We start from the raw sequence: 115,343 nt of genomic DNA, 5'->3' as shown, positions 1-115,343 counted from the left end.
GTCAAAATTTAAATTAATAGTCTCAACTGAAAAAAAAGGAGGCTGGTAATTTTTTAAATAAACAGTCGTGTCAGGCATGGTCAGTACATCCTTTGCAAAAAGCGATTAAGTTTATTGAGTTTTATAACAATTTTCTTAGTTTATCCTATAATGATTATAAAGGGGTAACTTCTTAGGTCAATCTTTATCAAGTATTACGAAGTTAGCTGAACTTCATTTGTTGCATTTACCTTGAAAATGCAATAAATGTAAAGAAACACAAGATATCCTTCATAAGGATAAAAGGGGATGGCATATGAATACTCAAGACTTTTTAACCAGCTATACCAAACGCTTTGTCGACAATAAAGAAGAAGAGATGAGTTTGGAAGAATACCTGGAATTGTGTAAAAATGACCCGTCTGCTTATGCCAATCCAGCAGAACGCTTACTCATGGCTATAGGCGAACCTGAAATGGTTGATACGCGTCATGATCCTGTTTTATCGCGAATTTTTTCCAATAAAATCATTCCGCGATATAATGTATTTCAAGATTTTTATGGCATGGAAGAACCCATCGAGCAAATTGTGGGCTTCCTTAAACATGCAGCCCAGGGTTTGGAAGAAACCAAACAAGTACTTTATCTTTTAGGACCTGTAGGGGGTGGTAAATCATCCATTGCAGAAAAGCTGAAAGATTTAATGGAAAAAGTTCCTTTTTACGCCATAAAAGGTTCCCCCGTTTTTGAGTCACCGCTCTCTTTATTCAATCCCATTGAAGATGCTGAGTTACTCCAGGAGCGTTTTGGAATTCCTTCCCGATACCTACGCTATTTAATGTCCCCTTGGGCAGTAAAAAGGCTGCATGAATATAATGGAGACATCAGTAAATTCAGAGTTATTAAAGTTAGACCGTCTCGATTAAAACAAATCGCCATTTCCAAAACCGAACCGGGTGATGAAAACAATCAGGATATTTCATCTTTAGTAGGTAAAGTAGACATTCGCAAATTAGAGGATTTTTCTCAAGATGATGCTGATGCATACAGCTACTCGGGGGGATTATGTCGCGCCAACCGTGGACTTTTAGAGTTCGTGGAAATGTTTAAAGCACCCATTAAAGTGCTCCATCCTTTGTTAACTGCGACACAGGAAGGTAATTATAATGCGACTGAAGGTTTATCCTCCATTCCCTTCGAAGGAATTATTCTAGCGCACTCGAATGAATCTGAATGGCAATCGTTTAGAAACAACAAAAACAATGAAGCCTTCATAGACCGTATAAATATAGTTAAAGTACCTTATTGTCTCCGGGTTTCAGAAGAAATTCGAATTTACCAAAAACTCATTGACAACAGTTCGTTAACCCATGCTCAATGTGCCCCAGGTACATTGGAAATGCTCGCGCAATTTTCTGTCTTAACCCGTTTAAAAGAACCTCAAAATTCCAGCATTTATTCAAAAATGCGGGTATACAATGGCGAGAGCTTGAAAGACACGGATCCCAAAGCAAAATCCTACCAGGAATATCGTGATTTCGCCGGTGTTGATGAAGGCATGAGCGGGGTCTCTACTCGTTTTGCGTTCAAAATACTTTCCAAGGTATTTAATTTTGATCACAGCGAAGTGGCAGCCAACCCTGTACATTTAATGTATGTTTTGGAACGTCAAATTGAACAGGAACAATTTCCGCAGGAAGTACAGGAATCTTATTTGGGGTTTATTAAAGAGTACCTGACGCCCAAGTATGTTGAGTTCATTGGCAAGGAAATTCAAACTGCCTATTTGGAATCCTATTCCGAGTATGGGCAAAATATCTTTGACCGTTATATAACCTATGCTGACTTCTGGATTCAGGATCAGGATTATCGCGATCCCGATACCGGTGAAATCTTTGACCGCGCATTATTAAATCAGGAGCTCGAAAAGATCGAAAAACCCGCTGGCATTTCCAATCCCAAAGATTTCCGCAATGAAGTGGTAAATTTTGTTTTACGCGCGCGGGCCAACAATCGGGGTAAAAACCCAGTGTGGAATAGTTATGAAAAATTACGCTCAGTCATTGAGAAAAAGATGTTCACCAATACGGAGGATTTACTCCCTGTCATTTCCTTCAATGCCAAAGCATCTGAAGATGATAAGAAAAAACATGAGGAGTTTATTTCTCGAATGATCGAAAAAGGATATACACGCAAACAAGTACGCTTGTTATGTGAATGGTATTTGCGAGTACGTAAATCACAATAACAAAAAATCGTTCCCTCATTGATGAGGGAACGCCAAGGGTACTCTATTTATAGTTAGGAAACGTGTAGCAAACATGTTGCAAATGATCTGCGATAAAGGTTTCTATGAGTAGGGTATTGCTCCTCACTCAACTAAAAATAGGTGTAAAAATAAAAGCTTATGTGGGGCTAAATTATGTCTCAATTGATTGATAGACGACAAAATGCGGGGAAAAAAAGTACGGTTAACCGGCAACGTTTTCTTCGCCGTTATAAAAATCAGATCAAACGAGCCGTCTCCGATGCAGTGGGCAAACGAAGTATTACTGAAATTGATCAAGGTGAACAGATCACAATTCCCTCCAAAGATATTTCTGAACCTACATTTCATCGAGGCCAAGGGGGACATATTGAGCGCGTGCTCCCGGGGAATGATAATTTTATTACTGGGGATAGGATAAGAAGGCCCAGCGGCAGCTCAGGTAGCGGCGGCGATGGCTCGAATGCCAGCGACAGCGGCGAAGGCGAAGATAATTTTGTCTTTGAATTATCGCGGGAAGAGTTCCTTGATCTTTATTTTGAAGACCTGGAGTTACCGGATTTAATCAAAAAAGAACTAGCTCGCGTGAGTACCTTTAAAACGATAAGAGCAGGAGTCACTACCAGCGGCATTCCAAACAATATAAATGTCCTTCGTTCCATGAAGCAGGCTACTTCACGTCGCGTTGCCTTAGCCTCGCCAAACAAAAGAAGATTAAAAGAAGCTATTGAAGAATTAGAACAACTGCAAGCGCAACCCATTCAAGATAGTGAAGCGCTAAAAGAGTTGAAAAAGAAAATTGAATTCCTGAAAAAGAAAATTCAAACCGTGCCGTTCATCGATACCATTGATCTTCGCTACAATTTCAGAATTCGCGTTCCTTCACCATCAACCCAAGCAGTCATGTTTTGCGTTATGGATGTATCGGGTTCCATGGATGAGGCTAAAAAGGACATTGCAAAACGCTTTTTTATTCTCCTTTATATGTTTTTGACTAAAAACTATGAAAAAATAGAATTGGTATTCATTCGCCACCATACCTCGGCCAAGGAAGTAAACGAGGAAGAGTTTTTTTATTCCCGCGAAACTGGAGGCACTGTAGTGTCCAGCGCGTTGGAACTTCTAAGTTCTATTATCGAGTCACGTTATCCGCCGGAAGCGTGGAATATTTATGTAGCCCAAGCCTCGGATGGTGATAACTGGAATGCGGATTCCCCTTATTGTCAGGAATTATTGCAGGATAAGATAATGCCTTTATTGCAATATTTTGCCTACATCGAAATCATGCCGCGTCATCATCAAAGTTTATGGGAAGTCTATCAATTGGTGAAAGAGCGCTACCCTAATTTTGCTATGGAAAATATTGACACGGTAGCCGATATATATCCCGTATTTCATGAGCTTTTTAAAAGGAAAACTGCATGAAAAAGAAAAAGCCTTTATCCACTGGTGCAGAATGGACCTTTGAATTGATTCAGGACTATGATCGCGAAATTTCGCGCATAGCCAAAGATTTCAAGCTGGATACCTATCCAAATCAAATAGAAGTGATAACTGCTGAACAAATGATGGATGCTTACGCTTCAGTAGGTATGCCGATCGGTTATCATCATTGGTCCTTTGGTAAACATTTCGTCAGTGTTGAAAAAAGCTACAAGCGCGGTCAAATGGGTTTGGCTTATGAGCTTGTCATTAATTCGAACCCTTGTATTTCCTATCTTATGGAAGAAAATACAATGGCCATGCAAGCCTTGGTGATTGCTCATGCATGTTATGGCCATAATTCCTTTTTTAAAAATAATTACCTGTTTAAAATGTGGACCTATGCCGATGCCATCATTGATTATTTAGTATTTGCAAGAAAATACATCAGTGAATGCGAACAACGTTATGGCATCAATGAAGTAGAAGAAATTATCGATGCGTGCCATGCTTTGATGAACTATGGAGTAGATAGATACAAGCACCCTGCTCCTTTATCCATCCAGGAAGAAAAAATACGTCAGCAAAACCGCGAAATTTACATGCAATCTCAAATTAATGAATTGTGGCGGACCATTCCACAAAGCAAGCAAATTGCCGAACAAACAAAGAAAAAGCATTTTCCTGAAGAGCCCCAGGAGAACATTTTATATTTTATTGAAAAAAATGCTCCATTATTGGAACCATGGCAAAGAGAAATCGTACGTATAGTGCGTAAAATGGCGCAATATTTTTATCCTCAGGGCCAGACCAAAGTGATGAATGAAGGTTGGGCTTGTTTTTGGCATTATACCATTTTACATGCAATGTATGATGAGGGTTTGGTTACGGATGAATTTATGTTGGAAATCTTGCAAAGTCATACCAACGTGATCATGCAACCGCCTTATAACAGCCCTTATTACAGCGGGATTAATCCCTACACGCTGGGATACCATATGATGCAAGACATCAAAAGGATTTGTGAAAATCCTACCGAGGAGGATAAAGCATGGTTTCCCTATTTGGCCCATACCGATTGGCTAAGCAGTCTGGATAATGCCATGCGCCATTTCAAGGATGAAAGTTTTATTGCCCAGTATCTCTCACCCAAATTAATCCGCGATTTAAAATTATTCCATATTATCGATGATGATCGGAGCCCGGATTTATATGTGAATGCCATTCATAATGAATCAGGATATCAAAAAATAAGGGAAGCTTTGTCGCGACAATATAATTTAGGTTATTTGGAACCCGATATTCAAGTCTATTCAGTTGACTTGCAAGGCGACCGCTCATTGACGCTAAGATATACCCAACAAAATAGGGTACCTTTGGGTAACACTACCGCCGATGTTCTGAAACACCTCTATTCTTTATGGAAATTTCCTATTGTTTTGCAAGCCGTCAATCCCGAAAATGAGATTACCGAAGAATACCATTGTCCACCATTGAACAACGCTTAAAAAATCCTCTTTTTCGGTTTGAAAACAGGGTTTGGACATTACCTTCCCTGTTTTCTGGCGTTTAATTTTCGGATTTATTTTTTTGAATGGAAGTGCTTGCGTATACATTAATCGCATCATCTGCAAAGGGGTTCAGATTAAATACTTCCGCGAAAATTTTGGCGGCTACCTCATTGGTATTAAGATACCAATCCCCAATATCATCGGAATAAAATTGTACCACCATAGGTTTGAATAGTGCATATGCGGCATCAATTTGGTGTCTTTTTCCAAGACCTGCTTTCACAAAGTATTTGTTGCCTTTGAGGGCCTTGTTGAGGAGTTCCACCGCTTCATTTGCAGTACTGGGCGGGTTTGCCTCCACAGGTATTAAATCAGATGCATAAACTTGTACAGTAACAGCCATTTGATCACCGTATTCATGCACCCGGTTGATAAATGAAGCCAATGCTCGTCCTTTTTCCTCATTACACACAGTAATTTTAATATTCATTGCAAGTCCCTCACCGGTTAAATTACCTACTTGCACACAGGGATCAGCATTTAAGGTTGCGAATAACTGTTGGTTTAACAGGTACCAGGGAGGAAGAAGCTTTGCCGCACTTGCTATGAATGAAATACTGGCAAAAAAAATACCCAAAAATAGCCCTAATTTATTTTTTACTGCCCAAGTAATCATAACATCTCACATTCATTACAAAAAAAATGCCCCCATGCAAATCATAGAGGCATTAACAATTTACTCTGAAGCCATTTCAATAGCGAAAGCCAATGCCAGTTTAGAAAAATTGGTCATGTGTTCAAGGCTTAAGCGGTCCATGGTATCTTGAGAACTGTGGATGTAGGGGTTATGGTCTTCAAAATTAGATTCACAGGGAAATGCTGCAGGAACCCCTACCTCGTCCCATGACGCATGATCACTGCAACCATAGCCGCATTCTGAATAAGCAACTGGAACCTGAACGTAAGTGCTAATTAATTCTGCTACATAATTGCTTAAGCTGGTATCAGTGTAATCGGTAAATACCCACATGGTCGGATCTTTAGGATTGACTCGATAACCAGTCATATCAAATTGAATTGCTGCTTTGACTGGAATAGAGTGCTCCTTAAAATGTTCAACTACGTATTGGGATCCCACCAAACCCCGCTCTTCAGCAGCATACCAAATAATATAAACAGGACGTTTAAGGTTTATTTTTGAAGATAATAAAACTCGTGCCATTTCCATTATCGATGAAGAGCCACTGCCATCATCTCCGGCACCAGGCATCCGTCCATCGAGGGTATCCATATGCGCACCAATCACCACCGCAGGTGCATTGATGTCTTTACCAATGACCGTGACTAGGGAAGGTTGTTTATAGTAACTGCCTGTTTTTACAAAAAATGAGGCAGTATCGGTACGGCCATTCGTCTCGCTCATGTCATCAAAGGTTTTTTTCAACCATTTCGCCGCTTCTACCCCGGTATCTTTGGTCGCAGAGCGATTGTGGAATGAAGTAAGGCGAATTAAAGTATTCCAGATGTTCGATGGAAGCACTTTTTGCAATGATGTATTGACTTCATCCTGGTGTTTAATTTCATAAACAGTACTTTGCGGCTTTGCTGCTTTAATTGTTTTTTTCTGCAGGACTCTATGGGCAGATTGCTTTTTTGATTGAAGCAAAGAACCAATGATCTGGTGGCTAACATTTACAAAGCGTCCACAGTTGGCCTCGTCTGCCAGATGAATTAGAGACTCCACATCAGCCGCAGGAATATCAATAATTTTGAATTGCTGGTTTTCTGCTAATACCTCATAGGGAGTAGCAATTTTTGCCGCAAGACATTGGGGTACTTGTAATTGTTCATGTACAGGAGAATTTGCTGCCAAAACCTGGGCACTGGCAAATACTGAGCCCACTGCAAAATAAGTCATCCATTGATTCAAACGCATTTCTACTCCTAAGTTAAATTTAAATTTAAAGCAAAATACATCGTCAAAACCCACTTTACCGGAATTCTGTGGCTGGATCTACTGTTTAAATTAAGTTTTCTTCAATAAAAAAATAACCACATGATTACTTTTTAACCTTATTGCTATTGATAATCATTTTCATTTGAGATACAGTTTTAACCCTATTTCCCTTTGTTGAGCAAATAAATGGCAGTTTATAAAAAGAAGTTAAAAAAAATTCCTCGTTATTTTTCCCTGGGATCTCTTACTGTAGGTGCTAGTTTAATTCTTGGCTTTTTAAGTTTTGGGGGGATGTACGCATTATACCCTGCCATATACCTGGCATTTGCCGCTTTTGGTCTATCCGTAGCCTATGAGGGCGAGATTTATTTACAAAATATTAAAGGGGCTTTTAAAAAATTATTCAAAAAAGATTATTTGGAAAATCATCTGGCCAAAGAATACCTGCTGGAGCATTTTCCCGCAGATACTCAATCAAAAGAATGTCCTCAATTTTTCAGGGATTATGAAACGCAACTCAAACTGCTCGAGGAATTTAACCACAAGTCACTTAATAAAGTGAGCAGGAAGCGCAAAAAACAAATAGAAAAAACGCTCGGGGACATGGAAAAGTGGTTTGCTTTACAAGTATTTATGACTAAAGAAAGCAAAAAGCCATCCGCTTATACAGCAGAATTGCGAGAATGGCTGAAACATCATGAACAAAAGGAATGGCAAGCACGCTTGGAAAACCGCCAATCGACATTCAAATACGTTAAAGGTTTTAGTATTCTCGCCGCAACGTTTATGGGCCTTGGCAGTACCTATCTCATCGTGGAAGCTTTTAGCGTTATTCCTCTAATAGCCGCTATCCCCTTTGCATTGTGGCCTATTTTCATTGTACCCATGTCAGTAGTTGCAGGAGCAGCCTATGGGATGTTGATTTATAATACGATTACCGATCTCATTAACAATGATACCATTAACAAATGGTACACCCGGCTGCGCAATGATTTAAGCCAAGGCCTAACCGCGCGTAACATGCTGATGACTGCCCTGGCTGTTTTTTTAGTAAGTTTGGCAATTACCCTTACTGTTTGTACTGCAGGAACCTGGTGGACGGTAGCAACCAGTGCCCGACCTTTATTTGAATGGATGAAAAAAATGCCCAGTTTTGTGATGGGCGTGATTAACCCCATCATTACAGGCTTATCCGCTATATTTTTCAATGTCGAAAACTCCGCTTCATCCTTTGGAATGGTCTATGAAGCCATGACGCCTGATAAGGATATCAATACCAAAAGGAATGTGTTTCAACGCACTTACCGGGAAATTGCCGATGTGCTCACCCACGTATGGGATACTGAAAACTGGCTTCAAATGCTTAACCCTTTCCGTATCCTCTTGAAATTAACGGTTACACCGCTGCGTATTCTGCTTTTTCTTGGTCATTTAGTAAGTGTTGCTCTCACTTCAGATCGCATGCCAGGTGTCCCGCAAATAGTTTCGGCGCTGGTGGCAATTATCTGCGAGGGTTTCGAAGATGCCCACTATTTTATGGGGCTGAATGCCAAAATAAAAACCTTATTGGAAGAGCGTCTGGATTCTGAGGAAGACCATCAAGACGCTGATATTCCAACCTTTCTTCTCAAAGTCCTTGCTTCACCCTTATATTTTCTTGCAGCCGCCTGGGATTGCCTGGCAAGTAAAATGAATCCCTCAACCGCTGGTGATTCTCAAATCCCTCAACCTAAAGCACTTACCCTTACCCAAGCTTGGAATAAACAACTAAGCATCCCGGATGAAGTAGAAGTAGTATTGTCCGAACAGGCAAAACGTCCGTCAAAAGAATGGCAAAAGGAACATACTCTTTCCTTGATTGAAAAATATGAAAAAAAACACTTTGATTCTATTTGGTTTGGTGATCAAATCGCTGATCATAAAAAAGATGAACTGCAAAAATTAAAAAGAGAAATTCGTCAAACAGACGGTAGCGCATTAGGGGGCATACTTGAAGCAGCGAAAAAGAATGCTGTTTTTAACCAACACCGATTATTTGCCATACGTGAAGACGAGCCTACTGCAACGCAAGAATTTATTGCAGAACTCCCCGAGCGCGTTAATGCACTTTAATGAGCTTTCTATTTCTTTCAAATACAACATCCCTACCTGGCAAGTAGGGATGAAAAATTTTTAATTTGATCTGAACAATACAATATATTTCACCCACGCTTGCATTATATAATCAAAATAAGAGAGGGCTTTTAACCTCATAAGAACCAACGGAGTTCTATTTTGAAAAAAATTCTACTTCGCAGCATTACTGTATTTTTTTTATTTATGGGGCTATGCTGGGGACAACAACGTGACATTTCAATAACAATTGATGATTTGCCTATGATTGACGCCCAACCAGAGGCTTTTGAAAATATTGTCCATAGCCTTGTGAAGCACAAAGTTCCAGCCATAGGTTTCATTATTGGAAATCGGGTTAATAAGCAAACGATCAAACAGTTTAGATTATTTCAACACCATGGATTGGAGTTAGGAAATCATACTTATTCGCATTTGAATTTAAAACATGTGTCCTGTGAAGAATACATTAATGATTTGGTTAAAGCAGATGTAATTCTTACCCCCTTTTTATCAGAGCCTAAATATTTTCGTTATCCATACTTATCTGAAGGAAAATTATGGCGAAAAAGTGTAGTTCGCCACTATTTAAGAGAAAATAATTATATTGTTGCTCCCGTCACCGTTGATAGCAGGGATTTTGAATTTAACGCGGAGCTGATAAAGCTAAAGAGCCAAAATCCTACGGGCTCATTAACGGCCCTGAAACAACGCTACCTTAACTATGTTTGGCAACGCACCTTGACGGCTGAAAAAAACACTCCGGGAAAACAGATCTTGCTCTTGCATGCAAATAGTTTGAATGGTTATTTTTTAGATGATTTACTGCAGATGTTTGAAGAACATGGCTATAACTTTATTTCACTGAGCGAGGCATTAACGCTCCAATGAGAAGTGGAAGCATTTTTTGTTTTGCTGCAAGCCGCAAAGAAAGGTATTGGTAGAATTTAATTACTCTGTAGTAATAATTCTTTCGCATGCGAACGCGTTTGCTCAGTTATGGTCAATCCACCCAACATGCGGGCAATTTCGTCAATTTTTTCCATAGAATGCAGTAAAGTAATATGAGTAAACGTCTCTTTATTATCACTTTGCTTTTCAACCATAAAATGGTTATGTGCTGCTGCAGCAACTTGAGGTTGATGCGTGACGCAAAAAACTTGTAACCGCTCACCTAATTTGCGCAGCATTTGACCGACTAAAGCAGCTGTTGCGCCCCCAATACCTACATCCACCTCATCAAACAATAAAGTAGGGGTTGTCCCTTTTTGGGCAGTAATCATTTGAATGGATAAACTAATTCGCGAAAGCTCCCCTCCCGATGCCACCTTGCTGAGCGAATCGAGCTCCATTCCGGGATTAGTACATACCTTGTATTCCACTTTGTCCATTCCATGGATCTGCATTTTTTCTAAGGGGGTGATTTCAATTTCCACTCTACCCTTGGGCATACCCAATTGTTGTATGCTGCGAGTGATTTCTTTTGCCAAAAGCAATGCCTGTTTTTGTCGTTCCTTTCTCAATTTAAGAGCAGCCGCATCATAGGTAGCAACCAACTGGCGATGCTGTGTTTTTAACTGCACCAATCTCCCTTCGCTGTCTTTCAGGTTATCTAATTCTTTTTGCAAATTATGAACATGTTCGTGGAGTTGGTTACTGTCAATATGATACTTACGGGCAAGTTGATGAATTACACTCATGCGCGTTTCAATTTCGTACAAACGTTCCGGATCCAGATGCACCCGATCAGCAAATTGCTGCATTTCATCAATTGCTTCTTCACATTGAATTAGAGCACCATTAATTAGTTCAAAAGTATTTTTTATTTGCGCCTGCTCTGTTGGTAATTGACTAAGCAGGTGTAAAATTTGATTTAACCCGGTACATATATTGGGTCCATCTTCAGAATTCAATAATGCATGGATCTGCTGGCTTTTTTGCAGATACTCTTTTGCATGATGGAGCATTTGATGTTCTTGATATAGTATTTCAATTTCATTTTCATGCAAGTTCAAAGCAGAAAGCTCGTCGATTTGGAATTGCAACAAAGCAATCCTGTCTGCTTGCTGCTCCTGTCCCTGCAATGCATCAATCTCCTGTTGAATTTTCTGACATTGCTTATAAAGCCGGGCTACTTCTTCGAGTAATAATTGATTCTTTCCGTATTGATCTAATTGTTGGCGATGAGTTGAATGATGCATCAAGGTTTGATGTTGATGTTGTCCGTGTATATGTACCAGCTTTTCGCTTAACTCTTTTACCTTTTGTAAAGGGAACGGTTGACCGTTAATATAGGATTTAGAACGACCTTCGGCATAGATAACCCGGCGCAAATAAATTTCCCCCTCGTCACAGGGGATATCATGTTCTGCCAACCAGTGCGCAGGCTCAGAGTCTTGTCCTACAAAAAAACCTGCAGTAATGTCACATTTTTCCTGACCAGGCCGAATAACTGAAGCATCTGCCCTATCCCCCAAGGCAAGCATCAATGCATCGATCATAATCGATTTTCCAGCTCCAGTTTCACCCGTAAAGGCAGTCATCCCCTGAGAAAAATCTAACTCCAGGTGTTGCACAATCGCAAACTGTTCTATGCACAAAGTAGTGAGCATGATCTATCCTATCCCTGATGTTTGGCTTCCCAACCAAGTTTTGATCGTAATGTATCATAATAATGATAATCAAGAGGATGTAACAGACGTAATTGATGGCCATTTTTTTGAATAGCAACTTTTTGCCCGGGTTTTACCATTCGGGATTCATGACCGTCACAACTCACCCGCAAGTCGGATTCATTAAAGCGGCTGATATGCAATTCGATTTGCGCTTCTCCATCAATAACCAATGGACGCGAACTTAAACTGTGAGAAAACATAGGTACAAGAACAATCGCATTCAATTGGGGATGCATTATCGGTCCACCTGCGGATAAAGCATAAGCTGTTGAACCCGTTGGAGTAGAGAGTATCATCCCGTCAGAACGATAATGGCTGACCAATTGTTTATTAACATAAACGGAAAATTCAATGAGATGGGTTTCCTTGCCCCGGCTTAAAACCACATCATTAAGAGCATCACCCTCAAAATAGGTATGCCCGTTCTCGTATATCCGGGTATGGAGAAGAAAGCGTTTTTCTTCCTCATAATAACCAACTAGAACAGCACTCAATTGCGTTTCCAGCTCATGAGGCAAAATATCGGTGAGAAAGCCCAAACGGCCACGGTTAATTCCAATGACAGGAGTATCGACCTTTATCGCCATCCGCGCTGCGGAAAGCAGACTTCCATCACCGCCAACAACAATAATCAAGTCATTTTCCTCACCCATATCTTCTCGGGCGAGGACTGGAACTTTCACATCAAATCCCGCAGCCGTATCGATGTCCTGATAGACTTGTACCTTTTGTTTTTCCAAAAAATCAACCAAACGGTACAGACTTTCATTCACCCCTTGATTCGCACGATGCTGGCGTGCATACAAGATGATTCGTTTGAATTGAATTTTATTCTTCAATGTTTGCTGTTCTTGATGCTTTTTTTCGTTCATGTTCTTTCAATGATTTTTTTCTTAATCGGATTGAATCAGGAGTTACCTCAACCAATTCATCATCATCAATAAACTCTAATGCCTGCTCCAAAGTTAATTTGATCGCAGGAGTTAATATAATATTTTCATCAGAACCTGAAGCACGAATATTGGTTAATTGTTTTTCCTTGGTCACATTCACAACCAAATCATTATCGCGCGCATGAATTCCAACGATCATCCCTTCATAACAAAGGGTTTGCGGTTCCACAAATAATCTGCCTCGATCCTGCAAGTTAAATAAAGCAAATGCTCGAGCCATTCCCTGACAATTAGCAATCATGACCCCGTTAGCTCTTTTACCGATGCGTCCTTTGATTGCCGGGCCATAATGATCATAAACATGATACATTAAACCCGTACCGGAGGTAGAAGATAAAAATTCATTATGAAAGCCGATAAGACCCCGGGTAGGAATCATGTAATCAAGACGAACCCGTCCTTTGCCATCGGGAACCATATTTTGTAATTCGCCACGGCGCTCACCCAATTTTTCCATAATACTGCCTTGGTGGTTTTCTTCCACATCTACAGTTAAATGTTCATAAGGTTCTTGTTGCTCGCCATCTACTTCGCGAATAATTACTTCCGGTTTACTAATGGCTAATTCATAACCCTCACGACGCATTGTCTCGATAAGAATGGATAAATGGAGTTCGCCACGGCCAGAAACTCGAAACTTGTCTGGGTCATCACAATCTTCAACGCGCAAAGCAACATTATGCAATAATTCCGTTTCCAAACGCTCACGAATTTTTCGCGAGGTCACAAATTTTCCTTCCTGACCGGCAAAAGGTGAGTCATTTACCTGGAAGGTCATGCTAATGGTCGGCTCATCCACTGAAAGCACAGGCAAGGCTTCAACCATATTCGGATCACAAATCGTATCGGAAATCTTGATGCCTTCAATACCTGTAATGGCAACAATATTACCTGCATTGGCTTCTTCAACCTCGACGCGCTCCAGCCCTTTAAAGCCTAACAATTGTAATAAGCGTCCGGAACGAATATTGCCTTCTTTATCAATAATTTTCACCGGAGATTTTGCTTTAATTTGCCCCCGAGTAATACGGCCGATACCGATAGTACCTACATAAGAGGAATAATCCAGGGAACTGATTTGCATTTGGAAAGGACCGTTGGCATCCACTTTCGGCGCTTCGACTTTATCAATAATTGTCTGCAATAAAGCACTCATATCGGTCGCTTCATCTTCCAAATTCAACTTGGCATAACCGTTCAAAGCGGAGGTATAAACAACAGGGAAATCCAATTGAGCATCGGTAGCACCCAAATTGTCGAATAAATCGAATACTTGATCCATAACCCAATGCGGACGGGCTCCCGGGCGATCAATTTTATTAATGACCACAATGGGATTTAATCCACGAGCAAAAGCTTTTTGGGTCACAAAACGGGTTTGCGGCATGGGCCCGTCTACTGCGTCCACCAGCAGTAACACACTATCAACCATCGATAAAATACGCTCTACTTCCCCGCCAAAATCAGCATGTCCCGGGGTATCCACAATATTAATTTGATGGTTTTTCCAATACACACAAGTATTTTTAGCAAGAATGGTGATCCCCCGCTCCTTTTCTAAAGCATTGGAATCCATCACCCGTTCAACTTTAGGTGCCCGTTCATTTAAAGTACCTGTTTGTTGCAGTAGTTTATCCACTAATGTGGTTTTACCGTGGTCAACGTGGGCGATAATGGCGATATTGCGAATCTGATCAATCATAAATAACCTTTGAAGGAAAAAGCAGAGTATTTGTACATAGATTTGACATTATACATCAATAACAGGCTAAAACCTATCTGCTTATTATAATTTTAGCAGGAAGTTTTTTTAATGCGTTTGTATTTGACGCCCTCTCATAGATATACACGAAATCACCCTACAACTTATTTTTTAGCTGCTAAAATAATAATGAGGGGTTTAAGAATAGGGAGTAATTATGAAACAATTAATTTTACATCCCACAGATATTAGCCAATGGCATGCATTGGTTAATGAGGCGCAAGCCGCGACTCAATTAATGTTAACTGAGAATACTGAAAGTTATCTGGTATTTCTATTAATGCGTTTCTCCCATGGACCTAAGCTTATTGAGTCAGTCATCGCACTTGATTTTCTTGAGTCCATGCATAGACCTAAAACCTTGCAAATGGAAGTATTGCGGGATGTCGGTGATAAAAGCTTACTTTTTTGCGGGTTATTTCCGGGGATTGCCAAGAAGCGCCATGTCAGTCTCGAATATTTTTCTGAAATGGGACAAGCAGCCTACCTCACTATTGGTGAGTTGGAGGGAAAGCATACGGCGGATTTGTATGTGCAACTTAGCGAGCAATTCATTACCTTGCAACACGTGTTACAGGCCATGCGTGGGGAATGTGTCGAGCTGATTCAAGCGGAGCAGAACATCTTGCCTTCTATAAAATTTACCTTACAGTAACTGGCATTCGTACTAAGAAAACAATCGTTTAATCAGGAGTGGATTAGGGATGTTTCCCCTCCTCCACTCGTATATGCATATTCGCCGGGCTACCCTTTATGGAACAACATGGTGACATCAATTGGGTCAAACGTATATTTCTTACAGCAGAAATCACATTGGATCGCAATTTCACCTTGTTCCTTTAATAGTTCTTTTGCATCTTCCTCGCCTAGAACCGTCAGGACCTGTTTCATTTTTTCCAGGCTGCAGCGACACTTGAACTGGGTTTGCCGGCTCTCGAATATTCTTAATTCCGTCTCATGGTAAAGACGATAAAGCAAGGTTTCATTATCCAAAGTAAGTAGTTCATGCTCACTGACAGTTTGCCCCAATTGCACCGCGTACTCCCAGAATTGCTCTCTTTGCGTCGTCTCTTGCCCCGGCATTAACTGCAGTAACATTCCCGCGGCTGCATTTTCGTTTACAGCCAGCCAAACCCGTGTGGATACTTGCTCTGATTGGGCAAAATAATTCATTAGATTTTCAGCCATGGATGTCGATTGCAGGGGAACCATACTTTGGTAAGAACTGGTTTGGTTGTATTGGTTAATCGTAATCACCATTTGGCCTTCTAAAAAAGCCGAAGCATACTCTTTGGTCTCGAGATCCTCAGCGAATTGGGCAAAAGCTCTTACATTAAATTCATGATCACATTGGACCAATAATAGAGGAAGTCGCTTATCCCCTTGAAATTGTAAATTCAGACTACCCTGAAATTTAATACTGGACGCCAAAAGCAGACAAGAAACTATCGCCTCTCCCAACAAATTTTTAACCATTGGAGGATAGTTCCTTTGGCTCATAATGGTTTGATAAGTGTTTTCAATATGAACAATTTCGCCACGGATGTTTGCGTGTTCAAAAATAAAGCGTTGAAGGGTATCAGATTCTTTCATAAATGGACTCAAATAAGATTACGGCGAACCATAGAATATCTAGTGGCCGAGCAAAGTATAACATAATTTTTTTGTAATTTTCCTGGAGAAAAAATTATCTTGAGCTATGCTTTTAAAATCTCCCTCTGAAAATTTAAAGGATTAAATCATGATAGATAAAAACATACTTGCCCCCCTATTTAAAACCATAGACAGAGTCGTTTTTGGTATTGAAGAATCAAATGAACCAGAGAGTAAACCTGATTTTATTGAAATTGATACCGAAGAAGAGTTCGATGTCGAACGTTCAATTAATTAATAGTTGATTCAGAATACCCAAGCGGGCAATAATCGCTCTTTTTTTGAGTGAGAAAACCCTAGATGTTGAATAGCCAACAAATGGCAGCGGTACGTTATATCGATGGACCTTTATTAGTTCTTGCTGGAGCTGGAAGCGGTAAAACACGAGTAATTACGCAAAAAATAGGCTATTTAATTAACACTTGCGGCTATGCCGCCAACACAGTTTGCGCAGTAACTTTCACCAACAAAGCAGCCAATGAAATGCGTGCTCGCGTTGCAGCCGTTCTGCCGACAGCAAATCGCCGCGGTTTAAAAGTTGCAACCTTCCATACCTTAGGCTTAAGCATCATCAAGCGCCATCTTGCGTTATGCGGCCTTAAAAAAGGCTTTTCTATTTTTGATAGTGAGGATTGTTTGCAAGTCTTGCGTGGTTTTTTACCTGCAAACAAAGCGACTGAGCGCGAGTTTCTTCTCCAGGTTCAACAACGGATCTCCCGCTGGAAAAATGATTTGCTTACCCCGGAACAAGTCATTAAAAATCCGGCTGATGCCCCTTATTACGAAGAAGCCGCATTGCTTTATCCACGCTATCAACAAGCCCTTAAAGCATACAATGCAGTTGATTTTGATGATTTGATTCGTATTCCGGTAACCCTTTTAAATGAACATGCTTCCGTAACCGAGTATTGGCAAAATAAAATACGCCACTTGTTGGTTGATGAATATCAAGACTCAAACACCAGCCAATATTTGTTAGTGAAAAAATTAACCGGCATTCAGGCGCGGTTTACAGTAGTGGGTGATGATGACCAATCAATATATGCCTGGCGGGGTGCCAAGCCTGAAAACTTGAAGCAGTTACAGCAGGATTACCCGCAATTGAAAATTATCAAGTTGGAGCAAAATTATCGCTCAACCAATATAATTTTACACACTGCCAACCACCTTATCGCAAACAATCAGCACCTTTTCGAAAAAAAATTATGGAGTGAGTTTGGTCAGGGCGAACTTTTACGCGTTATCCGCTGCAAGGATGAAAACGATGAGGCAGAACAGGTAGTCGCTGATTTAATTAGCCATAAACTGCGTGCCCGAACCCAATATGGTGATTATGCCATCTTGTATCGGGGTAACCACCAATCACGCGTCTTTGAAAAAGTGCTGCGTCATTATGGCATCCCTTATAACATCAGCGGCGGTCAGTCGTGGTTTGCCAAAGCAGAAGTCAAAGATGTTTTCGCCTATTTAAAATTGCTGTGCAATGAGGCGGATGATGCTGCTTTTTTAAGAGTGATCAATACTCCCAAACGCGGCATAGGCGAAGCCAGCCTGGATGCCTTGGGACATTATGCGCAAAACCGAGGGGTTAGCCTGTATACTGCTGCAGACCATCTTGCACTTACTGAAATTGTTGGGGAAAAACCCCGGGCTGCGTTGCTTACTTTTAAATACTGGATGGAAGAAATAAAAAAACGCTTGGCAAACGGGGCGGTTATTGAGCATTTAAAACAAATGGTCGAAGACAGTGGCTATGAAGCCTATATTTACGAACAATGCGATACCCCGGCAAAAGCCCAGAAAAAAATGGATAACGTGTGGGAATTACTGGAGTGGGTAGGTCGCTTGTTGAGCAAAAACCCTGAACAGTCTTTAGCTGAAGTCATCAATAAATTAATTCTGATAGATATTCTTGAGCAAGCCGACGAACAGGATAATGAAACCCTGCAGCTTATGACTTTGCATGCATCCAAAGGTCTGGAGTTTCCTTATGTATATCTGGTGGGTATGGAAGAAGAATTATTGCCACACCGGGTAAGCATTGATGAAGATCAAATTGAAGAGGAAAGGCGTTTGGCCTATGTGGGAATAACCCGCGCACAAAAAGGCTTATGCTTTACCTTAGCCAAACAAAGGCGTCGAGGCGGAGAATTGCAAGATTGTTTACCGAGCAGATTCCTGGACGAGCTGCCTTCGGAACATTTGGAATGGTTTGGGAAAAATGTGGAACGCTCCCAGGAACAATCCAAAAATTTGGCCAAATCGCATTTGGCAGGATTAAAAAGTTTATTAAGCGAATCCTGATTGCTCCTGATTTAAAATACGTGGCGCAGTAAATCCGCATGTAGCCCTTTAATTATCAGATTACGCTGCCCCGGATAGATGCTACCTTCTATAATTAAATCCATGTAGCGGACGTACCCGAGATGGGATAGACTGAAGCCATGAAAAAAAATATCATTTTGTTCATTGTTTCTTTTGCTATGTTTATGGAAGCGGTGGACACCACCATTATTAACACGGCAATTCCTGTGATGGCGCAAAGCTTGAACGTCAACCCTGTCGATCTGAAACTGGCACTTATCAGCTATCTTCTAAGCTTAGCGATTTTTATTCCCATTAGCGGCTGGATTGCGGATAAATTCGGGATGAAATTAGTTTTTATAAGTGCTATTTCGGTTTTTACTTTAAGTTCTATATGGTGCGGATTTACAAATAATATATGGGAACTGATTTGCGCGCGTATTGTCCAGGGTTTAGGGGGTTCATTAACCATGCCTATCGGGCGGCTTATTATATTGCGCACTTGTGAGCGCCATGAATTAATTACCAAAATGACTATCGTTGTCATGGTTGCCTCGTTAGGAATGATGCTTGGGCCCTTACTGGGAGGAGTTATTACTTATCGTTTTTCCTGGCGCTGGATTTTTTGGGTTAATATCCCCGTTGGCATACTTGCGGTAGGATTATCAAGCAAATTGTTACCGTCCATGCCGCCGCGTCCGGTTCCTCCCCTGGATAAATTAGGCTTTATTCTTTTCGGCAGTGGTTTAGCCACTTTAACCTTTGGTCTATCGATGATCAGTGAATCCAGGGCAACGACAGCACAAACAGGTACAACGCTCCTGATTGCTCTGCTTTTATTAGGCGGGTATACCAAACACTCTTATAAAAGGAAGCATCCCATTGTCAAGGTCGAACTGTTGCGTACCCGTACCTTTTCCGTTTCAGTTGTCGGCAATTTATTAGCTCGCCTGGGTTTTGGGGGTGTCCCTTTTTTATTGCCCCTGCTGCTACAAATTGCTTTGGGCTATACTCCGCGCCTGTCCGGTCTATTGCTTGCACCCATCGCCGTGGGTGTTTTTTTGGTAAAACCTTTATCCTTTTCTATCCTTCGCTGGTTTGGCTATAAAAATTTATTAATTTTAAATACAATTCTGGTCAGCATTTCTCTTTGGACCTTTTGTACCATCAATCACTATTCTTCTCCCTACAGTATTGCCATTTTGACTTTTGTTTATGGATTTCTAATTGCCTTGCAATACACCGGGATGAATTCCCTTGCCTATGCCAACATCGCGGAAAATGATATGAGTGCCGCAACCAGTATTATGAGTACAATCCAGCAACTGGCTCAAAGCTTTGGGGTTGCGATTTCGGCAATCTTACTTGGCTTCTTTACTTATTATTCGGGTTCTCATGTTTTATCCGTCCGCATTTTTCATGATACTTTTCTCATGCTTGGAGTTCTGACTTTGTTCTCTGGAATCATATTTACTTTCCTGAAACAGGAAGATGGATTGGAGTTAATCGAAGTTCCGGAAAAAAAGAACCTGCTAAGGAGTGGATAGCGCCACCATGGCTCTTTTAAAATGCAACCGGATAAAAGATCGCAAAATATTAGAATTTTTAAACAAAATGCTCTATCATGGGGTTGCATTGTTGGCTGTTTTTCATTAAATGTAAAAAAATTTAAAAATATTTAATAAAAAAACAGCACAATTAATAAAATAATGCTACAATGTCCTGGTAACAATTTAGGAAATTAACATGTCAGATAAAATTCGTGGTACAGTAAAGTGGTTTAATGAGTCCAAAGGTTTCGGTTTTTTAGAAAGTGGCGGTAAAGATTATTTTGTGCATTTCAGTGCAATTTTAGGCACTGGGTTTAAAACTCTTGCTGAAGGCGCAACAGTAATGTTCAAGCCAAGCAATGGCCAAAAAGGTCCTCAAGCTGAAGAAGTTGAAGTAGTCTAAAATCATTTACTACCCCCTAGCCGCTTAAATATGACAATATTTATGTGGCTAGGGGGTTTTTATTTTCTCCCCATTCATTTTTTCCCATCGTCTTTACCTCTTTTTTCACCCTATTTCATTCATTCCCCTGTTAACACTTCATTTTATTTCTTGTTAAATTAGTTCAGCCTCCATCCAAAGCTACTGGAATAATTATTAAAATAAGCAATAATACAATTACCCATGACAAATAAACCTAAATTCAATTGAAAGGTAGAATGACTTTTAGTCCCCGGATTTCTATTGAAAAATCAATATGCCTATCTGGGAAAAAGTTTTTTGTATTTCAATGAGATTGGGAATTTTGAGTAATAAATAGCTCTGGTTCAGGTGAGAGCCAATAAAAATACAAGGAGTCGTAACATGAGTAAACAAATTGCAGTCATTGTCGGCAGCTTGCGCAAAGAATCCTATAACAAAAAAATGGCAAAAGTGCTCATTGCCATGGCGCCCAAATCGTTAAACCTGGAAATAGTAGAAATTGGTAACTTACCTTTATACAACCAAGATCTGGATGATGAGAATAGACCTCCGCAAGCCTGGGTCCAGTTTCGTGAACAAATGAAAACCTATGAAGGGGTGTTATTTGTAACCCCCGAATACAACCGCTCCGTTCCAGGCGTACTCAAAAACGCCATTGATGTAGGTTCCAGGCCTTACGGTAAAAGTATTTGGAGCAAGCTTCCAGGCGCCGTGATAAGTGTTTCCCCAGGCGCAATTGGTGGATTTGGGGCAAACAACCACTTAAGGCAATCATTTGTATTTTTAGATATTCCAACCCTTCAACAACCTGAGTCTTATATAGGGGGAGCAGGAGATTTGTTTGACGACCAGGGAAATATCATAAAAGAAGACACAAAAAAGTTCCTGCAAAAATTTATCGATGCTTATGCTGCTTGGGTTGAGCTCAATACAAAAGATTAAACGGATAAAGCTGGTGCGCGGCGGGCATATGATCCCTGCAAAGACAGGGATCATATTTTAAGTTAGGAAAATAATCTTTTTACGTTGAAAAATTTATCCCTGCCAACGCTGTACGATTCCTACATCGATATCAAAAAGATCGAGTATTCGCCCAACGCTGTAATTAATAATATCATCAACGGTCTTGGGGTTAGTGTAAAATGCAGGCATTGCCGGACACATAATCGCGCCTTGTTGCGTTAGCGAAACCATGTTTTGTAAATGCCCCAGGTGCAAGGGCGATTCGCGAGGCATCAATACCAATTTCCTGCGCTCTTTTAAAGTCACATCTGCTGCCCGCCCTATTAGGTTGTCACTGGTCCCATGGGCAATTTCCGCCAAAGTTTTCATCGAACAAGGGGCAATGATCATTCCCATGGTTTGAAAAGACCCACTGGCAATACTCGCGCCTATATCATTCCAGGAATGATACACTTCGGCCAGAGCTTTTAGTTCAGTAAGTGAAAGATCAGTTTCATATTTGCGGGTTAATTGTGCCGATTTACTCACAATCAAATGTGTTTCTATAGGTGTAGGCCGTAAAAGCTCTAGAAGGCGTATCCCATAAATCATGCCTGATGCGCCAGTTATTCCAATAATTATTCGCTTTGTGCTCATAAGTAATTCCTCGCAAATTGCAGCAATTAGGTTTTCAGGCATAAAAACAGTATAATTATTTCACATAAATAGAATCTTACAAAGTTAAATAAGTGGAAAATGCAGCGATAAAACGGTAAATTGCACATTTCAATCCCCCAGAAAAAACAAGAGAGACAGATTATGCAAAATACAGCGATTGCAGAAGATACATCCCTAGTAAGCTCTTTTCCTATCGCCATTATTACTAGTGTATTTAATCGCCAAGTCACCAAAGCGCTGCAGGAAGGAGCAATTGCTCAACTCTTGAAACGCGGTTTTAATGAAAGTGACATTCATTCATATGAAGTCCCTGGAGCCGTAGAAATTCCACTTATTGCCAAGCGTCTGGCCATGCAAAAAAAAGTACACTCCATTATTACCTTGGGTGCCGTAATTCGCGGCGAAACCAGCCACTATGATTTAGTGTGTAATATAGTAAGTCAAGGCTGCTTACAAGTTGCCCTGGAATATAATATCCCCGTTCTTTTTGGCGTGCTTACCACGGATAATGAGGAGCAGGCATGGGACAGACTAGGCGGAAAAGCCGGCCATAAAGGCATCGATGTCGCCAATGCCGCTATTTCCATGCAACAAACACTCAGTCAACTGTAATAACAGGAAAATTCATGGCAAATAACTACGAACAGTTTGAGCAACGCAAGCAAGATCACATCAAATTGGCCCTAATGCCGGAAAACCAAACTGCGGAGCTCAGTACTTTCGATAGCATCAATTTGATACATGATGCCCTACCGGATTTGAATTTCGCTGAAATAAGCATCAAGAGTTCTCGATTTGGACAAGCAGTAGAAAAGCCATTCCTAATCAGCTCCATGACCGCAGGGCATCGACATGCAAAGCACATTAATCGAAATTTGATTGAGGCTTGTGCATTGAATGGATGGGCAATGGGCGTTGGTTCGCAAAGACGGGAACTGACTGATCCCAAGGCGGCGTTTGAGTGGCAACATTTACGGCGCGACTTTCCTCAGGTCAGCTTGTACAGCAATTTGGGAATCGCACAATTAATCACTCATCCGCTGAGTGATATTCAACGTCTAACCGATGCTTTACAAGCCAATGCATTAATCATCCACTGCAATCCGCTGCAGGAGTGCATGCAACCTGAAGGGACAACAGACTATAAAGGCTGCTGGGAGGCTTTGGCAAATGCAGTTAAAAATCTGTCTTTACCTATTATTGTTAAAGAGACGGGTTGTGGTTTTTCACGTGAAACAATGATGCGCTTAAATGATATTGGCATTGCAGCGATAGATGTGGGAGGGCTTGGAGGAACTCACTGGGGACGAATTGAGGGGCATAGAGCCACCCAGGATCCTATTCGACAAAAAGCAGCAATTACTTTTCGCAACTGGGGGATTGATACCGCAACCTCCGTGAAACATGCTGTCGGATTAAATCTCGCCTACGAGATTTGGGGATCTGGAGGTGTAAATAACGGATTAAATGCCGCCAAGCTCTTTGCTCTGGGAGCAACCACAGTGGGATATGCCAGACCCATGTTAGAACCCGCTTTAGAGTCTTCCGAACAAGTCAGTTTATGCATGCAAACAATAGAATATGAACTTAAGGTAACCCTGTTTTGTACCGGAAGCCGTGAATTGGGAGATTTAAGAAAGGCGTTAGAACCCGCTGCAAGTAAATGAAATAAACACCTAGCGGCTTACTCGTTCGAATAAACAATTAATAAAAAATTGCAGATGTGAGAGGTAGAATGGACAGCGACAATAAAATGTTCAGTCAATGATGATTCAGCAAGAGGTTTCATTATTTCAGTACAGAAAAATAGGCGATTTTAATACACCATAGCTCATTGCACACAGGACCATAATGCTTAAAATAGGAATTACAGGAGCAAACAGTTTCATAGGCACGCATTTGCTCGAAAAGTTATCCCGGCAAAATCTGACAATCCATGCATTGTCCCGAACCCAGCAAATTTCTAATATTTCTTATGATAACGTGAGTTTTTATACGGGAAATTTATTGGATGGGTCAACGCTTTTAAATTTTATAAAGGGATGTGATGTAGTGGTTAACCTGGCCTATTTATGGGAGGAAAACTATACTCAAAATCTGCAATCGATTGAAAATTTGGCCAAAATTTGTGCTGCCAATGACATAAGGCGATTCATTCATTGCAGTACTACTTCTGTTTATGGAAATGTGCTAACAGATATTGTTGATGAGAAAACCCCCTGTAATCCGCAAACAAATTACGCGCGTACAAAACTGGCTATAGAAAATTATTTATTGGAAAATTATTCCAATATTTTTGAATTGGCCATTTTACGGCCTACACAGGTTTTTGGTCCCCGAGGCAAAAACCTGGTGAAATTAGCAGACGATCTATCCCAAGGCTCTGCTTTTCAAAATTTTTTAAAATCATGTTTAATGGCAAAGAGACCTATGAATCTGGTCTGTGTAGACAATGTAGTTGGTGCTCTTGATTATTTAATTCATCTGAACCGTTTTGATAACCTCATTTATATTATTTCTGATGATGAGGTTGAGGAAAATTATTTCCACAAGGTGGAACATTATTTGATGGACAAATTAAAAATTCCTGATTATTTTATGCCTAACCTTCCTCTACCCCTATCCGTATACAAAAATTTTTATCGTATGCTTGGCAAGGGCACTATCAATCCCAGAACAGTTTATTTAGGGAAGAATCTTGCGGATTCAGGTTATATTAAACCCGTGAGTTTTAAAGAGGGTTTAACTAAATTTGTCAATTGGTATAATAGCCTCTAATTATGGCAATTGTAGCCGCAGGCTTTTCTTTGTAGAGCACTAGCGAAGTAGAATACGTTCATGAAAATATTAAATGTAAATGTTACCATCGACTCTCTAACAGGAGGAGGTACAGCCGAAAGAACGAATCAAATGAGTCGGTTTTTAGCTCAACAAAACCATGAATGTACGATTCTTACTTTGGACTCCAATTTAAGCAAGGACAAGCAAACTGAGCTGCAAAATATTAAATTAATCACGCTGCCTTATTTTTCAAAACGCTTTTTAATCCCCAAAGGCGGCCTTAAAAAAATCAAAAACGCAGTTCATGAGGCAGATATCATTCATATTATGAATCATTGGACTATCCTCAATGCGATAGTATATTGCTATGCTCGTCATTTAGGTAAACCCTATGTAGTCTGTCCTGCCGGAGCTTTACCCATTTTTGGACGCTCCAGGATTTTGAAACGAATTTTTAATTTTATTATTGGAAAAAAAATAATAAAAAATGCCAATGCGCATATAGCCATCGCTCTAAATGAAATAGACCACTATAAAGTATATGGGATTCAAGAGTCGAAAATTACCTTGATTCCTAACGGCGTCATTCTTGATGATTTCCAAGAAAATAAAAATGCTGCCACTCAATTTAAATTACCAGAAAAATATATTCTGTTTATGGGCAGGCTGAATTATATCAAAGGGCCTGACCTCATTCTTAAAGCATTTGCAAGATTACCTGCGGAATATCAAAATTATCACTTTGTATTTGCGGGCCCGGATGAGGGAATGTTGGCGTTTCTCCAAAATCTTATCAAAAATTCACCCCTTGCTGAAAAGGTCCATTTTATAGGCAGTGTGGCTAAGGCAGACCGGGTGCGTACTTACCAGAATGCAATGTTTTTAGTAGTCCCTTCCCGACAAGAGGCTATGTCGCTAGTGGTCATTGAGGCAGGGATATTTTCTAAACCCGTACTGATCACCGATCAATGTGGATTTAACTTGGAAGAAGCAGATGCAGGGTATGTAGTTCAGGCAAATGTTGCAGGTTTAGAACAGGGATTAATAAAAATGCTTTCTAACTCAACCAGAAACAATATGGGAAGCAATTTAAATAAACTGATACTTAAGAATTACACTTGGGATTCTATAGGTGAAAAAATTGTTGATCTGTATCAAAGAGTCTTGCAATAAACATTATTTCATAAACTCCGTTAATATTTACTCCAATTATTTTTCATTCGGCTATGGTGACTACCAGAACAGGATGCTAAACCGATAAGTTTTAAATTATAGGGGACATAGTTAGTGAACATTTTAGTGGTCTCGCAATATTTCTGGCCGGAAACCTTCATAATAAACGAACTCGTAAAGTGCCTTACTGACCATGGACATTATATCGAAGTAGTCACTGGGAAGCCTAATTATCCGGAAGGCGAAGTATTTGCCGGCTATTCGGCTGCGGGCTGCATCACCGAATCTTTTGAGACGATTAAAGTTCATCGAATACCTATTTATCCCCGAGGAAAGGGCGCTAAAAAATTAATATTAAACTACCTTTCCTATATTTTTAGCGGCCTTTTTTATTTTCCTCATTTTCTAAAAGGCAAACAATTTGACGCTATTTTAGTGTTTGTACCGTCCCCCATCACTTCAGTAATTCCTGCTATGTACCTAAAGCGGCGACTCCGCTCACATTTGGCAGTTTGGGTCCAGGACTTGTGGCCGGAAAGTGTAAAGGCTACAGGCTTTATTCAAAATGGCATGGTGCTGAAAATGATAGGCTGGGTAGTAAAATGGATATATAAAGCCTCGGATACGTTGCTGGTACAATCACAAGCCTTCACCGGCATGATGGAAAAATACACCCATCCAGATAAACTCGTTTATTACCCTAACTCCTTTTTCGACCCTCCCCCTAATCTGGACAAGACTGCAACAGTTCCTGAAAGTCTGACCAGGGAATTAAAGGAGAATCGCTGCTTTGTTTTTGCTGGAAATTTAGGAACCGCCCAAGCCCTTGATACCTTAATGCAAGCTGCAGAAAAGTTACAGCATTTACCTGAGTGTAAAATTATTTTAATTGGAAGCGGCAGTCAGACCGATTTTTTGAAAAAACACATCGCAGAAAAAAATCTAAAGAATGTACTTCTGCCTGGGAGATTTCCTCCTTCGCTGATGCCCGAGATTTTCTCTTTGGCCACAGGGTTACTGGTTACCCTTAAAGATGAAGAAATCTTCTCCTATACCATTCCAAGTAAAATCCAAGCCTATCTTGCAGCGGGCCGGCCTATTCTGGCGGCCCTTAATGGGGAAGGGGCACGCATAGTACTTGAAGCAGGGGCAGGACTGGTATCGCCAGCAGAAGATTCTGCAGCACTGGCCAAAAATATGGAACAACTATATCATATGACTCCTTCAGAACGAGAGAAACTAGGTAAGGCAGGCCGGTCTTATTTTCTTGAACATTTTGAAATGAAAAAACAAAGTCAAAGACTCATCGAAATACTAAGTAGTAGAATCACAGAAAAAAGGAGAAAGCCTCAGTGAAAATTCTCGTATTGGGCGTTACAGGTATGCTGGGAAGTGCCGTTTTCCATACTTTTAGTCAATCTGATACACAAGTTTTTGGGACTTTACGCGATAAAAAATATGTGCGCTATTTTCCTGAGCACGCACATTCACACTTAATCACTAATGTAGATGTGCTCGATATGGATTCCCTATTCAAAGTATTCGAACTCGTTCGTCCCGATGTGGTGATTAATTGTGTTGGCCTGATTAAACAACTCGCCACAGCAAAAGATCCTTTGGTAGTACTTCCCATCAATGCCATGTTGCCTCATCGATTGGCAAAACTCTGCGCTTTATCACATGCCAGACTAATTCATATTAGTACCGATTGTGTTTTTTCAGGACAAAAAGGGCTTTACCTGGAACACGATGTATCCGATGCAGAAGATTTATATGGAAAATCAAAGTACATTGGCGAGATAACAGAATTACCTCATGCAATTACCTTGAGAACCTCCATAATCGGTCATGAACTAAATAGCAACCATGCCCTTCTGGAATGGTTCCTTTCTCAAGAAAACGAAGTTAATGGGTTCACTAAAGCCGTTTTTTCTGGGCTTCCAACTTTTGAATTGGCCCGAATCATTCGCGATTATGTAATCCCTCACCCTGAATTAAGCGGTCTGTACCATGTTGCTGCATCTCCTATAAATAAATATGATTTGCTCGCTTTAATTGCTGAAATTTATGGGAAAAAAATCAGAATTATAGCCAATGAACAACTAGTCATTGATCGGTCTTTAAATGGTGAGCGTTTTAAAAAAGCCACAAGCTATAACGCTCCTTCATGGCCCGAATTGATAGAGTTCATGCATGAAACAAGCAAATTTTATGGAGCTAAGTAAATGTTTGATAATAAAGTTCTCATGATTACAGGCGGTACCGGTTCATTTGGTCATACTGTGTTGAAGCGTTTTTTAAAATCTGATCTTCGTGAAATACGTATATTTAGCCGCGATGAAAAAAAGCAGGAAGATATGCGTAATGAGTTAAACAATGAAAAAGTTAAATTCTATATTGGGGATGTGCGCGACTCCCAAGCAGTGGAAGATGCAATGATTGGCGTAGATTATGTATTCCATGCCGCAGCGCTTAAGCAAGTTCCTTCATGCGAATTTTATCCTATGGAAGCCGTTCGCACTAATATCCTTGGCACGGAAAATGTTTTAAACGCAGGAATAAAAAATTCTGTAAAAAAAATAGTAGTACTCAGTACAGATAAAGCCGTTTATCCCATTAATGCAATGGGAATTTCAAAAGCGATGGCTGAAAAAATAATGGTGGCCAAGTCACGGCTTATTTCTGAAAGTGGTCCGGTTGTTTGTGCCACACGCTATGGAAATGTTATGGCCTCACGCGGTTCGGTGATTCCGCTTTTTGTCTCACAAATAAAAGAAAATCATCCCTTAACCATTACTGATCCCAAAATGACTCGCTTTTTAATGTCACTCGAAGACTCGGTGGATCTTGTACTGCATGCATTTGCCAATGCACGGCAAGGGGATATCTTCATCCAAAAATCTCCTGCATCTACCATTGCTGACTTGGCGCAAGCACTTATTGAAATTTTCAAAAGTGACAGTCAGATTAAGGTGATCGGTACTCGCCATGGTGAAAAACTCTATGAATCGCTGGTTTCCAGAGAAGAAATGGCTAAGGCCGAAGATATGGGAAAATATTATCGTATCAGTGCCGACAATCGAGATCTTAATTATAAGAAATATTTTGTAGAAGGCGAGGAAATAATCTCTTCATTCGATGATTATACTTCTCATAATACAGAGCTGCTCACAGTGCCTGAGATTAAAGACTTGCTGCTTCGACTGGATTTCATTCAGGAAGCTTTGGATGCCTAATAAAACCAGTAATTTGTTATAAGCATTTAATTACTGAGCTGTTACTCCTTTGCCCTATTACCAAAGTCAGTTTTTGCCCATGATAATAGGGTTCACTCTTTAGGGACCCTGGGTTATTTTTTAAAAATACGCACCAGATAACTTGCCATTTTTCTGGACAATATGGCCGAAGGGCTGATGAATCCGGCTTTGGTCATGCGCGAAACAAATTTAATGTAACGGCCTGAATAACCATGCATAAAGCCTGATAACATTAAGGCATTGGCTACGGATCGCCGCCGCCATTTTATAAATTTTGCAGAAACCTCTTTTTGAGAAAAAAACTCCTTTATGACTTTCAGGGGCTCATCCGCCTTGGCTATGGAAGAAGGGCTATAGGTAGTAGATCCGGAATGAATACGAAAATCAGCTAATTCTTTAGGTATACGCTTAAAAGGACCATATAGACATAAGCGAAGGTAAAAATCCACATCAGGAATATGACGGAGTGTTGTGTTCCATCCCCCAACTGCTAACCATGCTTCCCGGCGAAACAAAGCACCGGGACCTGGCAGGCAATCAAAATCGGCAACAATCGATCTCAGATTATAATCTTTGGCCTTGATCGAGCGTATATATTTTGAATTCTCATCAATAATACAAAAATCAGGATAAGCCATCACGGTTTCAGGATGAGCTAACAGCTCGGCGACCAGAAGACCAATTGCTTCCGGATGCAAGCGATCATCTGCACTTAGATAACCTAAAAAAGAGCCAGAACTTTGCTCCCAACCCAAATTCATTGCAGCACTTTGCCCTGAGTTTTTTTGCGAAAAATATTTAAATTTATCCTGGTGTTGCCTGAGCAATTCCTCAGTTTTATCGGTAGAGCCATCATTGACGACAATTAATTCAATCGGGGAATAGGTTTGTTGCAATATACTGTCAATGGCAGCCATGATGTATTTTTCTGCGTTATAGGCAGGTATAACCAAAGAAACCAAAGGATTGCACGAACCCTTATTGTTCATAACCGCTCCTATTCATAAATAGTTCAAAGGGATACTCCAGACAGGACGGATTGTAAGACACCCTTTCAGGCAATACAACTGTGACAAAATTTCCATAGTACTTTACAAAAACTAAAAGCAAATAGAGGTTCGTTTATTATCAATTCTCGCAAGCAACCACTAAGTGTTTTCCAAAAGATAATATGCTAAGATGCACAGTCCCATTCCCCTACTATAAAGTTGTCTATAAAAAAATGAGGTTATTTTTATTTGCAATAAGAGTAGGTTAAAGCTGAATCTTAAAATGACTCTCTCGGTCATCATTTTTAAAATAATATGGAACATGCTATGAATTATTTGCTGAACCTTAATGCCTCTCACTTATTCACAAGATTTTTCCTGATATTACCCCCTATCTTAACGGTACTCGCCTCAGTATTTTATACCGGTTCCAAAGTCCTGTTTATAATTTACGGACTCCTGGCCTCGGTAATGGTGTTTTCTCTTTACAAAAAGAGAAATGGCTATTTTTCTTTATTTTTCCTCTCCTTTTTAATACTGGGTTGTTGGCTAAAAGTCATTTTGCATTTTCTTTTTTATATTAATTTTATTGAACCCACCGGGCAGTTTAATTATTCACCCTCAAAATGGAACGCAGCTCTTTTGATACTCATTGCTGCGTTTGCGACCTTACTTGCCTGCTTTTGGCTTAGCACCCTGTTTACTAAAAAAATTAGGCTCCCCAGCCAATCCTTTAAAAGCTCATCTTATTTACTGCCTTTGCTTATTCTGAGCTTTGCCAGTGCTGCAGCTTTGTTATTTTTTAATTATTACTTTTCCATTTTGAAAATTGGCACCGAACCTTTAATTAAACTTCCCAGCCCTCTGTATATGATCATTGCATTTATGGTTGCCTGGGGAAATGCCATTCTCATTTCTGCCTTGGCTTTTTGGTTAATTAAGGATGGAAAATTAAAGCCCTGCTGGATGTTTTATTTATTAAGCTTGCTTGGGGCACTTACTTCAATTTCCATGTGTAGCCGCGTGCAGATTATCTTATATACGGCCGTGCCCTTTATACTCTACTTCTATAAGGTAAGTCCTTTTGACAGAAGATTTACTAAAAATGAATGGATAAAGATGGTTTTTATCGCCGCAGCGTTATTTTTAGCTACTTTATTATTTGTATTTACCGAGCGTTATCACAATTTTTTACATGCACAGTTAAAAGAACCTGGTGCCAAACCCGCGCAAACCATACCTAATAAAATAAGACCCAGCTATATAAAGATTAAGTATGTGGGGCGGGTGAAACAGACCTTTTGGACTCACAGTCTGTATCAATTTAATAAACTGATTGTTAATCGCTGGATCGGCCTTGAAGGGGTTTTAGCAGTTTCCAGTGCAACAAATCAACTGGGAATGAACCTGTTCCGCACGGCTCTCTTTGAAAACCCGGCCCGCGGCAATGATGCAATTTATCAAAAAATGTCGAACTCATCTTATCAAAAATACAAGAATTTTGTATTTATGACTATTCCAGGTCCGATCGCATTTTTTTATTATAGCGGAAGTTTACTCATGGTAGCTTTGGGATTGGCTTTATTATATTTCACGGGATATTTCCTTGAGCATCTTGCCAATATTTTCCTGAGAAACGAGGGAGTTAATGCAGCCATTGGCGTTGCCTTGGCCTATCTGTTCGTACAGCTCAATTTTCCAGTAACCCTTGCTTATTTTATTATCGAGCTGGTTGTCTTCCTTGGGGGGCTCGCATTGCTGAAATTCCTGTTACATAGGCAATTACATCCACAGCGTCTTACTCAGCCTATTGGAAATTTTCAATCCTAGAAATTAACCCTCTTTGGGTGTATCGCCGATACACCCCCTATCCCCCCCCTGAAGCGGTATGGTAGCTTATAGACCGAATGAGTCACGCTCTAGGCACTGATGCTGGGGAGGGCTGTAAGTTTATAATGTCTGTTTTGCCGTTTAAAATAAAACAACGTCACCCCTCCCATCATCAGCCAATAGATAAAATAAGTAAGGGCAAAAGCGTAGGTCACTCCTGTCAATCCATAACTGCGAGCAAATAAGTGGCTAAAACAAATAAAGATGATGCTCAAAATAATTTCGGTAGTAACATAGGTTTTTGTCCAGGCCTTAGCAAGCAACAAATAAGTAAATAACCAGCTCGCAACCCGGAAAAAATCCCCGAACAGCTGAAATCCAAATAAATGGGTTGCTGGGGAAAAAGCTTTGCTATAGAGGAGAGCTACAATAATATTTCGACACAGGTAGATAAGGATTAATATCATGCCAATCAGCGGGATTAATACCCGATAAGCGTGCGCTATTTCCTTTTTTATATCAGCCGATGTTTGTAATTCTGATAAACGAGGTAAATAATAAGCCGTCAATGCAGTGGTAACAAAAAGCAAATAGGCGTCAGAAAGGCGCACTACCGATTGCCAATAACCAACAGCATTCCAACCAAAAAGTACATCCAAATCATTACGAACGATAATTTGTGCAACAGGCATGGTAAGGGTACTGACTGTGGTCATCAATGAATAACGTATTAAATTTATCCAATACTTTCTTCGCGCCTTCCAGGCAAATAAAAGGTTAAACCACTCATGACGATAAACACACGCCAATGAAATTGCAAGAGCAAGAACCTGGGCTAAAACAAACGAAAATAAAGTCCCTTTTAATTGATAATAATATGCTCCTGCACATACCATTATTAGACTGAGCACGCTACTCATGATGGTAATAGCCACTTGCAAACGGATTTGTCCGAGTCCATTGAGGATTGAGCATATTAATAAATGCATGGCTATAAAAAACTGAGCTACCGCCATCCACGAGATAAGATAGGTGAACTGAGCAGAACCTAAAATCCAGTTCGCCAAATTCTGGCTATAAACCAATCCGAGCACCATAGTGCCCAAAGAGAAAAATAAGGTATAAACGGTTGTCGTTGACAGAAACTCGCTAAAATCTTGGGTGCTGGCATATTCGGCCACATATTTGATAACCCCCAAGGTGATGCCGCCACCGGCAATCACAGCGAGGATATTGACTAGCCCCATGAATTGCCCCAGGATGGCAATTCCTTCAGGTCCAGTATACAACGCCACTATTTTTAGAGTTAACATCCCCGTTAAAATTTTAACGAGGGTTGATAATCCAGATAAAATCGATGTCTTTAATAATTTATTATAAATTTTCATGAAATTTTCAGACTATTCGAATTCTGCTTTTCACTAAAAAATAAGGTGCAGTCTTACCAAGAAAGGCAATTAAATTCAAACAATGCTTATCCTATTTTGACCAGACTTCTCGATTAACATAATCAACATAGCTCGTCACAATGCGAACCATTTTTTTCGACACGCATCCCCCTTCATAGTCGGAAACCACTTTAAAAGTCCGGGAAGTCCGGTTATGCTGGGAAACTACGATACGTACGCTATTGAGGACACTCGAAGACTTAAGCCCGCACATAATTAATGTGGTTTCATCCATCCCTTCAGGACGCTCATGGGTATTGCGGATCGTTACCGCCGGAAGATTTAAGAGAGAAGCTTCCTCTGTAATCGTACCGCTATCCGATAAGATACAAAAAGCTTCCATTTGTAATTTAACATAATCCAGAAATCCAAAAGGCTTTAAAAACTGAATCCGTGGATCCAATTCGCCCACATTAAGACTTTCCAGACGCTTACGTGTTCTTGGGTGAGTTGAAACAATAACGGGCATATCATATTCTTGCGCTAAAGCACATAATGTATCCAGTAAATCCTGCAGATTGGCTGGAACATCTACATTTTCTTCCCGATGGTTACTGATTAAAAAATAACGCTGTGACTGCAGATTGAGTTGTTCCAGTATCCTTGACGATAGGATCTTTGGCATGAAATGTGCCAGAACTTCCTGCATATGAGAACCTGTTTTAATCACTCGTTCTGCTGGAATCCCTTCCTTGATGAGGTATTGGCGGGCATGTTCCGACAAGACCAGATTAATATCACTTAAGTGATCAAGAATTTTGCGATTTAATTCTTCTGGAACACGTTGGTCAAAACAGCGGTTACCCGCTTCCATATGAAATACCGGTATCTTACGACGTTTGGCAGGTATGACTGCCAGGCAGGAATTAGTATCCCCATAAAGAAGCACAGCATCAGGTTTTTCTATTTCTAGGACTTCATCTGCCTTTTCAATGATTCGCGCGATAGCCTGGGATGCGGTATCCCCTATAGCTTCAAGAAAATAATCGGGTTTACGGATTTCCAAATCATCAAAGAAAATCTGGTTCAATTCATAATCAAAATTCTGGCCCGTATGCACCAAAATATGGCGAGTATATTTATCAAACTCTGCAATGACGCGAGACATCTTAATCAATTCAGGTCGTGTGCCTAGAATGGTCATTACCTTGAGCATATACATCCTAATAAAAAATAAAATGCAAATTTATCATAAAAAAAAAACTATTGACAGAAACCGATGAAAAGCCTGATCTTTAGATCATGTATAAGCCACATTTGCCGAAAAAATCAGCAACAATTCTTAACTGGCAGCAACCCATTTGGGCAGCATTAGCATGAGCTGGGATTCTTATCTCCAAGTTCGCTTACATATGAACCCGCAAGATAAATGACAACTGGGCGATTTCTTTATTTGGCCATTTAGCACAGAGGTATTCTACAACTAGGCTGTAGTTTTTTGGGGATTACCTTTGGAACACCCTATTTCCAAAAAATCTATTTCCCCAGGTATGAATTGCCCATCAGGTATATAAGCAAATCCACTGTATTGGGCAATGCTTTTTTCCAAAAAATTCATATCCACATATTTTGCCAATTCGGGCTCTTGCTTTGCCAGATCTTTGAGAATTCGCGCGTACGTCACGTCGCCACCATGAAAACCATCAATAAACTCACAGTCAGAACTTTGAATTAGCCCTGGTTCAGAATAATCATAATAATGATATCCGGCAGCCTTCAAAGCCTTTTTCAACTGAGGTATGTAGGAGTATTTCTCACTCAAGTGATTTATCATTCGATTTGACGCTGCTGCAAGAGGAGGAAAAAATAAAATAACCTCAATATGCTGACGCTGGAACTCATCTAATAAAAACATAAACTCTTTGAAGTGGGCCTTACTTAATGTTTCTCCATACTGAAACCGTCTTTCTCCTGTTTTTATGCGCAATAAGGTATCTGCAAAACCAATATCATGATGTTGCTTCTGTCCTGTAATAATCCCGGTATAATAATAGGAACCATCGGGGCCAAACCCCTCTTCATGAAGTATGCCGGATACTCCAATGCCCTTATTGGGAAATTGAAGCACTCCTTTTAAAAAATCCGTATAAGTAAGTTTTCCATTTTTTAACCAGTCTCTGACAGTTAGCAGATCACTGGATTTTGGCTTGTAAAGCTTGGGGGCTATTGTTTCTTTATAATTTTTATTTTGAAAATTCTCATTAAACCACCAAAAATCGATACCCAAAAGAACCAGCTTCGGTTTAGCCCTTATAATGTCCTTGTAAGAACGCAGTCCCGCATCCAATGAGGTCATCATCCCACCCAAATTAACAAATTTGGATAAAAACATTTTTTGTCTAAACTGCATCACCCGGGAGGAGCCCCAGGCAATAATTTGCGGATGAATATGTTCCATGAGCTCCTTTTTATAAAAATAATTCATGGGACGGATACCTGAGCCGTAAATAACTTTTTTATGGTGTTTAATTGCCGCTAACTGTTGCTCTACGATATCAGGTATGGATTTGTATTCTCCCATCCCTTTTAAAAAAAGAAGATAGGGCAGGTAAAATAAAGAAAATACAATAAAGCCCAGGATAAATAATCCCAGGTATTTTTCAGGCTTTAATTTTTTAGATAAAAAATTCAAGATAAAAGCTCATCAAAAATTGAAATATAGAAACTCTGATTCTCCACTAACTATTAATAAGCAATAGATGCTTACCGCAATTAATAAAGCAGAAAATAAAGCAAAATAAGCACTTCTATTAAATTTGAAGGAATATAAAAATTCAGTATAGCCAGCCAATTGCATGGAATTTATTCCCAGGAATGTTAATAAACCAAAGGTGAGGCCGTGGAATAGAATACTTGGAGAACTTAAAAATGTGTCTATCTGTTGCAAAGCCACTGCAAAGCTACTCCAGCTGTCCTGCAACAAATTGGTAGTCCAGTTAATCTCAGCTCCCCCAAACATGATTCTTAATATCTGCAATGCGGAATTAATATTATCGGCTCTAAACACTACCCAGGTACTGTTTATAAATAAAAAAGTGCAAAACCAGGCCGCCAGTGTCGGTAGCCTGAAATGAAAAGATTGCCAGAGCCGATGAACCAGTAAAGCTGCTCCATGCATAGCCCCCCAAACAATAAAGGTCCAATTTGCTCCGTGCCAAATTCCCCCGATTAGGAACGTAATAAATAGGTTTAAATAAGTCTTGGAAGGACCCAGACGGTTCCCACCCAAAGGTATATAAATATAATCACGGAGCCATCGCGATAGTGTCATATGCCAACGACGCCAAAAATCTTGAATGTTTGTGGCTTTATAAGGGGAGTTAAAATTCATCGGCAAGCGGATATTAAATAATAGACCACAGCCTATGGCCATGTCAGAGTATCCGGAAAAATCATAATAAAGCTGAAAGGTATAACTTAAACTAGCCATCCAGGCATCTAAAAAGGTTAATGCCTGAGGGGCATTGAATCCGGCATTAGCCCATAGTGCGAACGAATCGGCAATATATACTTTTTTAAATAATCCAATGGAAAAGACAAACAGCCCCAGAATTACATTATTATAATTGAAAAACATATTTCTAAAGTTGGCAAACTGAGGCATCATCTCTTTATGGTGCGTAATAGGTCCCGCTATCAAATGCGGGAAAAAAGTTACAAACAAGCAGTAATTTAAAAAACTGTGTTCACTCACCCCATCGCGATAATTATCGATTAAATAAGCAATTTGTTGGAAGGTATAAAAACTGATTGCCAAGGGTAAAACCGGCTGCAAAAATGAGAAATGGCCATTAAAAATCAAGTTGAGATTATGGATGAAAAAGTCCACATACTTGAAATAGCTTAGCGCGAGTATATTCAATAATATTGTACCTATTAACAGGCTCTTTTTTATTCGTGAACCGATACGTTCTTTTTGGAATAACAAGCTGACAGAAAAATTGACCGTCATGGAAATAATGATCAAAAACAAGTAGGAAAAATTCCAATACCCATAAAAAAATAAAGAAGATAAAACGAGCCACACCTTACTTAAAACTGGAAGGCGTAAATGATTAAGAAAAAAATAAAGAAAAAACACTATGGGTAAAAACAGGAAAATAAATACCGGATCATTAAAAAGCATTTAAAAAATCCAATTCAGACGATAAAAAATAGGAAATGGGACCTCCTGAAATTATGATGCGGATTCCAGAACCCTTTTCTCCTCAGCTCGAAGTTCGAATGACTTATTTTGTTCTTTATAATAATTTATGGTTTTGATTAATCCTTCTTTAGGCGGAGTAGCTGGGACAAATCCCAAGTTACGCATGGCACTCGAAATATCAGCAGATGAAATCTTAATATCTCCTGTTCTAAACTCTTGATAGGTTACCTCGAATTTCTCTTCCATCGTTTCTTGCAGGTAGTTTAATAACTGGGTTAAAGTTATCTCCATACCACATCCAATATTGTATACTTGATTCAATGCCGATGATTTTGTGGTTAAAGCCGCGAGTAAATTGGCCTGAACTACATCATCTATATAACAAAAATCGCGGCAACTGCTACCATCCCCAAAGACATATACCGGCTTGCCTTTTAAAATTGAATCAATCCATAAAGGAATGACTGCGGCATATTCACCTTTTGGGTTTTGTTTTGGACCATAAATATTAAAATAGCGAAGACCAATTGCTTCTAATCCCAGACAAACCCCAAAGCTTTTGGCATACAACTCGTTTGCATATTTTGATACTGCATAAGGGGATAAGGGGGCAAGGCCGCAGCCTTCATTTTTTTTTGCTATTGGTGAATCACCATATACTGCGCTCGAGGAGGCATAAACCAGCCTTTTCACCCCCGCTTTTTTCGCGGCATTGAGGATATTTATAAAACCTGAGACATTGACTGCATTGGTATGCTCAGGAAACTGGATGGATAATGGCACACTGACTGCCGCAGCATGGTGCAGGATAAAATCGACGCCATCCATCACTCGCTCACAATCTTCAGCCGAGCAAATATCGCCTTCAATCAATTTAAAATTGGCCTGAAATTGCTGGGGAAATTTTCGGGCTACCTCTTCCAAATTTGACTTCGTTCCCGTGCAAAAATTATCTAATCCAATAATCTTTTGATTAAGCCTTAATAATGCTTCTAACAGATTGGAACCAATAAAGCCTGCAACACCTGTTATCAACCAGGTTGATTGATTTTGCATCATATTTTGTTGAACATCCCAATATACATTCATAAATTAGCTTCCCGGCTCCCCTGGATTATAAATTAAAATGAATACTACACTTTTTTTACTTATAAATTAATCTACCATTGTCTTTAAAATTCTTTTATACGTTTTAAACCGCTTTAACGAGGTGGAAAACTTTTCAAAATAATTTTGCGCTTTTAACTCATGAAGCCGCTTTACTTCATGATCGTAATTTAAAATGAGTCCTATTAATTTTTCAGCAATTTCTTCGCTCTTCAGAGGATCAACGTAAATGGCGCAGTCCCCCATAACTTGCTTGTTCGCAGGTATATTGGAAATAATCATCGGCATATTCATGTATAAAGCTTCAAGTGGGGTTATGCTGAAGGTCTCCAATACACTCGGGAAAAATAAAATATCATATTTCTGGTAGGCATGAACTACCTCATCCAAACCTAAGGGCCCCAAATTAATGATACTCTCCTCAACCTGGGCTTTTTTTGCCTTCTCTATCAGGTTTAAATATACGGGGGATGTTGCCGGCAAGGTGACAATAAAATTAACTTTTTTATTGGTTTTACCATTAATTTGCGTCAAAATTTTCGGGATGATCTGATAATTTTTATGCCAATAATCAGCCCCCAAACAAAAAATATTAATTGACTCCCCTAAAGTTCTTTCAATAGGTACCGTCACATATTTCTGTATGGCTTGATTCACGGCATTAGGAATAACAGTCACGAAATCAGGGTTAGTCTTCGTTTTGGATAAGAAGCCATCTTTAGCAACTTGTGCCTCAACACACCACCTGTCCGCCTTTTTGTACCACCACAACTTGTAATTGCATAATAAATAAGTGCGGATCTTATCTTTTGCAGTATTGAGTAATTGATACGCAGTTTTATTAGAATGAGTTACCCACCCATCAGCAATCCCACATAAATGGGGGACGGGAAAATCCACATAAGCCGGACCAAAAAGAGTGAATACCGCACTAAAATGTTGCTGTTTCACTGTATGCTGAAGCTGTTTACGCATCTCCAGGCTGCGAGCAGGGCTTCTATCTAATATAATGACTCGATTATTCTCATAAGGCTCAGCTAATAGTTCCGAAAATTTAGAAAATAAAGTCTGGGTAACCGCAAAATACCAGGTTATTTCCGTATCTTTTATTGCATCTTCTAAAACTGAAGCTGCTACTTGTAAAGCACCTCCCTTTATCAAGGTAGAGCAGTTTAATAAAATTTTCATTGTTCAAGTCAGTTAGTTAAATAGAATTCAGGTCTCGTTAATGGCATTAAGAAAGGCCCCCAAAATAAAAACATTGCCGGAGAATTAAAGCCATGAACAAAAGACATGGATACAATTTCAATTATAAGAATTTTTTTTAAAATCTGTGTTCTTGTATTTTTCTGTCTTACACTAAATGAGGAAAAGATAAAAACCAAGAATAATAAAAAAACTATAATCCCTAATTCAACATATATTTGCAATAAGTAGGATTCAGCTACTGTATGCTCACTGTTTTTATCCAAATCAGAAAAAGTCATATGAGAACCAGGCCCGGAGCCTAGAAAAAGTGTTTCATCCTCAACTGATTGTGCCAGCAAGGATTTGTAGATTGCCATACGTCCTGATTGCGCTGTTTCCTCATTAACTATGTTGGAAAAATCAGCTACCCTGCTAATCACTCTGTATTTTAACAACTCTGTATTTGACAAAACTTCCAGAGCTATAAAAATAAACAGAAAACCGAAAACAATTTTAATCAAATGCTCCAACTTAAAATATTTTAGAGTGTAAAAAATAGCCAAAAGAAATAAAAAGGATTTTGCTCCAGACAATAAGCCTGCTGTAAAAAATAATAGCAATAAAATATTATTAATATTGAATGGATTTAAACTTTCGGCACGATTCAATGCGGTGGTTTCAGAATAGTATATTGTGGAAAACGCCATAAACAGGGAATAAATCTGTGAACTTCCCAACAGTGAATTTGCTCTGAACAGCAATTTATAATCATTAAGTTGTGAGGAGTACAGAAAATTCTTGGACCAGGAATCATCATATAAACCAAATAAGGTTTTGGAGTAAAAATATTGAATGATTCCACAAACAGCGATAACCACCCCCATTGTTTTTATAAATTTATTCGCCACCGTCCAAAAGTCATGCTCATCAAAATGCATGAAATAAATACACCAATAAAATGGAAATAACAGATAAATGAATAATCCACGCGCAAATAGTGCAGTGGCGGAGAAATCCTGTGCTCCGAGAACGCTTAAAAAAAATACAAAAATAACTCCGGCAGAGTATATTAAAAACGAACTTTTTACCTTATGGAAATTTATTCCACAATCAACTAATAAAAAAGTAGAAAAAAATAATAAAAGAACCAGATAAACATAGGAAACAGCAAACTTCAAAAACACTACATTTAACACCGTTCCCATGGCTATAACATAAGGAGCAAGCATGGAATGAATAAATCTTCTAGAAAAACGTACCTCACCCATTTTATCTTCCTGGCTCGTGAGTCAATTTTGATCTTTATTCCAGCTCCATAGGCAAGAATGACTTAGAACAAAACCGCTCAAATTCTTTAAAAGCAAATCCTGCTAAAGATACACGCAAACACTGGATAATGCATCTTGAGAATATTTCTTTGTTTTATTATTTCACCTTTTCTATTAGGGCATTTTCAAAAAATAAGCTTTGAATGCTATGCACAAGGTTATTAATAACTTCGTTATGAATATTTATTTTTTCATCCACTATATATCTTTTAAGAAGAATGAATAAATAGAAAATATAAAGGTATTTAAGCATTGCAAACTTATCTTTCTGGAAGTTATCAAAAAAAGGATAGCTTTCGTATACTTTTTTTACATGGGTATCAACTATTTTTAAATCTTCCAAAGTTATTTTTTTTCGATGAAAATTTTTTGCTTTATAAAAGTAATGAAATAGATCAAAACAGGCAAAAAAATCAATACATGAATACTCAAAGTCGATGAGATAGGATTGCTTACCTGATATCAAAATATTATCAGGGGAAAAATCACCGTGAAAAAAAGCTTTCCTTATGAAAAAAGATGAGATTATCCCTACAATTTGTTCATAGATATCTCTCAAATGATCCCAAACCCCTTCTGATTGCACCAGCATGTTTTTGATTAACCCATTCAATTCCTGAAAAGAACTATTTTCTTTAACCATTTCATAATCAGGACCCGTTAATTCTTGCAACAGTTTTATTTTACGCCCGCAAAAGTCACTTTTAGTTTTCGAACTAGGTATGCCTTCGTAAGCATATAATTTGTTTTCTTCAACTTGGATGACTTTATCTAATCGTTGAATAGCATTAATGCCTCTAGTTTGAAGATAATTTATATTATTTAACTCGTTAGCTGCATGTTTTTTTGCGGAATCACTGACAGGATATCTCAAATAATATTCTTTATTGTGGTTGAGAACTTGCAAGGTAAGGGAAAAATTTTCGGTTTTTGCTGTCCCCAAATAAATATTAACCCCTCCCAACTCTCTATATGATTGGTTAACAAAACTCAATAAGGCACTATTTTTATCTATATTAATTAAATGAGACTTGCATAAATATTTAATTAATCCCATCCGGTAGAGCACTGAAAGTATTTTTTTTGCAAAAACGGCTTTAAAGCTGCGGGAACTTAACATATTCAAGCCGGAAAAAAACACGTTTTTCCCTTCGAGGCTAATTAAATACTTCGCCTTGTGAATTGAGGGTAGGGCTATTGCATTAGGAGTGTTATTTCTTGAAATGCTCAACCCCTCTTTTTCAATCCTTGAAAAATAATTCATGTTGGGATACTTCTTAATACAGTAGTGAACACTTTTTCTGTTAAATCTTTTACTGAGCCATCATTATCGATATGACATACGTTTACATTTTTTAATGAGAAGTTTTTATAACTTTTGTTTAAAACAGTCAGTAATTCTTCAGGGACCTCTCCTGGCTTTCTTGCTGAAAGTTGAGACACATCGGAAGTTAGAACGATCACAGCTTCAGGCTTAGGTATCAATTTGGATAATAATTGGGCTAGCCTTAAACCTGCTTTATTTATACGGTATCTTTGCGGGTCAATGAGCATGTCATAGAAATGTCTGTCAAAAAGAATAAGATGGCCGTTTTTCTTTCGGAAGAACCACATGGGTATATAAAAGAGATAATTTAAAAATACATACACTACTTTACATACCGAGAGAAAAGATGAATAACTGCCATGACTGTGCGGAATATTGACAGTGGTAAATTTTTTGTCGGGTTTAATTTTAAATACATTGGGCTTGAAATATATTTTTTTTAATTGGAATAATTTCCTGTCTATGGAGAGATTGCGTTGAATAAATTCAGATACAGTACTTTTACCGCTCCCATCAGCTCCAAGCAAAACCAGACAGATGCCCTGGGTATTTTTCATAAAAAGCGTACGCAGGTATTTGCTTACTTTTTTGAAATAAAGGGAAATTCGCAAGAAAACTGATTTTTTATTTTCTTTGATGATGAAATAAGAGGGGTTATTCTTTACAGCATTTTTTAAAAAACGGTAATTTTCTTTAAAATTAACACCGTTTTCACTGCTCTGAAAAAAATAATCGCCACTGCAAACCACGCCCACGTTCGAAACCAATCCCACACTGAAATCAAACGCGTGAATATTCTCCTTATCAATAACAATAAAATAAAAATGATGCTTATTATTAATTTTGATAATTGTTCGAATTGCAGAGTTTAATGTAAATTCTTTTATTTTTTCCAAATCCTGACATCTTCTAACTACTATATCAATATCGGACTGGGAAAAATTTAAATCTTCTTCGGCTAATATTTTATAGTCGATTTTATTTTGTTTCATAAACTCTTTTAAGTTGGAATAATAGCCCTCTATTGTCCCTGCTTCTTTCATTAATTCCTTCATTAAAGAACGTACCTCTTAAATTTAGTCACAAAACGAATATCAACCTAAAACTTCCGTCATTATATAACGTCGCTCGGGGATATACGAGACCAGAAAGGACACCCCAAGATATAAAATAAAACATATCAGCGTACAATATGCTGCCGCCAACGGCCCCCAATAGGGGACAAGGATTATATTTAAAACGATATTCAAAACAGCAATAGTAAACATGGAGATTAAAATATAGATTTGTTGTAACTTAAACGTTAGGTAAGTCATCAATACCGAAGCCACAATCCGGCACATTTCTCCCAATAATAAAGGAAGAAAATATCCGCTTTCACTGATATAGTTTGCTGCGCCTAAAACAAGATAGACGCTATTCTTAAAAATTAGTACTCCTGCCGTAGCGAGGATTAGAATCAATACAAAATATTTTCGCAATAATAATACTTCCATCACTTTTTTTGTGGCAATTTCTTTAAAATAGACACTGGGATAATAAGACAGAAAAATTCCGGAAACCAAACTCAGTATGGTTACTATACGATAAGCTACCGCATAAGGTGCTAAAGCCTCATATCCATAATAATATTTAATGATCACTTGATCCGATACAGTAAGCATCCAATGAACAATCACCGTTAACATGGTCACCGCACAAAATTTCAAAAACACGGTTTTATCCATTTCGGTTTCCGATGACTCACTGGAAAAAGTATTTTCCTTCCATAGGAATGCCATTAAATAGGAAATAAAATAGGACATCCCAAGGAAAAATAATGCTGTTTCTGCAGATATATTTTTTCTTTCATAAAATAAAAATAACAAAAATAATATCTTCTGAATTATATTCAGAAAATTATATTTCAGGATTTCCAACTTTGCCCTGGCAAGAACCAAACGTTCTTGATAAAGGATAATGGACGCAAAAGCCAGGTAATAATAATTAGAAAACCAGAGGGCGATAATGAAACAAAAAAACAGGGTGGAAATTAAAGAAAATTTTTTAACATAATGGATAAGTAAATCATTTTTATAAGTATTAATGAAGCGTACATAACCACTCGAGGTACTAAGAGAAATTATGGGGTAGATTAAATTTAGCAAATTGAAAACATAACTATAACTACCCATCTCTTCCTTGGATAAGGTCCTGTTTAAAAAAAAAGTCGCAAAATAAGTAAGTAAAATTCCTATAAATGACGCAGTGGAAAAACCAATAAACTTCTTTACATGCGAATTGCTAATTAAAGCACGTAACGTTTTAGTCATAACAATCGTCGAAATAAAATTTTTCCCCTGTAATGCACTTATCGATGAATTTATTAATCACCTCATCATTTACAAAGTCCTTTAACTCAGTGTACTTATACTTTATAAAATTTAAACCATTCAAATCCATCAGGGTCTCAGGCATTATTCTTCTGAATTGATAATGATAGGCGTATTGCAAGAGACGCTCAAATCGTTCTGCATCTACTTGTAGATTGCCCTCAATCGCAGCAGTGATTAGAGCAAAATAGTCTTCTTTTGTTTTAGGATCAAAGGTTATTCCCTTATTTGTATAAAAAAATTCAGACGCTAAAATCGTCGGGATTTTTAAAAAAGTAGTTTCATAACCAATCGTTGACCCATACAGCAGGGCTGCACAAGAGATTGAAGCTATAGAAATACTTCTGATTTTGCTTTCTGGAGGTACAAAAATTATATTTTCGGGTAAAACACTGCCATATCTCTTTTCCAGTACTTCAAATAATCCACCGCCATTGCCGCCATCTGCATGTTTTTCCGCAGGGTGGGCTCTTATAATCAAAATACAATCGTTTCTTTTTGCAAACCAGTCGATAGTTTCATAGACCCAGGCATTAATATCATCAAAAAATATATTCGGCCTGAAAGTCTGTCCATCCCAAGGGATGCTGGATAATAATGCAACAATAGGCTTGTCGGATTTAATATTCAGTTGGCTGTAAATTTCTTCTTTGGATACTGATTTTTGACTGTCAGCGTAATAGCTCACATAATCAAAGCGCTTGCCTCCAATACCTACCTTCGCTTGTAAATATTCTGTGATTTCAGCTCTTTGTTTTGCAGATAGGGGTTTGTTTATCCATTCGCTAGGACTTTCATGAAGGGGTTCGCTAAGATAAGAAGCATTATGAGCAGCTATAACTCCTGCCCCATGGTACTCTCTTCCCCAGGTAACAAATTTAATACCTCGGCTTAAACAATATTCCTGTACTGTTCCCCAGGTAGAATAAACTCCATGGGAAAGTAAAACAAACTCCACTTTATTTTCACTAAAATAGTTTTCCAGTGCTGTTATGATAAGGAAAATTGTTTCCAGAAATCCTTTTAATTCTTTCGTATTGTCCTGCAAGGAAAAATCAGCACTTTTAAAATAAAGCATCACCGCAGAAGAAAGGGAACGATATACGGGAACCCCTTTATAAGAGAAATGCTCATTTATCTCATTTAAGTTCATGGTCTCTATTTCATCCCTGATTCTTTTTTTCTCATCAGACGAAACATACTTTTCAATAAAGATGCCCTGAACTCCATAAGCCTTTATAAATTTTTGTTGCTCATAAAAGCAGAGGTTACACCTCAAATTCTTACTTAAAGAAAAATCAATCTGGTCACAATAGCCCACTGATTGCCCACACATCAAAGCATCAACATGATAGCCTCTGGACTTTAAAATTAACGAGCAATTCCCTTCAAATAAATTAGATACTGGCGAGACGCGAAAAGGGACGATCAAAACTTTTTTTTTCAACTCTTCTTTTTTCTGAAAATTTTGCGTCAACTTGGTGATTTGCTTATAGGGATCAGAGGGAAATCGATGCCTATAACTGTATTTATAATAGTATAAAAGAGGATTTAACACATTTAAAACTTTTAAAAACTTCACTTAAAAACCTCCATTATTCCTCTACTGTTCACCTGGATTTTTCTATGCTTGTACTTTTGAAAGAAAATCATTTTGGGCCTCCATCATCGTGTTTTTTATAACTCGAGCCGGAACGCCTACAGCTACAGAAAAATCAGGAATGTCTTGGGTCACTACACTACCGGCACCAATAACAGCATTTTTACCAATAGTCACCCCCGGTAAAATGATGGCATTAGCTCCAATCCATGCGCCTTCTTTTACCCTGACCGGTTTAGAGGGGCGCCATCCCTGCTCCATAATAGGGCGGGAGACGTCTTCAAAACTATGATTATCTACATAAATATGCACACCAGAACCAATCAAAACATAATCTTCTATGATTATTTCTGCTCCGTTATCGCGTGGGTCGCCATGCAGCATGGTTCCAGGTCTTATCGTGACATGTGCACCTAAGGAAATTTTGGAACAGGCTACCGCATAAGCACCTGGTCTAAATGAAGCAGTTTGATGAAAATATTTAAACTTTTTTTTGCAAAACTTTAACATGCTGCTATTAAAATAGAGCTTCCAATGACTGATTGGAATATCAGGTCCAATCCGATCGGCTTTCATCCAGAACTGAAGCTTTTTAAAAGTTTTAATTAACATGTCAGGAAAAAATCCCCTTATAATTCCATAAATTGCTCGATTATTCTTAAACCAATTACACCACTTTTTTCGGGATGAAACTGACACCCATAAATATTCTCGTGATGAATTACCGCACTAATAGCCTGTCCATTATAAAAGGTGTCTGCTAAACGTTTAGAGGGACATTGGGGTACTGCCATGTAGGAGTGAACGAAATAAACCGCAGCCTCTTTTTCAATATTTTTTAAAATGGTCTGCTCCCACGCAGAACCCTGTTCCGTAGCAAATAATTTATTCCATCCAATATGGGGAATTTTGTGAGGAACACCCTGAGGATCACAAGGCGGGATCGGGATTACATTACCCTGAATCAAGTCCAAGCCTGTCTGATTACCAAACTCATTACTGTGGCTTAACATCATCTGCATGCCCAGGCAAATTCCTAAAAATGGCTTTCCTTGTTGTACAAAACGTTTTATGGGTTCAATAAAAGATAAATCCGCCAACCCTTTCATTCCATCAGCAAAAGCACCTACCCCTGGCAAGACCAGTCGCTCAGCGGCAAGGATATCTTCCGGAGTTTCTGCAATACGAACTTTGACCTGAAAGTATTCAAAAGCACGAACCACACTAAGCAAATTTCCAATACCGTAATCTATAATTGAAACTGTGGTCATATGCATCTCACATGAATATCATTAGTCAACGCTGCTTTTTTTATATCCGGAATAGCATAACGTTTGTAGTGCAATACATCCGCCATAGCCACTGCATCTGCTTGGCCTGCGGTAACTACGGATAGCAAATCTTCGATTTTTCCCATTCCGCCACTTGCAATAACAGGGATTGTTACTGCATTGGAAACCTGCCTTACCAGATCAATATCAAAACCTTTGCGGGTACCCTCTTGATCAATAGAGGTAAGTAAAATTTCTCCTGCACCAAGTTCCTGCCCTCTGCGGGCCCAATCAATCACATCCATACCGGTATGTTCTCGACCGTTATCAGTCATGGCTTCCCAGGATTGAGGACCTGTTTTTTTTGCTTCAATAGATAAAACCATACATTGCGAACCAAAGCGACGAGAGACCTCAGTAATCAATGAGGGGTTTTTAGTGGCTGCAGTATTAATTGCCACTTTATCAGCCCCGCTGCGCAATAAATGTTTCACGTCCTCAATGGTGCGGATCCCTCCGCCTACTGTTATAGGGATAAACACATTTTTTGCAGTCGCCTTAACAATTTCCGATAAATTATTACGTCCATACAAACTGGCAACTGCATCCATGTATAAGAGTTCATCTGCACCGGTAGCATAATAATGCATGGCAAACGCATTTGGATTGCCTATGACTCTTAATCCCTCGAGATGTACCCCCTTAATCAGGTTTGCTCCTTTGATATCAAGACGCGCTATCAAACGAACGTTACCCATCTAAACCATCTCCAAATAATGGGCTTCGGTCTGTTCAAGATTGTGTACTTGATGACGAAGTAACCATTGGCCGTTCTCATACTTCCATAAATGAGGTGAGCGGAAGCTGTCGGCAAGGGCCATAAAATAAGCTTTATCGATAATAGGTTGTTCAAACATTTTAGACGCTGTAGGGAACTCATTGGGGTTGATACTTAAGTATTTGAAAATCTCTTCAGCAAAACGCTCCGGAAACTCAGTATCAAAGCGTTTAACCAATGCAACACCTTCTTCGCGATTTATATCACCTGAGCGAATTTCCTGGGAAGCATCATAAGTTGCCCGGCCGATACCAAATTTGACCATGGTTGTGAAGTAATGAAAATCATCAATCTTGTCATCGATACTGTTGTATTTGCTGTAAGTTCCAGGCGTTCTTTCAGGCGAAGCCTCAAAACCACCATGTTCTACTGAATAATAATAACAACTCTGCGGATGCCATTTAAGATAGTATCCCAGGTAATGGACATCTATTTCCTGCTCCTTGATTTGTTGAGGATTAGCAGGAAGATAAGCTTCCAGGTCATTATCTGTTAAACCAAAATCATTTTTCAGATCAGCAACGGAGGTACCGCCTAAGAAAATTTTTGTTTTATCCTCAGCAGAAAAATAGCTCCAGTCTCTTCTTGCGGACTCACTATCAGCAATGGGGTTACCGTACTCCGCTTCATTTTCCCCATAAAAAACTAATTTAATCTTATTCAATAATGCCATCTTGGGCGCAAATGCCTTCTGACCAATCATAAAAGGCTGGAAAGGATGAAATAAATTTTCCACCGCCAGGCGCGTCAACAAGCGATGCACGCGGCCATTGGGTGTGAATAAATAATTGTCAAACCCGGCATGCATCCAAGATTGGAAATTACGCCACCCCCATGGAGTGTACATATGAGGAGCCCAGGTTACCGTTAAGGGGTGCATCCCATATTTGTACTTCAGGATGTGAGCTGCATAAAAGCTGTCTTTACCGCCAGAGCCAGGAACAATACAATCATAGGAGCCATCTTTACTTCGAAAGCGATCGCATAATTCTTTTAATTGTTTTTCTCTATCCTCCCAATTAATTGTAGTTTTCTTGCGCTCAGCAACTCTGCATGCGTCACAAATGCCTTCTTCATCAAAATTAATGGTGGATTTTTTTGATTCTTTTTTATGCTCATATTCTACAGCGGAATTAGGTCGTTGATTTGATATAACACACAGCTTGCAGAATTCGACATTCCTGGGTAAACCATATTTTACCTCAAGCTTATCGGAGTCCTGGATAAAATTATTAATTTCAATAGGTTTTGGAGATTTGATTTTTTCCATTGATAACACCCATTCCTTTATGATTTAATTGAGTGTCAGGCAATATATCAAATTATCTTTTCATTTAAAACCATTGTAGCAGGGTTAAGGCTATAAATAATTCCGGCACATTTTTTTAGGATTAATTGAAAAAGATCTGACACAAATCCAATTCATGGTGTGACTTATAAAAAAAAGGATTTTTTTATGAAGAAAATGCTTAAATTATGTTCTTTTGTTTTGCTTTCATTGGGTGTTTTCCCAGTGTTCGCGGCTGAAGAAAATACCGGCGTAGAAAATAACCAATCCCACAATGCTATTTTAAACTACTGGACGCCTGAGCGCTTAAATAATGCCAAAGAAATGCCTCTCCCTCAGATCCAGCCTAATCAACATGAAGAAATTCAAATAAATAATTTAAATACAAAACCTGAGTATCAGGAGGGCCAGCCTCCGGATGAGACGATTCATCCAACTCCCGAAGTCCTGATCCCGCAAAGCCTCCTTCAATTAAAGGAGAAACAAATACCACAAAGGCAGGAGTTTTTTGATAGAGGTAAATCAGGAGCAAACTATACGAGTTCGCGCCTGATTCCCTTAACAGCAGACTTACAATATCCCTATAAAGCGATTGGCAAACTGTTCTTCACGATTCCCGGCGAAGGAGATTTTGTTTGCTCTGCGTCAACCATTCGCCAAAGAATTGTATTGACTGCAGGACACTGCGTGCATGCAGGTTTTGGAGGAAATGCAGGATACTTTACTAACTTCCTGTTTGTGCCGGCTTATCGGGATGGTGTTGCTCCTTTTGGAGCCTGGACATGGAGTTATGTACGCGCCTCAAATGCTTGGATTGTTGGTGCCGGCGACGTTCCTAATTCTGCAGATTATGCCATGATTGAAATGGCTGACAAGGTCATTAATGGGGTAACAACCCGTATTGGTGCCGTAACTGGCCTTTTAGCGTGGCTTACTCCTTCCCCTGTTGCAAATCATGCCCATCTGATAGGCTACCCTTGTAATTTGGATAATTGTGAAAAAATGCATCAGGTAACGTCACAAAGTGTCAGGATTGTCGCACCCAATAATGCGGAATATGGCTCCGACATGGGGGGCGGTTCAAGCGGGGGTCCCTGGATCCAGAACTTTGGAGCGGGGGCTGTAGGGCAAGTCGGCGGATACAATTCCTATCGAAATGCAGTTATTGGAGTGACCTCCTATGGCTACACCGATAGCATGATCCGATTGCAAGGAAGTTCTCTATTTGATAGCCGTTTTACTGATTTAATGAAAATAGTATGTCCTCATAAAGCCGGGAACTGTACGTAGAATCGTAAAAATCAGAACTTTGATGCCCTGTGCATCAAAGTTCGCCCTAACCTTCTCGCTTGCCCGCCTACAAGCTAAACCCATCATCTACAATAAGGTTTTGTCCATTGATATATCTTGAATTTTCTGAAAGTAAAAAGGATATCGCTCCTGATATATCATTTAGCTCGAGCATACCCTTGCCCAACGTATGGTGTTTATATGCTTTTAAAAAGGGTTCGGGTTGATGATCAAAAATTCCTCCCGGGCTTACACTATTCACACGGAAATTACTGTCTGAAACATATTTAACGGCATATTTGTTGAGATGAATTATTGCTGATTTAATGGCTGCATATTCTACCGGCATAGTCATTGTTGTATGGGCATAAATATCAAATCGGGGAGCAACCACTCCGTAAATTGAAGCAAGGTTTACCAAAGAAAAAGGGGTCTTATTTCGTATAAAATAAGCAGCACATTGCTGAGTAAATAAAAATGCTGAGCCCAAATGTAAGGATAAATTTTCATTAAAATCTTTTAAGCGCACATCAAAAAAATGAGACCCATAATTTTTATTGCGCGGATAAGTGCAATTCACAGCCCCATCTAATCCCTCTACTTTTTCAAAGAAATGAATTACCTCTTCTTCACTAGTGATATCAAGTTGCATTAAAGACAGTCGTGCATTATTAATATCGATATCTTGATTCTGTAGTTGCTCTTTCATCCTAACTGGATCAATATCTGCGGCAATCACGGTTGCGTTTTGGTCTAGCAAAGCATTTACTGTATGCGAACCTAACAGTCCTCCTGCACCAGCAATGAGAATTTTTTTATTTTTTAGCATTTTGCTTGAGTCTCTTTAGAGTTAATAATTGCTTCTGCTAACATGAAATCGTAAATATCATCAATATCAATAGCACGCACTTTCGGTACCTCAATACCTATTACTTCCCCTTCAAATAAAGTTGATTTAGATCTGATGAATTCAGGCCTTGTCACATAAACTACAGTAGTCACATCAAAAATTTGGGGAACTTCCTGGCGACGGGAATAATTGGTTCCAGAGTGATTCACCAACTCCAGATATCCTTGTGGAGTTTTTTTAACCATATTAAAAAATGGATTACGATTTGCTGGAGTAACAGAAATACACACATCTGCTTGGGAAGTATTAAACAAATTCACCGCCCCTTCAACATCTTGAACCGCTCTTAAAGGGCTGGTCGGTGGAAGACTGATAAACAGATCAAATGCTCCATAATGAGCAGTTACATAGTCGACTGCATGCCGCCAGGCTAACCATTCAGGACATGTATCGGTTGCAAGTTCTTTGGGTCTGTGGATAACGGTAGCACCCGCTTGGTTTGCAACCGCGGCAATTTCTGCATCATCTGTTGAAACAAAGATATGAGTAATGGCAGGGGTTTGTCTTGCGACATCTATTGAATATTCAATCAAAGGTTTTCCCGCCAGTAATTTTATATTTTTTCGTGGTAAACCTTTTGAACCACCACGAGCAAAAATAAAAGCATGGTTGATCATTGTCTTGTCCCCCAAGTTGCCTTGGACTTAATTTCATCAATCAGCTCAATGGTGCGTTGGGCAGAGCGTAAGTCATTTTTCCCATCACCCTTTTCAATTCTCTCGATAAAATCCTGAAGCATCAAAAGATACATGTTGTTTTTATCCCATGAGGGTTCATTAAAAATAATTTCCTCCCGATTATCCTGGAACAGCAAAATATTATTTTTTAATACATCCCAATAAAGAGAACCTTTCTCTCCTACAAAATGGCAATGCCGTTGTGCATTTTTTTGCAGAAAATCCATATGAACAGAACATAACGCTCCGGAGTTGGCAGTTAAAACAATATCTGCAATTTCTTCAACTTCCAAATCCAATTCCTGGGTGTTGCGAAGCATTCCATATTGATAATTGAGCTCCCCCAAAAACCAGTGCAGATAATCAAGCTCATGACTCAATTCCAGTAGGGCTCCCCCACCTAACTTTTTAGAAGCGGATACGGAGGAACGGTAATGTTTATCATTACGCCACTGAGGAAGATATTGACCTACATGGGCATAAACATTATAGATAGTACCTAATTTTTTTTGCTCCAGTACGGTTTTGACCATTCTGGCTGCTGGTAAATAGCGCAAACAATAAGCGACGCTTACCGGCAAATTCGCTTGTTGCACTAAAGCAATTAATTCTTCTGTTTCATGAATATCGGCGGTGATAGGCTTTTCAATCAATACAGGAATATTGGCTGCGAGCAACATTTTTGCATGCGGGAAATGATAGGTTGCGGGAGAGGCCACTACCGCAAAATCAGGTTTAAACTCGATGGCCTCTTGCAGGCAAACACTCAATCTATCAGCGTTTGCCACACGGCCATCTGGAAGGGAGCCACTTGAAGATACCCCCCAAATTTGAGCGGTGGGCAATATCTTTCTTAGATTGTTTATATGCCGTTTACCGATACTCCCCAATCCTATAACCACAATTTTTTTCATACTTAAAACCTGATGCCAAATTGACATGACCTAAGATTAAAGCGCCTCACAGCAACTCAGGTCACGATCAAAAATTTTATTTAAACAATCAATAACCCGGTCAATATCGCTCGAATTTAAATTAGAACCCGAAGGCAGACAAATCCCCTGCTCAAACAAGTAATCTGAAACGCTAAAGTGTTCATGATGAGGGTAATATACACTGCCTGCAAATAGCGGCTGTCTGTGCATGGGTTTCCATGTTCTTCTGGCCTCAATGTTGTGCTGCTTTAACTGTTCAATGATGTGTGCTGGGCGAATTGCCGCACGCTCGGATTTGATAAACATTGTAGATAACCAACGGGTACTAAAACCATTAGCGATCTCTGGCATCATTTCTATAAAGGGTTTCGTTTTAAAAGCTTCTTTATACTGATCGAAAATTTCTCTTCTTGAATTAATCCTTTTTTGCAGTACTTTGAGTTGTCCTCGACCTATACCTGCGAGAATATTACTCATTCGGTAATTATACCCAATCACACTATGCTCATAATAAGGAGCCGGATCACGGGCCTGGGTTGCTAAAAAACGGGCTTTGTTGATGAGCTGCTCATCTTCCGACACCAGCATTCCTCCTCCGGAGGTGGTGATAATTTTATTGCCATTAAATGAAAAAATGCCAAGTTTGCCGAAAGTACCACTGAATTTGTTATTGTAGGTTGCCCCTAAAGATTCAGCAGCATCTTCAACTATAGGTACATTATAATCATTACATAATCGGCATAGGGCCTCATAATTAGCACTTTGGCCGTACAAATTGACAATGATAACCGCCTTAGGCAACTTGTTATTTCTTTTTGCATCCTGTAAAGCCCTCTCCAAGGCAGCAGGGGACATATTCCAGGTTTCCAAATCCGAGTCGATAAACACCGGGGTTGCCCCCTGGTAGAGGATGGGATTTACCGTTGCTACAAAAGTAAAGCTTGATGCAAATACCACATCACCAGGTTTGACATCTAATAATACTAAAGCCAAATGGATTGCTGCGGTTCCTGAGCTTAGGGCAACTGCTGATTTTATATTGATGAATTCTGCAACTTCCTTTTCAAAAGAATCGACATTGGGTCCTAGGGGAGCAACCCAGTTTGTATCAAATGCTTCCTGCACATATTGCTGCTCATATTCACCCATGTGGGGCGCAGAAAGAAAAATATTGGCCGAGAAATCCTTTCGATGAATTAAGCGCACAGGTTTACCCTCCTCATCCAGCAAGGGAAGGTGATCCAGTTCGAACTCGTTCATGAGTTCATAGGCATCTTGAATACTGGCTGAGGCAGGAAGGTACTTTGAAACAAGCTCTGGCAATTCAGAAAGAAAAGAGTCCAGAGTAAAACCTTTCAATAACAGTCTTCTGATATCCCCATCGGTAATGGTTCTGATAAAGCGTTCTTTTTCATCGACCAGAAACAGTACACCCTGCGCCGTCTCATCCAATTTCTTTAGCGCCGTCTTTAAACTAAATGTTGGCTTTACATATATTTCGTTTATGTTAATCATCTTATTCCTTTTATGCAGCAGGCACACCCTTAACTGTTGTGAACTCTTTTACATCTTTAATTACAACAGAGCCAGCCGCAATTACCGCCCCATCACCAATCCTGACTCCTGGAAGAACAACTGCCCCAGCACCTATCAACACCCCGTTGCCTACACTAACTTGTCCGCCTAAAGTACTATTGGGGGCGATATGCGAACACTCCCCTATACTGACTTCATGATCTACAATAGCCCCATGGTTAACAATAGAACTTCTGCCGATAAAACTTTCAGCAGCGAGAATCGCGTTGGCAGCGATAAACGCCCCATCTCCAATAACAGCGGATTTAGAAATTATTGCTGCAGGATGAATCACGGTAAAAAGAGATATTTCGGGATTAATTGTTTTCAGAATATTTTGTCTTGCGAGATTATTGCCAATGGCTAAATGGATTAGCCCGGAGTAATCTGTCAGCGACTCCATAGTAGAATCAATTGCCAGGCCACAGATCTCCTTTCCCAGTAAATTCTTATTCCCGTCACAAAGCGAAAGCTGGAAAGAATGACTGGAAAGTGAAAGTGCATCAAGAACCACTTTACAGTGTCCCCCACAACCTACAATTTTTAATTGATTAGTATGCATTACTTTTATTCAAGATTTCAGAATTTAAACTGATGGTTTTTAGCAATTGATAGCATCTATCGCTCGTATTACCATCGCCATATATATTCTTATAACTTTTTTTGGGCCTTTTTAATGCCTCATTTAAGCCATCTCTGATTGCTTCACAAGAGATGTCAACATGAATCACATTATCTCCGGCCTCCCGCAAATTTTGTCTACTCCCAATATTGACTACTACGAGATTAAACGATGCGGCTTCAATAATACCACTACTTGAGTTACCCAACATTACATCAACATGTGCGAGGCAATCAATAAATTCAGCTCTTGGTAAATGTTTTATTATGCGTACATTACGATGAGTTCCAAGATCGCGCAAGGCTTCGCGAATGAGTTGGCCGCCAGCATCTGCATTGGGCTCCAAACAAATGACTTGCAGATCAAGATCTAAAGCGGCATGTATTGCATTTTGGAATTGTGACTGGATGTTGAATGTTTCCTGAACGACTGGATGATAAATTAACAAAGCTGTTTTTTTATTTTCATCAAATTCATAGCGATGATAAAAATTCATGCGTTTTGTAGGGTGGAATTTATAAATTTCATCAAGGCCTGGAGCGCCAACTACACTGATTGCGCTTTCGTTTTCACCCATTTTGATTAAACGCTCTTTGGAAGATTCCGTCGCTACAAAATGGTAATGTGATAATTTGGATATTGCATGGCGGATCATTTCATCTACAGTCCCCGAACGTTCGCCCCCGTGCAAATGAACTATAGGTATATTCAAATGAACGGCCGCAATTGCTGCTGCTAACATCTCCCCCCGATCTCCTAATACCAACACAAGGTCAGGTTGTTCTTTTGCAAATATTTCGGTTATTCCTATAATTTCATAGCCGATGGATTTTGCCATGGTAAGGTGGGTGCTTTGTTCAATATCAACAGGAACCTGACCGCATATTCTGAATTCATCTAATTCAATTTCTTTAAGGGTATTCCCGTACAAGGGAGCAAGATGCATTCCTGTTACACAGACAGCCAAATCAATATCGGGAGCTGCATCCAGTTTTTTAAGCACCTCACGCATAAGTCCATAATCTGCTCGAGTTCCAGTAACATAAATTATTTTTCGGGGTTTCATACTTCAATATGTTCCCATAATAAAGTGCTTCCCTCACCCAAATCCACATTGAGGCGAGCGCCGATTACCTTGGGTAGATCACCGGGATTAATTCCATTACCAGGTCTTAACAAGACTACATCCTCTTGGGAAATGATTGCTCCTTTGTTTAAAGTTCGGTTTAAGGTGACACTACGCCGTACCAATTCCCTAACGGGCAACTCGTCATCAGCAGGTTTTTTCACACCGGATCCTAACGCCAGCTCAGTATCTCTTATTGCTCTAACCAAGGATTTCAGTTCATCAGGGTCCATGGATGCCGCATGATCCGGACCGGAAAGATTTTTGTCTAAGGTAAAATGCTTTTCAATGACGCATGCCCCCAAACCAACCGCCAAAGTGGGGATTAAAATACCCAAAGTGTGATCGGAGTACCCTACTGGCAAATTAAATTCATGGGCAAGGGTTTGCATGGCCCTTAAATTAACATCCTTGAATGCCGTTGGGTAATTGGAAGTACAATGCAGAAGGATAAGATTATCCTTTAGACTGTCTCCGTAAAAGGGTTTTACAATGTCAATTGCCTGGCTCACTTCTTGAAGGGTACACATGCCAGTAGACATGATGATCGGCAGTTTTTTTTGTGCAATGTATTCCAGATAAGGGAAGTTTGTCATTTCTCCCGAAGGGATTTTGAGGCGTTTTACTCCTAGCGCCACCAAAAAATCAATCGATTCTTCATCAAAACCCGTAGACATAAACTCTATGCCTAATGAGTTCGCCAGTTCATTTAACAGCAAATGCTCCTCTTCTGAAATTTCCAGTGCCTTGAGCATTTCGTATTGAGTGGATAAATTAGAAGTATTCTGTTTTTGATACTGTGCTTTTTCAGCAGTTTTATTGACTAAGGTATCTGCTTTAAATGTTTGAAATTTGACTGCATCTGCCCCAGCTTCCTTTGCCGCATGAATAAGTGCTTTTGCTAATTCAATATCCCCATTGTGATTGACGCCCGCCTCTGCAATTATAAAGCAACTCATATTATTTATCCTTTAACAGCAAACGACACTTACTTATCAGATCCTGATTAAGCAGGTGAAATACAAACAAATCTTCCAGTTAATCAATGTTATTCTGAAAAAAAGTCCTTATCATCCCAATAACTACTCCACACATCAATCCCATAATAATTGAAATTCCAAGAACGATGCTACGTTTGGGTGATACGGGTAATGAAGGCTCTTCAAGATGTGCGTTTAAACGAAACATACGGAAATCTTCAGCATTTATTTTAATATTCTTATACATATTGTAATCAGTTTCTAATTCACGCAGCGCCGGAAAAAATGCCGTGTCTGATTCGCGATCATTTAGATTACCTATTTCTGCAAGCAACGCTTTACTTCCTCGACCATACATCAAATCGGGTTTCTCTACATCATCAACCACATTCCCCATTATTGGCAAAGGGGTAGAGACCCCAGCAGCTTGAGCAATTTTTAAGGCTTCTTTTACGCGAACCATACGATCCAATGTTCTTGCTCTGGCAGTTGCGCGTGCACTGTCAATTCTTTGTTGTATCTCTTTCAAAATACTTTGTTGATGCTTGGATTTCATACTGATGATTACCTTTTTCGCATCATTATTTGCCATATTAATGTATTGACGAATCCATAGAGCAAGCTTACTAGCCTGAGGCCCTCTGGCTTTAATTATATATTGATTGGGGGTTAATTTAGGGATTTCATTAATTGTAATGGCACGTTTAAATTGATTGTAAAGAATGCTCTTTTGCAAATTATCTTTGGGAGTAATAGCCAAACTGGGCAAATAAATTTGATTAAAAAATTTATGACTTGTTGACTCAGCTAATAATGCGGATGAAAAAATATTGTATACCGTGATCGCCTTCAACGGTTTTATTAACTTCCCAGGAAACGTGGTTCCGTAATTCAGAGCCTCTATATCAATAGGATAGGGTGGGTAAATGCGGGCGTTTACCTCATACAAGGGTTTTGCAAAGTGTAGATAAGTCATTCCAGAGAAAAGGCTAATCAAAGTAACAAGCAAAATAATGTATTTTTGCTTCCATAATGATTTTGCTAAAGTCAACAAATCAATTGCATCATCCATAGGCTTTATTTGTTGTTGCACTGAAAACTCCTTATACAATACTTTCTTCAAGTGGATTTCGGATCTCTTTTTCTCAAGAGATATTTCTTTCTGAAGCTCATGATTTCTTTAGAAGCTCCTTTATGTGGTGCTCCTCAGAAAAAGAGTTTTTGAGTATATGATATTTATAGACGAACTTGAAGACATCACTTCGGTATTTCATACTGGCTTACAGGATTGGTGGACTATGCATTCTGCTATTCATTAAGCGGGTTCATTTCTACCGATGGTATTCCGTAAGACTTGCAGCAATTGATGCAGCGTTTTCCACAGATTTGCCGAGCAAATCTCAATGAGCTAATGCCAGTAAACGTCGACTACCGCAATAATTAAACATGCTTGTTGCCCCGGCCACTGCAAAAAGGATGGGTATAAAAAAACTGAAATTTATCCCTGTGAATTCAATGATCAATATAATTGCGGTAAGCGGCATTTTTTGTGCCGCTGCCAAAAAAGCGGTTGCCCCAATAACAGCAAAAGCAGATATATTTATACCAGGCCATATATAACTCCAAAGCGTACCCAGCACAACAGCCAATAAGGCACCATTAGCAAGAGATGGGGTTAACAGCCCACCTGCAGCCCCAGCCTGGATACTGGTGCAGACGATGAGCACCCGCAAAACTAATAGCACTGCGGCGATACTTAATCCTAACATATTGCCATCAAACCCGAGTTGGGCCGCAGAACGACCATTTCCCAAAATTGCCGGAAAATAAATGGATAGCAAACCGATCATTAAAAAATTGAACAGACAAAAAATAATAATCTTCCAGTTGCGTGGAGCCTTACTTTGCACCCTATTCGTTACTTCTTTAAACCAATAGGCGGAAAAACCAAAAATAGGGCCGGCAATAATTGCCCAAATGACTACGGAATAATCCAGAATCAAAACCGGTATATGGTACATGGATTGATTTCCAAGTCCCATCCAGGAAATAACCACTGCAATCGCAGAGGTCGTAATCGCCGGAATTACTGCAAACCAGCGAAAACTTCCAAGTAATACCTCCAGGGTAAAAAGAGCACCACCCAAAGGGACATTATAGACTGCGGCTAATCCGGCTCCGGCAGCACAGGCCACTAAAATTTGGCTTTCCTTGGGATGTAATTTCAACTTGTTAGTCAGCCAGCAAGCAAAAGTTGCCCCTAATTCCCGAGGCGCAACCTCCCTTCCCATCGGCGATCCCAAAGCAACGGTAATAATTTGCAGAAAGACATGCGCCAAGGTAGTTTTTATGGGCATATAGGGTCGTGGAGATTTAATTGCATTCGCAATACTGACCAAGGGGCGGCCGTAGCGAAAAACTGCCCACCAGCCAAAACCGGCAATGAAACCACAAAGTAAAAGTGCAGTAACTCTTCTTGGAGCAGTTGAATCGCTCACCACGTATAAGAAGCTCTCGTTACCAAGTATGGGAAATACCGTATGCTCATAGGCCAGGTGTTGAATAAAATGCAATAATATTGCCAGGAACATCCCCCCAAAGCCAGAAACAATCCCAATAACAATTGTGGCCGAAAAAAAATGATACCACCGGGATGTTAAATGTTGGGTCATGAACTACTCCTTAATTCATAAGCAAAGGGTCGACTGCATCAAGGAACGGCTTTTTTTGACCGTCAGGAAGCAAAATCCATGCAAAATGCTTCAGTAGCATCCCATGCTCCCCTGTAGGCAACGATTTTTCTTTCATCTGCTCAATTCACACGTTCACCAAGATGGTTACATCCTGCATGACCTATATTCATAAAGGATTATGGTTGTTCAATTTTCCAGCTATTTGTAATTGATGAGCAACGATGCGAGCCAAGTAGTCAAATTCAATGTTAACCCTTTTTCCCTGTTTTAAAACACCCAAAGTAGTATTAAGTAACGTGTGGGGAATAAGCATTAATTTAATACTTTGATTTGCCACGGAATTAATCGTTAAGCTTACTCCTTCAACCGTAATACTCCCTTTGGGTACTAAATACAGCATGGCATTAGCATCAAAACCGCTTAACTCAACTTCAACAAACTCATCCATGTGTTTCAAGGCATGAATGTGTGCTACTGCATCAACATGTCCACTTACATAATGCCCACCAAAACGAGTCGATGCAAGCATGGCGCGCTCCAAATTGACTTCATCCCCAATTTTTAAGTTACCTAGAGTGGTTTTGTTCAAGGTTTCGGGAGACACATCAAAATTTAAATTCGAATCAGCAGAGGGTAAGAACGTGAGACATACCCCATTTACAGCAATGCTTTCACCTACCTCTAGCTGTTTAAGACCTGAGGAAATGGTCAATCGATTTGCCTCACCATATTTTGTATTGCTAATCACAGTCCCTTTTTCTTCAATGATGCCGGTAAACATGAAATCCTCTTATTCCTGACTCAGGTGGGTTCGTCTTTCTTGCATGGTTTCCACGCTATTAATCACTGTTTGCCGGCAAATCTCTTGCATTACAGGGATTTCTTTCAAAGGAGTACCTTGATGGATGGTATAGGCGATCAGGAAACTATCACGCCATAATTTTTCATTACGTTTTTCTTTCGATTTCATCCATAAAGCTATCCATAAAAAATGAAATTGCCATTTATCACGATGTAATTCCATCTCTTCAGAAAAAACAGCATCAATGGCCTCTTCCATGCGACACACTCTAATTCCATCAACAAAACTGCTATTATGATTGACAATCTTGTCTACCAAAGGATTTTCCAGGTACCAGGATTCTGTAAACGATTTGCTTTTAAGCCATGACTTCGAACGGCGTAAGGATTCAGCAATGGCTTCTTGGGTAAAGGGAGTGATTTGGATGCTCATTTGCTCAAAAAGATAATCCAGATCCAGTTTCACAGGCCGTAAACGCAGGCCCAATAATTCTTGCATCTCTAAAAATTGAACATTGGGGATCTCATTCTTTTCGATAGTTATCGCCAGGAAATGTTCCACCATCATTGTGAAATAAGAGAGATCGACTTCCCGTAACGTTACATTCTCGTCAAAAGCTTTTTTGTAATAGTCTTTTACATCTTTTGCTGAAAGAGCAGACGTTATCCAGGAATCCTTAATACCCAATTCATACTTTAACAACAAACCACACAATCTGTTTTTCCGGTGCTTGCGAACGTGAAGAAAAACACCTTGTGAGCCCATGCCATCCACTTCGGTCGCGCGGATAGTCACTTTGGCAGTCTCGGGTTCAGGTGCAAATACAACCCCTTTTTTTCGTTGTGTCTTTATCCATGAATTAAAGAGCGCATGGTATTGTTCTGGATACCAATACTTAATTGTCTGCAGCCGTGAAAGTGATATAGAGGAAAAAGTTACCAAGTCAATGATTTGGCTAAGCGTATTAAGTGCAATTTCGCGCACCTCCGCTTTAGGATGCAGTAAAATGAGTAGGGCAATATCCGCCCCCTCTTCAATGTTGTATAAATCAACCATGAGATCGATAAAAAATTCTGCAGGCATCGCATAGCTTTGTGCAAAAAAATTCTCGGCAATTTCAAATACGTTCAACTCAGAGAGTTCATGAATCAAATCACGTATGGCATCTAAATGGGAGATGGGTTCGCCTTCAGGAGCAGCCTCTTCCTCATCGCTGGCAAGATCGTAATAGGCATTTTTTAAATCTTCGGTCAATTCAACATGCGACTCATAAAAAGAATTTAATACGGGAAGCCAGAAACTTAAGGTATGTTTGCGCGCATTTATCATTTCCGCTAAATGATTCATCAGTTGGGCCAATGTCTTTATGGGAACTTTATTATTGGATTCAGCAGCCCCCTGTAATTGCGCAACACAAATATCTAGAGCAAAAACACAGGCGGAATATACTGAAAGTCCTTCATCCAGTTTTTCTTCCAAGTTATTGATAATGTCCACTAATTTAAAAGCAAGCTCAGGCTCTTGAAAAAATAAAGTATATAATTGGGGATCTGGTTCCGCATTTTGTTCGATGAGGGTAGCCATTTCCGTAAGTAGGTGATGCAGTTCTGACGAATTATAGGTCATATTTTTCCAGGTACCTGTCTTGGTCTGCCTTCTTCATCTATTGCTACAAAAACAAAAACGCCTTCAGTGACTTGATAGGTTTCACTTTGGGTAGCAGGATGTGCCCATACTTCAACACTAAAGGTCATGGAAGTAGTACCTTGTTTTATCAAAGAAACGTAACAGCTCACAAGATCGCCCACATGCACCGGTTTTAAAAAACTCATTGAATGAATAGCAACCGTGGCTACCCGCCCCAATGCCAACCTTTTTGCTATTATCCCGGCAGCCAAATCCATTTGTGACACAATCCATCCACCAAATATATCACCATTGGCATTGGTATTTGCAGGCATTGCCAAGGTCTGGATAGCGAGTTCTCCTTTTGGAGTATTGATCATGATTCACCATCATCTTGTATGTTCGAGTACTGTGGTGCAGCGTTGTACGTAACTTTGGCTGGCAACAAAAATGCACTACCAGCCAAGACTGAACAAGTGCCCCCTTGTTTTAAGAGAGGGTACTTTAAAAGTTCTAATTACGCTTTAATTTGGCCAGTGCATCTGCCATTGCCGTATTAAATACGGTTTTCTTGACTGGCTCAACTTTCTTAGCCTCGGGTTTTTTCTTGTGCTCCATCTTTTTAGCTGGAGGTTGTTTTTTCATTTCAGCAGTTTTGGTAGCTTTTTTAACGGGTTGACTCACAGGCTCATCTTCCAATTTCATACTCAGGCCAATCCGTCTTCTTTCTTTATCCACTTCAATTACTTTTACAGTGACAATATCACCGGCTTTGACTACCGTACGTGGATCAGAAATAAATTTATTCGTCATTGCTGAGATATGTACCAACCCATCCTGATGCACGCCTATATCCACAAAAGCGCCAAAGTTCGTTACATTACTGACGACTCCTTCAAGAATCATGCCTTCATGCAGATGTTCGATGTCTTCAACGCCTTCTTTGAACTGGGCAGTTTTAAATTCCGGCCGAGGATCACGACCAGGTTTTTCCAATTCACGCAACACATCTCTTATTGTGGGCAAACCAAATTGCTCATCAACAAATTGTTCTGCGTTAACACTATGTAATATTTCTTTGTTACCTATCAACTTTTTAATGTCAACGCTCTTCTCGGCGATAATTTTTTCGACCAGAGGGTATGCTTCTGGATGCACGCAAGAGGCATCTAAGGGATTATCCCCATTCATGATGCGTAAAAAACCCGCAGCTTGTTGGAACGCTTTTTCCCCCATACGCTGCACATGTTTTAATTCCATCCGGTTTTTGAACGCACCGTGTTCATCACGATAAAGCACGATATTTTTGGCCAAGGTCTCATTCAGACCAGAAACATGTGACAATAAGGCAGCCGAAGCAGTGTTTACATCAACACCAACCGCATTCACGCAATCCTCCACAACCCCATCCAGACAACGCGCTAAACGAGTCTGATTGACATCGTGCTGGTACTGACCTACACCAATGGATTTTGCCTCAATTTTAACTAATTCGGCGAGAGGGTCTTGAAGACGGCGTGCAATAGAGACAGCTCCCCTTAAAGTCACATCTAAATCAGGGAATTCCTGAGATGCAATTTCCGAAGCAGAATAAACCGATGCGCCTGCTTCACTCACAATAACTTTCGTTAGTTTTAAATCAGGATACATTTTGATCAGATCAGCAACCAAACGCTCCGTTTCGCGAGAGCCTGTCCCATTACCAATACTGATTAAGTTAACCTGGTATTTTGCAGCCAATTTTGCCAAATCCGTAATTGCCTGATGCCATTCATTTTGGGGAGCAAAGGGGAAAATAACCGTGTAATCCAATAACTTGCCCGTTGAATCAACAACAACCACTTTGACACCGGTGCGGATACCTGGATCCAGCCCAATGGTAATTTGGGGGCCAGCTGGTGCAGCCAATAACAAGTCACGTAAATTTCTGGAAAATACTTTTATGGCTTCTTCGTCCGCCATCTCGCGCAGCCGCGTAAGTAACTCCAGTTCCAGCTTGGTAAACAATTTTACTTTCCAGGTCAGGCGTACTGTTTCCAGCAACCAACCGTCAGCTTTTCTTTGCTGGTCAGCAATGTTGAAATGGGCTGCCAATTTGCTCTCACCATAGGTTTGGTCCTGTTCCGGCAAAGTAAGGCTTACTTGTAACACGCTTTCCCGGCGGCCGCGGAACAACGCTAAAGCACGATGGGAAGGAATTTTTTTAATCGCTTCAGAATAATCAAAATAGTCTGAAAACTTGTTCACAGTTTCTTTTTTCTTGGAACTGCCTACCGATTTAATAATTCCGTGACCCCACATGTATTCGCGCAGTTCATTAATCAAGTCGGCATCTTCAGCAAAGTGCTCCATAAGGATATGACGAGCGCCTTCCAGAGCCGCTTTCGCATCCTCCACCCCAGCTTCAGGGTTAATAAATTGCAGGGCTTGTTCTTCGGGGTCTAAATCCGGATTTTTCCAGAGTGCCTGAGCAAGCGGCTCAAGGCCCGCTTCAATGGCAATTTGGGCCTTGGTACGGCGTTTGGGTCTGAAAGGCAAATATAAATCTTCAAGACGGGTTTTCGTGTCTGCAGCCAAAATGCTTTTTTCAAGCTCTGGAGTTAGTTTTTCCTGCTCGCGGATAGACTGCAAAACGACAGCACGACGCTCGTCCAATTCACGTAAATAATGTACGCGTTCATCAATAAAGCGTAGTTGTACATCATCTAGACCTTCGGTTGCCTCCTTGCGATAACGAGCAATGAATGGAACAGTTGCCCCTTCATTAAGCAGACGAATGGACGCTTCTACCTGCGCTGGTTTAACTTTAAGCTCTTGCGCAATAATCGCAGCTAATCCCAACATCTCTTGAGTCATTTACATCCCCGTAAAACATAAATAGATAACAATTGATTTCCCAACCCTAAATCCCACAGGAATAGTGCTGGGTAACTCGTTTAAAAAACCGCCACATTATTACTCAACAGTCACTGATTTGGCAAGATTACGTGGCTGATCCACATCGGTACCTTTAGCAACAGCAACATGATAAGCCAACAGCTGCAATGGAATCGTATATATAATTGGAGCCAACCATAATCCACAGTATGGAACTTTAATTAAATGGGTACCATGAGCTTGCCAGTTTTGTGTACTGTCACCAAAAACAAATAACTGCCCGCCACGAGCACTTACCTCGTGTAAATTTGATTTTAACTTATCCAAAAGTTCATCATTAGGCGCCACAGCAACCACTGGCATGTTTTCATCAACCAAAGCCAAGGGACCGTGTTTCAACTCTCCGGAGGGATATGCCTCGGCGTGAATGTAGGAAATTTCCTTCAATTTTAAAGCACCCTCAAGGGCAACGGGATATTGAACGCCGCGTCCTAAAAATAAAGCATGGGCTTTATTAACAAACAGAGAAGCAAGTTCTTCGATTTCTTCATTCATCTGTAATGCACGTTCACTGCATGCGGGTAGTTCTTGCAGTTGTTTTAAGACTTCTTTGGCTCGTTCATCATGGCAAAGAGCCGCAGACAACATCAAGAAGGCCACCAATTGCGTAGTGAATGCTTTAGTAGATGCCACGCCAATTTCAACTCCGGCACGAGTTAGAAAAACACAATCCGCCTCTCGTACCAGGGTACTTGTTGCCACATTACATAGAGCCAAAGTGGCTAAATAGCCCAAACTTTTTGCTTTTTGCAAGGCAGCGAGCGTATCTGCGGTTTCGCCGGACTGGGAGACGGTAATAAATAAAGTATCTTTAGGGACTACAACATCCCGATAACGATACTCACTGGCGATTTCAACCTGGGTGGGCAATCCCGCCAAAGATTCAAGCCAATATTTGGCAATCATGCCAGCATGGTAACTGGTACCGCAAGCAACAATATGGATTTGCTTCACCATTGGAAATATATGGGAAGCCCGGTCACCAAAGCTGGACCTAAGTACTTCAAGACTATTTACCCGACCCTCCAAGGTATCCGTAAATACCTTGGATTGTTCAAAAATTTCTTTGAGCATAAAATGCCGATAAGGTTCTTTACTTACAGTTTCAGCACTACTCGTCAAAGGATGGAGAGGGCGTTCAACAAGCGTTTTACAGGAATCATAAATTAATACACTTTGGGAGGTAATAAGGGCACTGTCACCTTCTTCCAAATAGACTACCGATTGGGCGAAAGATTTTAATGCCAAAGCATCAGAGGCGATAAAATTCTCTCCTATCCCCAGGCCGATAACCAACGGGCTGCCTTTGCGCACGGCAACAAGTTCCATCGGTCGATGTTGGTGGATAACCCCCAAAGCAAAAGCTCCTTCCATTTCCCCGGCTGCAGTGGTAACTGCATCGAGCAGATTGTTGCTTTGTTGGTAATAATAATGAATTAAGTGTGCAGCCACCTCTGTATCGGTTTCAGAAGTGAACTCATATCCCTTCATCATTAATTCATGACGTAATTTTTCATGATTTTCAATGATTCCATTATGCACTAATGCAATTTGTCCATGAGACAGGTGCGGATGAGCATTCTGTTCCGAAGGTTTGCCATGAGTTGCCCACCGAGTATGAGCAATACCCGTATGACCCGCGATTGCTGTTTCCTCCATCGCATTAGCCAGGTTCTGTACCTTACCTTGGATACGTACGCGTTTTAATTGTTCTTGATTATCAATTACTGCAATGCCGGCAGAATCATAACCTCTATATTCCAAACGGCGTAATCCTTCCAGTAAAATTTTACTGATATCCCTTTCAGATACAGCCCCCATAATCCCACACATAAACCTGCTCCTCGTTTCAACAACCGCACATGAACGATATATCAATAAAAAAAGGGCAATTATGCCACAAACAAATACAAATCACTAACATGAATTCGTAACGAGTTAGAGAGGATGCCAGCGTAAATTATCCTAATAAAATCAAGTGCGAAAGACAGCCAAAAAGGAATTGCAAAAGAAAGCCCGGGTGACAGACATTCCGGCACCCAGGCTACGTTACAAAATACCTTAGCGGCAACCCACCTATTCTATAGGATTTTGACAGGTTACGTCATATCCATGGTACTTCATCGCCTTACATACTTCAAAAGCAAGCAATCCATGAGCTCGGGTACTTGGATGGATTTCATCCCAGAACAAGTAAGTATCCGGTGTATCACACACCTGATAGTTTTTGTCTCCGGCGGCAAAGCTTGCATCTCTGTACTGCAGGACTTGAGCGTAGCGTAATACAAAGTTATTCGCGAAAGGTGAATTACGGAATGAATCATACATTGGAAGCTTCACATCAATACATGCTTCAGTGGTATTGGTAAATCCATAATTCTCCGGATTTTTTAAAGCTTGTGACAAATAATCCCCCATGTCGATATAGAGGAAATTCGCATCAGGATAAATTTTTTCCCATTCTTTCATGCGGTTTTGCAGGCGCTCATTATGCATATCAATTGCATTATTCAAGACCCCTCTATCCGTGGTGTGCACCATACGTGGTGTATCCCCTATATGAGGCAGACCCATAATTACAAAACGGCGTGCACCTGCCTGCATTAATTTCATCACCGCAGAACCGGCACCGGATAGGACATTATCTACATAGGTACTCATCACCTCAGTGTTGTAATTATCTTCAAAGAACAGGACATTAATGTAATCATTGCTTCCCGAGAAAATGAAAAACACGGTTTCATTACTGAGGGTTGGATGCTCCAGTAAATACGCTTGAACGGTTAATCCCAGGCTTGGGGGAACCAACTTGCCTACAATCAGATTTTTGATTGTTCCTAATGGGTGGCGAATCAAATTCCATACCGTCAACTGGTAATCATAAGTTGCGGTCCAGCTTCCACCAAAAGCCCGATTTAAATAAACCTCTTCATCTGCGGGGGAAATGGAAAGCATTTTCGCTAAATATTCATTCCACACCTGCCCATTAGAGAAACGTGCATTCCAATAAGGTTTTCCTGGTAATACTGGCACTAATTTAATTTTGCTAACCAAATTGGCGATATAAGGGGCCAGCTGGTTATCGAAAAAATCAGTAACCACTGCGATTCCTGAATCTAAAACCATCTGCGGTACATAGTATTCTTCTGCAAACTCAACCATCTTGTTAAGTACAAATACTTTAAAAGGTGCTACTAGAAAAGCAGGATCTTCTTCTTGGCGTAAACTTTTAAGTAAATGGGTAGTATTTCCTGTATCCGACAAACTGTCGCCAAAAACAACCATTGTTTTTACTGGGGTAGCGGCAAAACTCATGAATGGAACAAAGAAACAAAAGATAAAGAACCAACGCAACTTCCGATTGTAACGTGCCATATTATCTCCTTATAAAGCCTGCAGAATGAAAAAAAACACAGGGGCTTTGGTATATAACAGTATGATCGCTGGTTAGTTTTTGTCAACGCATTTAGTTAATTTTGTTTAATATTTAAACGCAGCATGGAGTGTATTTAATTAAGGTCTATTGATTAAATTCTGTGTAAATGGTAATTTTTGCCGATTATTTTTGTTTTTATTTCAGGTAGTACCATGAAAAAAATAGTGATTGCTTCATTTTATAAATTCGTTTCCCTGGAAGATTTTGAAGCCATGCGCGAACCTTTGCTTGCCAAAATGCATGAAATTGGAATAAAAGGAACGATCATTTTAGCTGCTGAAGGAATCAATGGAAGTTTTGCAGGCTCCCGAGAGCAAATGGATCAATTCTATGAATTTATTCATGGGGATGAGCGTTTGGCTGATCTTCGTTTCAAAGAAACATTCGATGATGAAAATCCATTTGAAAAGTCCAAGGTCAAACTTCGTAAAGAAATTGTGACTATGGGTATAAAAAATATCGACCCATTGAAAAAGGCAGGAACCTATCTGACGCCTGAAGAGTGGAATCAATTAATTCAGGATCCGGATGTGGTTTTAATTGATACGCGTAATGATTACGAATTCGAATTAGGCACATTCAAAAATGCCGTCAATCCCAGCACCGAAAACTTTCGTGATTTTCCAGAATATGTGCGTGAACATTTGCTTGATAAAAAAGATAAAAAAATTGCAATGTTTTGCACTGGCGGGATACGTTGTGAGAAATCCACTGCCTATTTAAAGGATTTGGGTTTTGAAAATGTGTTTCATCTCCATGATGGGATTCTCAATTATATTGAAAAAATGCCAAAAGAAAAATCGCTTTGGGAAGGACAATGCTTTGTTTTCGATAATCGGGTGGCTGTTGATGATCAATTAAATCGGGTTTATCCTCAATTACCACTTGATTACAAACACGATCGCGTCAAAGAATAATTATGACAAATAAAAAACAATCCGATTCAACCATTGTGTTGAATCGAAAAGCAGGCTTCAACTATTTCATTGAAGATCAATATGAAGCAGGCCTTGTTCTTGAAGGCTGGGAAGTGAAAAGCTTGCGCGCAGGGAAAATAAATTTATCTGACGCACATGTTATCATTAAAAACGGGGAAGCTTATTTGCTTGGTGCTCAGATTAACCCTCTTATAACCGCATCCACGCATTCTATTCCTGATCCAATACGTACCCGGAAACTCTTATTAAATAAAAAGGAGTTAAACCACCTCATTGGCAGCGTCGAACGTCAAGGTTACACCATAGTTCCACTCTCTTTATATTGGAAAAAAAATAATGTAAAGATTAAAATTGCGCTGGCCAAAGGGAAAAAAGAGCATGACAAGCGTGACACCATTAAAGATCGGGAATGGCAAAGAGACCGTTCGCGCCTAATGAAAAAAACAGGGAGAGATTAATTGAATACAGGTGACTTAATATCCGATTTTGCATTCACAGCAACGAGCGGACTCAATGCTCGACTGAGCGATTATCGAGGCCAATATGTCGTCCTCTATTTTTATCCTAAGGATTCAACCCCAGGATGCACCACAGAAGGACAAGATTTTCGTGATGCCTATCCCCAATTTCAAAAATTAAATACCCAAATATTTGGAGTTTCTCGAGACAGCCTAAAATCGCATGAGAATTTTAAATCCAAACAAAACTTTCCCTTTGAACTGATTAGCGATCCAGAGGAAGTCTTATGTCAATTATTTGATGTAATCAAGATGAAATCCATGTATGGAAAACAAGTCCGTGGAATTGAACGCAGCACCTTCCTTATTGATCCCCAAGGGAAATTAATAAACGAATGGCGTAAAGTAAATGTCAAAGGGCATGTGGAGCAGGTGCTCAGCGCTCTAAAATAAAATATATCTATCCACTTTGTTTTGCATGCTTTCCGATAAAGTCCCAAAGAGTTCCTAGTGCTTGCAAAGCACAGCATGGAAAGCAAGGCGAGCATTGCGCATCCGACCAAGATGAAATCAATATGCTTTTTTGTTGCACTGTAGTAAATGGATATAAAAAAATATTATTCTTGACTGAGTCGCATCCCCTAAGCAGAATGAAGGAAGCAATCAAATAATTGTAACTGAGGTGAAAATAAAGCCGCACTGCCTTTAATTTTTAGCAATTCTTGTCATATCCGCATACGGTAAACCGTTCTTAAAGCGACTTTGAAATTCAGTAAGAATTGATCCGGGGATGACATGTTTATCAACAGCGGCTTAAACTTGATGGCGGTGATGCTTGGCTTCCCTCAGGGCTATATGTTTTTAATCACAAGGTGAATTTATGGATAATAGTAATACCCGTCTGAAGCTGTTTGTACTGGATACGAATATTTTAATGCATGACCCCACCGCCATTTATCATTTTGAAGAGCATGATATTTATTTACCAATGGTTGTTTTGGAAGAATTAGACAATCATAAAATGGGTACATCGGAAGTAGCGCGCAACGTGCGGCAAACCAACCGTATGTTGGTGGAACTCATGAGTAACGCCACCCACGAACAGATCGTCTCGGGATTGTCCATACCCAATTATTTGCACTCGGATAAAAAAAAGTGCAGCGGCAAACTTTTTTTTCAAACTGACGAATTCAACCAGGTTGTCCCCTCTACTCTTCCAGGACATAAAGTAGATAATACAATACTTGCTACAGCTTTGGGATTGCAAAAAAAATATGCCGGAAAAAAACAAGTAATTATTGTATCTAAAGACATCAACTTGCGGATCAAGGCAGGAATATTAGGAATTCTTGCCGAAGATTATTACAGTGATCAGGTACTTGACGATGTTAACCTCCTACACAGAGGCTTGCACATTCTCGATAACAATTTCTGGGATACCCATGCTAAAGATATGGGATCGTGGCAAGAAAGCGGTAAGACTTTCTATAAAGTAACTGGTCCCTTAATTCAGCAATGGAATCCCAATGACTGCATTAGCACTGAAGATGATCAATTTCAGGCCATCGTAAAAAAATTGGAAAGTGATCATGCAGTAATTCAGCTAGTCCGTGACTATACCAAGCATTCTGTTTGGGGAATTCACGCGAAAAACCGTGAGCAAAATTTCTCCCTGAATTTGCTCATGGATCCCGAGATTGATTTTGTAAGCTTACAAGGGCCTGCGGGAACCGGAAAAACATTACTCACGATTGCTGCAGGCCTAACCCAGGTCTTGGACGAAAACCGTTACACAGAAATTTTAATGACACGGGTGACCATCCCTGTCGGTGAAGACATCGGTTTTCTTCCCGGTACTGAAGAAGAAAAAATGACACCATGGATGGGAGCATTAATGGATAATCTGGAAGTTTTACACAGTTCCCAAGTGGGAGGCAGTTTCGGACGCGGGGCCACCCAGGATTTATTGCAAAACAAAATTAAAATTCGCTCATTAAATTTTATGCGCGGGCGCACCTTTTTAAATCGTTACATCATTATTGATGAAGCGCAGAACTTAACCCCGAAACAAATTAAGACGTTGGTTACCCGTGCAGGTCCCGGATCAAAAATTATATGCCTTGGTGATATCAAACAAATAGATACGCCTTATTTAAGTGAAACAACATCAGGTTTAACTTTTGCCGTAGATCGCTTTAAAAATTGGGAGCATAGTGCGCACATGAGCCTAACCCGTGGAGAACGCTCAAGGCTTGCATTTTATGCTGCAGAGCATTTATAGTATGCACTTTAAGGATTTACCATGACTGATCATGCCATCACTTTTGATGACGTTCTCCTTGTTCCCTCATACAACCACCACGAATCAAGAAGAGTAGTGGAAACTACCAGCACGGACAGGTTAGGAAAGTTAACCTTAGAGCTCCCTGTAATCAGTTCAAATATGGATACGATTACAGAAAGTGCGATGGCTAATTTCATGGGCTCTAAAGGCGCCATGGGTGCCTTACACCGTTTTATGAGCATCGAGGATAACATCGCCGAATTTAAAAAGTGCCAAAATAAAGTTTTTGTTTCTATTGGCTGTACTGCTGCAGAACTGGAACGCGCGGAAGCATTACGCGATGCAGGTGCTGATTATTTTTGTGTGGATGTGGCCCATGCGCATGCCAAATATGTGGGTAAAACTCTAAAAAGCTTACGCCATATACTTGCTGACCGGTGCATTATGGCGGGTAATGTCGCCACCTATGCTGGAGCAGATTATCTTGCGTCCTGTGGTGCAGACATTATAAAAGCAGGTATTGGTGGAGGTTCGGTATGCAGTACTCGAATTAAAACCGGTTTTGGGGTCCCCATGTTAACCTGCATCCAGGATTGTTCCCGTTCCGATCGCTCTATTGTCGCTGATGGCGGAATTAGAACCTCCGGCGATATAGTTAAAGCCCTAGCCTTTGGTGCCGATTTTGTCATGATTGGCGGCATGTTAGCAGGAACTTCTCCCACGCCTGGGGAAGTCATTCAGAAGGAAGATGGAACCAAAGTAAAGCGTTACCGCGGAATGGCTTCCAAAGAAGCCCAGGAAAATTTCTTGGGTCAAATGCATGAATGGAAAACTGCTGAAGGCGTAGCGACTGAAGTACCCTTTAAAGAAAATCCTGATGCAATTATTGCCGACATTGTAGGCGGATTAAGATCAGGACTAACCTATGCTGGCGCGGATACCATTAGTGAATTGCAGCGTAAATTAAATTATGTAGTTGTCACCCAAGCCGGCCGCCTGGAAAGCCTACCTCATAAATTATTGAGCGGAAATTAATCGTTTAGAAAAGGTGAGCGCCGTAACCTGGAATTCTTAGGAATTCCAGGTTACCGCTTATTTAAGTGCTTTTTAACGCATTAGATAGTGTTGCTTACTGTTGAAGTGACTTCTTCTTCCATCGATTCTGTTGGCGCGTTGGATACACTGGGTGTAGTTGAAGGAGCAACCGTATCGTAGTTTTCTATGGATCCCACTGATTGTTCTGCTAAAAGACTAGGAGTTGTACTACTATCTGGAGGTCCATCAAGTTGAAAATCTTGAACCTCTTCCTCAACCTCAGAGAATGTTTGTTCATTATTCGCATCTACGTCTTCCTGAGTTTCTTGCTTTTCTACATCCATTTCCTCATCTTTTTCAATTTCGTCTTCTTTTGTATCCTTAATTGAAACCTTCTCATCCATTGCAACGTCTTTTAGTTCAACAGTTTGATCAAGATTTTCCTTCTTGCCAATATTACTTACTGCGGCAGTGGCTTTTTCTATAGCACCCACAATTCCCTGGTTAATTTTGTCAGGTACAGAAGTCACGGTATCTTTAACAGAACTCATAGTGTCCATGAATTTCGTAACTGCTTGACCAGCGGGTGTCTTCTTGAAATCGTCTAGCTTGGAATCAATTTGATCGGAAATTGCTTTTTGGAGCTCGTCTTTCTTTGCACCTATAGCATCTGACAACCCCCCTAGAGCTTTCCCTATCTCTGAGTTTTTTACTTTGTCCAAACCTTTTTGAGCGACCCCTTTCAGGGCATTATTTATGTCGCCATTAATTTCAGCAACCATTTCACCCAGCTGCTCATTAAACTTCACCATGGGATTCTTTTTCTCATCATCTTCGGATGTAGGCTTGGGTTTAAACGGTTTAAGGGGTTCTGGCTCTTGCTGAGCTTTTCCTTCATCCTTAGCCTTTGCATTGGGCTTGGGTCCATCAGAAATCTCAGGAGTGATAACCTGTGGTTGTGGTGGAGTGGGTGGTGTAACAGATTGACCAGGAGTAGTAGTTCCTGGTGTTGTGCTCGTAGGTTCAGTCTTTTCAGTACCCATTGTCTTAACCTCTATAATATCTGCACCTATTATATATAAGATAGCACATTGAAAGGAACATTGCCTTTAAATAAATAGCGCAGATTTAAATTTTTCAGATACACTAAATCTTAACAGGATTAATTACTGGTGAATTATATTCACCCAGAATTTACACTAATTTTGCAAAATAACACTGTAATAAAATGGAATACTATAATGATAAATCAGAATGATTTTCGCTATATGCGTCGGGGCAAACAACTGCTTGATTTAAAAAAAGAAGATTTTGCACTTCTCCAACCATTTCATCAGCGAGGAACACACAAAAAGCATGCTCTGTTGCTTTTACACGGATTTACTTCCTCTCCCGCGGTTTATCGCTACTTGATACCTCAATTAAATCATTATGATGCATTAGTTTGTCCTGCATTACCCGGACATGCCGAAAGCATTACTGCTTTTGCCCAATCCACAGCCGCAGATTGGTTAAATTGTGCCATGAAAGAATGTGAAACCTTGTTTAAGGAATATCAAAAAGTGGATATTCTGGGGCTATCTCTGGGGGGGCTGCTGGCCTGCAAGCTAAATACAACGTTCCGCTTCAACCATATGTTCCTTTTAGCACCGGCCTTAAGACTACAAATGAATATTTATAAGAATCTAAAATTGCTTGCTGTACTTAAAAAGTTGGGATTTTGTGAGCTACGTGGTCAAGCAGGTAATATGCTAACTAATCAATATGCTGAAATATCATTCAGAAGAATTCCCATTCCCGCACTTATTGAACTGTTTACCATGATTTCCGAATACCTTTGGGTAGCACCTACTTGCCCGGTCGATCTATTCCTTGGCGCGCAGGATACCGTTGTTGCCTCAGTAGAAGTAGAAAAAATGTTTTCTCATACGCCAAATACAACCATACACTGGCTCGAAAACTCGGCACATGTTTTGCCCCTGGATAACGATCTGGAACAAATTACGCAATGCATCAACCAATATGGATCTCATAAAGAGAAGAAAAGAGCCTCGTTCCCGGATAAGTAAATAAGGGCAGATAATTGCACTTAAGGCTTCTTATCTGCCTTGAAGTGGAGAAGGTAAAATATTCCCAAGAGGGAATGAAAGACCTCTCCCCACTATAAGTGGGGAGTTTGAGGCGAGGGTTAGTGCAAGATTAAGGAAATTGTTTGTTGTAGCGAGTAAAATCTTTCAGCTCAGCCTGATTCCACTCGCGCATATCCAATACCGAACCATCAAAAGCCATAAAGTCTGCCCGGGTATTGGGAAGATTAAAATAGTAGATATCACTTGCGTCAGTGGCCAGGTTACTTTGATGTTTCGCTACTGAAATTTCTGCAACAGAATGACCGTGTGTCCTTACAAAACTGCGTTGTGCACGTAAATAACGCCCTTTAAATCGTGCATTTCCCCAGAGCTCAACATCCAGCCTGTTTACTGCCCCAGCCAATTGGATCGTCGATTTCTGCTTTGCGCGTACAGTCAAGGTATCCGTCTTAACCCAATACAAACTGAGCCAGGCATCTCCAAACATCGTTAAGTTGGCTAAATTGGCAACTCCCTCAAGCTGAACTTTCGGGCTTCCCTGTAAATGAATCTGTAAGTTTTGGCTGGAAATGCCCCCAATTTGGGTTAGGCTGCCCTTCCCTTTGATATCCAGCACTCGCAAGCCAATTGATCCACCTAATCTGACTCTTCCGGTATCGACCAAATAAACATCCAACACACTGGTATGTATTTGGTTTCCAGTAATTAAAGGCACGCCTTGAGCCATTAAGCGATTGAGGAACTGACCTCTGACATCAACAGATACAGGACCATGGGAAGGATATCCTTTACCCAGAGTCACATGTAATGTGTTGTGTACTACCTCTGTTTTAATTGCAGCTAAATCACGAGCGTCACCTGATAAAATCACTTGCGGCTTTTTATATCCTGTATGCAAAGTGACGTTGAGTTGTCCTTGCAAGACCACCTGATTAAAAGCTGCAACCTGCCTGGCTTGTTTCGTCTTTATTGCTGGCGGCAAAGAAGCATTAGGTTTATTGCGGGGCATATGATGCGCACAAGCAGTTAAAAAAAAGACAATCAGAATCAATAAGTAACACCGCTTTTGCATAGATTTCATTCCTGGTTCAATAATTCCTCTACATTAGAGTAAGTTCCAACAATGTGCAAGGTCGATCATAAGGCCTGCGCTATTGACAAGTCTTATCATCCATAAACTATTTAAAGCCCTGGAAATTTGGGCACTATCCAATGCAGTTTAATACCAGGACCCTTTATTAAAATTGGAAAGCAATACCTGAGCAGGGCAGGTATCATTCACGGGAGAATCTGGAGCAGCATCGACCAGAGACTCTAAAGATTCATTAAAGGGAATTAATGCCGGTAGCTGAATATAGACATCAACCAGGATACCATTTCTGCAGCCTAGATAAATTTTTCCCGAATTCTTTTTACCAAATGTTTGCACCACCATCTCTCGCAAAACGCTTAACGGTACCTTTTGTCCTTGGTGGTGAGTTATATATTCTCCCAAAACCGAATGGTCGGCAGCTTCCGCCAAACGCATTGCCAAGGAAAAATACTCATCAGCCGACAAAAGCTGGCAACTCCCATGCTTGTTCCATTCATGACGTTCCAGACAACTCCCATAATTATAACTGGGCATCATTTTTTTTAATTGTTCAGACACCTGAGATGATAAATTTAAGGGGGGATACGCACAGTGATGTGATTTTTGTTTCACGCCGCAAAATCCGTATCGTTGGCCACAGGAATACTGATTAGGCCATAAACCATGTAAGGTGAGATGGTGGGCCTGATAGGAGTTTTTAGGCAAATGCATGCATTCTGGCTTGCCAGCTTCATATCCGTAAGTTTGACAAAAACCAGGTTGCGAACTGAGAGCAAGAACATAAGAATCGGAGATTCCCGCCTGCAAATCGCAGGCATCGCCGAATTCTACAGAAGCGACAACGTTGACAGAAAATACAAGCAACAACAGGGTAGTGAGCTTTCGCATCAAGACACTCCAACCAGGCTTCTTTTGAACATTATACATAAGAAGAGGAGGAAATCCATGATTAAGAAATTGAAAATAAAAGGTTATTTATGTCGGGGGTCTATCTGCCTGCAGAAACCTTACAGGAGGCTGTACCCGGATTAACTGCGCTAATCGAGGTACAAAGCATTAGGAAAAAAAGCAAAAGTTATTTCGTCGGAATAAAATTATCGGGAATATCGCTTTGATCATCCCTATTTTCCAATAAACGTTCCTTTTCGTCCGATTTTTTGCCCCACCAAGATAAAAGTCCAGAATGTTCCGTTTTTTGAGGTTTCGGTGTTAAAATCTCCGTACAGAACTGATTATACTCAGTCTCATCAAACTCCCATTCCTTTTTTTCCTTAGGTTTGAACCAGCCATCCACAAGAAGTTGAGAAGCAATCGCCAGCGCTACCGCAGCAACAAGCACCGCTATACCAATCCCCAAAGGCACAAACATTAAACTGGCAAAAACGACTGCAGGAACAAGGGCTTGTATAAATATATTTCGTGCTAAATTGACTGATTGATAGATCATTGTCTGTTTTTGATATTCAGTTTCTGCCTGGCATTTTCTAATTTCCAGGTACAGTAATTTTCTTTCATCTGCTTCCAGATCGTTCTTATTTTTTAATAATTTAATTAACCCTTCAATTTTGTCCTCAGCATCCTGTTTTTGGTCTTGTATTGTCTTATAGGTTTTATAAAGCTCCAAACCGCCCTTGGCTGCGTTATAAATAACCGTCAATGCAAAACAAAGTACCGCCCCGACAATACCCATGGTAGCTAAAGCAGGGGCGGCTATAGGCATGAAGGGCATCGTTAAAACAAAAAAAGCCGCCATTAAGCCCACAGCATAAGCAATATTAACGATCAAGGAGGCCTTTTGCAGCTGCCAATCTTTTTCACACTGTAACTTTTCACGTCTTAATGTGCTTATTTGCATCTCTAGTTGACGTTTAGCTTTCTGCTCATCTTCCTGAAGTACTCCTTTATTTTGTAACTGGTGCAGTTGCCTGGTCAATCTTTGTAAATCTTCTTCATACTGCTGCATGGCTTTGGTATGTTTTGTGGATTGCTCGGCAAAATCCCATATGCTTATGAGGGTATCAAAAGCTAAAAGTGCGAGGGTAACTGCATCTCCTGCAGTACCCAATACGCTTTTTCCAGTCAGCCAGAAAAAACAGGCTAAATTAGCCGTTCCCCAGATGGAATCATTTAATAAAATGAATTTCCTGTTAGACCATTGGGTCAGGAAGCGCTCTTGCCAGGGGGTATTTATTTCTTCCTCACTCATCCATGGTCCTCTAATGGTATGTCTGAGTAATAAAGCGAGATTCATAAAAAAGCGGGCATAATATAAAATCCAGCTTAGGTTCCCAGTATAAGGATCCGGCATTTTAATCGTGCCAGCTGCTTGTTTTTGATAAAACTTATCCTCTGGAACCAGGCTAATTAACGTTTTTATTAAAGATGAGCCCCATACCCAATACAATCGTTTCTCATTTAGGGCATCCATATATTTTCGAATGGTTTTGGTGGTACCACTTGACAAATCAGCTATATTTTCGGCCAACAATTGACCCACCGGAATGCCCATATATTTTAAAGGTTGCGCATCGGAGACCTCAGCGAGTTCCGGAGATTTTTTAAGTCGTTCCTGATAAACAGGATCGAACTCTTTGAGGAATCGCAAACATCGGGAAAGATGTTGGTCATATTTATTTTTATTTTCTGTCTTTTTATAATCTATTTCATGTTTTTGTTGTGCTGCCAAAAGCAAGGCAGTAATTCTTAAATCAAATATTAACTGTTCTTTTTGTGCCGGACTCAAGTATTTAAACAAGACGGGATCAGCATTATCCAATATCCCTAAATAAAACTCTAATGATGGAAGAAAATCATCACTACGGCGACTCGCAAAAGCGCGCCCCGTAGCCGACCTAATATAATCAAGCTCCTTTCCGCCAATTCGTTTGTAGGCTTCTGACGCCGAATTTATTAATCGATTATAATGAGTTTGATCGCGCAGATATTGACGGTATTCAGGAGATTTAAGATATTCAGTATATTCAGGAGTATTTTTCCTGGCATCAGTTTCTGGTTCTTGGGGTTCTTTCAGCAGGCTAATTTTTTGTTTTTTGAGATCAACATAGAAAAGCGTTTCATTTTGTAAAACGACTGCATGATCATCTTTGATCAGGTCTTTAAGGGTATTAAAATCAACATCGTCAAAATCAACCAGATCAGGCTTGATCTCGATAAGACCACATCGAGCTCTGCTGTATGCAAGCAACTCGTCAAAACTCAAGTCAACAATATTTCGTTTTTCTTTTAATGAATCGCGAAGAAAGGATTGAAGAATTGAGCTGCTCGTTGCCATAATGCCACCTCTGTGTTCATGAATTCTGGCGACTAATTCATTTTAATCACAGTAAAAAAATAAGATGTTCTTTTTTATAACATAGCACTAATTTTAAAAACAAGATGTGCATACATTGATTTACACAATTGAAACTAAAATTTTCGTATAATAAAGTTATTTGATAGGTAATTAACTGAAAGCCGAGTCATCGCCATAAAACCCTATGATAAAAGATACATCCTTTTTCCATTATGACCCGACAGTAATTGATTTTAGGAAAGTTCGCGTGCATAAATATCATCAAAACGCTTGATATCATCTTCTCCCAAATAAGAACCACTTTGCACCTCTATCACATAAAGAGGTTCATTTCCGGGGTTACTTAAGCGGTGAAGTGTATTTTGCGCTATATAAGTGGATTGATTAACCGATAAATAAATGGTCTGAGTATCATTAATTACTTCTGCTTTTCCGGAAACAACCACCCAATGCTCAGCACGGTGCTGATGCATCTGCAAGGATAAACGAGCTCCTGGTTTCACCATCAGCCGCTTGACTTTAAATGAAGCACCCTCGGCTAAAATTTCATAATATCCCCACGGCCGAGACACCCGTTGATGATCCTGGGTTACTTGATGGTGTTCTTTACTTAGAGAGTTAACCAAATCCTTAACTTGCTGCGAATACTGCTTGTCGGCAACTAAAACAGCATCCTGGGTGGCCACAATAATTTGATCCTGAACTCCAATAGCGGTAACCAGGATATCTGTACTGTGAATCAGGCAGTTATTACTTTGCTGAGCAATTACTTTACCCATCATCGTATTTCCGTCTTGATCGGGTGTATTGGCATCAGCTACTGCAGACCAACACCCTAAATCGCTCCATTGCATCGAAACGGGGATTACTGCAGCCTTATTTGTTTTTTCCATAATCGCATAATCAATAGATTCGGCCTCACAGCGCGAAAAACATTCTAAATCAAGCCGTAAAAAATCATGATGATGCTGGGCCTTTAGCACAGCTTGCTGACTAAAATGATAAATATCAGGTTGATATTCAGCCAACTCCTGGAGATAAACCCCGGCTCGACACACAAACATGCCGCTATTCCAATAATAATTTCCGCTGGTAATAAATTCTTTCGCCAAGGTAAGTGCGGGTTTTTCCCTGAAACTTAAAACCTGTCGCACTTTGTCTGTCAAGGGTGAACCTGCCTCTATATAACCATACCCGGTTTTAGGACTATCCGGCTCAATTCCAAAAGTGACTAACGCCTGATGGGCTGCCGCAAATTGCGCTCCAGTCAACATAGCTTCTTTCCATGCTTTATCATCTGCAATCCAATGATCTGATGGAAGAACCAACATGATTGCATCAGGACCTGCTATTTGGGATAAATAATGCGCGGCGCAGGCAATTGCCGGGGCTGTATTGCGGGCACAAGGCTCAAGCAGATAAGTCATCGAATGAGTTAGATGCTTTAATTGATCCTGACAAAGGAAATAATGGGCATCATTACTCACAATAAGGGGATGGGTGCTTACCAGAGTCTGTGCTCGTTTTACGGTTTGTTGCAAAAGGGAAAGCTCACCATTTAAGGCCAAAAATTGTTTGGGATAATTTTTTCGGGATAACGGCCATAAACGAGTTCCAGAACCTCCAGCGAGGATAACAGGATAAAGAGTAGTCGTCATAAAGTTCCATGTTATGGCATAATTTGCGCATTCTATCAGCATTTTTAGCCTAAAAAAAGGTAACTTTTTTAGCAGCCGGGGCAAAAAGCCCCAACCTGTTTGCAATAGCTGGCGTGCAATCCTGCAGATCAAGGTTTTCAATCCTGTCAGAAGATAATGGGATTTAGAAATTTAATTTGCGGGACTCATTGAAAAGTTACAAAATAGGCACAATTATTCCTGGGAATTTATATCATGAAAAAAGCGGTAGTTTTACTCTCTGGTGGCCTGGATTCGACAACTTGCTTGGCTTTCGCGGCTGCAAAAGGTTTTTCCTGCTATGCGCTCAGCTTTTCCTACGGGCAAAGACATTCTTTTGAATTAAATGCCGCCCAACGAATTGCCAAACATTATAATGTGGTAAAACATCATATCGCCACTTTGGATACAGAATTATTCCAGAATTCTGCCCTGACTGATTCAACTATAGAAGTCCCCGCCTTTGAGGGAAGCACCGAGATCCCGGTGACCTATGTCCCTGCCCGTAATACCATTTTCTTGGCGATGGCTTTAGGTCTTGCAGAATCAATAGGCGCAAGAGACATTTTTATTGGTGCAAGTTCAATCGATTATTCTCATTACCCGGATTGCCGCCCGGAGTTTATTGAAGCATTTCAAAAGTTAGCCAATCTGGCTACTAAAGCCGGGGTAATGGGCAATCGCTTCTCCATTCATGCCCCCCTACAGCACTTAAGCAAAGCACAAACCATCCAGTTAGGAGTAAGTCTGGGCGTAGACTACAGCTTGACCGTTTCTTGTTATCAGGCAAATGAGGCGGGTGCAGCATGTGGTGAATGTGACAGCTGCACTTTTAGACGGCGTGGTTTTAAGGAAGCCGGGGTTGCCGATCCTACTTTATATTACCCTTCAACTCGCAAATAAACGATACATATTAAGAAGAATCTAATTAAAAGAGAAACATGTCGAAAACATATTTGCCTGAAAAATATACAATGAGCACAATAAACAAATTTATTGTTCATGAATGAAACTAAATAAACTAAAAAATCAAATAAATTTACACTTTTGTTACAACAAATTGACCATTTTTGATTCACATGTAGCAAAAACATTGCTATCATCCGCCCTGATTTATAACCTTGGAGAAAACTATGAGTTTTAAAGATATTGCAAAAAAAGTTTTTTACGCACCCGCCAATGCTTTCAGCGGTATCGCTAATGCAGTGTTAGGCCATACACAAATTACTACACACAATGAATTCGGTAGACAATACTCTCGCCCAAAAATGGAGAACAAACCCGGTTTAATCGGTTTGCTTGCTGAGGGTATCAAGACTGTTAGTCGTTCAGCTGCAAACTTTTTAGCTAACCACAAACAAGCTATTGCCACTGCATTTTGGGCTTCTTTAGCTGTTGCTGGTGCTGCTGCTCTTACTTTATTCTTGTGGCCTGCTGCTTTAACTGCGGTTGCTACTTTCTCTGTCTATGGTCTGTCTATTGCTGCAGTTGCTGGTGCTAATGCTCTTGCACAAATCGGTCTTGCTGCTGGATTAGCTGCTGCTGCTACCTCTGCTGTAATCTATACTGGTGCTGCTGTCGGTAATTTTGTTTCTTGGATTGCTGACTGCTGTAAAGGTCTGAAAAGCAAAATGGCATCTTCTATCCCTGCAAGCAAGGCACCAACCAAAACTCAAACTGATGCTGAGCCTGAACTGAAAGGTGGAAATCCTTACGCATCAAGCAAATTACAAACCACAGATGCCCCTCAGGTTCTGCAATTCCCTCATACTGCTACTGCACCAACTAACTACAGCAGTCCAGTTCCAAGACAACCTGTTACTCAGACATTTGTTCCAACAACAGATGCTCCACAACAAGACGCTCCCCAAGAGTTTAAGTTTGGTAACAACTAATAATAAACTTCTCAAAAGTACCCATTAAACGCGGCCAAGGCCGCGTTTTTATTTGCGCGAATTTTTTCTTTAACTTAATTAGCATTAAGTTTCTTAAAATCCACTCTTCACAATAATGTGGAATAAATGAGGAAGCTACAGCATTTACCGCTTACATGCGTTATAATCAGTCATTTTTTACAAGCAGGTATTTAACTAATGGCAAAACAACGTAAAATGCTGGTGACCAGCGCCTTACCTTATGCAAATGGTCATTTACATCTTGGACATTTAGTCGAGCATATTCAAACGGACATTTGGGTACGTACCCATAAAATGGCTGGCATTAATTGCATCAGTATTTGTGGGGATGATGCACATGGTACGCCAATTATGTTAAAAGCAGAGCAGATGGGAATTACCCCGGAAGCTTTGACCGCTGAAATAAAACACAGCCACGAGCACGATTTCAAAGCTTTTGCGATTGATTATGACTGTTATCATACTACCCACTCCCCAGAAAACCAGGCCTTGGCTTCGGCTATTTATGAGGCATTACAAGCAAATGGGTCGATAATTAAAAGAACAATCCGTCAAGCTTATGATCCAGTAAAACAAATGTTTTTACCCGATCGCTATGTCAAAGGTACTTGTCCCAAGTGTGGTGCTCCCGATCAATATGGGGATAACTGTGAGGTCTGTGGCGCCACCTACTCACCCACTGATCTTATTGATGCGGTTTCTGCCATTTCAGGTGCCAAACCTATAGAAAAAGACTCAGAGCATTACTTTTTTGATTTACCTCGTTATGAGGATCTGCTGAAAGAATGGACCCGGAGTGGTCATCTGCAAGCTGAAGTAGCCAATAAACTGGATGAATGGTTCGCCGCAGGATTAAAACAATGGGATATTTCCCGTGATGCACCCTATTTTGGGTTTCCTATTCCCGGAACCACAGACAAATACTTCTATGTTTGGCTTGATGCCCCCATCGGATACATGGCCAGTTTTAAAAAATACTGTGATGAACACGATGTCTCCTTTGCTGAATTTTGGAATAAAGATTCTACTACAGAACTGTATCATTTCGTGGGTAAGGACATTGTATACTTTCATGCATTATTCTGGCCGGCCATGCTCGCTGCCAGCGGCCATAGGATGCCAACAGCAGTTTACACCCATGGATTTTTGACCGTTGATGGACAAAAAATGTCAAAATCACGGGGAACTTTCCTCGAGGCCCGTACCTATCTGCATCATTTACACCCGGAATACCTGCGCTATTATTTTGCTGCCAAGCTCAATGGCCGCGTGGATGATTTGGATTTGAATTTTGATGATTTTATGAATCGAATTAATGCAGATCTTGTGGGGAAAGTAGTTAACATTGCCAGCCGCTGCGCGGGTTTCATTAATAAACGCTTTGAAAATCGACTCAGTGATCATTTAAGCGCCCCTCAACTGTATGCAGAACTGCTTGAAATGCGTCCCCAAATCATGGAGGCATACATTTCTCGTGATTACGCACGTGCTGTTCGCCACATTATGGATTGTGCCGATAAAGTGAACCAGTATATCGATACCAATAAACCCTGGGTTTTAGCCAAAGAAGAAGAACATTTGCCCGCAGTACAAGCCATTTGCACTATGGGAATCAATTTATTCCGCATCTTGATGACTTTCCTAAAACCGGTATTACCGATGATGGCAAAAGCCGCAGAAGACTTTTTGAATTGCACTGCACTGACCTGGGAATCCATAGATCACCCTTTATTAAACCATAATCTCAATACGTTCCAGCCTCTAATGATGCGCGTTGAAAAAGAAAAAATACAAGCCATGCTGGAGCAATCCAAACAGGTGTCCAATGGCCTCAGTTAAAGATATAGATGCACTTTTGCCGCAAACTCAATGCGGCGAATGTGATTTTTCCGGATGTTTACCCTATGCCGAAGCCCTGGCTCAGGGAATAACCGCAATCAACAAATGCCCTCCTGGAGGAGTTGCTACCGTTAAAGCTTTAGGTGCTTTGCTGAATATTGATCCCACTCCTTATTTGACAGAAGCACAGACAAATACTCGGGCGCCTGCCGTTGCGGTCATTCGTGAAGCAGAGTGTATTGGATGCACCAAATGCATCAAAGCATGTCCAGTTGATGCAATTATTGGCAGTGGTAAATTGATGCATGCAGTAATTAGCCATGAGTGCACTGGTTGCGGTTTATGTGTTGCCCCCTGTCCAGTAGATTGTATTGAAATGGTTGATTTGCCGGATACAACCTATGATAAAGACCTGGCTCGGCAACGCTTCCATGCAAAACAAACGCGATTATTGCGTGAAGAGCATGAAAAACAACATGCCTACAGAGCAAAACGCCAGCTTGCTTTGAAAAATGATAAACTGCATGATATCAAGGCCAAGCAAGATTACATTCAACAAGCATTGGCGCGTGTAAAAGCAAAAAAACATGAATAAACAAAAACGTCGAGAAATTTTTGTACGGTTTCGTGAGCACAACCCTCATCCCACAACTGAATTAATTTATCATTCCGCTTTTGAGTTGTTAATTGCCGTCATTCTTTCGGCGCAGGCAACTGATGTTGGGGTAAATAAAGCTACCGCCAAATTATTTCCTGTGGCAAACACCCCTCAGGGCATTCTTGATTTAGGGCTCGAACAATTAAAAGAATATATTAAATCCATAGGTCTTTATAACAGCAAGGCGCAAAATATTATTAAAACTTGTGAATTGCTGGTTAAAAATTATGAAGGAAGAGTACCCGCCCAACGCGATAAACTGGAATCTTTGCCCGGAGTGGGCCGTAAAACTGCTAACGTGATCCTCAATACAGCTTTTGGTGAATCCACGGTAGCTGTAGATACCCACATATTCAGGGTAGCGAACCGCACAGGCCTTGCTAAAGGAAAAAATCCTTTCGAGGTAGAAAAACTCCTCATAAAAAATATAGAATCAGAATTTTTAAAAGATGCGCATCATTGGCTGGTTTTACATGGACGATATGTATGCACGGCGCGAAACCCTCACTGCAAAACGTGTATAATTCAAGATCTTTGTGAATATAAATCAAAAAATTTATGATGCATAACAGGACGAAATAAAGAACGTTGGTTAGGGACAACAGGTATGAGAGAGCGCAGTAAAAAAACTTTTGCTAACTTCATTTTACTCAAATTTTATCAATTTTTAGCCAAAGAAGACAACGTCGCTAAAAGAGCATATCTCTACGATTTCAAGCAAATGACTCACGAAATAAAACCCGGAGATGTGCTTTTAGTTGAAAGTCATACGCGTATGGGAAATATTATTCGTCTTATATCTGAAAGTACCTGGACCCATGCGGCATTATACATCGGACGTTTTGAAGAAATTACCGATCCCTCACTCCGGGATTTAATTCAACAAAATAACACTTATTTGCCATCAGACCAGCTCATCATAGAAAGCATGCTGGGGGAAGGGACTAGAGTATCCACAGTAGATGAATACCAAAATGACCACATCCGCATTTTAAGACCCTCTGCCCTTCTTGCCGAAGATAAGGAAAAAGTGATTGCCGCCGCCATTCATAAAATTGGCAAAAATTACAGTTTAAGGCATCTTTTTGATCTGGCGCGTTTTATTTTTCCCTGGAGTTTTTTTCCGCGTCGATGGCGTTCCTCATTATTCCAGCATAATATGTTGCAACCCACTGAGGATATATGCTCCTCAATGATTGCACATGTATTTCAATCAGTAAATTATCCTATCTTACCTCTGATCAAAAAGGACAAAAAAGGTTATTCACTCATTCACCGAAATCCTCGTCTTTATACTCCTAGCGACTTTGATCTTTCACCTTTTTTTGATGTAATCAAATATCCTATTTTACCGATCAACAAAGGGCAAACTTATCGTGATTTACCGTGGAATAAACAATTCATCAGCGATGATATTGGAATTGTTGAACTGAAAGCTAAAGAATAACCCACTTTGTCTTTAGACAAAGTTATTGTAATAGAATCACAGCAACATGTAATGATCCTGTGCTTCATGAGAAAAAGACTGGCATTTCTATTTTTTTATTCATACAATAAAATTTCGTTGTTGCAGGGAGAGCAAACTTATGAACTGGTGGACGTCTGTAGTTGGTGGAGCCAAATCAATTGGCAATGGGACAACCTGGATTTGGAATAAAGTACCAATCACGCAAACCGTAGCCTATGTAGCAAATTCAACATTTTATGTGGTTGAACAATTTTTAGCTTTACGAGAAGCAATTCCTGCAGTGGTCACCCCCCCAGTGATGAAAATTGTCAAAGGTGCAGGAAACATGCTTGTTTATGATGTCCTGCCTGTTGTTGCAGCACATTATGCAAATAACACCATCCAGAATTATTTACGCCCGGCAGACCCAACAGCAATGTTGGCCTCCTATATGATTCAACCTACCTTAACTTTAATGAATTATGTGACCTGGGGAATTACCTACAGACAGGCATCTAAATTAATTCCCCATACATTGGTTCTTGATGCACTAGGCTCATCCGCTTTTAATGAGCACAAAAATAATCTCACTCAGCCTCCAACTACCTTATGCGTGGAAGAGGAGTGCAATTTTAAACGTAAATTTAAAGGCTCCTTACGTGAACCCATACAATTAGCTTTTAATGATCTCATGCTGTTGGCAATTAGTTATTCTCTCCCTTATGGAGAGGAAATTGCCTGGGTCTTGGCGATCTATTTTTATGGTGAATACATCACTCGTATGGCAACCCCCGAACGTTGCGAACGACATAAGGCTATGAAATCCGAATCCATTCTCTCTTTGGGTCTAGCCTACACTGGAACTTCATATTTGATGGATCAGGCGTTAGAAGCTACTGTAGGCCTACCCCCATATCTCTACCTCAGAACACTGCGTCATTTATTACTTTTAGCCCACATCAATGTTGCATCGCACATGTCCTTACCGTTAGTCCGCTCCGCAAAAGATACTATTCCTCTCGATCCCCTAGTTATTTATGATCGGACAAAAAGATTTGCTATCGATGTCGTATTTGCAGGTTTGATGAAAAGAATCCCCATTGATTTTAAACCGCCTCCAGGTGCAAAACCCTTTCTTCCTTTATCAACCGTCCTACGTTTTCTCACCCGCATCCTTGACAGTGATTTAGAGCAAGTTAAGGTAACACCCCCAGGTTTTTTTAAAAAAACAGCAAAGTTCATTATCCCAAGTATGTTTCACAGTCCCAAAAATGCAGTCAATGATCCCGTGATTAAGCAATTTTGGCCAGACTTACGCAATGATTTACTGAATATTTTAAAGATTGTGAATTCTGCAAAACCGGTAAAAACATTAACAACAGCCCCTACAGCAATTGCCGCTACAGTTAAATATACTCTGCCGGTGCTATTAAACTATCGTTTTGGGTTGCCTATAAAAATGTCTGAATTTCTATTATCTTTAAGTAAAAAAGAAGATTTTTGGAATTTTGTTACCGCCCTCGAAAGATGGCTTGAGCGAAATAATGTATCTTATGAGGTAATCTTGGCAAAAGGAAATTCTAAAGTGGGTTTACATGAAACAAACCAAATCATTGAGCTCCCTCCCGAGTCTCAAACCAGAGTTTTACCTTCAGCAAATGAGTTAACCACTCCGAAAACAACAACAGTGACCGATGCCAAGCGTTTAATTTCTCAAAAACCTTCGACTATACTCACAGCAAACAGCTTGTTTACTACCAAACAAAGGCCTAGGCTCGTGAACAATCCGTCTGCTAAAATAGATGAAAACTCTTCATCGCAACCGCTCCAGGAAACGTCACTGGAATACAACCAATAAATCACGGGGATTAAAAATATGCAGGTAATGCTGTTTTTTTAATCCCTTTGCTTGCGCTGCAATTGCCTGCGGTTGCGTTCCCTTATCTGCTGGGTTATTCATTTAGCTAAATTGGCCAACTACTTGCCATTTTAAATACAATGGTGTTATATTTACGCGCGAATTAGTTCATTACAAGGCAATTATCAGCAAAGGCCAAGGCAAAGTTATGGAAATCCTAGACATATGAATCAATCATTGCCTTCACAGCGGTCACGCTGTTTCTTGTTTCTGACCTTAAGTGTAATAACTTCCCTCATTTTATTAATTAATGTGTCATTTAAAATCATTGCCATCCAGGGACTGATGTTTTCTGTGATTGGTTTAATTTGCCCACTTGTCACTGGATTGTATTTGTTGGCACTAAGAAATTGCACTATTAAAGAACAAAGGCACTTGCTTAATATTTCTCTGATCACTTTATATGTATTTTGCATTGGCGTTTATGTGCTAATTAATTTACCACCCGCTGAATACATGCATAATAATTCAGTATATCAAATCATTTTTGAAGATCTCCCGAAAAAATTCTTTGCAACCACCATTGCATTTGCCCTTAGTTTTTACCTTCCTCATTTATTTGCCTATTCCAAATCCAGTAAAGGATTGCCTACACCAAAACAGTGCATGCTCCTTGCGCTCTTGGGAGGGATTTTTTTCTTTGGCTTAGACTTTTTTCTTTTATTTTCAGGTACTCATCTGCAAAATTTCAAACAAATTTATCTCGATTCATTCTTGATTGCCTCGTTAATACTGCTCCTTATCGGCATTTTCTATCTCACCGTATTATTGAAGTATGAGAATTTAATTTTTCCGGCTCGCGGCAGTGAAGAACTACCCCTTTATCATTATTTCATTTGTGTAGCCATCGTGGTCATGCTTATTTGTTTAGCTTGTGAATACAGGATAGTAACGCTTGTAAATAAATATATGGTCTTGTCAGCAAGTTCGTTATTTTTTCCAATCACTTTGGTAATTAGTACTATTCTCGGTGAGTTATGGGGTTACCGCGTCAATCTAAAATTATGTCTGATCCTTATCGCGACCCAATTTACCTTTGATGTATTATTAATGGGCATTGTAGCCTTACCCTCTCCCCCTTTCTTTAATTTGAATCCTTTTTACAACTACATCATGCCGACAAGGCTTCCTGCTGCCTCCCTGACTCTCTTTATTGCCTTTATCAGTAATGCGATGCTGCTTCATTACTTGAAGCACTCCAAGTGGAATTTGCATCGCCCGCTGCGTATTTTAATCGCAAATTTTTGTTCGAACTTTTTATTATGTCTCATCGACTACTGTTTGCTGTTCGGCGGCATCTACCCTTATGAGCAAATAATTAATTTAATCGTTAACGTTTGGCTTTATAAATCAATCATGACACTGATTTCCCTACCGCTTATTCTATGGTTCTGTGCTTATTTGGAAAAAAAGAAGTCCTTGATTTTGCAGTATGATTGAGCCTGGGACATGCAGAAAGGATTAAAATTAGCGTTTTTTGCCAGATGGGCAGCGCCCCGATTTCTAATAATTCGCTTATAAAAATGGTAACGCTGCGCTGATCAGAATGGATTATTCCTTTTTTACCGGTCTTTTCCACCCATAAACTGTCTTCTGCCTTGATTCCGTAAGCGTCAGCTCCCCTGGAGGCACATTTTTCCGGATAGTACTGCCCGCACCTACAGTTGCGTAAGCGCCTACAGTGACTGGAGCAACTAACTGGGTATCCGAACCAATAAAAGCTCCATCCTCAATGATGGTTTTGTGTTTGTTTACCCCGTCATAATTGCAGGTAATTGTACCAGCACCTACATTTACTGCTTTCCCCAGCTCCACATCGCCTAAATAGCTTAAATGACTTGCCTTGGAGCCCTCGGCAAATACTGCCTTTTTGGTTTCAACAAAGTTGCCTATCTTACAGTGTGCAGCTAGTTCAGTCCCTGCTCTTAATCGAGAGAACGGCCCAACAGTACAATCGTTTGCAATGTCACACCCTTCCAATACGCTGTTTGCGTAAATATCACAGCCGGCACCCAAACTTACATCCGTGAGAATGCAATTGGGGCCGATGGAGCATCCGTCTCCAATGACAACTTTCCCTTTGAAGACGCAATTAATGTCTATGAATACATCTTTCCCACAAATGAGTTCCCCCCGTAAATCAAATCGGTTCGCATCAGCTATGTATACTCCTTCCTGCAAGAATTTTTCCGCTTGTCTGACTTGCCAGATGCGCTCCAATTGCTGTAATTGCAAGCGGTTATTAACACCCTGAATTTCTGCGTTATCTTTTACACTGAGTGTTTTAATTGGTGTTTGACTGGCAACAGCTAAAGCAATAATTTCGGTTAGGTAATACTCGGATTGTGCATTATCGTTGCTTAATTTGGGCAGCCATAATGCTAAGTCATCAGATAATGCGCAACAAATTCCTGAATATATTTCTTTTATATTCTTTTCTTGCTCATTTGCATCTTTTTCTTCTACAATGATGGAAACTTCACCTTGGTTGTTTCTAATAATACGTCCAAGACCGCTAGGATCTTCGAGATGAGCAACCAAAAGTGTCAAAACGGATTTATAGGAATTTGCTGAGTTGCTGCATTCAATTAAAGCACGCAACGTATTGGCTTGAATAAGCGGTACATCAGCAGATAAAACAAGAACTTGTGTTTTTGGGGGAATAAAAGGTAACGCTTGCATCACTGCATGCCCCGTACCTAATTGTTCTGCTTGGTAAACCCAATTCACAGGTAAGTCAGGGAGTGAGTTCTTAAGTTGTTCACCACCATGACCATATATTACGTGGATTACATCAGGATTGAGTTGCTGAGCAGTTTCCACTACCCGAGTCAACATAGGCTTCCCAGCAATTTGGTGAAGTACCTTAGGGGTACTGGAATACATTCGTTTACCCTGTCCTGCAGCTAAAATAATAATTTGTAGTTTCATGTAGTGATGAGTTCCTATTTAAAAACAATAAGGTTCAGTAAAAACAATCTGCCTCAAAAGTTATGAAAAAATAAACAGAGGTATGATAACTAAATTACAGTTCAAGGAGTAGAGCGATGACAATATTTGTTAGAACAGCCCAGGCACTTATCGATCGAGTTTTGAATAAATCAATAGAAGATTCCATTGCTGATGATAACGGGATGATTTATCATTTTTTTCGAGATACCCAACATTCTGAACAACAAAGAAATATAACCCGCTCCCTGCAAAAATTCGTTGCAGATTTTAAGGAGGCAGAAACAGATAAACAAAATTTAGCTGGACTGCAAAAGATAATCAGCGACATCGATAGTGCAGTTGAAAATATGCGAATCAAAAAATCGTGGAAACGAGGCGTTTTGAATGACACTTTAAGTGCGCTTAACTCAAGTCTGGACCGATTCTACCGTTCTCTTTGTGAAAAAAGTGAAAAGTACGAAAAGCAAGTCAGTTTTATCGATATCCCGGATGATGATGACCCTTTCAATCTTCTTTGCGCCCATGCAGCCTATTACATAGGCGAACATATTCTTTGCCCTCCTGAGGAAGGGATGCTTGCTAGAATATATGAAAAAGTTTCCAACAGCATCAGTAATTCTACAGCGATAGAAATCAGAGCCAAAAAAGAAGAGTGCCTCTTGAAGAATATTGTCCACTGTAAGAAAAAACTAGAGGGTTTGGATCCAGATAAACCCGACTATAAAGAATTACGCAAGACCTTTGTTATTGAGGCAATCCAGGCCATTCACCGAGAAAATGCTGAAATCTGTGAGGAATCAAAACCTATTGACTCCATACCTGTGCAAGTAACTTTGATTGCTGTGGCGAGAGTTAAAGCACCCACCATAAAGCCCAGCAGGGGTAGATTGAAAGTGGCAATGGACAATGCCTTTGAGGAAATTGAAGCCAGAGCTGCCGAGAAAAAAGAAAAAGAAGAAGATAAATCAGTATTGGCCCTTTAATTTAGGTTACACCAGAGTTTGCCTGATCGCAGCTTATTCTGTCTGCTTCGCGTAAATCCGAAAAATTGACTTCGTACTCCCGGCTATGAAGTCAATTCACCACAAAGATCGGTTTCCATCAATTTCTTTATTTCATCAACATCTAATCTCTTACTGAGCAAGTACAAAAGCTTACAATGTGCCGCTTCCGGGGTCATGTCATGGCCACTAATTAATCCCGCTTTCTTTAAAGAGTGCCCCGTAGCATACTGACTCATTTCCACCCCCCCCTCCTGGCATTGAGTGCAATTTATTATGATTATGCCACGCGCACATGCATCTTTGAGCAGTTTTAAAAAACGGGGATCATTATTTTGCGCATTCCCCGCCCCATAGGTCTCAAGGATCAAACCACATAAGGGCTGGTTTAAAATATAAGCCAAAACGTCAGTGGCAAACCCTGGAAATAACCTGAAATTGGCAATAAATTGTGGTTCTATTGTTTGCAAATGAAACTCTTTTTGCGGTCGTTTTAATAAAAGATTTTTATGGACTTTTATTTCGATCCCGATAGAAGCCAGATGAGGATAGTTCGGTGAATCAAATGCTTTGAACCCTTGGGAACTGATTTTTTGAGTGCGATTACCGCGTAATAAATGTTGATTGAAATAAATACATACTTCGGGTATAGGCTGGTTAGCACAAAGCCATAATGAAGTGATTACATTATCAATCGCATCATTACGTACTTCAGATAAAGGAATCTGTGACCCTGTGATAATTACGGGTTTTCCTAAATTTTCCAGCATAAAAGACAGAGCCGATGCTGTATAGGCCATAGTATCTGTCCCATGGAAAACAACAAAACCATCAAAATGCGCATAATCAACTGCTATATCCCTGGCAATGCGATTCCAATCATGGACCGTCATATTGGAGGAATCGAGCAATGGGGAATATTCTTTTATTGCATATTCAGGCATATCTTTATGCTTCAGCAAGGGGATTTGTTGCAATGCAGCCTCTACATATCCCGCAGCAGGTGCATAGCCATTTTCCGTTTTAATACTGCTGATTGTCCCGCCTGTATTGATAATTAAAATTTTCTTTTTCATAAGGGATATAGAATAAAGTATTTGCCGCAATTATATATCTAAATAAAAGGATGTGATATGGGGAATAGTAGCTCTGAAAAGCCAGCACCCACAAATCTTTGGTTCCACGTCAGATTTTCTAAATCCCTGGTTTAATGCAAGTAAAAGAAGCTCCTTTCTTTGCTAAAAAACGAGACCGATCTTTATAATTCTTACGGAGAAACCCACAAGCAAAAATGACCGCCATGATTGTTTTTATTGAGTAGTTATCTTTTTTCAATAATAATTACAGATTTAATTGCCAAGGTCTCGCTGTTTATGGAAAAATCGAGCTATTAGCGGTTTAATCTAAAACAGTGACATCATGGTGATTGATCGTGCCGGTTATCGGTTGAATGTAGGTATTATCCTAGTCAACGCACAAAATAGGGTTTTTTGGGGTAGAAGGACTGGTCATGATGCTTGGCAATTCCCGCAAGGCGGTTTAGCTGCTGGCGAAACTTCGTTAGAAGCAATGTTTCGGGAGTTGCATGAAGAAGTAGGGTTGGATAAAGAAGATGTTGAAGTCATAGGCTCCACCAAGCGCTGGCTTAAATACAGGCTTCCCAAACAATATCTGCGTCATGGCAGCGAACCTTTGGTAATAGGACAAAAACAAAAATGGTACTTGTTAAAACTTGTCGCGAGTGAACAAAAAGTCAAACTGGATTTGAGTGACTCACCGGAATTTGACAGCTGGCGTTGGGTTGATTTTCATGAACCAGAAGGACAGGTTATTTTTTTTAAACGCCAGGTTTATGCGCAGGCTTTAAAAGAGTTAGAACCGTTGTTGAAAAAGAATCGCCGGTCTCCATACGGCATTAAACGAAGAAAGAGATCCTAGTTCACCCAGGATTAATTGTGGCAGGCGGTTGCATTTGCGCATACGGTGAACGAAAATCAAAAGGGAGCATGAATTGCTATGAATTTCACAGTGATTTTCGTTCAAGATGTGCCCAATTCGATCATTTCCTGATGAGAGGGTGACCATTTACAAAAAGAGGTAATCATAGGCGTAGATGCTCAAAGTACTTAAACGGATAGTTCAAGAAGTCACTACTGCGAAGCAGCTTTCTGAGGCACTTGGCATTTTAGTGCAACAAATTAATAAAGCCATTAATGCAGAGGCCGCTTCCGTTTACCTTATAGATACCAAACACGCCGAATATGTTCTTATTGCCACAGAAGGTTTAAACAAGGAAGCCCAATTCCGCGTTCGTATTTCCTTTGATAGCGGCCTTGTAGGTCTTGTGGGCCGCCGCGAAGAACCCATTAATCTTGAAGATGCTCCAGACCATCCTGATTTTTACCATAATCCTTTACTAGGTGAAGAACATCTTCGAGCATTTTTAGGGGTCCCCATCATACAGCACAGAAAACTCTATGGAGTTCTCATTGTGCAACAAACAGAACAACGTTATTTTGATGATACTGAAGAATCTTTTTTAATTACCTTGGCAGCCCAGCTGGGCGGAATTATTGCACATGCAGAAGCCACAGGGGAGCTGGCAGAATTAACCCAGCCCAAACCCCTGGGTGTTAGCAAAAAAGTCGAAGTCAGTCCAGCAGCTCTGGCAGGAATTGGTTCTGTCCCTGGGATTGGAATAGGTACTGCGGTGGTTGTATATCCTCAAGCCGATATTGATGCGGTACCTCAAAACCCTGTTGAGACTCTGGATGAAGAAATTAACGCGTTTTATGAAGCGCTGGAATCCACCCGCGAAGACATGCATCGTTTAAGCAAACGCATGAAATCTGTAGTAGGCGAAGAAGAACATGCCTTGTTTGATGTTTATTTGCGGATACTCGATAAAGACAGCCTGGGCGTTGAAGTAGAGCATATAATCCGCAAAGAAAAAATAGGGGCGCAAGCCGCCCTGGCAAATGTGATCAAAAAGCACATCGCCCAATTTGAAAGCATGGAAGACAGCTATCTTCGCGAACGCGCCAGTGATTTCCGTGATTTGGGACGCCGTGTCTTGGCGGCATTACAATTGTCCCAACAAGAAGAAATTGTTTATCCCAAAAGAACAATTTTAGTTGGAGAGGAAGTAACCCCCGCGGCCTTAGCCGAAGTTCCTGAAGGATATCTTGCGGGAGTTATCTCAGCCAAAGGGTCCAATAATTCGCATGTCGCTATTTTAGCACGCGCTTTGGGCGTACCCACGGTTATGGGTGTCCGTGGCTTAAAATTGGACTCCATTTCCCGGCGTGCCGTAGTTGTTGATGGATATTACGGGCAAGTTTATATTTCCCCCTCAAAATCGGTATTGGCAGAATTCAAACTCCTTGAACAGGAAGAACAAGCTTTAAATCAGAGTCTGGTTAGTTTGCGGGATAAACCTGCAGAAACGACGGATAACTATAAAATTTCCTTGCAAGTGAATACGGGCTTGGCTATGGACGCTGGATTATCCATGAGTGTTGGTGCTGAAGGTGTTGGCCTATACCGCTCAGAAGTTCCTTTTATGAGTCGGGACCATTTTCCTTCAGAAGATGAGCAAACCATTATTTATCGGCAAACTCTGAAAGCCTTTGCCCCCCATCCTGTCACCATGAGAACTCTGGATATTGGCGGTGATAAGGTACTTCCCTATTTCCCGGTAGCTGAAGATAACCCCTACCTGGGATGGCGGGGAATTCGCGTCACCCTGGATCATCCTGACGTCTTCTTGATGCAGGTTCGGGCAATGATGCGAGCAAGCGAGGGATTGAATAATTTGCGTATCATGCTGCCTATGGTCACTAATTTAAGTGAAGTCGAAGAAGCTTCCTACCTTATTGATCAAGCCTTCACGGAATTGCTGGAAGAAGGTTGCGTTATCGAAAAACCCAAGGTAGGGGTTATGATCGAGGTTCCTGCAGCCGCCTATTTGGCACGCGAAATGGCTAAGCGAGTTGATTTTATCTCCGTAGGCAGCAATGATTTGACCCAGTATTTTTTAGCAGTAGATAGAAACAATGCGCGAGTTGCAGGCCTTTATGATTCCATGCATCCGGCAATGCTGCGCGTGTTACTGAAAATAGTAGAAGGCGGTCATGCTGCTGGAGTGGAAGTAAGTATTTGTGGCGAAATGGCCAGTGATCCCCTAGCGGTTATTTTATTGGTCGCCATGGGTTTTGATACTTTAAGTATGAACTCCTCCAGTTTACCGCGGGTAAAATGGGTTATCCGTAATTTTGCCATTGCCAATGCCCGTAAAATCCTTGCCGAAGTATTGGAGTTTGAACATCCGGCGCAAATTCGTTTTCATTTGCAAAAAGCCCTGGAAGAAGAAGGATTAGGCAGCCTTATCCGCTCTGGGAAGTCCATATGAACTGCTCATGCACATAAAAAAGGATAATTAAAAAAAGATGCTAACCTTTCCCTACATCAATCCTGTAGCATTTTCAATCGGTCCCATTCAAGTTCACTGGTATGGCTTAATGTATTTGATTGGATTTGTGAGTGGCTGGTTACTCGCTCACTGGCGTGCCAAACATTACCATCTGGATTGGACTTCAGAACAAATCAGTGATTTGATTTTTTATGCTGCCCTCGGGGTCATTGTTGGTGGACGCATCGGTTATATGCTGTTCTATAACTTCCCGGAATTGCTCCACAACCCCTTGTCTTTATTTAAGCTCTGGCAAGGAGGAATGTCTTTTCATGGGGGATTGCTTGGTGTTGCTCTTGCTCTTTGGCTCTTTTCCAGAAAAAGTAAAAAATCGTTCCTGGAGTTGGGGGATTTCATTGCCCCACTTGTGCCCATCGGTTTAGGTGCCGGGCGTATTGGTAATTTTATTAACGGTGAATTATGGGGACGAGTTACCGACATGCCTTGGGGTATGGTATACAGCCATGTAGATGACCAGCCTCGCCATCCTTCAGAATTATATGAATTTGGTTTAGAGGGAATCGGATTGTTTTTACTTGTTTGGATCTATGCGCGTAAACCCCGGCCAGTAGGTCGCGTCTCCGCTGTCTTCCTCATGGGCTATGCAGTATGTCGTATCATTGCCGAGTTTTTCCGACAACCCGACCCACAATTGGGCTATATCGCTTTCGGATGGTTGACAATGGGACAAATTTTATCTATTCCCATGTTGTTACTGGGATTTTGGTTATGGTGGCTTAAACGATGAAAACTTATTTGAATTTACTGGAACATATATTAAACAATGGCAGCGAAAAAACAGACCGAACAGGCACAGGTACCTTGTCGGTTTTTGGTTATCAAATGCGCTTTGATTTGCGCCAGGGATTCCCTTTAGTGACCACCAAAAAACTCCATATGCGCAGTATTGTTCATGAGTTACTCTGGTTTTTAAAGGGGGATACCAATATTGCCTATTTAAATGAAAATGGAGTTAGTATTTGGGATGAATGGGCTGATAGCCATGGTGATTTGGGACCCATTTATGGCAAACAATGGCGAAATTGGCCCACAGCAGATGGACGCACTATTGATCAACTCAGTGATGTGGTTCACCAAATTAAAACCAACCCTGATTCCCGGCGGTTGCTGGTGAGTGCCTGGAATGTGGGAGAATTGGATCAAATGGCTTTGATGCCTTGCCATGCTTTATTTCAATTTTATGTAGCCAACAACACCCTTTCTTGTCAATTGTATCAACGTTCTGCAGATGTATTTTTAGGCGTGCCTTTTAATATTGCGTCCTATGCCCTGTTAACCCACATGGTTGCCCAGCAATGCGATCTCAATGTCGGGGAATTCATATGGACAGGGGGAGATTGCCATTTATATCTCAATCACCTGGAACAAGCTCGTACTCAATTAACGAGGGAACCGCTGCCTTTAGCTACTTTAAATATCAAACGTAAACCTGATTCCTTATTTGACTATGCTTATGAAGATTTTGAATTCGTAAACTATCAATCTCATCCTGCCATCAAAGCACCGATTGCAGTTTAAAATTCTATGTACAGCCGGGGTGTGCCGCGCTCCCCGGGTTACCCCATTGTGGTTGTTCTCCATTCTGCTTCAGCACCAAGACTGCAGGGGTTACTTTGTTTCAAAAAGTTCTCGGATCTCATGGGGTAAGGAAATTGATTTATTTTGCTGGTAATCAACCCAAACTATTTTGCAACTACCCTGTGCCATTAACACCTCACCCTGATAGAGATCGTGATCCATCATCATACTGGAATTGCCAAGACTGTGTATTTTGGAAGACAAAGTCACCGTCGCCGGATAAATGACCGGTTTTAAAAAGGTACAGGCCACATGAATTACAACCGGGCCTGTTTTTTCACTCATGTTGATATTGAGTTCTCGTAACCAGTCGATACGCGCTTCCTGAAAATAATCAAAATAGCGGGCGTTATTTACATGGCCTAATGCATCCATATCGCCCCAGGCTATAGGGAAAATTTTTTTATGTACTGCAATTTTCGACTCATTCATTGTGCATGACCTCCTTCATGATAAATCCATAGGATCCACATCTACATTCCAACGAACCCCATTACTTAATTTATTTCCCACCAGCCACTCTCGTAACTGCGTTAAAACATTTTTTAAATGTTTACGCGAAGAGGATTTAATCAGCAGTTGCATGCGATGCTGATTGGCTTTACGAGGCATAGGGGCGGGTGCAGGTCCCATCACCATAACCGGAGAGTTTCCTATACACTCTTTGGCCGCATGTAAAAATTTTAAAACACTGCCCACGGCTTTTCCTTGCGCTCTAATTAAGGCTAAATACTCGAATGGAGGAAGTTGGGCTTGTTGACGGGTAGTTAATAATGCATCTGCAAAGGAATCATAGCCTTGTTGAATCAATAAATTGAGCAAAGGGTGATCGGGGAGATGCGTTTGTATTAAGACTTGACCTTCCTGATCAACACGGCCTGCACGCCCTGAAACTTGTATTAATAATTGTCCTAAATGCTCCAAAGCACGAAAATCCTGATTATAAAGTCCTGCATCAGCATCAAGAATAACAACCAAAGAAAGGCGAGGAAAATGATGGCCTTTGGCAAGCATTTGAGTGCCTACAATTAACTGTGCCTCCCCTTGATGAATTTTAAGAAGATGTTCATCCAAAGAATTTTTTTTGCGCACAGCGTCACGATCAATACGAATCACTTGGGTATCAGGAAAATAGGAGCTTAGGAACTCGTGGACGCGCTGGGTTCCCGCACCAACCGGGATTAATTCCACACTATGACAACTGAGGCAGTGGTCTGGAGTTTTTTGGACTAACCCGCAATGATGGCAAATCATCTGCCCAAGATATTTATGCAGGGTCAAATGGCTGTCGCAAGCGCGGCAGTCAGCCATCCAACCGCATTGATGACACAAGAGAACAGGAGCAAAACCACGCCGATTAATAAATACCAGGACCTGATTTTGTTTGTGCAAGTGCTCCTGAATTACTTGTAAGGTTGTGGTTGCCAAGCCATGCTGGAGTGGCTGCGATCGTAAATCGATGAGTTGATAGTGCAACGGGGTTGTGGAGAGGGCCTTTTGATTTAAACGTAATAATGTATATTTCTTTTGCCTCACATTGTGGATGCTCTCAAGACTTGGGGTTGCCGAGCCCAAAATAACAGGTATATTTGCCAAATGGGCCCGCATCAAAGCCGTATCTCGGGCGGAATAACGCACCCCCTCCATTTGCTTTAAGGAAGCATCATGCTCTTCATCAATCACAATAAGACCTAAATCAGGCATCGGTGTGAAAATTGCAGCCCGAGTTCCGATCACCATTTGCACTTTGCTTTCCTTGGCCAATTGCCATGCTACCTGACGCTCCGTTTCATTCAAGTTCGAATGGATTACGGCGATTTGCTCTTTGAAACGTTCCTTAAAACGGGAGACTAATTGAGGTGTTAATCCAATTTCAGGAACCAGGATTAATACTTGCTTTTGTTGTGCCAGTACTTGAGCGATTACCTGCAAATAGACTTCCGTTTTCCCGCTTCCTGTGATCCCTTGCAACAAAAAGCACTGATATTGGTGTAAGGCTTCGGTGATTGCAGTTACCGCCACCTTTTGTTCGGGATTAAGAGGCAAGGGGGACGATAATGAAGCTTCCGTTCTTTCGGGCAACATGATTTGCTGTGATAAGGAAATAACTTCTGCAGCCAGTAAACTGCAAAGCTGGGTGGAATTAAATCCTTTCTCGGTTAAATGTTGCCTGAGAATTGGTTTTGTTTGCGTACTCAAAAACTGGATAAGCTCGTGTTGTTTGCGGGCTCGGGCAGGAAGATGCTTTTTGGCTTCCTCCAACGGTAATGCCAATTGATAAAAATCTCCCATGGGTAATTGGCAAGGCTCCCCCAAGCGATATTTTTTAGGTAAGGCAAGTGGTAATACCTCAGATAAAGGGGATTGATAATAATTGGCAATCCAGGAGCATAGAGTCAACATGTCTTCCTCGATTAATGGCTGTTCATCAATGAGGGTACCGATGCTCTTTAGTGCGCTAATATCATGGGAAGTATTTACCTTGCCGATTACCAAACCCAGACGAATTTGTTTGCGAAAAGGAACCCAAACTCGAGCTCCGATACATGGGCTTAAACCTTCTGCAACATAATCAAAATACTCACGATGCGTATGGGGAATACAGACTTGATAGATGATATTTTCCAGCTCTGCGGCATTCTCCTCGATAATCTCTAGAGATGGAGCTTCAGCAAAGGATGTAGAATTATCCTCAATAGAATGACTGCGCTCACTTTTATTCATGTACTCTTTGCCATTGGTGGCTGGCTGATTGTCCTGGAGCTGAGAAAACCTTAACCACCACAGTTTCAATACGATGGCGATCCAGCTCTGCTTTATCTTTAATCAATTCATTGACAAACCAACGGGATAACTCTTCAACCGTGATATTCGATACGGGTAAAAGAGTCACGTCTTCTTTAAGAAAAGGGATTTTTTTGTGGTTAAACGTAAAATAATAATACTCTTCATCCTCCGCAAATTCTAAAAAGGGAGAAAATTGCGGCATCAAAAAAGTCTGGTTTAGAAATCGGCATAATTTATGGATACGTTCCTTGTAATAGCGATAATCAAAGGTCATCCCATTTTCTTCCACCCAGGTAGTGAGGGCCAAATAAACTCCATACATATGCCCATGTAAGGGCTCTCTTTCTGTTGCAGAGAAAATTGTCGTATGTCCCGCAGAAAATTTCATGGACTCTTTTTGGAGTTCTACGGTTGTCAGGTATTTTTTTATAGTCATAAACTCACTCGTTTATCATGTAACAGGAACCCGTTTAAGGGAATATCCACATTTTTGCTTAAAGCAATTACTTTAAATAACTCTCCCATTTCACTGGGAAGGGTAAGCTGCTTTATCGCTTGCTTCGCATGCACTAGTTCCAACTCGCTATCCAATGAATTTAATAAGCTTAGCAAACCGTTAGCCAGCAAAAAAGAGGCTTGGTTCGTAAAACCGGAAATATGGAAGCCCGCTTGATGCCCCGCTTCCGCTACATGCGTAAAATCAACATGTGCGGTTATGTCTTGTTCCCCTGGGTGCATTAAAGGGTCAGGATGGCTGTGGTGTTGATAATGGCACATTAAAGTTCCCTGATTTCTATCCGGATGATAATACTCATGACGGGGGAATCCATAATCAATTAAAAATACCACCCCTTGGTGCAGCATCTGATTAAGATTCAAAATCCAATCATCAATAAATAGATTCACCTCCGAAAGATAAGGAGCATTGGATAATGACAATCTGTTATTGATGTAATCCAGTAATCGTTGATTCTCGCAGGGCTTAAATAATTCGACTAAATGCTGCTGTTCATCCAGGGCCACATAACTTTCCATGATAGCCTCATCTGTTTTCATAAAACGGTGCACAGGCATTGCATCCAGAACTTCATTAGCGATAACCACTCCGTTAAAAGGAACTTGCGGCCACCGCTCAAGCCACGTCACCCGCTGCGCTAAATGAGGAATTTTTTGATTTATCAGTTCACGTTGGCGGTGCTGTAAGTTCGCACTCACTTCCAAAATATAATAGGTTTCAGGCAAACAGTTCTGTTTTTCCAGATGCTCCAGAATGGCGACACACAAAGCTCCCGAACCTGCGCCAAATTCGAATAAAACAGGAGACTCAAGTTCCATAAGCACTTGCTGGCATTGATTGGCAAGAGCTTTACCAAACAATGGGGTTAATTCGGGAGCAGTAATAAAATCACCCTGCCTCCCTAATTTTTGCAATCCGGAACTGTAATATCCATGTCCGGGGGCGTACAATGCCAGTTGCATGAATTCAACAAAAGGAATCGCCTGGCGTTGAGTCAGGAGCGAATTTAAGGTTTGTAATATACTCATAATTAATAACTTAAAATGATATCCCCTCACCCATGAATGGAGGGGCAGTGTGAGGGTGGTAATTGTAGCATTTATCGTTCATCAGCCACAATCAATACCCTCATCCACACCTCCTCCTGGGGTGGAGCTGGATTGCAACAGGTGAAGGTCAGATCATTGAATAGGAAACATACATTGAATCCATCAGCCAAAGAAGATACGAAGACCGCTTTAGTTACGGGCGGTGCCCGCCGTATAGGAGCTGCCATTGTCAGAAAATTGCATGCAGCAGATTATAAGGTAATTATTCATTGCCATCATTCCTTGCAAGAGGCACAATGCCTGGCCGCAGACTTAAATGCGCATCGCCCCCATAGTGCTTGGGTTTTGCAAAAGGAACTTACGGCTCCAGGGGCAGCAGAGGAGATGCTCACTTCAGTTCAGGAATGGACTACCCGTCTGGACTTGTTAGTTAATAATGCCTCCGTCTTCATCCGTACTGATTTGACCACCTTCGCGGATACAGACTGGTATTCCCTGTTTGACATTCATGTTAAAGCCCCTTTTTTACTATGTCTTGCAGCCCGTCCCTTATTGGCAAAGCACTCAGGAGCTATTATCAATATAACCGACATCCATGCACAAAAACCTCTGAAAGAATATTCGGTGTATTGTCAAAGCAAAGCGGCTTTGGAAATGCAAACCAAAAGCTTGGCACGGGAATTTGCACCGGAAATAAGGGTCAACGCCATTGCACCAGGCGCAACTGCCTGGCCTGAAAATTTCAATTCCCTGACTCCCGAAGCCAAAGAAAAAATCATTGCCAAAACCCCATTAAAAAAACATGGCGATCCGGACTGTATTGCCCAGGCTGTGCTTGCTTTGGCAGAAAATTCATTTATTACAGGACAAATACTCAAAGTCGACGGAGGAAGAAGCTTGCTTGGCTAGGTGGGGTTAATTCTTTCCTATTGATTTATTAAATTCCTTACCTAATAATGGGTAAAACAAATCAGGATGAGAACCAATTCATGAAGAAACTAGCTACTATTATGTTTTGTGCTTTGGGTATGGGCATGGCAAATGCCGGTACAATGGGCCCAGTATGCAACCCTGATAACGTGACTGTTCCCTGTCCCTGCAATGCTTGGGAGATAGGCATCAGCGCTTTATATTTACAGCCAACCACAAATTCACCCCTGCTTAACCCTACTATACTCTCATTAAACGGCGGCTCGTATCATGGCCTTAAATCCAAATCAGCCTGGGATTGGGGATTTCTGCTGCAGGGGGGCTATCATTTTAATACAGGTAATGACCTTAATTTAAATTGGCTGCACTTTAACGGCAATAGTTCTAAGAATTTTGTAGTATCTTTTCCTGTAAGTACAGAAATCCCAGATATTACTAATACTGCGCATTTGAAATATGATACTGATGTTGATGTCGTCAATCTTGAATTGGCGCAAAGCAGCGATTTTGGCAGGAAAACAAATATCCGTTTTTATGGCGGAGGACAATACGTCAACTCCGAAATTAAGCGTACTGAACGTAATTATGAAAAAACCAGGTTCACCCCCACTGATACTCTTTTCCAATATTCGACAACTCATACTAAATTCCAGGGTGCAGGTCCACGTGTCGGGATAGACATGACCCATAAACTGAACTACGGGTTTTCGCTCTTTGCCCAAAGCGCTACAGCCTTACTCCTTGGGGAGCGAAAAGCAAAATTATCGGGGGCAAACCTAAGTGGGCTTGCCAGTACTTCTTTTAGCGCCTATGCCAAAAGAAGCCGCATTATTCCCGAGCTGGAAGCCAAATTAGGGTTAAACTATCAATGGATGACCCCCAATAATGGAACCTTTAGCTTAATGGGCGGCTGGATGTGGCAACATTACCTGAATATGTTCCTTATGCCTCCAGGAGGAAGAACTAATCTTTCACCAGTTGTCACTCAGAATGATTTCGCTATGGATGGCCCCTTCATCAAAGGGAAATGGGTTTCTGGATGTTAAAGGAAGTTAATGGGTCTAATATCCCCTTGTTGTCAAGGCGCGGCAAGTAGTCGGGGGGTGGCCTATCACATCGATCTTTCATAAAACTGCAGGCGTCTTGTTTTTTCTTCTGGCGTTAACGGCATTTCTGTTTAGAGGAACAAGCGATTATTCAATTTTACTGATCAGTTACAGCATTATGCTTGCAGTACTGGGTTTTTCCTTTGCCCTTCAATGGTCTGCAAAATCAGTTCAATATGACGCATTAATGTGCTGGATGCTTCTCTGGCTTGCCTGGACAACTTTCCCGCCTTTATTGGGGTGGGTGTCTGATACTGCTCTTTTCGGTATTTTCCAATGCACCGCCTGGGTATTTACATTTTTTTTAGTGACCCAACATCCTCATCCGGAATGGTTATGGCAAAACTTATTGAGATTATTCTGGATTTTGGGGTTGGGTTGTGCGGTGTACGCTCTTAATCAACTTTTGTTTAGAAATGCAATGCCGAGCGGATTTTTTGCAAGTAAAAATACTGCCGCCGCCTTTTTAATGGTCGTGAACCTGCTATTAACAGGCAAGTTTTTTACTCTAAATCATCTTCAGTCTGAGGTGGCAGACCCTTCTAAGACACAAAAATTGCAGCAAATTTTTCTTTTAAGCAGTATTTATCTCCTCAGCTTTGCCTTATTCGCCGCATTAAGCCGCGGGGTTATGCTGTGTTTTATTTTCTTCACGGCCGTAGAAATCACTTTATGCCGCCATACGCTTCAAAAGAAGAGTATTTATCAAATATCCGCAGTTGTGGTTCTGGCTTTACTAACATTATATTTATTGGCTCAACCAGCCATACAGCATCGGCTGTATTTGCTTGCTCATGAAAAATCCCGCCTCGTTATTTGGAAAGGGGCCTGGCACTTATGGCAAGCATCGCCCTGGTATGGCTTGGGAATTTTCAATTTTAAGCAATACTACCCTGCATTTAGTTTACCCGGTGATGGCTCCAATCTTGAATACGTCCATAATGATTTTTTGCAATTGTTGATTGAGACAGGAGTCCCTGGTATGGTCATCCTGCTTGCAATTATCGTGGTATGTGTCAAATATTTAATGCGTTACTTGCGTGTTCAGGAGAAAAATCCTGTCGCCCATATTCAGGGCATGGCCTGTTTTGCTGCCTTAGGGGCTTGGACGTGCCACAGCATTATTGATTTTAATTTTTATGTATTTCCCATGAATCTGCTCCTGGGGTGTTGTATCGGGTATCTTTATTGTTTCTTTAGGAAAGAAGGATGTATCCACATTTATTCATTGTCATCTGGTAAGGTTTTCTGGAGCTTACAAAGCGTCATTGTGTTATTTCTTTTCCTCATAAGCAGTTATTTTTTTCGTTTTTTAATTTTGGAACATTATATTGGTAAAACCGAGACTGCACTTCAGCAAAAACAATATCGCCAGGCAGTGACTTACAGCAACCATGCTTTGCACTTTTTTCAATTTGTGGAAGTGCAAAGTTTGCAAATAGATGCTTACTTGCAATTAATCCAAAGTGCTGCATCAGAACGCCAGCGCCATCAGTGGACACAGAAAGCACTTACTGCCATTGAGCAGGCAATAGCAATCAATCCCTATTTTGCCCGTTCCTATTTGCAAATGGCCTTATTGCAAAGCTTGGCTCTTAATCAGCCTGCGACTGCAAAAGAATATTTTCTTAAGGCATTAAAAAGTAATCCCCGCTTTTGTTTGGCGCGGCTTACTTATGCCCGCTTTCTCATAGAGGATAATGAACTTGAACCGGCGCAGAAAATCTTGGAGGCCGGTCTTCATTATCCTATACCTCCAGAATATATTGAAATGTACTTAAATTATCTTGCCAGACTTCGTTTTGCACACGGAGATGAATCCGGGGCGCAACAAGTAATTCAGCGGCTAGGACAACTCCGGGTCTACAATCAGGACTATAGTGATTTAATTTAAACTATCTATGGAGCAATGTAGAAAACTGTGAACTTCCTGCAAGGAATCCAATTGATAAAATCGCTGTAAAATGGATTCATTTAATTGTTTACCAAAATAGTAACGAACCAATGACTTGCTTTGTAAAACCGCCTTATACTCGTCTTCCAAAGCAGCCAATCCTTCTAAATGGGTCATAAAAAGCTTGATTTTTTCAACAACACTTACCGCGACACCCTGTTGCTCTAACAGTTGCTGATACAGCCACGGCTTACCGCTCCCAGCTCGGGAAATCATATAAGCGTCGCAACCGCTTACGTCTACAGCTTGTTGTAAACTGGCAAGATCGTGAATGTCTCCATTGGCAATTACGGGAATAGTTACGCTTTGCTTGATTTGGGCAATTTGAGACCAATCCGAAGCCTTATTGTAATCATCAATCCAGCGTCGGCCATGCACAATCAAGGCATCTGCCCCAGCTTCTTCAATTTTTTTGGCCACAACTAGATCCTGCTCATTGCCTTGAATACGAATTTTTATTGTGAGCGGAATCGTAATTGCCGCCCGTACTTCTTTAATAATTCGCATCAATTGGTCTGGAGCCTCAAGCAAAGCGCTCCCTGCACCCTTTTTGCGTATTTTAGGTTTAGGACACCCGCAATTTATATCAATAATATCTGCACCATTACCCTGTAACTTCAGGGCAGCTTTCGCCAGAACGCTCGGCTCTGTACCGGCAATTTGATACGCAAGAAACTGTTCCTGCGGTGCCCGATAAATATAGCGGGAGTTCGCAGCATGTTTATACAGGACATCGTTTGCCGAACACATTTCCGAAACGCTATATGCCGGTGGTGCATAATGATTAAATAAAGTTCTGAATGGGGCACAACTATAACCAGCCAAAGGTCCTTGAATTAATCGGTTTGGCAAAATCAAGGAACCTATTTGCAAAGAACTATTAATAAAAGCGTGCATCAATTTATTTCATGGATATAATGAGTGCCTATTTTACCATACTTGCATAGAAATCGAATCTAACAGGAAAAACACCTTTATGGACAAACGCTATTTATCTCCTTTGGAAATGCTCAATATTGCCACCCAACATGCTTATGCTGCTGATTATCTACTGCAACAAATTACCAATTGGACCTATAGACAAACGGATCCCCTCACCGTATTAACCCCTGTAACTTCATTAATTTATCAAGCCTTTCAACTGACGTTAAAAGCTTATTGTTTACATGACCACCGTCCAGTTAAAGAACATAAAAATCTGATGGAACTGGTAGAATTAAATAGCCACCTGGGCTTTTCTCGTCAGGAACTCGACTTATTAAAAACACTGGCGAAACAACAAGTTTTTCTTAAGGGAACTGACTATGATTTATGGGAAAACCAGCAACAGTTCCATGTTTTTTGTGAAGAAATTCTCTCCCTTTATCAAAAACTGCAAACAATGATGCCCTTGGAGCTGCATCCAGACTATCTGCAATAGTCCAGGAGTGGGATGAGGGCATACCCCGACCTTAACCTTTAGCAGATGCAAAAATATATTCACCATTTTAAATCCAGACAAAAAGATAAGCGGGCAAATATTGAACAGCAAAACAGCTGCAGTACTTGGCATCGCGTTCAATTCACGCTAGGATAAGTTTTTCTTTATTTTACTCTTTTCGGTGTTATTTTTTTAAGGTAGAAACTATGGAGCAGGTAGAAGATAGTAAGACTGGAAATGCAGTGCAAAACCAAATATTACGGTTAAGCCACCGTTTGAATTCGCAAATTCTAGGTCAGAATGAATTAATTTCACGTTTGCTCATTGCTTTACTTGCTGATGGCCATCTATTAGTAGAAGGAGCCCCCGGGTTAGCGAAAACCCGAGCAGTAAAAGAATTGTCCGATGGTGTTGAGGGCAATTTTCATCGCATCCAATTTACACCAGATTTATTACCTGGCGATTTGACCGGCACGGATGTCTATCACCCGCAAAACGGTTCTTTTGTATTTCAACCGGGCCCTATATTTCATCACTTGCTGCTCGCGGATGAAATTAACCGTGCTCCGGCGAAAGTCCAATCCGCTTTACTGGAAGCAATGGCGGAAAGGCAAGTTACTATAGGGGGCAAGACCTATCCTTTGCCTGAGTTATTTCTGGTGATGGCTACACAAAACCCGATAGAACAGGAAGGTACTTACCCTTTGCCTGAAGCACAACTGGATCGATTTTTAATGTATGTGAAAATCAGTTATCCTGATGCCAAGGTAGAACACGATATTTTGGCTTTATCACGAAAAGAAGCCTTGGGGGCGGCAATGGCTACAAAACCGCCAACATCAGAAAAACTATCACAAAAAACATTATTTGAAGCCCGTAAACAAGTACTGAATGTGCATACCAGCGAAGCTTTGGAAAATTATCTGGTACAATTAGTAGTAGCAACCCGTAATCCTGGGATATACAGTGAGGAACTGGGCCGCTGGTTGCGTTTTGGCGCCAGCCCTCGCGCAACAATTGCCCTGGATCGCTGTTCCAAAGCGCATGCCTGGCTTTCTGGGAGAGATTATGTCACCCCAGATGACATTCACGTAATCGCCCACGATGTATTAAGACACCGAATTTTATTAAGTTTTGAAGCAGAGGCGGAAGGGATCCATAGCGATGATTTTATTGACTCCTTATTACGGTTGGTTGCTGTCCCGTAGGTAGAATAGTTTGCAGCCTGGGTTATGTTGTATAATTAGCGGCTGCACGCAACACTATTTTAAGCTTTAACCCTACGCAGAAATACGAAGTTCATGAGGTTTTTATGGCTAATGGCGTTATTGCAGAATTAAATGAATTAATTGATTTGAGGCGTTATGTGCAATCCATCCACTATCGTCCCCAAGGCAAAGCAATACGGTCAGGCTCTCATTTGTCGAAATTGCGTGGCCGCGGCATGGATTTTGCCGAAGTAAGAAATTATCAGGCAGGTGATGAAATACGTCATATGGAGTGGCGTGTTACGGCACGCACCGGCCGCCCCCATGTCAAAATTTATCAGGAGGAGCGTGAAAGACCGGTAGTCATTCTCACGGACTTTAATCCATCCATGATTTTCGGTACCCGCATTGCATTTAAATCAGTGATTGCTGCCCGCTTAACCGCCTTGCTTGCCTGGACTGTAATCAAAGAGGGCGACCGTGTGGGAGGGGTATTTTTTTCAGCCACCGATCACAGTGAATTTACTCCTCGCAGTCGGGACATGGGTGTGTTGCCTTTGTTGGCTTCTTTATGCAGGTATACTGACCAGACAGAGGAGCAAAGGGAGGCTCAACCACGACAGCTTAGTGATGCCTTGGCCCGTTTACGCCGCGTCGTTAGGCCTGGGAGCATTATCGTTCTCATCAGTGATTTTTACTCTATGGATAGCGAATGTGAAAAGCATTTAAATCGATTACGCTATCATAACGACATTTTGGCTTATCATATTTGTGATCGAGTGGAACTTGCCCCACCAAAACCTCAACAATATGCCATCACCAATGGCCGACAAGAACTAATACTTGATACCAGTGTGCGATCTGTAAATACCGCGTATGCACAATATTGCCAGCAACGTATAGAGAACTTGCAAAACCAATTACGGCGCTTATATATTCAATATGTTCAGGTCACCGCAGATGTTGATTTGGCACAGATGGTACGGCAAACGTTCCCCCGGAGGTCTCGTGGCTAACCCTGATCCCTTGGCGCAATTAAAAGACATTCATCTTCCGGCACCAATTGGTTGGTGGCCGTTGGCTCCCGGTTGGTATATTCTGATGGCTCTGATTTTATTTATAGCAATCATTCTCGCCTACGGTGCTTACAAAAGGCATCGTTACGCTTTGGCGAAGAAACAGGCTTTGCTTTTGCTAAATGATTATCGAAAAAACTTTGATAAAGAGCAGAATAGCTCCTTAACCTGTGCGCGTATCTCCGAATTGCTACGCCGGGTTGCACTTGCCTATTACCCAAGGGAGCGTGTTGCAAGTTTACATGGTGAGGATTGGCTTAACTTTTTGAATGAAACCGGGAAAGGTACTGATTTTAAATTGGTAAAAGATTTGTTGTTAGATGCGCCCTTTAAAACAGAGTCAACCATGGATCTCAAACCCTTGTTCCAAACTGCCCAACTTTGGATTAAACAAAGGAGAGTGCCATGTTCGAATTAGCAAATCCATGGATTTTAATTATTTTACCTATCCCCTTGTTCTTCTGGTTTTTGATACCCCGGGCTAAAGTACAATTGCCTGCTGCATTGAAAGTACCTTTCTTTGCTGCCATGATGCACATAGCGGATCAAGAGAAGCGTTCCGTTTCGGCACAATATTCACTACTGGTTCCGGCTATAGTGTGGTTGTTATTAGTTATCGCTTTAGCAGGCCCACGATGGATTGGCGCGCCCAAACCAATTGCACGCGAAGGCTTTAACATCATGATGGCTTTGGATTTATCAGGTAGCATGGAAATTCCCGATATGCTCCTGCACGGGCGTCCGGTTAGTCGTCTGAGTGTCGTGAAAAGTGCTGCCGAGCAATTTGTGCGCGAACGCCAAGGAGACAAAATTGGCCTGATTCTTTTCGGGACACGCGCGTATTTGCAAACCCCGCTCACCTATGATCGGCATACCATTCTCTTGCGGCTTGAGGATGCCACTGCCGGCCTTGCAGGCAAAACAACATCCATTGGCGATGCTGTAGGCCTTGCGGTAAAACGACTGAATGATGTGCCTAAAGAAGGAAGGGTTCTTATTTTATTGACCGATGGCGCCAATAACTCCGGTATCCTTGCCCCATTAAAAGCAGCTGAATTGGCAAAGGAAGAAGGAATTAAAATCTATACCATCGGGTTAGGGTCTGCAGGGGAGTCAAGAGCGTTGGTTGGCGATTTGATCATGCAAAACCCCTCGGCAGATTTGGATGAAGAGACCTTGGAAAAGATGTCGGACATGACTGGGGGGCGTTATTTCCGCGCTACGGATACTGAAACATTACATTCCATTTATAAAACAATTAATGAATTGGAAAAAGTAAACCAGGAACAGGAAACTATTCGTCCCCAGAAAGAGTATTATCCCTGGTTTGTTGGTATGGCATTGTTACTCTGTTTTTCCTGGCTCCTTCAGAAAACTAATTTGACCTTGAAAGTAAATTCTGCGGCACTCACTCAGGAGGCGTTAAAATCATGATTGCAGATTTTCATTTTTTAAGGCCCTGGTGGCTGCTCATGATTTTGCCTTTATTTGGGTTAATATGGATTTTATGGCAGCAAAAACCAAAATTACATGCTTGGTCAGAAGTGTGTGATTCTCATTTACTCAACCACCTATTGCAAAAAAAAGGACCTGGTCAACGACTGGGGTCTATGCTCTGTCTGTTTACTAGTGTCTTGTTTATGATTTTGAGCATCGCCGGGCCTGCCTGGTACAAACTCCCCATAGCAACATATAAACCCGTACAGCCCAGAGTTCTAGTGTTGGATATGTCCGACAATATGATGGCAAATGATTTAACACCCAACCGTTTAAGCCGTGCTAAATTTAAGCTTCATGACTTATTTGCCCATAAGGACGTGGGTCAGTTTGGTCTTGTAGCGTTTACCAGTGAACCCTTTATGGTTTCACCACTTACTGATGATGGCCGGACTATTTCATCTTTACTTTCCTCACTGACCCCAGACATTATGCCCGTTGCGGGACAGAACCTTGGAAGCGCTTTGGATGAGGCCAGTAATTTAATCAAACAGGCAGGATATAACCAGGGCCAAATTTTGGTATTAACTGCAGATGCCCCCACCAATGATGCCATTGCCATCGCCAAAAAATTGGCAGCCTCCGGCATCCATTCTTCTATTATGCCAGTCAAAGCCGATAAAAATCTGAATCCTCTTTTTGGCCGTTTTGCTGATGCAGGCAACGGTCAGCTGGTACGATATACCCCGGATTCCAATGATATCAACCAATGGCTCAATGCAAGCAATAATAACGAATTTGCTTTAAGCAAGGATGAAGACATACCGCTTTGGCGCGATGAAGGACGCTGGTTTTTAATACCTGCGCTACTGCTGCTTTTGCCTGTATTTCGTCGTGGTTGGATGCAGAGGGTCGCCGTATGATGCGTTATTTTATGTTTTTATTTATTTCATGTTTGCCTTTAACGACTCACGCCTTCAGTTGGCAAGACTTATGGTCCACATCCGATCAACAAGGGCGCGATTTAATGGCAAAAAATCAGTTTGAACAAGCGAAGGAAACATTTACACGCAACGATTGGGCTGCGACAGCCGCCTATCGTGCCGGAGATTATCAGAAAGCCGCGGAGATTTATCAGGCACTTAAAAACGAAACAGGCTATTATAACCAAGGCAATGCCCTGGCGCATATGGGCAAGTACGAAGAGGCAATTAAAGCGTACGATAAAGCACTGGCACTTAATTCACAAAATCAGGATGCCATTTATAATCGCAAACTGGTGGAAGAGCTTTTAAAGAAAGATCAAGAAAAGAAGCAAAACAAAGATCAACAAAACAAAGATCAACAAAACAAAGATCAGCAAAACAAGGATCAACAAAACAAAGATCAGCAAAACAAGGATCAGCAAAACAAAGAGCAACAAAACAAAG

The 115,343-nt window shown here is 40.6% G+C and carries 100 protein-coding genes and 1 pseudogene (1 of these 101 running past the window's edge); 49 read left to right on the top strand and 52 right to left on the bottom strand.

The genetic code is table 11. The annotated features are described in order from the left end of the window. Positions 1-78, bottom strand: partial view of an aminopeptidase N gene (gene pepN, locus KYQ_RS01060; RefSeq protein ID WP_019349461.1) — the beginning only. It extends 2,514 nt beyond the left edge of the window; the window shows 78 of its 2,592 coding nt (coding positions 1-78); the start codon lies at positions 76-78; its stop codon lies beyond the left edge, outside the window. A gap of 217 nt (positions 79-295) precedes the next feature. Between pepN and KYQ_RS01055 the strand changes: the two genes are divergently transcribed. The 3 genes from KYQ_RS01055 (at position 296) to KYQ_RS01045 (ending at position 5,175) form a co-directional block, all read left to right on the top strand. After that, positions 296-2,227 (top strand): PrkA family serine protein kinase, encoded by a 1,932-nt coding sequence (locus KYQ_RS01055; RefSeq protein WP_010652368.1) that lies wholly within the window; start codon positions 296-298, stop codon positions 2,225-2,227. Positions 2,228-2,401: 174 nt separating this feature from the next. Beyond that, on the top strand, positions 2,402-3,670 hold the full coding sequence (locus KYQ_RS01050) for a YeaH/YhbH family protein (RefSeq protein ID WP_010652367.1): 1,269 nt from the start codon (positions 2,402-2,404) through the stop codon (positions 3,668-3,670). Continuing rightward, positions 3,667-5,175, top strand: coding sequence for a SpoVR family protein (locus tag KYQ_RS01045; protein ID WP_010652366.1), 1,509 nt, complete (start codon positions 3,667-3,669; stop codon positions 5,173-5,175). Before KYQ_RS01050 ends, KYQ_RS01045 begins: the two co-directional genes overlap by 4 nt. Before the next feature lie 61 nt (positions 5,176-5,236). Here KYQ_RS01045 and KYQ_RS01040 read toward each other — a convergent pair whose 3' ends face one another. Both KYQ_RS01040 and lapA read right to left on the bottom strand, forming a co-directional pair. After that, positions 5,237-5,854, bottom strand: a complete 618-nt coding sequence (locus tag KYQ_RS01040) for a hypothetical protein (RefSeq protein WP_010652365.1) — start codon at positions 5,852-5,854, stop codon at positions 5,237-5,239. Positions 5,855-5,914: 60 nt separating this feature from the next. Continuing rightward, complete coding sequence (lapA, locus tag KYQ_RS01035; protein WP_010652364.1) at positions 5,915-7,114, bottom strand: aminopeptidase LapA; 1,200 nt, start codon at positions 7,112-7,114, stop codon at positions 5,915-5,917. A gap of 207 nt (positions 7,115-7,321) precedes the next feature. On the opposite strand from lapA, the gene KYQ_RS01030 reads away from it, so the two are divergent. Together KYQ_RS01030 and KYQ_RS01025 are read left to right on the top strand one after the other, a co-directional pair. Next, positions 7,322-9,247 carry a membrane protein gene (locus KYQ_RS01030; protein ID WP_010652363.1) on the top strand — a complete coding sequence of 642 codons (1,926 nt, stop codon included), beginning with the start codon at positions 7,322-7,324 and terminating at the stop codon, positions 9,245-9,247. A 162-nt stretch (positions 9,248-9,409) separates the two neighbouring features. After that, a complete protein-coding gene (locus KYQ_RS01025; RefSeq protein ID WP_010652362.1) occupies positions 9,410-10,138 on the top strand; it encodes a polysaccharide deacetylase family protein in 729 nt (242 codons plus the stop codon). 56 nt (positions 10,139-10,194) lie between these two features. Here KYQ_RS01025 and recN read toward each other — a convergent pair whose 3' ends face one another. The 3 genes from recN to typA are packed head-to-tail and all read right to left on the bottom strand — an operon-like array spanning position 10,195 to position 14,577. Then, on the bottom strand, positions 10,195-11,859 hold the full coding sequence (gene recN, locus KYQ_RS01020) for a DNA repair protein RecN (RefSeq protein WP_010652361.1): 1,665 nt from the start codon (positions 11,857-11,859) through the stop codon (positions 10,195-10,197). Between the two features lie 8 nt (positions 11,860-11,867). Then, complete coding sequence (locus tag KYQ_RS01015; protein ID WP_010652360.1) at positions 11,868-12,794, bottom strand: NAD(+) kinase; 927 nt, start codon at positions 12,792-12,794, stop codon at positions 11,868-11,870. Further along, positions 12,751-14,577, bottom strand: a complete 1,827-nt coding sequence (gene typA / locus KYQ_RS01010; RefSeq protein WP_010652359.1) for a translational GTPase TypA — start codon at positions 14,575-14,577, stop codon at positions 12,751-12,753. The genes KYQ_RS01015 and typA overlap by 44 nt, the downstream gene beginning before the upstream one ends. Positions 14,578-14,794: 217 nt before the next feature. Here typA and KYQ_RS01005 point away from each other — a divergent pair, with 217 nt between their 5' ends. Then, the gene (locus KYQ_RS01005) at positions 14,795-15,292 is read left to right on the top strand and encodes a hypothetical protein (protein ID WP_010652358.1); all 498 of its coding nucleotides are present in this window, start codon (positions 14,795-14,797) and stop codon (positions 15,290-15,292) included. 89 nt (positions 15,293-15,381) lie between these two features. Here KYQ_RS01005 and hslO read toward each other — a convergent pair whose 3' ends face one another. Beyond that, positions 15,382-16,230, bottom strand: coding sequence for an Hsp33 family molecular chaperone HslO (gene hslO / locus KYQ_RS01000; RefSeq protein ID WP_010652357.1), 849 nt, complete (start codon positions 16,228-16,230; stop codon positions 15,382-15,384). A gap of 148 nt (positions 16,231-16,378) precedes the next feature. Between hslO and KYQ_RS19260 the strand changes: the two genes are divergently transcribed. From KYQ_RS19260 to KYQ_RS00970, 5 genes are all read left to right on the top strand, one after another. Continuing rightward, positions 16,379-16,528, top strand: a complete 150-nt coding sequence (locus KYQ_RS19260; protein ID WP_010652356.1) for a hypothetical protein — start codon at positions 16,379-16,381, stop codon at positions 16,526-16,528. A 62-nt stretch (positions 16,529-16,590) separates the two neighbouring features. Beyond that, positions 16,591-18,594, top strand: a complete 2,004-nt coding sequence (locus KYQ_RS00990; protein WP_010652355.1) for a UvrD-helicase domain-containing protein — start codon at positions 16,591-16,593, stop codon at positions 18,592-18,594. A 140-nt stretch (positions 18,595-18,734) separates the two neighbouring features. After that, positions 18,735-20,141: a DHA2 family efflux MFS transporter permease subunit gene (locus tag KYQ_RS00985; protein WP_010652354.1), complete on the top strand. Its 1,407-nt coding sequence runs from the start codon at positions 18,735-18,737 to the stop codon at positions 20,139-20,141. A gap of 199 nt (positions 20,142-20,340) precedes the next feature. Continuing rightward, positions 20,341-20,547, top strand: a complete 207-nt coding sequence (locus KYQ_RS00975; protein ID WP_010652353.1) for a cold-shock protein — start codon at positions 20,341-20,343, stop codon at positions 20,545-20,547. Between the two features lie 402 nt (positions 20,548-20,949). Beyond that, the gene (locus tag KYQ_RS00970) at positions 20,950-21,510 is read left to right on the top strand and encodes an NADPH-dependent FMN reductase (protein WP_010652352.1); all 561 of its coding nucleotides are present in this window, start codon (positions 20,950-20,952) and stop codon (positions 21,508-21,510) included. Positions 21,511-21,603: 93 nt separating this feature from the next. Here the strand turns inward: KYQ_RS00970 and KYQ_RS00965 are convergent, their stop codons facing one another. Continuing rightward, complete coding sequence (locus KYQ_RS00965; RefSeq protein ID WP_010652351.1) at positions 21,604-22,167, bottom strand: UbiX family flavin prenyltransferase; 564 nt, start codon at positions 22,165-22,167, stop codon at positions 21,604-21,606. 162 nt (positions 22,168-22,329) lie between these two features. Here KYQ_RS00965 and ribH point away from each other — a divergent pair, with 162 nt between their 5' ends. The 7 genes from ribH to KYQ_RS00930 all read left to right on the top strand — a co-directional run bounded on the left by ribH (position 22,330) and on the right by KYQ_RS00930 (position 29,378). After that, positions 22,330-22,800 (top strand): 6,7-dimethyl-8-ribityllumazine synthase, encoded by a 471-nt coding sequence (gene ribH / locus KYQ_RS00960; protein ID WP_010652350.1) that lies wholly within the window; start codon positions 22,330-22,332, stop codon positions 22,798-22,800. Positions 22,801-22,814: 14 nt separating this feature from the next. After that, positions 22,815-23,855, top strand: coding sequence for a type 2 isopentenyl-diphosphate Delta-isomerase (gene fni / locus KYQ_RS00955; protein WP_010652349.1), 1,041 nt, complete (start codon positions 22,815-22,817; stop codon positions 23,853-23,855). Between the two features lie 184 nt (positions 23,856-24,039). Further along, entirely contained in the window at positions 24,040-24,966 is a 927-nt protein-coding gene (locus KYQ_RS00950; protein WP_010652348.1) for an NAD-dependent epimerase/dehydratase family protein, read from the top strand. A gap of 60 nt (positions 24,967-25,026) precedes the next feature. Beyond that, complete coding sequence (locus KYQ_RS00945) at positions 25,027-26,142, top strand: glycosyltransferase (protein WP_010652347.1); 1,116 nt, start codon at positions 25,027-25,029, stop codon at positions 26,140-26,142. Between the two features lie 114 nt (positions 26,143-26,256). Continuing rightward, complete coding sequence (locus KYQ_RS00940; RefSeq protein WP_010652346.1) at positions 26,257-27,498, top strand: glycosyltransferase family 4 protein; 1,242 nt, start codon at positions 26,257-26,259, stop codon at positions 27,496-27,498. After that, positions 27,495-28,367 (top strand): dTDP-4-dehydrorhamnose reductase family protein, encoded by an 873-nt coding sequence (locus tag KYQ_RS00935; RefSeq protein ID WP_010652345.1) that lies wholly within the window; start codon positions 27,495-27,497, stop codon positions 28,365-28,367. The genes KYQ_RS00940 and KYQ_RS00935 overlap by 4 nt, the downstream gene beginning before the upstream one ends. Continuing rightward, complete coding sequence (locus KYQ_RS00930; RefSeq protein WP_010652344.1) at positions 28,368-29,378, top strand: SDR family NAD(P)-dependent oxidoreductase; 1,011 nt, start codon at positions 28,368-28,370, stop codon at positions 29,376-29,378. A 113-nt stretch (positions 29,379-29,491) separates the two neighbouring features. On the opposite strand, the gene KYQ_RS00925 is transcribed toward KYQ_RS00930, so the two are convergent. Continuing rightward, a complete protein-coding gene (locus KYQ_RS00925) occupies positions 29,492-30,388 on the bottom strand; it encodes a glycosyltransferase (RefSeq protein WP_010652343.1) in 897 nt (298 codons plus the stop codon). A 327-nt stretch (positions 30,389-30,715) separates the two neighbouring features. Between KYQ_RS00925 and KYQ_RS00920 the strand changes: the two genes are divergently transcribed. Further along, entirely contained in the window at positions 30,716-32,218 is a 1,503-nt protein-coding gene (locus tag KYQ_RS00920; RefSeq protein WP_010652342.1) for a hypothetical protein, read from the top strand. 89 nt (positions 32,219-32,307) lie between these two features. Here KYQ_RS00920 and KYQ_RS00915 read toward each other — a convergent pair whose 3' ends face one another. The 15 genes from KYQ_RS00915 to KYQ_RS00845 form a co-directional block, all read right to left on the bottom strand. Next, positions 32,308-33,606: an O-antigen translocase gene (locus KYQ_RS00915; RefSeq protein ID WP_019349458.1), complete on the bottom strand. Its 1,299-nt coding sequence runs from the start codon at positions 33,604-33,606 to the stop codon at positions 32,308-32,310. Positions 33,607-33,697: 91 nt separating this feature from the next. Then, positions 33,698-34,822 (bottom strand): non-hydrolyzing UDP-N-acetylglucosamine 2-epimerase, encoded by a 1,125-nt coding sequence (wecB, locus tag KYQ_RS00910; protein WP_010652340.1) that lies wholly within the window; start codon positions 34,820-34,822, stop codon positions 33,698-33,700. Between the two features lie 267 nt (positions 34,823-35,089). Beyond that, the gene (locus KYQ_RS00905) at positions 35,090-36,298 is read right to left on the bottom strand and encodes a hypothetical protein (RefSeq protein ID WP_010652339.1); all 1,209 of its coding nucleotides are present in this window, start codon (positions 36,296-36,298) and stop codon (positions 35,090-35,092) included. Between the two features lie 12 nt (positions 36,299-36,310). Continuing rightward, on the bottom strand, positions 36,311-37,792 hold the full coding sequence (locus KYQ_RS00900) for an MBOAT family O-acyltransferase (RefSeq protein WP_010652338.1): 1,482 nt from the start codon (positions 37,790-37,792) through the stop codon (positions 36,311-36,313). 51 nt (positions 37,793-37,843) lie between these two features. Then, the gene (locus KYQ_RS00895; protein WP_010652337.1) at positions 37,844-38,902 is read right to left on the bottom strand and encodes an NAD-dependent epimerase/dehydratase family protein; all 1,059 of its coding nucleotides are present in this window, start codon (positions 38,900-38,902) and stop codon (positions 37,844-37,846) included. 66 nt (positions 38,903-38,968) lie between these two features. Continuing rightward, positions 38,969-40,108 (bottom strand): glycosyltransferase, encoded by a 1,140-nt coding sequence (locus KYQ_RS00890; protein WP_010652336.1) that lies wholly within the window; start codon positions 40,106-40,108, stop codon positions 38,969-38,971. An 8-nt stretch (positions 40,109-40,116) separates the two neighbouring features. Beyond that, on the bottom strand, positions 40,117-41,376 hold the full coding sequence (locus tag KYQ_RS00885; protein ID WP_019349457.1) for an O-antigen ligase family protein: 1,260 nt from the start codon (positions 41,374-41,376) through the stop codon (positions 40,117-40,119). Positions 41,377-41,533: 157 nt separating this feature from the next. Further along, positions 41,534-42,556 carry a phosphotransferase family protein gene (locus tag KYQ_RS00880; RefSeq protein ID WP_231294633.1) on the bottom strand — a complete coding sequence of 341 codons (1,023 nt, stop codon included), beginning with the start codon at positions 42,554-42,556 and terminating at the stop codon, positions 41,534-41,536. A gap of 140 nt (positions 42,557-42,696) precedes the next feature. Next, positions 42,697-43,818 (bottom strand): thymidylate kinase-like protein, encoded by a 1,122-nt coding sequence (locus KYQ_RS00875; protein ID WP_010652333.1) that lies wholly within the window; start codon positions 43,816-43,818, stop codon positions 42,697-42,699. 39 nt (positions 43,819-43,857) lie between these two features. Beyond that, entirely contained in the window at positions 43,858-45,075 is a 1,218-nt protein-coding gene (locus KYQ_RS00870) for a lipopolysaccharide biosynthesis protein (RefSeq protein ID WP_010652332.1), read from the bottom strand. Beyond that, positions 45,068-46,717 carry a hypothetical protein gene (locus tag KYQ_RS00865; RefSeq protein WP_010652331.1) on the bottom strand — a complete coding sequence of 550 codons (1,650 nt, stop codon included), beginning with the start codon at positions 46,715-46,717 and terminating at the stop codon, positions 45,068-45,070. The genes KYQ_RS00870 and KYQ_RS00865 overlap by 8 nt, the downstream gene beginning before the upstream one ends. Positions 46,718-46,759: 42 nt before the next feature. Next, positions 46,760-47,347, bottom strand: coding sequence for an acyltransferase (locus KYQ_RS00860; protein ID WP_010652330.1), 588 nt, complete (start codon positions 47,345-47,347; stop codon positions 46,760-46,762). A 17-nt stretch (positions 47,348-47,364) separates the two neighbouring features. Then, a complete protein-coding gene (gene hisH / locus KYQ_RS00855; protein WP_010652329.1) occupies positions 47,365-48,006 on the bottom strand; it encodes an imidazole glycerol phosphate synthase subunit HisH in 642 nt (213 codons plus the stop codon). Beyond that, positions 48,003-48,764: an imidazole glycerol phosphate synthase subunit HisF gene (gene hisF / locus KYQ_RS00850; protein WP_010652328.1), complete on the bottom strand. Its 762-nt coding sequence runs from the start codon at positions 48,762-48,764 to the stop codon at positions 48,003-48,005. The genes hisH and hisF overlap by 4 nt, the downstream gene beginning before the upstream one ends. Then, entirely contained in the window at positions 48,765-50,114 is a 1,350-nt protein-coding gene (locus KYQ_RS00845) for an N-acetyl sugar amidotransferase (RefSeq protein WP_010652327.1), read from the bottom strand. It abuts the gene before it with no gap. A 186-nt stretch (positions 50,115-50,300) separates the two neighbouring features. Between KYQ_RS00845 and KYQ_RS00840 the strand changes: the two genes are divergently transcribed. Next, on the top strand, positions 50,301-51,422 hold the full coding sequence (locus tag KYQ_RS00840; protein WP_010652326.1) for a trypsin-like serine peptidase: 1,122 nt from the start codon (positions 50,301-50,303) through the stop codon (positions 51,420-51,422). Positions 51,423-51,489: 67 nt separating this feature from the next. On the opposite strand, the gene KYQ_RS00835 is transcribed toward KYQ_RS00840, so the two are convergent. The 16 genes from KYQ_RS00835 to plaC form a co-directional block, all read right to left on the bottom strand. Beyond that, a complete protein-coding gene (locus KYQ_RS00835; RefSeq protein ID WP_010652325.1) occupies positions 51,490-52,251 on the bottom strand; it encodes an oxidoreductase in 762 nt (253 codons plus the stop codon). Next, positions 52,245-52,949, bottom strand: a complete 705-nt coding sequence (locus KYQ_RS00830; protein ID WP_010652324.1) for an acylneuraminate cytidylyltransferase family protein — start codon at positions 52,947-52,949, stop codon at positions 52,245-52,247. The genes KYQ_RS00835 and KYQ_RS00830 overlap by 7 nt, the downstream gene beginning before the upstream one ends. Continuing rightward, positions 52,946-53,923: a Gfo/Idh/MocA family protein gene (locus KYQ_RS00825; protein WP_010652323.1), complete on the bottom strand. Its 978-nt coding sequence runs from the start codon at positions 53,921-53,923 to the stop codon at positions 52,946-52,948. The genes KYQ_RS00830 and KYQ_RS00825 overlap by 4 nt, the downstream gene beginning before the upstream one ends. 36 nt (positions 53,924-53,959) lie before the next feature. Then, positions 53,960-55,459, bottom strand: coding sequence for an aminotransferase class I/II-fold pyridoxal phosphate-dependent enzyme (locus KYQ_RS00820; protein WP_010652322.1), 1,500 nt, complete (start codon positions 55,457-55,459; stop codon positions 53,960-53,962). Between the two features lie 10 nt (positions 55,460-55,469). Continuing rightward, a complete protein-coding gene (locus KYQ_RS00815) occupies positions 55,470-56,081 on the bottom strand; it encodes an acetyltransferase (RefSeq protein ID WP_010652321.1) in 612 nt (203 codons plus the stop codon). After that, complete coding sequence (gene neuC / locus KYQ_RS00810) at positions 56,071-57,207, bottom strand: UDP-N-acetylglucosamine 2-epimerase (protein ID WP_010652320.1); 1,137 nt, start codon at positions 57,205-57,207, stop codon at positions 56,071-56,073. Before neuC ends, KYQ_RS00815 begins: the two co-directional genes overlap by 11 nt. Then, entirely contained in the window at positions 57,204-58,226 is a 1,023-nt protein-coding gene (gene neuB / locus KYQ_RS00805) for an N-acetylneuraminate synthase (protein ID WP_010652319.1), read from the bottom strand. Before neuB ends, neuC begins: the two co-directional genes overlap by 4 nt. A gap of 79 nt (positions 58,227-58,305) precedes the next feature. Beyond that, on the bottom strand, positions 58,306-59,340 hold the full coding sequence (locus KYQ_RS00800; protein ID WP_010652318.1) for a Wzz/FepE/Etk N-terminal domain-containing protein: 1,035 nt from the start codon (positions 59,338-59,340) through the stop codon (positions 58,306-58,308). A gap of 307 nt (positions 59,341-59,647) precedes the next feature. Then, complete coding sequence (locus KYQ_RS00795) at positions 59,648-60,919, bottom strand: chloride channel protein (protein WP_010652317.1); 1,272 nt, start codon at positions 60,917-60,919, stop codon at positions 59,648-59,650. A 10-nt stretch (positions 60,920-60,929) separates the two neighbouring features. Then, on the bottom strand, positions 60,930-61,055 hold the full coding sequence (locus tag KYQ_RS19615) for a hypothetical protein (protein WP_019349455.1): 126 nt from the start codon (positions 61,053-61,055) through the stop codon (positions 60,930-60,932). A gap of 51 nt (positions 61,056-61,106) precedes the next feature. Next, complete coding sequence (gene ribE, locus KYQ_RS00785) at positions 61,107-61,721, bottom strand: riboflavin synthase (RefSeq protein WP_010652316.1); 615 nt, start codon at positions 61,719-61,721, stop codon at positions 61,107-61,109. 9 nt (positions 61,722-61,730) lie between these two features. Beyond that, positions 61,731-63,368 (bottom strand): hypothetical protein, encoded by a 1,638-nt coding sequence (locus KYQ_RS00780; RefSeq protein ID WP_010652315.1) that lies wholly within the window; start codon positions 63,366-63,368, stop codon positions 61,731-61,733. Beyond that, complete coding sequence (locus KYQ_RS00775; RefSeq protein ID WP_010652314.1) at positions 63,365-63,748, bottom strand: acyl-CoA thioesterase; 384 nt, start codon at positions 63,746-63,748, stop codon at positions 63,365-63,367. Before KYQ_RS00775 ends, KYQ_RS00780 begins: the two co-directional genes overlap by 4 nt. 133 nt (positions 63,749-63,881) lie before the next feature. Continuing rightward, the gene (locus tag KYQ_RS00770; RefSeq protein ID WP_010652313.1) at positions 63,882-66,224 is read right to left on the bottom strand and encodes a Tex family protein; all 2,343 of its coding nucleotides are present in this window, start codon (positions 66,222-66,224) and stop codon (positions 63,882-63,884) included. Between the two features lie 99 nt (positions 66,225-66,323). Further along, positions 66,324-68,138: a glutamine--fructose-6-phosphate transaminase (isomerizing) gene (gene glmS, locus KYQ_RS00765; RefSeq protein WP_010652312.1), complete on the bottom strand. Its 1,815-nt coding sequence runs from the start codon at positions 68,136-68,138 to the stop codon at positions 66,324-66,326. Between the two features lie 243 nt (positions 68,139-68,381). Beyond that, entirely contained in the window at positions 68,382-69,680 is a 1,299-nt protein-coding gene (gene plaC / locus KYQ_RS00760) for a lysophospholipase/glycerophospholipid:cholesterol acyltransferase PlaC (protein ID WP_010652311.1), read from the bottom strand. A gap of 213 nt (positions 69,681-69,893) precedes the next feature. Here plaC and trhO point away from each other — a divergent pair, with 213 nt between their 5' ends. The 5 genes from trhO (at position 69,894) to KYQ_RS00735 (ending at position 74,456) form a co-directional block, all read left to right on the top strand. Next, positions 69,894-70,658, top strand: coding sequence for an oxygen-dependent tRNA uridine(34) hydroxylase TrhO (trhO, locus tag KYQ_RS00755; RefSeq protein WP_010652310.1), 765 nt, complete (start codon positions 69,894-69,896; stop codon positions 70,656-70,658). A gap of 2 nt (positions 70,659-70,660) precedes the next feature. Further along, positions 70,661-71,137, top strand: a complete 477-nt coding sequence (gene smpB, locus KYQ_RS00750) for an SsrA-binding protein SmpB (protein ID WP_010652309.1) — start codon at positions 70,661-70,663, stop codon at positions 71,135-71,137. Further along, positions 71,138-71,590 (top strand): peroxiredoxin, encoded by a 453-nt coding sequence (locus KYQ_RS00745; RefSeq protein ID WP_010652308.1) that lies wholly within the window; start codon positions 71,138-71,140, stop codon positions 71,588-71,590. Between the two features lie 427 nt (positions 71,591-72,017). After that, positions 72,018-73,418: a PhoH family protein gene (locus tag KYQ_RS00740; RefSeq protein ID WP_010652307.1), complete on the top strand. Its 1,401-nt coding sequence runs from the start codon at positions 72,018-72,020 to the stop codon at positions 73,416-73,418. A 21-nt stretch (positions 73,419-73,439) separates the two neighbouring features. Beyond that, positions 73,440-74,456, top strand: coding sequence for a guanosine monophosphate reductase (locus KYQ_RS00735; protein WP_010652306.1), 1,017 nt, complete (start codon positions 73,440-73,442; stop codon positions 74,454-74,456). A gap of 80 nt (positions 74,457-74,536) precedes the next feature. On the opposite strand, the gene KYQ_RS00730 is transcribed toward KYQ_RS00735, so the two are convergent. After that, positions 74,537-75,499 (bottom strand): hypothetical protein, encoded by a 963-nt coding sequence (locus KYQ_RS00730; RefSeq protein ID WP_010652305.1) that lies wholly within the window; start codon positions 75,497-75,499, stop codon positions 74,537-74,539. Positions 75,500-75,697: 198 nt separating this feature from the next. Here KYQ_RS00730 and KYQ_RS00725 point away from each other — a divergent pair, with 198 nt between their 5' ends. Next, positions 75,698-76,525, top strand: coding sequence for an alpha/beta hydrolase (locus tag KYQ_RS00725; RefSeq protein WP_010652304.1), 828 nt, complete (start codon positions 75,698-75,700; stop codon positions 76,523-76,525). 130 nt (positions 76,526-76,655) lie between these two features. Here the strand turns inward: KYQ_RS00725 and KYQ_RS00720 are convergent, their stop codons facing one another. The 4 genes from KYQ_RS00720 to KYQ_RS00705 all read right to left on the bottom strand — a co-directional run bounded on the left by KYQ_RS00720 (position 76,656) and on the right by KYQ_RS00705 (position 82,610). Next, a complete protein-coding gene (locus tag KYQ_RS00720; protein ID WP_010652303.1) occupies positions 76,656-77,618 on the bottom strand; it encodes a GIN domain-containing protein in 963 nt (320 codons plus the stop codon). A gap of 147 nt (positions 77,619-77,765) precedes the next feature. Further along, complete coding sequence (locus KYQ_RS00715; protein WP_010652302.1) at positions 77,766-78,527, bottom strand: ribonuclease T2 family protein; 762 nt, start codon at positions 78,525-78,527, stop codon at positions 77,766-77,768. A gap of 187 nt (positions 78,528-78,714) precedes the next feature. Then, positions 78,715-80,931, bottom strand: coding sequence for a hypothetical protein (locus KYQ_RS00710; RefSeq protein WP_010652301.1), 2,217 nt, complete (start codon positions 80,929-80,931; stop codon positions 78,715-78,717). Positions 80,932-81,185: 254 nt separating this feature from the next. Then, positions 81,186-82,610, bottom strand: coding sequence for a mannose-1-phosphate guanylyltransferase/mannose-6-phosphate isomerase (locus tag KYQ_RS00705; protein WP_029488944.1), 1,425 nt, complete (start codon positions 82,608-82,610; stop codon positions 81,186-81,188). A gap of 234 nt (positions 82,611-82,844) precedes the next feature. Between KYQ_RS00705 and queC the strand changes: the two genes are divergently transcribed. The 8 genes from queC (at position 82,845) to KYQ_RS00655 (ending at position 91,846) form a co-directional block, all read left to right on the top strand. Beyond that, positions 82,845-83,531 (top strand): 7-cyano-7-deazaguanine synthase QueC, encoded by a 687-nt coding sequence (gene queC, locus KYQ_RS00700; RefSeq protein WP_010652299.1) that lies wholly within the window; start codon positions 82,845-82,847, stop codon positions 83,529-83,531. A 230-nt stretch (positions 83,532-83,761) separates the two neighbouring features. Beyond that, the gene (locus KYQ_RS00690) at positions 83,762-84,523 is read left to right on the top strand and encodes a hypothetical protein (RefSeq protein ID WP_010652298.1); all 762 of its coding nucleotides are present in this window, start codon (positions 83,762-83,764) and stop codon (positions 84,521-84,523) included. A 198-nt stretch (positions 84,524-84,721) separates the two neighbouring features. Beyond that, the gene (gene metG / locus KYQ_RS00685; protein ID WP_010652297.1) at positions 84,722-86,383 is read left to right on the top strand and encodes a methionine--tRNA ligase; all 1,662 of its coding nucleotides are present in this window, start codon (positions 84,722-84,724) and stop codon (positions 86,381-86,383) included. Then, positions 86,370-86,978 carry an RnfABCDGE type electron transport complex subunit B gene (locus KYQ_RS00680; protein ID WP_010652296.1) on the top strand — a complete coding sequence of 203 codons (609 nt, stop codon included), beginning with the start codon at positions 86,370-86,372 and terminating at the stop codon, positions 86,976-86,978. The genes metG and KYQ_RS00680 overlap by 14 nt, the downstream gene beginning before the upstream one ends. After that, positions 86,971-87,603: an endonuclease III gene (gene nth, locus KYQ_RS00675; protein ID WP_010652295.1), complete on the top strand. Its 633-nt coding sequence runs from the start codon at positions 86,971-86,973 to the stop codon at positions 87,601-87,603. The genes KYQ_RS00680 and nth overlap by 8 nt, the downstream gene beginning before the upstream one ends. 45 nt (positions 87,604-87,648) lie before the next feature. Further along, a complete protein-coding gene (locus KYQ_RS00670) occupies positions 87,649-88,488 on the top strand; it encodes a YiiX/YebB-like N1pC/P60 family cysteine hydrolase (protein ID WP_010652294.1) in 840 nt (279 codons plus the stop codon). Positions 88,489-88,627: 139 nt separating this feature from the next. Next, positions 88,628-90,346 carry a hypothetical protein gene (locus KYQ_RS00665; RefSeq protein WP_010652293.1) on the top strand — a complete coding sequence of 573 codons (1,719 nt, stop codon included), beginning with the start codon at positions 88,628-88,630 and terminating at the stop codon, positions 90,344-90,346. A gap of 225 nt (positions 90,347-90,571) precedes the next feature. Beyond that, entirely contained in the window at positions 90,572-91,846 is a 1,275-nt protein-coding gene (locus KYQ_RS00655) for a VUT family protein (RefSeq protein ID WP_010652292.1), read from the top strand. 111 nt (positions 91,847-91,957) lie between these two features. Here the strand turns inward: KYQ_RS00655 and glmU are convergent, their stop codons facing one another. Beyond that, a complete protein-coding gene (glmU, locus tag KYQ_RS00650) occupies positions 91,958-93,337 on the bottom strand; it encodes a bifunctional UDP-N-acetylglucosamine diphosphorylase/glucosamine-1-phosphate N-acetyltransferase GlmU (protein WP_010652290.1) in 1,380 nt (459 codons plus the stop codon). 116 nt (positions 93,338-93,453) lie between these two features. Here glmU and KYQ_RS00645 point away from each other — a divergent pair, with 116 nt between their 5' ends. Continuing rightward, positions 93,454-94,341 carry a hypothetical protein gene (locus KYQ_RS00645; RefSeq protein ID WP_010652289.1) on the top strand — a complete coding sequence of 296 codons (888 nt, stop codon included), beginning with the start codon at positions 93,454-93,456 and terminating at the stop codon, positions 94,339-94,341. A gap of 83 nt (positions 94,342-94,424) precedes the next feature. Here KYQ_RS00645 and ansA read toward each other — a convergent pair whose 3' ends face one another. After that, on the bottom strand, positions 94,425-95,435 hold the full coding sequence (gene ansA / locus KYQ_RS00640) for an asparaginase (protein WP_010652288.1): 1,011 nt from the start codon (positions 95,433-95,435) through the stop codon (positions 94,425-94,427). 343 nt (positions 95,436-95,778) lie between these two features. Between ansA and KYQ_RS00635 the strand changes: the two genes are divergently transcribed. The 4 genes from KYQ_RS00635 (at position 95,779) to thyA (ending at position 100,369) form a co-directional block, all read left to right on the top strand. Next, a complete protein-coding gene (locus KYQ_RS00635) occupies positions 95,779-96,297 on the top strand; it encodes an RNA pyrophosphohydrolase (RefSeq protein ID WP_010652287.1) in 519 nt (172 codons plus the stop codon). Positions 96,298-96,472: 175 nt separating this feature from the next. Beyond that, a complete protein-coding gene (gene ptsP, locus KYQ_RS00630; RefSeq protein WP_010652286.1) occupies positions 96,473-98,770 on the top strand; it encodes a phosphoenolpyruvate--protein phosphotransferase in 2,298 nt (765 codons plus the stop codon). A 37-nt stretch (positions 98,771-98,807) separates the two neighbouring features. After that, positions 98,808-99,578, top strand: coding sequence for a prolipoprotein diacylglyceryl transferase (gene lgt, locus KYQ_RS00625; RefSeq protein WP_010652285.1), 771 nt, complete (start codon positions 98,808-98,810; stop codon positions 99,576-99,578). Continuing rightward, complete coding sequence (thyA, locus tag KYQ_RS00620) at positions 99,575-100,369, top strand: thymidylate synthase (protein WP_010652284.1); 795 nt, start codon at positions 99,575-99,577, stop codon at positions 100,367-100,369. The genes lgt and thyA overlap by 4 nt, the downstream gene beginning before the upstream one ends. A 90-nt stretch (positions 100,370-100,459) precedes the next feature. Here the strand turns inward: thyA and KYQ_RS00615 are convergent, their stop codons facing one another. From KYQ_RS00615 to KYQ_RS00600, 4 genes are read right to left on the bottom strand one after another with little or no spacing between them, the layout of a single operon-like run. Beyond that, the gene (locus KYQ_RS00615; RefSeq protein WP_010652283.1) at positions 100,460-100,861 is read right to left on the bottom strand and encodes an acyl-CoA thioesterase; all 402 of its coding nucleotides are present in this window, start codon (positions 100,859-100,861) and stop codon (positions 100,460-100,462) included. A 15-nt stretch (positions 100,862-100,876) separates the two neighbouring features. Beyond that, positions 100,877-103,153, bottom strand: a complete 2,277-nt coding sequence (locus KYQ_RS00610) for a primosomal protein N' (protein WP_010652282.1) — start codon at positions 103,151-103,153, stop codon at positions 100,877-100,879. Further along, entirely contained in the window at positions 103,146-103,652 is a 507-nt protein-coding gene (locus KYQ_RS00605) for a 6-pyruvoyl trahydropterin synthase family protein (RefSeq protein WP_010652281.1), read from the bottom strand. The genes KYQ_RS00610 and KYQ_RS00605 overlap by 8 nt, the downstream gene beginning before the upstream one ends. Then, on the bottom strand, positions 103,649-104,761 hold the full coding sequence (locus KYQ_RS00600) for a class I SAM-dependent methyltransferase (RefSeq protein ID WP_010652280.1): 1,113 nt from the start codon (positions 104,759-104,761) through the stop codon (positions 103,649-103,651). The genes KYQ_RS00605 and KYQ_RS00600 overlap by 4 nt, the downstream gene beginning before the upstream one ends. A 174-nt stretch (positions 104,762-104,935) precedes the next feature. On the opposite strand from KYQ_RS00600, the gene KYQ_RS00595 reads away from it, so the two are divergent. From KYQ_RS00595 to KYQ_RS00585, 3 genes are all read left to right on the top strand, one after another. Next, positions 104,936-105,691 carry a pteridine reductase gene (locus KYQ_RS00595; protein WP_029488941.1) on the top strand — a complete coding sequence of 252 codons (756 nt, stop codon included), beginning with the start codon at positions 104,936-104,938 and terminating at the stop codon, positions 105,689-105,691. An 80-nt stretch (positions 105,692-105,771) separates the two neighbouring features. Next, positions 105,772-106,758 carry an Lpg1974 family pore-forming outer membrane protein gene (locus KYQ_RS00590; RefSeq protein WP_010652278.1) on the top strand — a complete coding sequence of 329 codons (987 nt, stop codon included), beginning with the start codon at positions 105,772-105,774 and terminating at the stop codon, positions 106,756-106,758. Positions 106,759-106,855: 97 nt separating this feature from the next. Beyond that, positions 106,856-108,712: an O-antigen ligase family protein gene (locus KYQ_RS00585; RefSeq protein WP_010652277.1), complete on the top strand. Its 1,857-nt coding sequence runs from the start codon at positions 106,856-106,858 to the stop codon at positions 108,710-108,712. Here KYQ_RS00585 and KYQ_RS00580 read toward each other — a convergent pair. Further along, positions 108,704-109,669 (bottom strand): tRNA dihydrouridine synthase, encoded by a 966-nt coding sequence (locus KYQ_RS00580; protein WP_019349451.1) that lies wholly within the window; start codon positions 109,667-109,669, stop codon positions 108,704-108,706. The genes KYQ_RS00585 and KYQ_RS00580 overlap by 9 nt on opposite strands. 79 nt (positions 109,670-109,748) lie before the next feature. On the opposite strand from KYQ_RS00580, the gene KYQ_RS00575 reads away from it, so the two are divergent. The 7 genes and pseudogenes from KYQ_RS00575 to KYQ_RS19400 form a co-directional block, all read left to right on the top strand. Next, positions 109,749-110,192, top strand: coding sequence for a hypothetical protein (locus tag KYQ_RS00575; protein ID WP_010652275.1), 444 nt, complete (start codon positions 109,749-109,751; stop codon positions 110,190-110,192). A gap of 206 nt (positions 110,193-110,398) precedes the next feature. Further along, positions 110,399-111,400 (top strand): AAA family ATPase, encoded by a 1,002-nt coding sequence (locus KYQ_RS00570; protein WP_010652274.1) that lies wholly within the window; start codon positions 110,399-110,401, stop codon positions 111,398-111,400. A gap of 104 nt (positions 111,401-111,504) precedes the next feature. Continuing rightward, positions 111,505-112,416: a DUF58 domain-containing protein gene (locus KYQ_RS00565; RefSeq protein WP_019349450.1), complete on the top strand. Its 912-nt coding sequence runs from the start codon at positions 111,505-111,507 to the stop codon at positions 112,414-112,416. Continuing rightward, on the top strand, positions 112,409-112,894 hold the full coding sequence (locus KYQ_RS00560) for a DUF4381 domain-containing protein (RefSeq protein WP_010652272.1): 486 nt from the start codon (positions 112,409-112,411) through the stop codon (positions 112,892-112,894). The genes KYQ_RS00565 and KYQ_RS00560 overlap by 8 nt, the downstream gene beginning before the upstream one ends. Then, complete coding sequence (locus KYQ_RS00555) at positions 112,882-113,910, top strand: VWA domain-containing protein (RefSeq protein WP_010652271.1); 1,029 nt, start codon at positions 112,882-112,884, stop codon at positions 113,908-113,910. The genes KYQ_RS00560 and KYQ_RS00555 overlap by 13 nt, the downstream gene beginning before the upstream one ends. Next, positions 113,907-114,836 (top strand): VWA domain-containing protein, encoded by a 930-nt coding sequence (locus KYQ_RS00550; RefSeq protein ID WP_019349449.1) that lies wholly within the window; start codon positions 113,907-113,909, stop codon positions 114,834-114,836. The genes KYQ_RS00555 and KYQ_RS00550 overlap by 4 nt, the downstream gene beginning before the upstream one ends. Continuing rightward, positions 114,812-115,343, top strand: a pseudogene (locus tag KYQ_RS19400) (tetratricopeptide repeat protein); the annotation flags it as partial. The gene KYQ_RS00550 and the pseudogene KYQ_RS19400, both read left to right, overlap by 25 nt.

Source organism: Fluoribacter dumoffii NY 23 (assembly GCF_000236165.1).
GTDB lineage: Bacteria > Pseudomonadota > Gammaproteobacteria > Legionellales > Legionellaceae > Legionella > Legionella dumoffii.
This window is presented reverse-complemented; position numbering and strand designations above follow the sequence as displayed.

Excerpts from the sequence above, each read along its gene's own strand:
- KYQ_RS01055 (WP_010652368.1), top strand. The coding sequence starts at position 296 with ATGAATACTCAAGACTTTTTAACCAGCTATACCAAACGCTTTGTCGAC.
- KYQ_RS01050 (WP_010652367.1), top strand. The coding sequence starts at position 2,402 with ATGTCTCAATTGATTGATAGACGACAAAATGCGGGGAAAAAAAGTACG.
- KYQ_RS01045 (WP_010652366.1), top strand. The coding sequence starts at position 3,667 with ATGAAAAAGAAAAAGCCTTTATCCACTGGTGCAGAATGGACCTTTGAA.
- KYQ_RS01040 (WP_010652365.1), bottom strand. The coding sequence starts at position 5,854 with ATGATTACTTGGGCAGTAAAAAATAAATTAGGGCTATTTTTGGGTATT.
- lapA (WP_010652364.1), bottom strand. The coding sequence starts at position 7,114 with ATGCGTTTGAATCAATGGATGACTTATTTTGCAGTGGGCTCAGTATTT.
- KYQ_RS01030 (WP_010652363.1), top strand. The coding sequence starts at position 7,322 with ATGGCAGTTTATAAAAAGAAGTTAAAAAAAATTCCTCGTTATTTTTCC.
- recN (WP_010652361.1), bottom strand. The coding sequence starts at position 11,859 with ATGCTCACTACTTTGTGCATAGAACAGTTTGCGATTGTGCAACACCTG.
- KYQ_RS01015 (WP_010652360.1), bottom strand. The coding sequence starts at position 12,794 with ATGAACGAAAAAAAGCATCAAGAACAGCAAACATTGAAGAATAAAATT.
- typA (WP_010652359.1), bottom strand. The coding sequence starts at position 14,577 with ATGATTGATCAGATTCGCAATATCGCCATTATCGCCCACGTTGACCAC.
- KYQ_RS01005 (WP_010652358.1), top strand. The coding sequence starts at position 14,795 with ATGAAACAATTAATTTTACATCCCACAGATATTAGCCAATGGCATGCA.
- hslO (WP_010652357.1), bottom strand. The coding sequence starts at position 16,230 with ATGAAAGAATCTGATACCCTTCAACGCTTTATTTTTGAACACGCAAAC.
- KYQ_RS19260 (WP_010652356.1), top strand. The coding sequence starts at position 16,379 with ATGATAGATAAAAACATACTTGCCCCCCTATTTAAAACCATAGACAGA.
- KYQ_RS00990 (WP_010652355.1), top strand. The coding sequence starts at position 16,591 with ATGTTGAATAGCCAACAAATGGCAGCGGTACGTTATATCGATGGACCT.
- KYQ_RS00985 (WP_010652354.1), top strand. The coding sequence starts at position 18,735 with ATGAAAAAAAATATCATTTTGTTCATTGTTTCTTTTGCTATGTTTATG.
- KYQ_RS00975 (WP_010652353.1), top strand. The coding sequence starts at position 20,341 with ATGTCAGATAAAATTCGTGGTACAGTAAAGTGGTTTAATGAGTCCAAA.
- KYQ_RS00970 (WP_010652352.1), top strand. The coding sequence starts at position 20,950 with ATGAGTAAACAAATTGCAGTCATTGTCGGCAGCTTGCGCAAAGAATCC.
- KYQ_RS00965 (WP_010652351.1), bottom strand. The coding sequence starts at position 22,167 with ATGAGCACAAAGCGAATAATTATTGGAATAACTGGCGCATCAGGCATG.
- ribH (WP_010652350.1), top strand. The coding sequence starts at position 22,330 with ATGCAAAATACAGCGATTGCAGAAGATACATCCCTAGTAAGCTCTTTT.
- fni (WP_010652349.1), top strand. The coding sequence starts at position 22,815 with ATGGCAAATAACTACGAACAGTTTGAGCAACGCAAGCAAGATCACATC.
- KYQ_RS00950 (WP_010652348.1), top strand. The coding sequence starts at position 24,040 with ATGCTTAAAATAGGAATTACAGGAGCAAACAGTTTCATAGGCACGCAT.
- KYQ_RS00945 (WP_010652347.1), top strand. The coding sequence starts at position 25,027 with ATGAAAATATTAAATGTAAATGTTACCATCGACTCTCTAACAGGAGGA.
- KYQ_RS00930 (WP_010652344.1), top strand. The coding sequence starts at position 28,368 with ATGTTTGATAATAAAGTTCTCATGATTACAGGCGGTACCGGTTCATTT.
- KYQ_RS00925 (WP_010652343.1), bottom strand. The coding sequence starts at position 30,388 with ATGAACAATAAGGGTTCGTGCAATCCTTTGGTTTCTTTGGTTATACCT.
- KYQ_RS00920 (WP_010652342.1), top strand. The coding sequence starts at position 30,716 with ATGAATTATTTGCTGAACCTTAATGCCTCTCACTTATTCACAAGATTT.
- KYQ_RS00915 (WP_019349458.1), bottom strand. The coding sequence starts at position 33,606 with ATGAAAATTTATAATAAATTATTAAAGACATCGATTTTATCTGGATTA.
- wecB (WP_010652340.1), bottom strand. The coding sequence starts at position 34,822 with ATGCTCAAGGTAATGACCATTCTAGGCACACGACCTGAATTGATTAAG.
- KYQ_RS00900 (WP_010652338.1), bottom strand. The coding sequence starts at position 37,792 with ATGCTTTTTAATGATCCGGTATTTATTTTCCTGTTTTTACCCATAGTG.
- KYQ_RS00895 (WP_010652337.1), bottom strand. The coding sequence starts at position 38,902 with ATGAATGTATATTGGGATGTTCAACAAAATATGATGCAAAATCAATCA.
- KYQ_RS00890 (WP_010652336.1), bottom strand. The coding sequence starts at position 40,108 with ATGAAAATTTTATTAAACTGCTCTACCTTGATAAAGGGAGGTGCTTTA.
- KYQ_RS00885 (WP_019349457.1), bottom strand. The coding sequence starts at position 41,376 with ATGGGTGAGGTACGTTTTTCTAGAAGATTTATTCATTCCATGCTTGCT.
- KYQ_RS00880 (WP_231294633.1), bottom strand. The coding sequence starts at position 42,556 with ATGTTAAGTTCCCGCAGCTTTAAAGCCGTTTTTGCAAAAAAAATACTT.
- KYQ_RS00875 (WP_010652333.1), bottom strand. The coding sequence starts at position 43,818 with ATGAAGGAATTAATGAAAGAAGCAGGGACAATAGAGGGCTATTATTCC.
- KYQ_RS00870 (WP_010652332.1), bottom strand. The coding sequence starts at position 45,075 with ATGACTAAAACGTTACGTGCTTTAATTAGCAATTCGCATGTAAAGAAG.
- KYQ_RS00860 (WP_010652330.1), bottom strand. The coding sequence starts at position 47,347 with ATGTTAATTAAAACTTTTAAAAAGCTTCAGTTCTGGATGAAAGCCGAT.
- hisH (WP_010652329.1), bottom strand. The coding sequence starts at position 48,006 with ATGACCACAGTTTCAATTATAGATTACGGTATTGGAAATTTGCTTAGT.
- hisF (WP_010652328.1), bottom strand. The coding sequence starts at position 48,764 with ATGGGTAACGTTCGTTTGATAGCGCGTCTTGATATCAAAGGAGCAAAC.
- KYQ_RS00845 (WP_010652327.1), bottom strand. The coding sequence starts at position 50,114 with ATGGAAAAAATCAAATCTCCAAAACCTATTGAAATTAATAATTTTATC.
- KYQ_RS00840 (WP_010652326.1), top strand. The coding sequence starts at position 50,301 with ATGAAGAAAATGCTTAAATTATGTTCTTTTGTTTTGCTTTCATTGGGT.
- KYQ_RS00835 (WP_010652325.1), bottom strand. The coding sequence starts at position 52,251 with ATGCTAAAAAATAAAAAAATTCTCATTGCTGGTGCAGGAGGACTGTTA.
- KYQ_RS00830 (WP_010652324.1), bottom strand. The coding sequence starts at position 52,949 with ATGATCAACCATGCTTTTATTTTTGCTCGTGGTGGTTCAAAAGGTTTA.
- KYQ_RS00825 (WP_010652323.1), bottom strand. The coding sequence starts at position 53,923 with ATGAAAAAAATTGTGGTTATAGGATTGGGGAGTATCGGTAAACGGCAT.
- KYQ_RS00820 (WP_010652322.1), bottom strand. The coding sequence starts at position 55,459 with ATGATTAACATAAACGAAATATATGTAAAGCCAACATTTAGTTTAAAG.
- KYQ_RS00815 (WP_010652321.1), bottom strand. The coding sequence starts at position 56,081 with ATGCATACTAATCAATTAAAAATTGTAGGTTGTGGGGGACACTGTAAA.
- neuC (WP_010652320.1), bottom strand. The coding sequence starts at position 57,207 with ATGAAACCCCGAAAAATAATTTATGTTACTGGAACTCGAGCAGATTAT.
- neuB (WP_010652319.1), bottom strand. The coding sequence starts at position 58,226 with ATGAGTTGCTTTATAATTGCAGAGGCGGGCGTCAATCACAATGGGGAT.
- KYQ_RS00795 (WP_010652317.1), bottom strand. The coding sequence starts at position 60,919 with ATGACCCAACATTTAACATCCCGGTGGTATCATTTTTTTTCGGCCACA.
- KYQ_RS19615 (WP_019349455.1), bottom strand. The coding sequence starts at position 61,055 with ATGAAAGAAAAATCGTTGCCTACAGGGGAGCATGGGATGCTACTGAAG.
- ribE (WP_010652316.1), bottom strand. The coding sequence starts at position 61,721 with ATGTTTACCGGCATCATTGAAGAAAAAGGGACTGTGATTAGCAATACA.
- KYQ_RS00780 (WP_010652315.1), bottom strand. The coding sequence starts at position 63,368 with ATGACCTATAATTCGTCAGAACTGCATCACCTACTTACGGAAATGGCT.
- KYQ_RS00775 (WP_010652314.1), bottom strand. The coding sequence starts at position 63,748 with ATGATCAATACTCCAAAAGGAGAACTCGCTATCCAGACCTTGGCAATG.
- KYQ_RS00770 (WP_010652313.1), bottom strand. The coding sequence starts at position 66,224 with ATGACTCAAGAGATGTTGGGATTAGCTGCGATTATTGCGCAAGAGCTT.
- glmS (WP_010652312.1), bottom strand. The coding sequence starts at position 68,138 with ATGTGTGGGATTATGGGGGCTGTATCTGAAAGGGATATCAGTAAAATT.
- plaC (WP_010652311.1), bottom strand. The coding sequence starts at position 69,680 with ATGGCACGTTACAATCGGAAGTTGCGTTGGTTCTTTATCTTTTGTTTC.
- trhO (WP_010652310.1), top strand. The coding sequence starts at position 69,894 with ATGAAAAAAATAGTGATTGCTTCATTTTATAAATTCGTTTCCCTGGAA.
- smpB (WP_010652309.1), top strand. The coding sequence starts at position 70,661 with ATGACAAATAAAAAACAATCCGATTCAACCATTGTGTTGAATCGAAAA.
- KYQ_RS00740 (WP_010652307.1), top strand. The coding sequence starts at position 72,018 with ATGGATAATAGTAATACCCGTCTGAAGCTGTTTGTACTGGATACGAAT.
- KYQ_RS00735 (WP_010652306.1), top strand. The coding sequence starts at position 73,440 with ATGACTGATCATGCCATCACTTTTGATGACGTTCTCCTTGTTCCCTCA.
- KYQ_RS00730 (WP_010652305.1), bottom strand. The coding sequence starts at position 75,499 with ATGGGTACTGAAAAGACTGAACCTACGAGCACAACACCAGGAACTACT.
- KYQ_RS00725 (WP_010652304.1), top strand. The coding sequence starts at position 75,698 with ATGATAAATCAGAATGATTTTCGCTATATGCGTCGGGGCAAACAACTG.
- KYQ_RS00720 (WP_010652303.1), bottom strand. The coding sequence starts at position 77,618 with ATGCAAAAGCGGTGTTACTTATTGATTCTGATTGTCTTTTTTTTAACT.
- KYQ_RS00715 (WP_010652302.1), bottom strand. The coding sequence starts at position 78,527 with ATGCGAAAGCTCACTACCCTGTTGTTGCTTGTATTTTCTGTCAACGTT.
- KYQ_RS00710 (WP_010652301.1), bottom strand. The coding sequence starts at position 80,931 with ATGGCAACGAGCAGCTCAATTCTTCAATCCTTTCTTCGCGATTCATTA.
- KYQ_RS00705 (WP_029488944.1), bottom strand. The coding sequence starts at position 82,610 with ATGACGACTACTCTTTATCCTGTTATCCTCGCTGGAGGTTCTGGAACT.
- queC (WP_010652299.1), top strand. The coding sequence starts at position 82,845 with ATGAAAAAAGCGGTAGTTTTACTCTCTGGTGGCCTGGATTCGACAACT.
- KYQ_RS00690 (WP_010652298.1), top strand. The coding sequence starts at position 83,762 with ATGAGTTTTAAAGATATTGCAAAAAAAGTTTTTTACGCACCCGCCAAT.
- metG (WP_010652297.1), top strand. The coding sequence starts at position 84,722 with ATGGCAAAACAACGTAAAATGCTGGTGACCAGCGCCTTACCTTATGCA.
- KYQ_RS00680 (WP_010652296.1), top strand. The coding sequence starts at position 86,370 with ATGGCCTCAGTTAAAGATATAGATGCACTTTTGCCGCAAACTCAATGC.
- nth (WP_010652295.1), top strand. The coding sequence starts at position 86,971 with ATGAATAAACAAAAACGTCGAGAAATTTTTGTACGGTTTCGTGAGCAC.
- KYQ_RS00670 (WP_010652294.1), top strand. The coding sequence starts at position 87,649 with ATGAGAGAGCGCAGTAAAAAAACTTTTGCTAACTTCATTTTACTCAAA.
- KYQ_RS00665 (WP_010652293.1), top strand. The coding sequence starts at position 88,628 with ATGAACTGGTGGACGTCTGTAGTTGGTGGAGCCAAATCAATTGGCAAT.
- KYQ_RS00655 (WP_010652292.1), top strand. The coding sequence starts at position 90,572 with ATGAATCAATCATTGCCTTCACAGCGGTCACGCTGTTTCTTGTTTCTG.
- glmU (WP_010652290.1), bottom strand. The coding sequence starts at position 93,337 with ATGAAACTACAAATTATTATTTTAGCTGCAGGACAGGGTAAACGAATG.
- KYQ_RS00645 (WP_010652289.1), top strand. The coding sequence starts at position 93,454 with ATGACAATATTTGTTAGAACAGCCCAGGCACTTATCGATCGAGTTTTG.
- ansA (WP_010652288.1), bottom strand. The coding sequence starts at position 95,435 with ATGAAAAAGAAAATTTTAATTATCAATACAGGCGGGACAATCAGCAGT.
- KYQ_RS00635 (WP_010652287.1), top strand. The coding sequence starts at position 95,779 with ATGGTGATTGATCGTGCCGGTTATCGGTTGAATGTAGGTATTATCCTA.
- ptsP (WP_010652286.1), top strand. The coding sequence starts at position 96,473 with ATGCTCAAAGTACTTAAACGGATAGTTCAAGAAGTCACTACTGCGAAG.
- lgt (WP_010652285.1), top strand. The coding sequence starts at position 98,808 with ATGCTAACCTTTCCCTACATCAATCCTGTAGCATTTTCAATCGGTCCC.
- thyA (WP_010652284.1), top strand. The coding sequence starts at position 99,575 with ATGAAAACTTATTTGAATTTACTGGAACATATATTAAACAATGGCAGC.
- KYQ_RS00615 (WP_010652283.1), bottom strand. The coding sequence starts at position 100,861 with ATGAATGAGTCGAAAATTGCAGTACATAAAAAAATTTTCCCTATAGCC.
- KYQ_RS00610 (WP_010652282.1), bottom strand. The coding sequence starts at position 103,153 with ATGAATAAAAGTGAGCGCAGTCATTCTATTGAGGATAATTCTACATCC.
- KYQ_RS00605 (WP_010652281.1), bottom strand. The coding sequence starts at position 103,652 with ATGACTATAAAAAAATACCTGACAACCGTAGAACTCCAAAAAGAGTCC.
- KYQ_RS00600 (WP_010652280.1), bottom strand. The coding sequence starts at position 104,761 with ATGAGTATATTACAAACCTTAAATTCGCTCCTGACTCAACGCCAGGCG.
- KYQ_RS00590 (WP_010652278.1), top strand. The coding sequence starts at position 105,772 with ATGAAGAAACTAGCTACTATTATGTTTTGTGCTTTGGGTATGGGCATG.
- KYQ_RS00580 (WP_019349451.1), bottom strand. The coding sequence starts at position 109,669 with ATGCACGCTTTTATTAATAGTTCTTTGCAAATAGGTTCCTTGATTTTG.
- KYQ_RS00575 (WP_010652275.1), top strand. The coding sequence starts at position 109,749 with ATGGACAAACGCTATTTATCTCCTTTGGAAATGCTCAATATTGCCACC.
- KYQ_RS00570 (WP_010652274.1), top strand. The coding sequence starts at position 110,399 with ATGGAGCAGGTAGAAGATAGTAAGACTGGAAATGCAGTGCAAAACCAA.
- KYQ_RS00565 (WP_019349450.1), top strand. The coding sequence starts at position 111,505 with ATGGCTAATGGCGTTATTGCAGAATTAAATGAATTAATTGATTTGAGG.
- KYQ_RS00555 (WP_010652271.1), top strand. The coding sequence starts at position 112,882 with ATGTTCGAATTAGCAAATCCATGGATTTTAATTATTTTACCTATCCCC.
- KYQ_RS00550 (WP_019349449.1), top strand. The coding sequence starts at position 113,907 with ATGATTGCAGATTTTCATTTTTTAAGGCCCTGGTGGCTGCTCATGATT.